The following is a 115,343-nucleotide window of genomic DNA, read 5'->3' on the forward strand; positions in this document are numbered from 1 at the left end:
GGTGTGCAGCCCGGGCAGCGGGCCGGCGGCCGGCGCGGTCGTCACGGTGACGGCCATCATGGCCGTCTGGTGCCACAGGAAGATCGTCATGGCGGACAGGTTGGCCAGCGCGACCACGCCCCAGACACGGGGCCGCCGCGTCCAGCGCGTGAGCGGGCCGCGTGCCAGCAGCGCCAGGCCGCACTGCGCCAAACCGAACGCCACCGCCGCCAGGGTGGGCGGGTTCAGGTTGGACACCTCGGCGCCCGGTACGCCCACCATGCTCGCCGGATATCCGGCCCACAGCACCAACGCGCCCGTGGCCGTGGCGCCTCCGCCCAGCAGCGCCCAGCCGGTACGGGGCGACGCCAGGGCACCGTGTGCCCACGCCACGCCCAGGTAGAACGGCACAAGCCATCCGGTCAGGACGGTGCCCCAGCCGATCCAGGCGGGCGCGTCCAGGCCGAACCGGCCGAGGTCGATGAGCGCGGTCGCGGCGAGGGGGAGCAGCACGCCCCACATGCCGAGCCGGTTCCACAGCGCCACCACCAGGGGGGTGAGGACGGTCAGCGTCCCGTACACGCCCAGGAACCACAGCGGGCTCAGCATCAGCTTCAGCAATGCGTGCAGCGTGCCGGACGACAGGCCCGCCCACGCCAGCACGCACACGGCCGCCGCCCACGCCAGCAACAGCACGGGCACGGGACGCGCCAGCCGTGCCAGACGCCGGCGCGCCCACGGCAGGTACGGCTCCCCGGCGTGATGCCCTTTCGCCGCGGTGTAGCCCCCCACGAGGAAGAACACCGCGAGGGTCTGCAACACCCAGGAGACCGGCGCCAGGTGCGGCATCGCCGACAGAGGGCTGCTCACCCGCAGCTGCCCGTCCCCGGTGGACACGAACGCGGTGACGCACCAGTGCCCCAGCACCACGCCCAGGATGGCCAGCGCGCGCAGGGCGTCGACGGCGCGGTCCCGGTTGGGCGGTGTCGCCGCCTCGATGCGAGCCGCAAGGCCCGGCCGCCGCGTGTCAAGCATGGGTCACCTCGGAGGCGCGGCCGAGCGCGATGAACGTCAGGTTGCGCAGTGACACCGACCCCGGGCGCAGGTATTCGCTGTGCGTGCCCGTCCCTGCGGCGAAGCGCAGCGCCCCGAACGAAGGGCTCGCAGGGTCCGGGCCGAAGCCGAGCCCGGCCACGTGCCTCTTCGGCACGTACCGGGTCCAGTCGCCGTCGGCTCGCCCCGCCCACACGCGTGCCCCGGTGCGCATGTCGGTGACCGAGGAGGCGGTGACACCGGGGCTGCCGTACAACGCGATGTCGTCCACCCGGACCGCCCCGGCCGCCTGGCCGCACACCACCGAGCCGTAGCTGTGGCACAGCAGCGCGACCTGGGCGCGCCCGTTGGTGTCGTGCAGCTCGGTCACGAAACGCCGGAGCTTGCGGGCGCCGTCGACGGCCCGTCCCGGGGTGAGCACCGTCGCGCTCATGGTGGAGGGCGAGGCGTACCCGAGCCAGGCCACCACCGCGACGCGCACACCGGGGGCCACCTGCCGCGCCTGCCGGTAGACGGCGCGCGCGCCGCCGCCCGCCCACTTGGGGTTGTCGAAGTTGGTGAGCCGTCCGTCCGCGCCGGGCACCACGACCGCGACCCGTTCGGCCCGCGCCAGGTCGCCGATGACCTCGACGGCCCGGCCGTGGCCGCGCGCGTCGAACGCCAGGAAGCGGCGGCCGGGCGTCAGGAACGCCTCGAACGCCTCGGCGCGGGAGTCGTCGCCCACGTCGCGGGCGGTGTCGTACGCCCGCTGGATGTCGCCGCGCACGGCGGTGTAGCGGGCGTCGAGCGTGGCGGGCGACAGCGGCGGCCGGGCCTGCGGCGCCGCGTACGGTTCGGGCGTCCCGGCGGTCGTGGCGGCGACCGCCGCCAGGGCCGCGCCGACGGCCAGGAACCTTCGGGGGGCTGGGCTGCGCACGGCGGCGTCCTTCCTGGGCAGGGGGTTCGTCCTGACCAGGAAGCTAGGAATCGCGGGCCGTCGCGCGGATCACACCGCGGAGCCGTCTTGCCGCCTCACACCCCGGTATGACGCGGGTCAGCCGGACCGTGCCGGCCGGACGGGGTCAGTCGCCGGGGCGGACCAGGCCGACCTCGTAGGCGTAGACGATGGCCTGCGGCCGGTCGCGCAGGCCGAGCTTGGTGAGGATGCGGCCGAAGTGCGTCTTCACGGTCTGCTCGGCCACCACCAGCTCGGCGGCGATCTCGGAGTTGGACAGGCCGCGGGCGACCAGCGCCAGCACCTCGGTCTCGCGTTCGGTCAGCTCGCCCAGCCGTTCCCGGGACGGCGCGCGCGGCGCCCCCAGCCGGGCGAACTCGGCGATCAGCCGCCGGGTCACCGACGGGGACAGCAGCGCGTCGCCCGCCGCGATGATCCGTACCGCCTCGGCCAGCTCGTCGGCCGAGGCGTCCTTGAGCAGGAACCCGCTGGCGCCCGCGCGCAGCGCCTCGTACACGTAGTCGTCGAGGTCGAAGGTGGTCAGCATGAGCACCTTCGGAACGGCGTCACCGGCGCCGTGCTCGCCCTTGAGCAGGCGCCGGGTCGCCTCCAGGCCGTCCATGACGGGCATCCGCACGTCCATCAGCACCACGTCGGGCCGCAGCTCGGCGATCACCGACAGCGCCTGCGCGCCGTCGACGGCCTCGCCGACCACCTCGATGTCGGGCTGGGCGTTCAGCAGCACACCGAACCCGGTGCGCACCATGCCCTGGTCGTCGACGATCACCACCCGGATCGTCATGCCGTGGATCCCAGCGGCAGCGTGGCGGTCACGGCGAAACCTCCTTCGGGGGTGGGCTTGGCGGTCACCCCGCCGCCCAGCATGGCGGCCCGCTCGCGCATGCCCACCAGGCCGTGCCCGTCGCCGGGCGGCGACAGCGACGACGGCCGGTGGCCCTTGCCGGGCGGGCCGTTGATCACGCTGAGCAGGAGTATGCCCTCCCGCTGGATCAGCTCGACGTCGACGACGGCGCCGGGGGCGTGCCGCATGACGTTGCTGAGCGCCTCCTGCAGGATCCTGTACGCGCTGAGCGCGACGCCCTGCGGCACGGCGGCCAGGTCGCCGGTGACGCTGGTGTTGACGGTCAGCCCGGTGCCGCGGGCCGCCCACACCAGCGCGTCCAGCCGGTCCAGGCCGGGCTGCGGCGCGGTCTCCGCGCCGTCCTCCGAGCGCAGCACGCCCAGGATGCGGCGCATCTCGGTGAGCGCGTCCAGCGCGGTCTCGCGGATCTCCTTCAGATCCTGGCGGATCTTGTCGGGCACCTCCGGCACGGTGTACGGCGCGGCCTCCGCCTGGATCGCGATCATCGACATGTGGTGGGCCACCACGTCGTGCAGCTCGCGGGCGATGCGCTGGCGCTCCTTGAGCACCGCCTCGGCCTCGCGGTGCCGCTTCTGCTGCTCGGCCAGCTCACGGGCGGCGGCCTGCTCCCGTTCGGCCAGCTCGTCGCGGGTCTTCTGGCGCAGCCGGACGAACGCGCCGACCAGCAGCGGCACCACCACGAACACGGCCGCGCCCGCACCGGTCTGCCGGTCGACCACCAGCACCCCGGCCACCGACCACACCCCCGCGCCGACCGTCAGGTTGAGCGGGGAGCGCACCGCCACCGTGTAGAGGACGAACACGCCGGCGATCGACCCGCCCGGCGGGAACGGGACGTCGAGCCAGCTCTGCATCCCGGTGTAGAACATCGCCGCGCACAGCAGCCGCCAGGCGGCCACCGGATGCCGTTCGCGCAGCGCCATCGGCAGCGCCAGCAGGAACGCGGCCATGCCCAGCTCCCCGTACGACACCGACGAACCGCGTTTCTCGGTCTCGGTGAGCAGCAGCGAGTAGGTGCCGAACCCGATGATCACCGCGATGATCAGGTCGATGGCCTGCATGACGGGCGGGAACGGGACCCCGCGCAGGCGGGTGTCGCGCAGCCGGGGCGGCCACGGCCGGTCGGCCGGGCGCGGCTCGGCGGACCCGACGAGGCCGGAGACCAGCGGCCGCAGCACCAGCCCCAGCGTCTGCGCCAGGCCCTGCTTGGGGGCGTCGTCGCTGCTCATGCCGCAAGGCTAGAGGCGTCCGCGCCCGCGGCGAATGACACCGTGGTGCCACGTACGTGTCATACCTTGGGTGCATACGGGCGAGGCCGCTCGCGTCATCGGGGCACGGCGTGACGGTCGCCGTGCTGATGGCACCGGGTGCCGCACCGAGCCGCACCCTTGGGTACGGTCTGACTGTGGAACCTGTGGAGGCGCTGCGTCGGATCGCGTTTCTGCTGGAACGCGCGCACGAACCCACCTATCGGGTGCGGGCCTTCCGCAAGGCGGCCGATCTGGTCGAGCGCGCCTCGCGTGAGGAGCTGGCGGAGCGGGTGCGTGACGGCACGCTGACCGCGCTGCCCGGCATCGGCAAGGTCACCGCGCTGGTGATCGAGGAGGCGCTGCGCGGGGAGACGCCCGTCTACCTGCGGCGCCTGGAAGCAACTGAGGGGACGCCGCTGGACGAGGCGACGGCGGCGCTGCGGGGGGAGCTGCGGGGCGACCTGCACACCCACAGCGACTGGTCCGACGGCGGCTCGCCGATCCGGGAGATGGCCGAGACCGCCCGCGGCCTCGGCCACGACTACATCGCGCTGACCGACCACTCGCCGCGCCTGACCGTGGCCAACGGGCTGTCGGCCGAGCGGCTGCGCCGGCAGCTGGACGTGGTGGCCGAGCTGAACGCCGAGCTGGCGCCGTTCCGCATCCTGACCGGCATCGAGGTCGACATCCTGGACGACGGCTCGCTGGACCAGGATCCCGAGCTGCTCGACCGGCTCGACGTGGTGGTGGCCAGCGTCCATTCCAAGCTGCGCATGGACCGCGTCGCCATGACCGAGCGGATGGTCGCGGCCGTGCGGAACCCGCGGGTCAACGTCCTCGGGCACTGCACGGGGCGGATCGTCAAGGGCGGCGGGCGGCGCGGCGGCGTGCGGCCGGAGTCGGAGTTCGACGCGGCCTTGGTGTTCGACGCCTGCGCCGCCTACGACGTCGCCGTGGAGATCAACTCGCGGCCGGAGCGGCTGGACCCGCCCAAGCGGCTGCTGCGGCTGGCGGTGGAGGCGGGCTGCCGGTTCGCCATCGACTCCGACGCGCACGCCCCCGGCCAGCTCGACTGGCAGCCCAACGGGTGCGAGCGCGCCGCCCGCTGCGGCGTCGAGCCCGAGCAGGTCGTCAACACGATGAGCGCCGACGACCTGCTCGCCTGGGCCGCCAAGCACCGGGGCTAGGCGCCCACGGCGCGGACCATGCGCATGAGGGTCTCGATCTGCTTTCCGCCCTTCATGTCGTAGGCGGTGTCGCCGCCGTACCCCCACCAGTTCCAGCAGCCCTGGGGGTTGCCGCCCGTCCAGGAGCTGGCCGTGGCCTGCGGGTAGAGGACGACCAGGTTGTTGGTGTCGGCGTACTCGTTCAGGTAGGACCTGGTCACGAACGTGGTGCCGATCGTGTCGTAGCCCTGCTGGCAGCCGTGCAGGGCCACCATCAGGCGGCAGGACGTCCCGGCGGCGCAGTTCTGCGGGACGTAGGCGAACCCCGTGGCGCCCATGCTGATGGCCGCCGCGCTGCCGTTGGGGGCGTACGGGTTCTGGTCATAGCGCAGGAGCGTCCCGGTGGGGGTGGATGCGGGGGCGGCCACGGTGCCGAGCAGGTGGCGCAGCATCGAGCCCTGGGGGTCGTCCGTGCACTTGTTGACGTAGGGGGTGTAGGTGGCCGAGCAGGGGTTCGGCCCGAGGGGGCTGACCCAGGCGTGCCCCGCCGGCGAGGTCTTGCTGTACGCCACGTTCGCCCCGAAGCCCTGGTGGAACGTGGCGAGACCGTCGGTCACCGACTGCTTCACGGTGATGTCGTTGACGCCGTGGTAGAGCCACACCTTGTGCCCGGCCAGGTTGGCGATCGGGTCGATGCGTCCCTGGGCGGACCGGTCGGAGGCGATGCGCCGCAGTTCGGTGGGGTTGTCGTCGTACAGGTCGTTCATGCACGCGAGCTGCGCCGTGGTGAGGTTGCCGCGCGCGCAGTGGTAGGCCCCGGCGCTGAAGATCCCGGCGCCCTTGAACGTGCCGGAGTAGGCGACGTGCAACTGGTCGGCCATGTAGCCGCCGGACGACACGCCACTGACGTAGGCGGCGCTGATGTTGAGCCGGGGCAGGGAGTCCGCCGCCGCCGCCGCGGGGGTGTGCGTGGACGTGGCGAGCAGTACGCCCGCGGCGGCGGTCAGGACGGTCGCGAGCTTGACGGCGGGACGTTTTCCGGTGGGGCGCTCGACGGTGCGGGATTTGCCAGTGCGGGATTGGACGGTGCGGGATTTGACGGCGGGGAGTTTCATGCGTGACCTCCCATGGGGTGGGCTAGCCGCTGAGGGAGCAGCTGTTGGCGAGGTCCCCCGATGCGGGCCGGGGCAGGGTGGCGCTCGGCGGAGGCGCCTGTCCGCCCGCGGCCCAGGTCTCCAATGCGGTGAACGCGCTGCGCATGCAGGGCAGCAGCGGCCGCAGCCGGTCAGGGTAGGCGTCGTAGAGGCCGTCGACGTGGTTGCCGCCTTCGAGCCGGTAGTAGCGGTACGGCGCGGCCTTCGACGTGCGCACCATCTGCGCGTACACGTCGGAGACCTTGGTGATGGGCAGCAACGTGTCGTACGTGCCGTGCAGGGTGATGAGCGGTTTGCCGATGCGGCCGGTCAGGGAGATGCGCCGCACCGCCTTGTGCACGGAAGCCGGACGTGAGGCGTAGTCGTAGTCGCTTTCCGGGCCGTTGTAGAAGGGGTCGACCTCCTGGCGGTAAATGCGCTGGGTCAGCCCCCAGTACACCCGGTCGTGGTACGGCCAGAGGAATTCGGAGCCCGCGGCGAAACCCGCGTCGAGGATCGCGCGGTGCGCGTTCGGGTCGCCGGTCGCCGCGTACGACGGGTAGGCCCGCAGCACAGGCGGCAGGAACGTCAGCAGATTGGGACCGTCGGCACGCCACAGGGTCCCTTCGGAGTCGATGCCCCCGTCGTACAGCTCCGGGCGGTTCTCCAACTGCCAGCGCACCAGGTAGCCGCCGTTGGAGATTCCGGCGGCGAACGTACGGCGCGGGGGCCTGCCATAGCGTTGCGTCACCACCGCCTTGGCGGAACGGGTGAGCTGGGTGACCCGGTGGTTCCATTCGGCGATGGCGTCCCCGGGGCGGCGGCCGTCCGTGTAGAACTCGCTGCCGCTGTTGCCCTTGTCCGTGGCGGCGAACGCGTACCCCTTGGCGAGCACCCAGTCGGAAATGGCGAAGTCGTTGGCGTATTGGCGGCGGGTCCCCGGCGACCCCGCCACGACCAGGCCGCCGTTCCATTTCTCCGGGAGCCGGATGACGAACTGCGCGTCGTGGTTCCAGCCGTGGTTGGTGTTGAACGTTGAGGAGTCCGGGAAGTAGCCGTCGAGCTGGATGCCCGGCACGCCGGTCGGGTTGCGTGCGCCGGCCGGGTGCAGTCCCGCCCAGTCGGCGGGGACGGTGTGGCCGGAGGCGACCGTGCCCGCCGTCGTCAGGTCGTCCAGGCAGGCCGCGACCTGACGTTGCGCCCCGGGGACGGTGAGCCGCGCACCGCAGCGCTCCCCGGCGTGTGCGGCGGCGGGCAGGACCGCCAGGGCGGTCAGGGCTGCGGCGCCCGTGCTGAGCAGTCGAAGGCGGGCGGTCGGCATGCCGGCTCCTTCTCCCGGGGACGTGGACGTCCGCCATGCTCCCCGCGCGACGTGACGCGGGCCACGTAGGCGGCCCCCACTCTTGGCGGCGCGAATGTGGCCGCGCCCGCCACCCCGCGTTCCGATCCCGGCAGCGGCCGCGTGATGTGGGTCACGGCGGTGTCCGGGCGAGTGAATGTGTGGCCGCGCCACATGGCCGGGTCACCGCGTGCCACCTAGCGTTCACGGTCACGGCGTCCCGGTGTGGCCCGGGTCACGCCATGACTGCGAGGAGGCTGCATGGACGGTCCTGTCCTGCGCGCCCGGGGACTGGTCAAGGAGTTCCGCGGGTTCCGGGCCGTGGACGGCGTGGACCTGGACGTCGCCGAGGGCAGCGTGCACGCGCTGGTCGGGCCCAACGGCGCGGGCAAGACCACGCTGTTCAACCTGCTCACCGGGTTCCTCCGGCCGTCGGCGGGCAGCGTGCGGCTCGGCGCGCGCGAACTTGCCGGGCTGAGCCCCGAGCGCATCGCCCGCCTCGGCGTGGCCCGCTCGTTCCAGATCACCAGCCTGTTCGCCGAGCTCACCCCGCGCCAGCACGTGGAACTGGCGCTGGCCGGCTCCACCGGCCTGGGCTGGCGGTTCTGGAAGTCCGACCGGGCGCTGGGCCGGTTCTCCGGCCGCGCCGCCGAGCTGCTGGAGCGCGTGGGGCTCGCCGACCACGCCGACGTACCCGCCGCGTCACTGGCCTACGGCCGCAAGCGCGCGCTGGAACTCGCCCTAGCCCTGGCGCTCGACCCGAAGGTGCTGCTGCTGGACGAGCCGACCGCCGGGATGGGCGTGGAGGACGTCGACCGCACCGTCGAGCTGGTCAAGCGCGTCCGCGACGGCCGCACCGTCGTGCTGGTCGAGCACAACATGAACGTCGTCGCCAGCCTCGCCGACCGGGTGACCGTCCTGCAGCACGGCCGCGTCCTGGCCGAGGGCCCGTACGCCGACATCCGCCGCGACCCCCGCGTCGTGACCGCCTACCTGGGGGACTCCCATGCTGCGCGTTGACCGACTGTCGGCCTGGTACGGCGAGGCGCAGGCGCTGCGCGAGGTGTCCCTGGAGGTCGCCGAGGGCGAGATCGTCACGCTCGTCGGCCGCAACGGCGCCGGCAAGACCACCCTGCTGCGCTGCCTGATGGGCCTGCACGGCAGGACGGCCGGGACGATCGAGTTCCTCGGCCAGGACGTCACCGCGCTCGGCCCGCACCGCCGCGCCCGCCGCGGCCTCGGCTACGTCCCCGACGACCGCGGCATCTACGCCACGCTGTCGGTCGAGGAGAACCTGCTGCTGCCGCCCGTGACCAGCAAGGACGCCTGGCCGCTGGAGCGGGTGTACGAGACGTTCCCGCGGCTGCGCGAGCGGCGGCGCTTCCCCGGCACGAAGCTGTCGGGCGGCGAGCAGCAGATGCTCGCGCTGGCACGCGTGCTGCGCACCGGGGCGCGGCTGCTGCTGTGCGACGAGCCCACCGAGGGCCTGTCACCGCTGATCGTCCAGCAGATCGGCGACATCCTGCGCGAGGTCAAGGCCGCGGGCGTGACCGTGCTGCTCATCGAGCAGAACGTGCACTTCGCCGCCACCGTCGCCGACCGCCACCACCTGATCGCCGAGGGCCGGATCGTGGAGTCGATGGACAACGCCGAGGTCCGCGCCCGCGAGCACGAGCTACTCGACTACCTCGGAATCTAGGAGAACCCCCATGACATTTCTCGTGCGCGCGACGGCGTCCGGGCGCCCGGCCCCGCGCCGCCGCGGTGTGGTCCCGTCGCTGGCGCTGGCGGCCGCCGGGGCGCTGCTGGCGGGCTGCGGCGGCGGCCCGGCCGGCGCCGGAGGGAAGATCAGCGACGGCAAGGTCGTGCTGGCGGTGCTCAACGACCAGTCGGCGATCTACGCCGACCTGTCCGGCCGAGGCAGCATCGAGGCGGTGCGCATGGCCGTCGCCGACTACAAGGCCAAGTACGGCGCCGACGCCGCCGCCGACAAGGTCGAGGTGATCGCCGCCGACCACCAGAACAAGCCCGACGTCGCCAACTCCAAGGCGCAGGAGCTGTACGACCGGCGGCAGGCCGACGTGATCCTGGACGTGCCGACCTCCTCGGCCGCCCTCGCCGTCGCCACCGTCGCCAAGAACAAGAAGAAGGTGTTCATCGACGTGGGCGCCGCCACCACGGCGCTGACCGGGGCGAGCTGCAACAAGTACACCTTCCACTACGGCTACAACAGCTACATGCTGGCGCACGGCACCGGCACGGCGCTCACCAAGGACGGCGCCAAGAACTGGTACGTGGTCTACCCCGACTACGCCTTCGGCCAGGACATGCAGAAGACGTTCACCAACGCCGTGCAGAAGGCTGGCGGCAACGTCGTCAAGGCCGACCCCGCGCCGTTCCCCAACGACAACTTCTCCACGTTCCTGCTGAAGGCTCCCGGGCTCAACCCCAAGCCGCAGGTGCTCGGCACCATGCAGGCCGGGGGCGACCTGGTGAACCTCGTCAAGCAGTACAACGAGTACAAGCTGCGCGACAAGGGCGTGAGCCTGGCGGCCGGGCTGATGTTCCTCACCGACATCCACTCCCTGGGGCCGGACGCCATGGCGGGGACGCGCTTCACCGACGCCTGGTACTGGAACTTCGACGCCACCAGCCGCGCCTGGGCCGACAAGTTCCATGCCAAGACCGGCAAGCGGCCCACGTCCGTGCAGGCGGCCAACTACTCGGCGGCGCTGCAGTACCTGGAGGCCGTGCAACGCGGCGGCACCGACAACAGCGACGACGTCGTCAAGCAGTTGGAGGGCGCCAAGGTCAACGACATGTTCTCCCGCAACGGCACGATCCGCGCCCAGGACCACCTGCTGACGCACGACGCGTACCTGGCGCAGGTCAAGCCGTCCAAGGAGGTCAAGGAGCCCTGGGACTACGAGAAGATCCTGACGACCATCCCCGCGGCCGAGGCGTTCCAGCAGCCCGACCCCGCCTGCAAGCTGTGACGACCGGGAGACCCTTGTGCTGGAACAGGCTTTCAACGGGCTGGTGAGCGGTTCGTTCTACGCGCTGCTCGCCCTCGGCCTAGCCGTCATCTTCGGAATGCTGGGCGTGGTCAACTTCGCCCACGGCGCGTTCTACATGCTGGGGGCGTTCGGCGCGTTCGTCCTGCTGGACTCCTTCGGCGTGAACTTCTGGGTCGCGCTGGTCGCCGTGCCGGTCGTGCTGGGGCTCGCGGGCATCGCGCTGGAACGGCTGTTCATCCGCCGCCTGGCCCCACTCGACCCCCTCTACAACTTCCTGCTCACCTTCGGGCTGGCGCTGATCCTGCAGGACGTGGTGAAGCGCCAGTACGGGGTGCAGTCGCAGCCGTACCCGCGTCCCATGGGCGGCACCATCGACCTGGGGCTGTTCACCTACCCCGCCTACCAGGTGTTCGTGCTGGCCGTGTCGCTGGTGGTGTGCGCGGCGGTGTGGCTGGTCCTGACCCGCACCCGCGTGGGGATGATCGTGCGGGCGTCCACCGAACGGCCCGAGCTGACGCGCGCGCTGGGCATCGACGTGGCGCGCTGGGTGACGCCGGTGTTCGGGTTCGGCATCGCGCTGGCGGCGTTCGCCGGCGTGCTCGCCGCGCCGATGCGGGCGGTGAACCCGCTGATGGGCGCCGACCTCATCATCACCGTGTTCGCCGTCGTGGTGATCGGCGGGCTGGGGTCGGTGTTCGGGTCGGTCGCCGCCGGGTTCGCCGTCGGCCTGGCGTCCGCGCTGGGCAACCTGTACGTGCCCGCGCTGTCCCAGACCCTGGTGTTCATCCTGATGGCCGCCGTGCTCCTGTGGCGGCCGGCCGGGTTGTTCGGACGCGAGGAGGCGCTGTGATCCTCTCGAGGCTCGCCCGGCGGCCGGTGCTGCCGGCCGCCGGGCTGGCGGTGGCGCTGGCCCTGCCCTGGCTGATCTATCCGCCGGTGGCCATGGACATCGCCTGCTGGGCGCTGTTCGCCGCCGCAGTGGACCTGCTGCTCGGCTTCACCGGGCTGCTGTCGTTCGGGCACGCCGCGTTCTGGGGCGGCGCCGCGTACACCGCCGGTCTGGTCGCGCTGCACACCGGCCTGCCGTTCCCGGCGGCGGTGCTGGGCGGCGCGCTGCTCGCCGCGGTGCTGGCGGTGCCGATCGGCTACCTGTCGGTTCGGCTGCGCGGCATCTACTTCGCGATGGTGACGCTGGCGTTCGCGCAGATGGTGTACTTCGTCGCCAACCAGTGGCGGGACGTGACCGGGGGCGAGAACGGCCTCCAGGGAATCCCGCGGGAACTGTTCGGGCTGGACCTGTCCGACCCGTTCTTCTTCTACTACGCGGGCCTGCCGTTCGTCCTGGCGGGGTTCTTCGCCGCCTGGCGGATCGTGCGGTCGCCGTTCGGCCGCGTCCTGGTGTCGATCCGCGACAACCCGGCCCGTGCGCGCGCCCTCGGCTACCCGGTCGACCGGTACAAGCTGCTGGCGTTCGTCCTGTCGGCGGCGCTGTCGGGGATCGCCGGCGGCCTGTTCGCCATCAGCCACGGGTTCGCGTCCCTGCAGGAGGTGTACTGGACGACGTCCGGGCAGGTCGTGATGATGGTCGTGCTCGGCGGCATCGGCACCCTGTGGGGCGGCGCCGTGGGCGCGGCCCTCATCGTCGAGCTGAACGACCGGCTGGCCACGGCGGGGTTCCAGGAGACCGGCATCATCACCGGCGCCATCTTCATGGTGGTCGTCCTGGTCTTCCGCCGCGGCCTGTGGGGCACCACCCGCCACCTGCTGGCCTCACGCGGGAACACCTCCCCGGGGGACGACGCGCAGTCGTCGAAGAACGAGCCCGCGGAATCCGAAGCCCTGTCCGACGCCCGTACCTGACGGTGTGGCAGCGCGCGCTTGCGGGGTGACAAGCGCGCGCTGCGTCAGGCGTCTTGCGCCCAGGCGACGTGGCCGTCAGGACGAATCAGCGCCGCCCGTACACGAGACCACGCGGGACGGTTCGTTTCCGCGAGCGAGTCGTTGTGGACGATGAGTCCGTGGGGGACGGGTGTCTGCTCGTCGCGTTCCAGGGCCGTCAACGCCTCGTCGGTGGAGCCGGACAGTGCGAGAAGCACGTGCCGCCCCTGGCGAAGCAAGGAGAACAGGGTTTCTTCGGAGAACCTCAGGTCGGGCGCGCGGTGGCCGACGAGCGGATGGGCCGGGCCGTCCGGGGGATAGGCGACCGACAACCCTGACAGGCGTTCGGCCAATGCGCGGGAGAACTCCGGCACCGTGGCGATGGTCTTGGCGAGGAAGGCACGCAGTACCTGTCCCTCGGGGGTGAAGGCGGACATCAGTGCGGTTTGGGCCTGGCTGGCCTCCAGCAGGTCCGCGCCGACGGGGTGGCGCTCGCGGTGGTAGGTGTCGAGCAGGTCGTCGGGTGCGCGGCCCTGGGCGACGGCGGCGAGCTTCCAGCCGAGGTTGGTGGCGTCCTGCACTCCCACGTTGAGCCCTACGCCGCCCGTGGGGAAGTGCTGGTGGGCGGCGTCCCCCGCCACGAGCACCCGGCCCGCGCGGTACCGCTCGGCCTGGCGGGTGGCGTTGCCGAAGCGTGACAGCCACACGGGGGAGTGCATGCCGAAGTCCGTGCCCGCGATGGCTTTCACCTTGGCGCGAAGCTCGGTGAGGGTGAGCTCCCCGGGATGCTCTGGGCGCAGGTCCTCGGGGGTCGCTCCGACCAGGCGGTGATGCCCGTCCGGCAGGGGCACCACCATGAGCCCGCCCGCGCCGCCGGCCGCACTGAACCCGAGTTCCGGGGGGTCGTCCAGGACGACGTCGCCGAGCCAGCCGTACATGGTGGCGGGCGTCCCGGGGAAGGCGATCCCGGCGGCCTCGCGGACGGTGCTGCGGACGCCGTCGCAGCCGACGACGTACGCGGCCTCCACCTCGTACGGGCCCGTGGGCCCCGTCACCCGGACCGTCACCGACTCCGCTCCCTGGACGAGCCCGTCCACCGTGTGGCCGCGCCTGATGTCCGCGCCCATGGCGACCGCGTGTTCTTCCAGCAGCTCCTCCGTCCTGGCCTGGGGCTGGACGAGGGTGAACGGGAAGGGCGTGTCCAGCACGGCGAACCGGAGCCGGCTGGAGAGGCCGCCGAAATGGCCGGTGGGCACGCGGATGGCGCCGGCGAGGAACCGCTCGTGGATTCCGCGCGACGCCAGGATCTCGATGGTGCGCGGGTGCACGGTGAGCGCCTTGGAGTGGACGTCGCGTTCCGGCCGCTTCTCCAGGACGGTGACCTCGGCCCCGCCCAGCCGCAGTTCCGCCGCCAGCCACAGTCCGACGGGTCCGCCGCCCACGATGACGATCATGACTTCCTCTCTTGGTCGGTGACCAATTTCTGCTCGGCAGTAAACTAGGTCAGTGACCAAGAAGCAAGCGGGGAGACCGTCCGGGACGCGGCTGACGGCCGGCGCCGTGGTCCGCGCCGCGCTGGAAGTGCTGGACGACACCGGCTGGGACGGCGTCTCCACCAGGGCCATCGCCGACCGCCTCGGCGTACGGATGAACACCGTGCTGTGGCACGTCAAGAGCAAGGCGCGGCTGCGGGAACTCATGGCCGACGCCATCGTCGGCGAGATCTCCCTGGACGGCCTGCCCGGCCCGTGGGACGAGCGCGTCACCGAACTGGCCCGCCGCTACCGCCGGGCCCTGCTCGCGCACCGCGACGGCGCCCTGGTGGTCGCGGGCACCTACGTCGCCGAGCCCGGCACCCTGCGCTTCGCCGAGGCGCTCGTCGCCGCCCTCCTGGACAGCGGGGCGGCGCACCGCGACGTCGCGTGGACCGCCTGGACGATCATCTACCTCGCCCTCGGGCTCGTCCAGGAGGAACAGGGCGCGGAGGACGCCCTGGTGGACCGTCTCGCCCAGGCCGTCTCCGCCACGGCGTACCCCGCGCTGCACGAGGTCCTCGGGCACATGGACCGGCGGTTCGACGAACGCTTCGAGTTCGGTCTCTCCCTCCTGCTGGACCCGCTTCGCTCACGCGCCGCGCGAGGCTGAGCCGGCGCGGAGGCGGTGGAGGCGCAGGGCGAGCTGGATCTCCAGGGCGCGGTCGGGGGACTGCCAGTCGTCGCCCAGCAGGCGGCCGACGCGGTCGAGACGCTGGGTGACGGTGTTGACGTGGATGTGCAGGCGCTCGGCCGTCTTCGACAGGCTGCAGCCGCTGCCGAAGTAGGTCTCCAGGGTGTGGACGAGCGCGGTGCCCCTGCGGGCGTCGTAGTCGAGCACCGGCCCCAGCCCGGCGGTCAGGAAGCCGTCCACGTCACGGTCGTCGCCGATGAGCAGGCCGACGAAGCCGAGGTCCGCGGCGCCCGCGCCCTCCCCGTGGCGGCCCAACGCGAGCAGGGCCTCGGCGCAGCGTCCGGCCTCGCGGGAGGCGGCCGCCACCTGGCCCGGCCCGTGCACGGGCCCGGCCGCGCCCACGGTGACCGGTGCGTTGAGGGAGGCGCCCATCTCCTTGGCCACGCGCCGTGCCGCCGCCCCGGGGTCGTCGCCCGGCAGCATCAGCACGACCTCCCCGCCCCTGGACGCCGCCAAGCCGTGTTCCACCGTCGCGTGGGACGCGGCCCAGAACGCCGCGCGTGAGCGGTGGTCGGGCGACTCGTACCGGGCCGACAGCACCACGTGAGGCGCCTCCACGTCGACCCCCACCCGCCTGGCGCGCGCTTTGAGGGCGTCGGCGTCGAACTCCCGGCCCGACACCAGGTCGTCCAGGAGGTCCCCGCGTACACGGCCCTCCGCCTCGGCCACACTGCGGCGGAACAGCAGCAGCAGCGCGGTCACCAGCGCGGCCCGTTCCAGGATGCGGCGCCCGTCGTCAGGCACCTCGTCCGGTACGCGCAGCACCAGCGTGCCCAGCACCTCGTCACCGGTGGACACCGACGCGATCCACAGGTCGCCCCGCCGTACCGTGCGGCCCTGCGCGCGGATGTTGCGCGCCGAGGCCGTCACCCCGTGCAGTTCCTCATCGGTGAGGACGTCGGCGTGGTCGCCCGCCGTGGCCAGGCGGCGTCCCTCCGCGTCCAGCACGTGCAGTGTCCCGCCCAGCACCTCCGTAACGACGGCCGCGACGTCCTCCACGCCGCCGCCCCGCACCACCAGGGCGGTCATGCGGTCGTGCGCCTGCGCGGCCCGCTCCACCGCGGTACTGCGCGCACGCACCTCCTCGTTGGCCGCGCTCAGCTCCTCCAGCGCGGTGCGGGTCTCCTCCAGCAGCCGCGCGTTGTCGATGGCCACCGCCGCGTGCGCCGCCAGCGACCCGAGCAGCGCCACGTCCTCCTGGTCGAACGGACGCTCCCTGCGGTTGGCCGCGAACAGCACGCCGATCACGCGGCCGCCCAGCCGCATCGGCACGCCCAGGATCGCGACGAGGCCCTCCTCGGCCACCGCCGAGTCGATGAAGTCGCGGTGGCGGAACCGCGGATCGCCCAGGTAACCGGCGCTGGTGTACGGCATCGCGGTCTGCGCGACCAGCCCGCCCAGGCCCGCGCCCATCGGCAGCCGCAGCCGCCGGAACGCCGCCGACACCGACCCGTCGGTCACCCGCATGTAGGTGTCGCCGCGTTCGTCGTCGTTCAGCGTCATGTACGCGGTGTCCGCCGACAGCAGCCGGCGGGCGCGGCGCACGATCGCCTCCAGCACCGCGTCCAGGTCGCGCAGCCCCGCCAGGTCGCCCGCCGTGTCGAACAGCGCCTGCAGCTGCGCCTCACGCCGCGCGTGCCGCCGCATCACCGCCCGCACCCGCAGCGCCGCCAGCTTGGCCGCCTCCAGCTCCGCCAGCACCTCCGGCCCGGCGCCCGCCGCGCGGGCCTCCACCAGCGGCCCCTCGAACTCCACCGGGGACGCCTCGCGGGCCAGCAACTCCAGGAAGACGGCGCAGGTCATGCGGGACATTGTGGGCGCCGCACCCGTTGCCGGTCCATCCGCGGCGGGCCGCTCGGTCAGTGGGCGGTCCATCCGCCGTCCAGCGTGATCGACGCCCCGGTGATCATCGCGGCCTCCGGGGCGCACAGGTACGCCACCGCCGCGGCCACCTCCTCCGGCTCGATCAGCCGCTTGATCGCGGTCCGTGCCAGCAGCACCTCGGCCGTCACCGCATCCGGCGACATCCCGTGCACCCGGGCCTGGTCGGCGATCTGCCCCTCCACCAGGGGAGTGCGCACGTACGCCGGGCACACGCAGTTGGACGTCACCCCGTGCGGCGCGCCCTCCAGCGCGATCACCTTGGACAGCCCCTCCAGCGCGTGCTTGGCCGCCACGTACGCCCCCTTGTAGGGGGACGCGCGCAACCCGTGCACGGACGAGATGTTGACCACCCGTCCCCAGCCGCGCGCGTACATGCCCGGCAGCGCCGCCCGCACCAGCCGGAACGGCGCCTCCACCATGATCCGCATGATGGCGGAGAACATCTCGGGCGGGAACTCCTCCAGCGGCGCCACGTGCTGGATCCCCGCGTTGTTGACGATGATGTCGGCCTCGCAGTCGCGGGCCAGCGCGTCCAGCTGCGCCGGGTCGGCCAGGTCGGCGACGCGGGCCGTCCCGCCGAGCCGCTCGGCCGCCGCCCGCGCCTCGTCCCCGCGCAGATCCACGATCACCACCTGCGCGCCGGCCGCCGCGAGCCGTTCGGCGCAGGCCAGCCCGATACCGCCCGCGCCGCCCGTCACCAGGGCGCGCCGGCCGCTCAGGTCCAGATTCGCCACGGCTGCGGTCTGCGGGTGCACGCTCGTCATGCCGGAAACCTACGGACCCCGCCGCGCCGCTCCTATGGAGACGGCGAACACAATCCTACGGCGAACCATGTGGCCGCCCCACTGCGTCGCGTCCCGTCCCGGGCGGCACCACGTCGTTCGGGGGCCGGCCATGTGACGTTCGGGCGCGGCGGCTACGGTCGGCAGTGCCGACGAACGTGAGGGGTCCCATGACCGAGATCACCCATCGCCACGTCCAGTCCACCAGCGGCCTGCGGATGCACGTCGCCGAGGCGGGCACCGGCCCCCTGGTCCTGCTGCTGCACGGCTTCCCCGAATGCTGGTACTCCTGGCGGCACCAGCTCGTCGCCCTCGCCGAGGCCGGGTACCACGCGGTCGCCCCCGACCAGCGCGGCTACGCCCGCACCGGCGGGCCGTCCCGCGTGGACGACTACACCATCCTCCACCTGGTCGGCGACGCCGTCGGGCTGATCGACGCGCTCGGCGAGGACCAGGCCGTCGTCGTCGGGCACGACTGGGGCGCCCCCGTCGCCTGGGCCACCGCGCAGCTGCGCCCCGACCGGGTACGCGGCGTCGTCGGCATGTCCGTGCCGCACCGGCCCCGCTCCTCGCGTCCCCCCGTGGCCGCGATGCGCGAGCAACTGGGCGAGGGCTTCTACATGGTCTACTTCCAGCAGCCCGACGTGCCCGAGGCCGAGTTCGACCGCGACCGCGCCGCCACGTTCCGGCGGCTGCTGTACGCCGCGTCCGGCGACGGCCCCGCCCTGGCGCCGATCGTCCCCGACGGCGGCGGCTTCCTCGACTTCTGCCCCGAACCCGCCGAGCTGCCCGGCTGGCTCACCGAGGACGACATCGCCGCCTTCGTCCGCGAGTACGAGCACGCGGGCTTCACCGGCCCCCTCAACTGGTACCGCAACCTGGACCGCAACTGGGAGCTCACCGCCGCCTGGCACCGCGCCCCGATCACGCCCCCGGCCCTGTACATCGCCGGGGACCGTGACCTCGTCGTCGCCGCCCCGGGCGCCCGCGACATCGTCGCCGGCATGAACGCGTTCGTCCCCGGCCTGCGCGACACCGTCTGGCTGCCCGGCTGCGGCCACTGGACCCAGCAGGAACGGCCCGACGAGGTCAACCAGGCCATGATCGAGTTCCTCGGCGCGCTGTAGTGTCGGTGGCGGAGCGTACGGTCGGGGCGTGAACCGCACCGACCGTCTCTACGCCATGGTCGAGGAGCTGCGGGCGTGCGCGCCGCGCCGGCTGAGCGCCCGTGAGCTGGCCGCCCGCTTCGAGGTCAGCGTCCGCACCGTCGAACGCGACATCGCGGCGCTGCAGCAGGCCGGGGTCCCGATCTACGCCGACGTCGGCCGGGCCGGCGGCTACACCCTCGACAAGAGCCGCACCCTGCCGCCCCTCAACTTCACCCCGGCCGAGGCCGTCGCGGTGGCGATCACGCTCAGCCGGGCGGCGGGATCGCCGTACTCGCGCGCCGCCCGCACCGCCCTGCACAAGATCCTCTCGGCGATGCCGGCACCCGACGGCGCCTCGGCCCGCGACCTGGCCGACCGCATCCGGTTCCTGGTCCCGATCGCGTCGGACGGGCCCGCGTCCGTGCCCGCCGTCCTGGAGGAGGCCGTGGCCGCCCGCCGCGTGGTGCGCCTGCTGTACGTCAACGGCTCCGGAACCACCAGCGAACGCGACGTCGAACCCGTCGCGTTCACCGCCGGTCACCGCAACTGGTACTTCCTCGGCTGGTGCCGCCTGCGGGGGGAGGGCCGCGTCTTCCGCATCGACCGGATCCGCCGCGCCACCCTGCTCGACGAGACCGCCCCCGCGCGGACCTTCGAAGAACTCGAATGCGACCGCCCCGCCGACATGATCGCCCGATCTCTGGAACTGGTCTGAAAACACCGACAGGGGGTTGTCGCGGACGCCGGAGAAAGTGACACGCGTACACCGAAACCGGCGATCACCGTGGAGGCAACCATGGCCGCACCCGCGTTCAACACCGTCACCTGGTTCCAGGTCGGCACCGACGACCCCAAGGCTGCCCGGGACTTCTACGGCGACCTGTTCGGCTGGACGTTCGACGTCGACCCCGGCACCGGCTACGACCTGATCAGCTACCCGGGCGCCGAGGCGCCCAGCGGCGGCATCGCGCACGTGCCCAGCGCCGAGCAGAACTCCGCCACCTTCCTGGTCCTGGTCGAGGACGTGGCCGCCGTGTGCGCCCGCACCGAACGGCTCGGCGGCAAGATCCTCGTCCAGCCGACCACCACGCCCAAGGGCCTGGTGTTCGCCCACCTCCTCGACCCGTCCGGCAACCACTTCGGCGTCTTCACCCCGCCACCCGCCCCCTGACCCGCCGTTTCCGCGGCGGCCGGTCCCCCGGCCGCCCGCTCGGACGCTGGTGCGGGCCACGGAGAGCCGATGACGGTTCGCGCCTTGGTGCGGCGGTCAGGAGCGTGGTGGATGGTGCGCAGGGTGTGTGTTGGTCTCGCCTGGGGCGGCGTTGGGAGCGGACGGATGTGCGTGCATGACCTGACGGCCAAGGAGGCCGCCGTCGCTGCGTTCCTGCACGACCATCCCCACGCTGAGCGAGCGGGCCAGGACCACCCCGCGCTCGACGGCATCGCGGAGATCGCATGGTCGGAGATTCCGGGGTGTCCCGCCCGTGTCCCGGCGCTTTTCGGTGGGTTGCTCGACGAGGCGGCCGGTGCGGAAGCATTGCGCGCACTGGGCGTCGTGCTGACCGACGGCATCTTCCACATGAGCGCGGCGATGCCCGCAGCCCTGCCGTTCTTGATCAAGCTTGCCGTCGACCGCGACGTCCCCGTCCGCGCCGAACTGGCCCGGTTTCTCAGTCTCGTCGTGGAGCTGTCGCAACCAGTGAGCGTCGAGGGTGACGAGCGCTGGGCGCAGCTGACAGGGGACGACGCTCTTCAACGGGCATGCCGAGCGGTATTCGACGAATACGCGGCCGCCATGCGCAGTCTGCTGGCAGAGGCCGACCGGCCCTGACCTTCTCCACCACACCAGTTTGAGCGGGCAGGGGGTCGTGGGGGCCGCGGCCCTGCCCTGGGGGGACGGTCCTGGGGCAGGGCCGGGTGTGGGTTGGGTCACAGGAGGAGGGTGGCGGCCAGCACCGCCCCCAGCGCCGCCGCGGGAACCGGACAGGTGTGCGCACGGGGTTACCTCCCTGAGCGGATGACGGGGGAAGCACAGTGTGATTTGCGGGCACCGGCCCGGAATCGGCGAAATCACCGGCGCCCGCCAGACCGGCGCCATGACGCCCCTCGGCCTGCACAGCAATGCCGCCGAGCCACGTCACGTTACATAGAGTGATGCTCTGGATTCGGACAGCACGCGTCAGGGTGAGGTGTGGCCCAGCCTTCTGAAGGACTCGAGGCAACACCGCCGGCCACGGGTGAGAGCCGCGACAGGACGACCGAGCGAGGAGAACCCCCTATGGGCCGAAGCGCGACTCCCGTCACAGCGGCTCCCGGCAGTCCGCGTGGCGGGGAGCGAGGCCGCAGGGCGCGAAAGCTCGCCGCCGTGTTCCTGCTTGGCCTCATCGCGTCAGGGGCGTGCGGTGCCAGCGCGCAGCCCATCGCCGGGACGGCGGGGGCGCGGCCGTCCTGCCCGCACACCCTGGTGGGCGTGGCGCATCAGGATGACGACCTGCTCAGCCTCAACCCCGCGATCCGCGACCTGATCCGGGCGGGCTGCCCCGTCAGCACCGTGTACCTGACCGCGGGGGACGGCGAGCGCGGCGCCGACTTCGTCGCCAACCGTGAGAACGGAGTCCGTGAGGCGTACGCGGCGATGGCGGGAGCCCGGAACCACTGGTCGCCGCGGCCCGTCCAGGTCGGCGACCGCACCCTTCGCTCGTACCGGCTGCTCCGGCGTGAGGTGCGGCTGACGTTCATGGAACTGCCCGACGGGCGTCCCGCGGGAGACCGTCACCCGAGCCTGCTCGGCCTGTTCACCGGAGCCGTGTCCCAGATCGGCCCCCTGAACGGAGCCCGCGCCTACAACGAGGCGGAACTGCTGGCCACCCTCGATCAACTCGTCGTGCGCTGGAACATCGGGCGGATCCTCACCCTGGACCCGGACAACACCAGGTTCGGCTACGACGGCTGGCGGACCGGCGGCGTCGACCACAGCGACCACGGCGTCACCGCCCGCTACTTCCGGAAGGTCGCCTATCGCCGAGCGCTGCCGGTGCGGACCTACCTCGGCTACACCATGTCCAAGTACACGCCCAACCTCACCGGCGGCGACACGACGGACAAGACCCGGTTCGCCAAGCTCTACCACAAGTACGAACTCTGCGGCACGACCCGCTGCCTCGACCCTCCCGAACCACCCACGCTGCCCGAGGACTACTCCAACTGGGTCGCCCGGCAGTACCCCACGGCACACCGGCCGCCGAACGCCGGAGAGATCGTGTCCCACATCGGCGACCGCGCCACCGACAGAGAGCACCCCGAACTCTGTCTGGACGCCGACCACGCCACCGGCCGGGTGCGCACCCTGCCCTGCGACGGCACGTCAAGCCAGCAGTGGACACTCCTGCCCACCGGCCACATCGCATCGGGCCCGCACCGCACTCTCTGCCTCGACGCCGGAACGGACGACGTCACCGCGACCCGCTGCGCTTCCGGAGCACCGCAGCAGATCTGGCAGACCCGCTCGGGAACCATCTCCTCCATGCGCCGCTGCCTGTGGCAGGACGACGCCGCGCGCAAGACCTCCCGCCTCCGCCTGACACCCTGCCCGCACACCGTCGAACCGGAAACCAGCTGGCAGTGGCAGGCTCCGCGCGCCGGCTCCCCGGCCGGTAAGTGATCAAACGGTGTTCCAGTGCCGGCCGGCCGTGCGCCGCTCCTGAAAGCTTGGCGCGGCCCTGTGACGCGGCCCGGCCGTCGCGGCGTCTGAGGGAGAGAGCGACAGACGACGCTGGGAAGGCTGTACACCTCGTGGCGGCGCGTGCAGCGCGCCGACAACCCCGCCGCCTACGCGCGCACCGTGCTGACGCGCGCCTATCTGTCGCACGTCCGCAAGCACAGCAGCAAGGAGACGCCGTGGCGGCGGCTGCCCGAGGCGGCCGCCGCCGACCACGACCAGGCGTTGCGGGTGACGCTGCTGAACGGGCTGGCCCGGCTACCGGCCAAGGACCGCGCCGTGCTCGTCCTGCGCTACTGGGAGGACCTGAGCGTGGAGGACGTGGCGTCCGAGCTGGGGCTGAGCAGCGGGGCGGTGCGCAACCGGAGCATGCGCGCGCTGGGCAGGGATGCGCCACCGCGCCGGCATCGCCGTCTCGGCGGTCACCGCCGTTGCCGCCGCCACCGGTGGCGTGGTGGTGCTCGGCACCGGCGGAGACCGGCCCGGGACGACGGTGACGCGGCCGCCCGCCGTGCGGCCGGTGAGCGCGCAACAGGTGCTGGGCCGGGCCGCGCAGGCCGCGGAGTCGCGCCCGGCGGTCAGGCCCCGCCCCGACCAGTGGTGGTACACCAAGGCGGTCGAGACCGGGGTCGCCGCCGAACACGGGCCCAAGCCGCACTTCTCCGAGGCCTGGATCAAGCTCGACGGCACCCAGGACGCCAGTCTCCTGCGCGGCAAGCTGGTGATCTACCGCCACACGGGCATAGGGGCCAAGCGCGCCAGGGCCGAGTACGACCGCCTGGTGTCGCTGCCCGCCGACCCCCGGAAGCTGCGCTCGATCATCTACAAGGAGGTCGACGCCATGCCCGCCCGCGACCGGATGTTCCCCGACCGGGACGGCCAGGCGTTCCGCAACGCCGCGCAGATGCTGTGGGACGCCCCGGTGACCATGTCCCCGGCGACCCAGGCCGCCCTGTACCGCGTGCTGGCGACCATTCCCGGCGTGCAGATCGACACCGGCGTCAGGGACGGCGCGGGCCGTCCCGCCATCGCGTTGTCCCGCGGGTTCGGCGAGCAGTTCCTGCTGGACCCCGTGACCTACCAGATGGTGGCGCGGCGGACCGTCAACACCGGCCGCAACGCCCCCAGGTCGCCGCTCGACGGCCGCGCCGACCCCCGCTACAACGTGCCCAAGGGCACGATCATGAACGACCTCACACGCGTCGTCACCAAGCTCGTCGACCGTCCCGGCCAGCGGTAGGCCCCGTGCGTGCGAGCAGGGCTTCGCCGGGCGAAGCCCTGCCGCTGGGCGGCGCGGTCACCACGATGCCGCCGGTCCTGCACCGTCCGGGGCGCCTCGGTGGCCGTCGAGGCGTCCCGGCACCCGATCAGTTGACGCGCCGCAGATACCTGCCGGTGTCCACCAGCCACCCGACGCTCAGCGCCTTGGGCGCTCCGGGGACGTAGGAGCCGACGAGGTGGTACTGCACGTCCTTGCCGGGCTGCTGGAAGGCGGGGGCGGCGGGTCCCGCCTCCACGTCGAACGCCTTGACCACGCGGTAGACGTGGTAGTTGCAGACGTGCTCCGGGTCGGCGGGGTTGGTGTTGAGGCTGTCCGGCGGCAGGGCACGCCCGCTGAAGCTCGCGCCGGCGCGGGCGAGGAAGGCGCCGCGCTCGGAGCCGAAACGGTCGAGGTACTGGCCGGCACGGAGGGTCACCCGCCTCTTGGCCGGACGGCCGTTGACGACGTCGCCGTCGTGCGCGAATCCGTCGTCGGGCGGATACCTCCAGCCCATCGGCTGGGCGGTCTCGTTCCAGTACCGGTAGAGGAACCGGTTGGGCGACAGCCCGCCGTAGCGCTCGTAGCCCTCCAGGATGCGTCCGAGGGGGCCGGTCTTGGGCAGGTACTTCGGCCCGAGCCGCCGGTCGTCGTCGACGTAGGGCGGGCCGCACACCTGGTCGTCGCGATGGTCGCGGGTCGAGACCTGGGCGGCCACCGCCGTGCGGGGCGAGGTGCGGTCGGCGGTGTCCGCCCGGACCGGTGCCGCGACCGGCACCAGCGCGGCGGCGGAGCCCACCGCCATGGCCAGCGCGACACGTCGTCGGAAATCACGCATGAATTCCCCTTGTGCGTTGTCGAGTTCGGTCTGAATTCTGGAGGCCGCCGATGGAACGGCACTCCGGAACGCGTGGTCACGCGCGCTCGACTTCCGGGGAAGAAATTATCCGAACAGGCTGCACAAGCGGAGCAACTCGCGCGCCGGTCGATGTCACGATAAAGCAAAAGCCCGGGCGGAGACCGAGAAAAAGGAAATAGCGGTGAAGGCGGCAGAATGGTGGTGCGGAGGGATTAATGGAGCAGACTTTCCCAACTGGTCGGCCGATCGCCCGCGTCGGCCGACGTCGAACCGGCGCCCCGGGGCCGGGGTTCGGCGGCCCTTGTCGTCCTGGAGGTGAAGGGCGGGCGGCCATCTCCGGCCGCCTCTTGACGGGCGATCAGATGTGAGTTCTTCTCACGTTCATGGATGATCTCCGCCCCCCGCATCGCCTCCGCCCGGCGGTCCGCCGCCTCGCCCGCCGGGCCGCCGCCCTCGCCACCGCCGCCGCGCTCACCGCCGTGCTCCCAGTGACCCCGGCGTCGGCCGGCCGGGCGGAGGAGCTCACCCTCAACCGGATCCAGAGCATCGGGACGCACAACAGCTACCACGGCGAGCCCACCGCCAGGGAGTTCGCGCTGATCTCCGCCTTCGCCGGGACGCAGGCCAACGGGCTCCAGTACACGCACGTTCCGCTCGGCGGGCAGTTCGCCGGGCAGAACGTGCGGCAGATCGAACTCGACGTCTGGGCGGACCCCGACGGCGGACGTTTCGCCCGGCCGCTGATCCGGCCGCTGACCGGCCAGTCCCTGGAGTACGACCCGCGCATGCGCGAAAAGGGCACCAAGGTCCTGCACATTCGCGACATCGACTATCACAGCACGTGCGTGTCCTTCGTCGAATGCCTGACCGCGGTGCGCGACTGGTCGCGGGCCAACCCGTCGCACGTCCCGATCGCGATCCTGGTGGAGTTCAAGGACACCCTCGAACTGTCACTGCCCGACTCCTTCCCGCTTCCTCCGTACCGGTGGACGCGAGCGCGCATGCTCGGCCTGGAGGAGGAGATCCGCTCGGTCTTCTCGGCGGACGACCTGATCACTCCGGACGACATCCGCGATGACGGCCTCACCCTCGAACAGTCCGTCCTGCGCAACGGCTGGCCTTCGCTGGACGCGGTCCGGGGCAAGGTCATGTTCCTCATGGACAACGCCGGCACGTACCGCGACCGCTACGTCGAGGGCAACCCCGGCCTGGAGGGCCGGATCCTGTTCACCAGTTCCGAGCCGGGGCGGCCCGACGCGGCGTTCGTCAAGCGCAACGACGCGGTCGGATCGGCGGAGGAGATCAGGTCGCTCGTCCGCAGCGGCTACATCGTGCGGACCCGCGCCGACGCCGACACCGCCCAGGCCCGCAGCGGCGACACCTCCGTCCGCGACGCGGCGCTCGCCAGCGGCGCCCAGTGGGTCAGCACGGACTACCCGGTCCCCGGCATCGCCGACCGCTTCGGCACCGGCTACTACGCCGCCCTCCCGGGCCTCGCCGCCGCCCGCTGCAACCCCGTCCTCACCTTCGACGGCTGCACCGTCACCTCCCCTTGACACGCACGCGCGGCCCATGCCGCCCGGCCGTGCGCTGCGGCCGCCGAGGACGTGGCGGGCCGGAGGGCCGGCCACCCGCCCCCAGGGGGCTCGGAGCCGGTGGTATGCCGGAAGCGGCCAGTCCCAGCCGCCGCGCGGCGGTCGGCATGACGCACCGCGCTCCCGGCCGTGGCCGGCCGGCGGCGAACGCAGGATGTGCGGGGGCTGCAACGGCTTGCCGCCCCACACCGTCGTCGGCCGAGTGCGCCCGACCACGTGAATATGTGGTTGAGCTGCGTATTCTCCCGGCATGACGGGTATCGCCCATGGTGGCGGCAGAGGGCGCCCGGCTCGTCTGAGAAGGGGCAAGGGCACCGGGCGCCCCCGCCGTCCGTGGAATCACCACCTGTGGGTGCTCAGGGCCGCTCAGCCGGACGCGCCGGAACGGAGGCGGGCGGGCCCCGGACAGGCCATGGATGATCGACGACCTTCTTCCAGCGTCCGCCGGCCGCGGCGACGGTCAGGCGCCGCAGGGCCGCGCCGGGCAGAGGCGGTCGTGACGGCGGCGGGGCGCGTGCCGTGGACGGCACGCCGGCCGCCGCCGGCCCGTGAACGGTCGGCGGCCGATCGACCGGCTGCCTCGTCCGCGGACCCTGTGGAGGCCGGGTGAGCGGATGGCCGTCGGCGGACACCGTCAACATGATCACCCGCTGCCTGGACCTGGCCGGGGTGTTCGCCTGCGGGCTGCTCGGCGGGGTCGTGGCACGCGCCGAACGCTTCGACCTGTTCGGCTATCTCGTGATCGGCACGATCTCCGGGCTCGGCGGCGGCATCATCCGCGACACCCTCCTGCAGCACGGCACGCCCGTCGCCCTCACGGACCCGGCCTACCTGCCGACCGCGTTCGCGGGAGCCTTCGTCGCCTTCCTGGTCAATCTCCGCGAGGACCAGTGGAACCGGCTCTTCACCCCTCTGGACGCGGCCGTCATCTCGTTCTGGGCCGTGGCCGGCGCGCAGAAGACCCTGTCGGCCGGGCTCGGGTGGCTGCCCGCGGTGCTGCTCGGGACGATCACCGCGGTCGGCGGAAGCGCGGTGCGTGACCTGCTGAGAGGCCGCGTGCCCGCCGTCTTCGGCGGAAACGCGCTGTACGCGTCGGTGGCCGTGGCGGTCGCCGGCGTGTTCGTCCTGTTCTCCTACCTGGATTCCCCCACGCTCGGGATGATCGCCGGAATCGTGCTCGGCCTGGCCTTCCGGATGGTCGCCCACCGCCGGGGCTGGCGCCTGCCCGGCGGCCTGCCGCTGGAACCCGGCACCGCGCTGCGGACCGTTCGGGGCAGGACCCGGCGAGGCCGAGGCCGACGAGAAGGGAAGGACCCATGACCGCCGACGCCGTTCTGCCGGGGCTGGACGACATCCGCCCGCAGTTGGAGGACTTCTACAAGGACCTCCACGCTCACCCCGAACTCGGGCTGGCGGAGCACCGGACGTCCGCCCGGGTGGCCGAGCGCCTGCGCGAGTGGGGTTACGAGGTGACGGACGGCGTCGGCGGCACCGGCGTCGTCGGCGTCCTCGGGAACGGTGACGGGCCCACCGTCCTGCTGCGGGCCGACATGGACGCGCTCCCCGTCAAGGAAGAGACCGGCCTTCCCTACGCCTCCGCCGTGACCGTCACCGATGACGGCGGCCACCGGCGTCCCGTCATGCACGCCTGCGGCCACGACGTCCACGTCGCCTGCCTGCTGGGCTTCGCCCGGCTGATGGCGCGGGCGAAGGACGCCTGGCACGGCACGCTGATCCCGCTCTTCCAGCCCTCCGAGGAGAACGCCGCCGGCGCCGGGGCGATGGTCGACGACGGCCTCACCGACATGATCCCCCGGCCGGACGTGGCGTTCGCGCAGCACGTCCTGCCGTACCCCGCCGGGTACGTCGGCGTCCGCCCCGGCCCGTTCCTCTCGGCCGCCGACAACCTGCGCGTCACCCTCTACGGGCGGGGCGGGCACGGGTCCATGCCGCAGGCCACCGTCGACCCCGTCGTCATGGCCGCCGTCTGCGTGCTGAGGCTCCAGACCGTCGTCTCCCGGGAACTGGCGGCCACCACCCCGGCCGTGGTGACCGTGGGCAGCGTCCAGGCCGGGGCGAGCCCCAACGTCATCCCGGACAGCGCCGTACTGCTCATCAACGTCCGCACCTACGACGACGCCACGCGCAAGCACGTCCTGGACGCCATCGAACGCTGCGTCAAAGGTGAGGCGACGGCCTCGAACGCGCCGCGCGAACCGCGGATCGAGCACCTCGCCGGCTTCCCCCCGACCGTCAACGACGACGCGGTGACCCGCCGCCTGGCCCGCGCCTTCGCCGACCGTTTCGGCGACGACTTCCACACCATCGACCTGCAGACGGCCAGTGAGGACTTCAGCGAGATCCCCGATGCCTTCGGCACTCCGTTCGCCTACTGGGGCATCGGAGGCATCGACCCCGGCGCGTACGCGCAGGCGGCCGCACGGGGAAGCGTCCAGCAGGACGTTCCCGTCAACCATTCCTCCACGTTCGCGCCGGTCATCCAGCCCACACTGGACACCGGCGTCACTGCCCTCGCCGTCGCCGCACTCGAATGGCTCGGTGCTTCAGTACGCTGACCGCGCGCGCTAGCGTCGGGACAATGACCAGTGCGCAGCTGCTCACCGACGCGTTCGGCCGGATCCGCGAGGTGGTCCACCAGGCCGTCGACGGGCTCTCACCTCAACAGCTGGCCTACCGGGCCGGCGAGGACGCCAACTCGATCGCCTGGCTGGTGTGGCATCTCACCCGGATCCAGGACGACCACATCGCCGACGTCGCGGGCCTCCCGCAGGTGTGGACGTCCAAGGGGTGGGCCGAACGGTTCGGCCTGCCCTTCGACGCCGCCGACACGGGCTACGGGCACAGCAGTGACCAGGTCGCGGCCGTCCAGGTCGAGTCGGGGGAACTGCTCACCGGGTACCACGACGCCGTGTACCAGCAGACGATCTCCTACGTCGAGACGCTGACCGACGACGACCTGCCGCTTGTCGTGGACCGTTCCTGGGACCCGCCCGTCACGCTGGCCGTGCGGCTGGTCAGCGTCATCTCCGACGACCTCCAGCACGCCGGACAGGCCGCCTTCGTCCGGGGGCTGCTCTAGCGCCGCCGAAAATGTCGGTGCCGTAGGGCACGCTGTCCGGCGGAGGGGGCAGCGGATGACCATACATGTCGTGAGCAGGCGCCGGGCCAGGGCTTCCATCGAGGCGGCGTATCCGGGCGCGCGGATCGTGGACGTCACCTCTCGCGCCGACGAGCCGTGGGTGCGGCTGAGCCCCTTCTACCCGCACGGCGGCATTCCCGTGCCGTTCACTCCGGGGGTGACCGCCCAGTCGGTCGAGGGGATCTGGCAGGCCCTCAAGGTCTTCGCGGACGAGGACGTCGACCCCGCCAAGCTGCACGTCACCGCGATGCGGGGGCTCAAGCGGACGGTTCGCCGGCACGGGCCCGTCCTCGGCCACCGCCGGGGCCTCGAAGGGACGGTGCTGCTGCCGTACGAGCGGGCCCGCCGGGAGATATACCTTCCGGCCTACCGGTGGGTCCTGGAGCGCCGCGTCGCCGATCTGGTCGCCGAACTGGGCCGCCTCGGATCCGAGGGCGATGTCGTCCTGCTCGACTACGGCACCAACGACGACGTGAGTGACCTGTCCAGCCCGCTGTCACACGCCGGTCTCGTCCGCCGTCACGTCGAGGGGCGCTGGCCGGGCTCGTAGGGCGTCTTTCAGAGGCCGGCGGCGTAGAGGAGGTCGCGGACGGCGGGGACGGCTTCGCGGGCGCTGTGCCAGACGAGGCGCAGGCTCAGGTCGGGGGCGTCCAGGGGCAGCCGGGCGAGCGTGCCGGACGCCAGTGCGGCCGACACCGCGAACTCCGGCAGCAGCGCGACGCCGAGGCCCTGTTCGGCCCAGGCGCGCATGATCGGGACGCCGCCGACCCGGACGCGTTCGGGGCCGGGCCCGATGATCCTGTCGGCGGCCATCCAGAACGAGCAGGCCGGCACGTTCACCAGGAGGCGTTCGCCGGTCAGGTCGTCCGGCACGACGCGCGAGGCCCCGCGCAGCCGGTGGCCGGGGGCCGCGACCAGGGCGAGCGGAACGGCGTCGACGTCCAGGAACGCCAGCGGCTCGGGCGGGGACGGGAAGCCGAGGTCGCCCAGGGCGGCGCCGGTGTCCAGCAGCAGCGCCGCGTCCAGGCGTCCGGCGGTCACGTCGGCGAGCAGGTCGTCGCGGCTCGCACCCGGGTGCACGTCCACGCGCAGGCCGGGGCGGCGTTCCGCGAGCCTGGCCAGCACGCGCGGCACGTGCGTGGCGGCGATGGTCTCCAGGGCGCCGAGCCGGAGCCGCTGGGCGCCGCCGGTCACCTCGCGGCGCGCCTGCTCGACCTGGTCCAGCAGGCGGCGGGCCCAGCCCAGCAGGCGTTCGCCCGGCCCGGTCAGCCGCATGCCCTTGGGCGTGCGTTCGAACAGCGCCACTCCCAGCGACCTCTCCAGGGTGCGGATCTGCTCGGAGACACTGGACGGCGCCATGCCCAGGGCGTTGGCGGCGTCGGTCACCGTCCGGTGCCGCACGACGGCCTCGAACGTCCGCAACTGGCGCAGCTCCATGTCCTCGACCAACCCGCGGCGGGCGTTCGGAAATTCCGAACGCGGCGTGCGGGCGGGCCGGTGGAGGTTCCCCGGCGCCGGCCCGACAGTGGCGCCATGACCACTGTTCACCTTCCGACCGAGCGCGCGCCGGCGGTGCGGTCCAGCCGGCCGTTCGTGCTGCTGGGGATCTCGCTCGGCTACTTCATGGTGCTCCTGGACATGACCGTGCTGTCGGTCGCCGAGCCCGACCTGGCCGCCTCGCTGCACACCTCGATCGCCGGGCTGCAGTGGGCCACCACCGGGTACACGGTGACGTTCGGCGCGCTGCTGCTGTCGGCCGGGGCCGTCGCCGACCGGTACGGGGCGCACCGGGTGTTCCGCGCCGGCGTCGCCGTCTTCGGGGGCGCCTCGCTGCTGTCGGCGTTCGCCCCGACGCTGCCGGCCTTGGTCGGGCTGCGCGCCGTGCTCGGCGTCGCCGCGGCGGCGTGCGTGCCGGCCTCGATGTCGCTGATCGCGCGGCTGTACCCGGACCCCGCCGGGCGCGGCCGCGCCGTGGCGAGCTGGGCGGCCGTCAGCGGCGCCGCGGTCGCCGCCGGACCGGTCGCCGGAGGCGTCCTGGTCGATCTGGCGGGCTGGCGCGCCATCTTCCTGATCAACGTGCCCCTGGCGCTGCTGGTGCTCGCGCTGACCGCGGGACGGACCGTCCGCTGCCCGCGCGGCGACCGGCGGATCGACTGGGCGGCGCAGCTCGCGGCGTGCGCGGTGCCGGCCCTGCTGACCGACGCGCTCATCGCGGCGGGCGCGCGCTCCTGGGCGCACGCGGCCGGGTCGGCGGCGGCCGCGGTGCCGGCGGCGGCGGTGTTCGCGGTACTGGAACGGCGCAGTGCGGCGCCGGTACTGCACCGGCCGCTCCTGCGCGGCCGCGGCGTGCGCGCGGGGCTGCTGGCGGGCGCGGCGGTGAACTTCGCGCTCAACGGGAACCTGTTCGTCCTGCCGTTGCTGTTCCAGCAGGGCCGGCACCTCGGCGCGGCCGCCAGCGGCCTGGCATTCCTGCCGCTCACCCTGCCGTTCGCGCTGGTCCCGCCGGTGACCGGCCGGATCGTGGCGCGCGTCGGCCCCCGCCCCCCGATCCTGGCGGGGCTGACCTCGCTGGCGGCGGGCTGTGCCGTGCTGGGCTGGGCGGCCCGGGCCGGGGCGGGATACCCCTGGCTGGCCTCCGGGCTGCTGCTGGCCGGATTCGGCGTGTCGTTCGTCCTGCCCGCTCTGGTGTCCGCCGTGATCGCCGCCGCGCCGCAGGGAACGGCCGGGGCCGCCGGGGGGCTGCTGAACGCCGTCCGGCAGATGGGCGCCACGCTCGGCGTCGCCGCCATGGGCGCCTGCGTGGGGCCGGACGCGGAAACGACGTGGGCGCTGCTGCTGGCGGCCGCCGTGTGCGCCGCCGCCGCGGTGGCGTTCGGCCGCGGCGCCGCGCGGTGACCGGACGCGGCGGGCGGGGCGGGATCACGGCCTACACCTCCGTGATCTCGGCACCCGCCCGCGCGGCCGGGGTCAGGGCGTCAGGCGTCGCCGCCGGTGTTGCTCTCGGCGGTCTGCACGCCGCCCGCGAACACCGAGGCCACGTCGTCGTTCAGCCGGTAGCGCTCGATGGCCTGCTGCAGCGTCTCCGGCTTGACCTCGCCCTGCCGGGCCAGCCGGGTCAGCACGGCGAGCACGATGGACGCCGCGTCGACGTGGAAGAAGCGGCGGGCGGCGGCGCGGGTGTCGGAGAAGCCGAACCCGTCGGTGCCGAGCGAGAGGAAGTCGCCGGGCACCCACGGCGCGATCTGGTCGGGGACGGCGCGCATGTAGTCCGACACCGCCACGATCGGGCCGGGCGCGTTCTCCAGCACGCGCGTCACGTACGGGACGCGCTGGTCGGCCTCGGGGTGCAGCAGGTTCCACTCGTCGCAGGAGCGGGCCTCGCGGGCCAGCTCGTTCCACGAGGTGGCCGACCACACGTCGGCGGCCACGCCCCAGTCCTCGGCCAGCAGCCGCTGCGCCTCCAGGGCCCAGCGCCCGCCCACGCCGGACGCCAGGATCTGCGCCCGCGGCGCCTCGGCCCCGTTGCCCGCCCGCGGCGCCTCGCGGTACCGGTAGAGGCCCTTGAGCAGGCCCTCGACGTCCAGGTCGTCCGGCTCGGCGGGCTGCTGGTACGGCTCGTTGTAGACGGTGAGGTAGTAGAAGACGTCCTCGCCGTGCGGGTGCTCGTCGGACGAGCCGTACATGCGGCGCAGCCCGTCCCGCACGATGTGCGCCAGCTCGAACGCCCACGTCGGGTCGTAGTGCACGCAGGCGGGGTTGGACGCGGCCAGCAGCGGGGAGTGGCCGTCGGCGTGCTGCAGGCCCTCGCCGGTGAGCGTGGTGCGGCCCGCCGTGGCGCCCAGCAGGAAGCCGCGGCCCATCTGGTCGCCCAGCGCCCACATCTGGTCGCCGGTCCGCTGGAACCCGAACATCGAGTAGAAGATGTAGACGGGGATCATGTGCTCGCCGTGCGTGGCGTAGGAGGTGCCCGCGGCGATCGTCGAGGCCATCGACCCGGCCTCGCTGATGCCCTCGTGCAGCATCTGCCCCTGCTCGGACTCCTTGTACGACAGCAGCAGCTTGCGGTCGACGGCCTCGTAGGTCTGCCCGTGCGGCGAGTAGATCTTGGACGTGGGGAACAGCGAGTCCATGCCGAACGTGCGGTACTCGTCCGGGGCGATCGGGACGAACCGGGCGCCGATGTTCTCGTCCTTGATCAGGTCCTTGAGCAGCCGGACGAACGCCATGGTGGTGGCGACGTTCTGCTTGCCCGAGCCCTTCTTCAGCGACGCGTACACCGGGTCGCCGGGCAGCTTCAGCGGCTTGGCGCGCACCACCCGCCTGGGCAGGAACCCGCCGAGCGCCGCCCGCCGCTCGCGCATGTACTCGATCTCGTCGGAGTCCTCGCCCGGGTGGTAGTACGGCGGCAGGTCCGCCTCCAGCGCCGAGTCGGGGATGTCCAGGTAGAGCCGGTCGCGGAACTCCTTGAGCTCGGCCTTGGTGAGCTTCTTCATCTGGTGGGTGGCGTTGCGGGCCTCGAAGTCGGGGCCGAGCGTCCACCCCTTGATGGTGTGCGCGAGGATCACCGTGGGCTGGCCGACGTGCTCGCGGGCCGCCTTGAACGCCGCGTACACCTTGCGGTAGTCGTGCCCGCCGCGCGACAGGCGGCGCAGGTCGTCGTCCGACAGGTGCTCGACCATCTTGCGCAGCCGCGGGTCGTCGCCGAAGAAGTGCTCGCGGATGTAGGCGCCGGACTCGACCGAGTAGGTCTGGAACTGCCCGTCCGGCGTGGTGTTCATCTTGTTGACCAGCACGCCGTCGACGTCCTGGGCCAGCAGCGGGTCCCAGTCGCGGCCCCAGATCACCTTGATGACGTTCCAGCCCGCGCCGCGGAAGAACGACTCCAGCTCCTGGATGATCTTGCCGTTGCCGCGCACCGGGCCGTCCAGCTGCTGCAGGTTGCAGTTGACGACGAAGGTGAGGTTGTCCAGCTCCTCGCGGGCGGCCAGGCCGATGGCGCCCAGCGACTCCGGCTCGCCCATCTCGCCGTCGCCGAGGAACGCCCACACGTGCGACCGGGAGGTGTCCTTGATCTTGCGGTTGTACAGGTAGCGGTTGAAGCGGGCCTGGTAGACCGCGTCGATCGCGGTCAGCCCCATCGAGACCGTGGGGAACTCCCAGAAGTCGGGCATCAGCCGCGGGTGCGGGTACGACGACAGCCCGCCGCCCGGGTGCGAGATCTCCTGGCGGAACCCGTCGAGCTTGTCCTGCGGCAGCCGCCCCTCCAGGTAGGCGCGGGCGTAGATGCCGGGCGCCGCGTGCCCCTGGATGAACACCTGGTCGCCGGACTCGCCGTGGTCCTTGCCGCGGAAGAAGTGGTTGAACCCGACCTCGTAGAGCGACGCGGCCGAGGCGTAGGTGGCGATGTGCCCGCCGACGCCCAGCTCCGGCCGGTTGGCCCGGGACACCATGATCGCGGCGTTCCACCGGATGTAGGCCCGGATGCGCCGCTCGATGTGCTCGTCACCGGGGAACCAGGGCTCGTGCTCCGGCGGGATCGTGTTGATGAAGTCGGTACTGCGCAGGCCGGGGACGCCGACCTGCTGCTCGCGGGCGCGTTCCAGCAGGCGCAGCATCACGTAGCGCGCGCGGCCCTTGCCCTCGGTCTTGATGACCGTGTCCAGCGACTCCAGCCACTCCCGGGTCTCGTCCGGGTTGATGTCCGGCAGCTGGCTCGGCAGGCCGTCGCTGATGATCGAAAAGCGTTGACGTCCGGTAGCCACGGGGTCCCCTCTGTGCCGTACCGTCTCGCGACTGTTCGTCGCCGGTTTCGTGATCCATCGTCGCCCCTCGGGGCGGCCATCGCATCTCTACCAGTCAGTAACTATTTTCCCCGGTCACGACGGGTGTCAGGGTCTTTGGTGGGGCGATTTGCCCGATTTCCTGGAGTGTCCGCGCCGCCTCCGGCGGGACGCCGGCGCCCAGGAAGGTATGAATCCACAACCAGGGTATGAACGCCCGGACAGGACCCGTACGACCAGCAAGATCGCATGTGCCTGGGGGTGTGATGAAGGCATCGGTCGGAGATCGACTGCACGTGCACGCCAAGCTCGTGGGCCAGCCGGACCGGGTGGGAGAGATCATCGAGGTCCGCGGCCCCGACGGCGGCCCGCCGTACGTCGTGCGCTTCGAGGACGGACACGAGGGTCTCTGCTTCCCGGGGCCCGACGCCGTGATCGAACCGGCGAAGGCCGCCGCCAAGCGCTGACCGCACCGGCGCCGATGGCGCCCCCAGGGGCCGTCATCGGCGCCCTTTCCCCAGGCGGCCGCGTCCCACGCCGCATCCCCGCACCCCTCGGCCGTGGCGGGGCGCCGGGATCGCGTGCCGGCCCCGTCCGCTGATCAATCTCCACACCCTGTAGTCATAACCACAGTGCGTAATCGCAATCACGAGTGCCCGGACGCCGTGCGGCGGCCCTGGGACGGCTGTGCGCGCGGCCCGAGTGCAGGTGCCGGGGCGGCGGCCCGGACGAGCGCTGCGCGGCGCGGCCGGAGCCGGTCATGTCCGGGCGGGGACGCTGGCCAGTTGCGGTCTCGGCGCGCCCGGCCGGGCGATCACGCATCGGGGTCCGGGGATGGGGTAAACAAGCGGGTCATGAAGAGCGTCGTGGTCCGGGTGACCACTGGGAACCGGGACGTCGTGCACGACATCACCGCCGAGTGCGAACGGTTCGCCGCCGAGGCGGGCGAGGACGGGTTGCTGCACGTCTTCGTGCCGCACGCCACCGCGGGGGTGGCGCTGATCGAGCTGGGCTCGGGCAGCGACGACGACCTGCTGGCCGCGCTCGGCGACCTGCTGCCGGCCGACGACCGGTGGCGGCACGCGCACGGCTCGCGCGGTCACGGGCGGTCCCACGTGATGCCCGCGATCGTGCCGCCGTACGCGACGATCCCCGTCGTGGGCGGGCGGCTGGCCCTCGGAACCTGGCAGTCGGTGGCGCTCGTCGACCTCAACGTCGACAATCCCGAGCGGCAGGTCCGGCTGTCCTTCCTTGCGGGCTGAGCATGGATTGTTACGCTCGGTGGGTGTCCAGTGACCACCCCGGCGGCGTTCCCGCCAATGAGCCCACCAAATGCCGGGAAGACACTTGCGCTAGGGCCCCTCACTTGTGTGGACTGTCCCGCAAACACCGCAGCGGTGTCAGACTCGGACACGTGAAATGTGCCGCGCCCCCGCGCCCCGGCCGGTGCGCAGGGGCCTCCGCTCGGGGGCCGGGAACGGCGCCGCGCGGGCTATCTACCATGGGAGGACTTTCGTGAGCGCGACCGCGGGTCAGGCGCAGACTGAGCGCAGCCTGGCCGAACGGCTCGGCTTCAAGCCGGACCAGGTGGTGCAGGAGATCGGTTTCGACGACGACGTCGACGAGGAGCTGCGTTCCTCCGTCGAGGCGGTCACGGGGAACGAGCTGGTCGACGAGGACTACGGAGACGTGGTCGACGTCGTGCTGCTGTGGTGGCGGGAGGACGACGGCGACCTGTTCGACGGACTCACCGACGCGCAGGTCCCGCTCACCGACGGGGGATACATCTGGCTGCTCACGCCGAAGGCGGGCCGTGAGGGGCATGTGGAGCCCAGCGACATCGGCGAGGCCGCCCGCAGCGCCGGCCTGACCCAGACCAAGAGCGTCAGCGCCGCCAGGGAGTGGTCCGGCACCCGACTGGTGCCGCCGAAGGCGCGCAAGTAGCCCGGCCGCGGGCGACCGCCGCCCGCCCGGCGTGACCGCCCGGCCGCGGCGCCGGTGAGACCTGCGCCACGACGACGACCGCGCGGCCCCACTTCCATCGTGCCGTGCGGCCGGGGAGAGCGGGGCGGGGCGGCCGCCGGGCCTCCCGCCGGCGACGGGAGATGGCAGACTGGGCCGCGTCGCGCCGTGGTGCGCGCGCACGTCCCCGTGACCGCGGGGACGAGGAGTTCCCCGCCGTGGCGGGGCGATCCGCGGGAGAGGCATGGCGGTTGAGGTTGGCGGCAGCGCGCCGGACTTCGAGCTGAAGGACCAGCACGGAACCCCGGTGAAGCTGTCGGACTACCGGGGCCGGAAGAACGTCGTCCTGGTGTTCTACCCCCTGGCGTTCAGCGGCGTGTGCACGGGCGAGCTGTGCACGATCCGCGACGAGCTGCCCACGCTGGGCGGTGACGACGTCCAGGTGCTGGCGGTGTCGGTCGACTCGATGTTCTCGCTGCGGGCCTGGTCCGAGCAGGAGAAGTACCAGTTCCCGCTGCTGGCGGACTTCTGGCCGCACGGCGGGGTGGCGCGCAGCTACGGGGTGTTCGACGAGGAGCGCGGCGTGGCGCTGCGCGGCACGTTCATCATCGACACCGAGGGCGTCGTCCGCTGGAAGGTCGTCAACGCGATCCCGGACGCGCGCGACATCGACGAGTACCGCAAGGCGCTCGCCGCGCTGTAGGTCGTCCAGGGCCGGGCCCGGCCGCACGCCGGCCGGGCCGGTCCGTACCCTTCGCACCCCTGGAGGTGTGATGCCCTGCTTCCGATGCGGGGCGCGGCAGACCGACCCCGTCCGCGGCGCGAGCCCGTGGAAGCGCGGGGTCCGGGCGGACCGCCAGGTGCTGATCTGCCCCCGCTGCCAGGCCGAACACGACTGGACGGCCGAACTCGACCGGTGTGACGCCTGCGGCTCCACCGTTCTGACGTGCCGCCTGGGCGAGGTGGAGTGCCGCGACTGCGGGCACACCCGCGAGGCCGTTCGCGACGACGAACGCCCCGGTGACCTGGTGCCGTCCGGCGGCGCCGGCCCGGCCGACGCCGACCTGTCGCAGGAGGTCGCGGCGGCGCTGTCCCGCGTGCTCAAGCGCGGCCCCATCCGCTGACCACCCGGTCTCCGGCGAGTCCATCAGGCCGCCGCGGGCGCCGGTGAGGGAGGCCGGGAGGGCGTCCGGCGCCGAGGAAAGTGAACGCCCTCCCGGCGGCCGCGACCGCGCGGCCCGGAAGTCCGGGGCCTCCCCGCGCGTCGCGGAGCCCGCCCTCAGGCGGCCCGGCGGTTGTCGGCGTCCAGCAGGTGGTACAGCAGCAGCAGCTGGGTGATCGCCAGGGGATCGCTGGCGGTGCCGTCGGCCAGGCGGCCCAGGGCGTCGCGGTCGATGCTGCCGTCGCCCGCGCGCGGCCCCAGACGTTCCCAGATGGCCTTCTTGACGACCTGGGACTCTTCGGGGGACACATAGCCGTGGACGTGCAGCGCGTCCACGGGACGGCCGTCGGTGTCGCGGCGCAGCCGCAGGTGCATGGCGGTCCCCGGCTCCTTGAGCACCCCGGCCAGCTCGGGATGGTCGATGGTGGGGCGCAGCAGCAGTTCGGCCGACAGGGGCGTGCCGGGCGGGTCGGCGCGTCCCGCGACGGGCGCGAAGCGCACCACGATGTCGGCCCAGCGGCGCTGCGGGCGGATGTAGGCGGCGCTCTCCGGCTCCCGGCGGTCGAGTTCGCCGCGCACCTGGTCGGGCGTGTAGCCGCGGTTGCGGCAGTCCCGGTCGACCTTCCAGCGGTGCCGCAGGTCCTCGGGCGGGTCGAGGTAGACGGTGATGTCGAAGCACGCCCGCGCCAGCCGGGTGTGCAGGGGGAGCAGACCCTCGACGATCACGAAGTCGCGCGGCCGGACCAGCTCGGGACGCACCAGCCGCCCGGTGGCGTGGTCGTACACGGGTTTGAGGATCGGCTCGCCCATCGACAGCAGTTGCAGGTGCTGCTCCATGATGTCGATGTGGTTGCAGTCGGGGTGCAGGGCGGTGAAGGGCTTGTCCCGGCGTTCGGCGCGGTCGTAGCGGTGGTAGTCGTCCACGCAGACGGCCGTCATCCGGTCGGCCCCCAGGCACCGCACCAGCCCCCGGGTGAGGGTCGTCTTGCCCGCCGCGCTGTCGCCGGCGATGGCGAGCATGACGGGTCGGCGGGCCGAGCCGCGCGCCCGCAGCATGTGCACGATCCGATGGGGCACCTGGCCTCCTCAGCGTCCCGCGGTGGTCGGTCGTGCTCGCGACGCTAGGCCGCCGTGCCCGCTCGCCGCGTCCCCCGATCAGGGGATTCGCGGGGTGAAGCCCTTCCTACTGGCGGGTAGGCAGCGGCTTGTTATCTTTCCCGAATGGGGCCCATTCGCGTCGTCCTGGTCGACGACCACGAGATGATCCTCGCCGGGCTGAAGGCCATGCTGGCGGGCTTCGCCGGGCGCGTGCGCGTGGTCGGGCAGGCGGGCGGCGGGGCGGAGGCGACCCGGCTGGTCACCTCGCTGCGCCCGGACGTGGTGCTGCTGGACGTGCGGCTCGGCCCGGAGAGCGGCCTGGACCTGTGCCGCACGCTGACCCGCCAGGCGCCCGGCTCGCGCGTGGTGTTCCTGTCGGTGTACGACGACGAACAGTACGTGTTCGAGGCGTTGCGCGCGGGCGCCGGCGGCTACCTGCTCAAACGGGTCGACGGGCCGGAGCTGGTGCGGCGCCTGGAGGAGGTGGCGCAGGGCGAGACGGTCGTCGACCCGACGCTGGCGGGCCGGATGGCGGTCACCGCCGCCCGGCTGGGCCGCGGCGAGTTCTGGCCGGGCGCCGAGCGCGGGCTCACCCAGCGCGAGAGCGAGGTGCTGTCGCTGCTGGTCGGCGGGCTGTCCAACCGGGCGATCGCGGCGCGGCTGGTGCTGAGCGAGGAGACGGTCAAAAGTCATCTGCGCGGGCTTTACCGCAAGCTGGAGGTGACCGACCGGTCGGCGGCGATCGCCGTCGCCCTGCGCGAAGGGCTGTTCCGATGACGCGGCCGCCGCTGGAACTGCTCGCCGCGCGCGGGACCGATCTGCTGGTGCGCGTGGTGACGGCGGCGTGCGCGGCCCGGGAGCTGCCGGAGCTGGCCGAGGAGCTGGCCGGGCTCGTGGTCCGGTCGGCCGAGGCGCTGACGTTCTGCGACGTGTACGTCCTGGACGAGGACGACCGGGCGCTGGAGGCCCCCGGCCGCCCGCGCGTGCCGCTGGGCGACGGCGACGCGGGCTGGGTGGCCGCCCACGGACGCGCCCGCCGGCACGCCGACGGACGGGGCGTCGCGATCCCCGTGCACGGCGACGACGCGACCACGATCGCCGTGGTGGACGTCCGTTCCGCCGGCCCCTGCCGGGAGGAGGACGTGGCGCTGGCGGCGGCGCTGGCCGTGCTGTTCGCGCCCGTCCTGTCGTCGTGCCGGCGGCTGCGCGCCGCCGAGGAACGCGAGCACGCCGCCGAACGGTTCGCCGAACGCGCCGTGGAGGTGCAGGAGGCCGAGCGGTCCCGGCTCAGCCGCGAGATCCACGACGGCATCGCCCAGCGGCTGGCCGGGCTCGGGTTCCACCTGTCGGCGGCCGAGCGGGCGCTGCCCGACCACCATCCCGAGGCCGCCGAGCAGATCGGCCTGGCCCGGCGGCTGTGCGAGCTGGCCGCCGCCGAGACCCGCGCCGCGATCGGCGGCCTGCGCCCGCCGGTGCTGGACGACCTGGGCCTGTCGGCGGCGCTGGCCACGCTGGCGCGCGAGGCGGGCGCGGCACGCCTGGACGTCACCGTCACGGTCACCGGGGAGCTGGAGAACGCGCTGCCCGACCACGTGCAGACCGCCCTCTACCGGATCGCGCAGGAGGCGGTGGGCAACTGCCTGCGGCACGCGTCCGCCACCTGCGTCGACCTGCTGCTGGAGCACGACCGGGACCGGGTGCGGCTGGCCGTCACCGACGACGGCGTGGGCTTCTCCATCCGGGACGTGTTCGCGCCCGGCCGCCGTCCCGGCTCCTACGGGCTGCGCGGCATGGCCGAACGCGCCGAGCTGCTCGGCGGCCGGGTGTCGGTGACCAGCCGCCCGGGCGTCGGCACGACGGTCGAGGCCGTCGTGCCGGTGCCGGCCTCCCGGCGCCGCGGCCCGGAGACCGGGCGCGGCGACGCGGAGGGGGTCAGCCTGCCCGCACGACGCGGAAGGTGATGCCCGCCCGCACCAGCCGGTCGAGCAGCGCGTCGCCCATGGCCGCGGCGGGGGTGACCTGCCCCGACGTCTCCGGCAGGTCGTCGTGCGCCAGGCACAGCGCCGACTCGGCGAGCATCTTGGCGGTCTCGTCGTAGCCGGGGTCGCCGCCCGCCACCTCGGTGACCACGCGTTCGCCGCCGCCCTCGCCGACGAACGTCAGCCGGAACCAGCTCTGGGCGCGCGTCTCGGGGGACGGGCCCTGGCCGGGGGCGCGCATCCGCAGCAGCAGCCTGCGGGTGGGCGGGAGCTGCGCCAGCGCCATGGCGGCGGTGGCGCCCGCCGCCATGCCGAGGACGGTGGGCAGCCGCCGCACCGCCAGGTACATGCCGAAGCTGAAGTCGGGGCCGTAACGGTCCAGCGCGGCGGCCGACCGGGACACGATGTCCGGGTCGATGGTCGGCATCGGCAGCGTCCAGCCCGAGCCGAGGCGGGTGTGCGGGACGGGCCGCTGCGACACGCGCACGCGGCGTCCGGCGGGCCACACCTCCGCGTGGCGGCGCTCGCGCCGGGCACGCCACATGCCGGGCAGGTCGGAGAAGATCCCGATCGCCGAGTGCCAGGTGCCGCCGGACGGGTCGACCTTCACCCGGACGAACTCCTCCACCCGCACCGGCACGCCCTCGGGCAGGTGCTTGACGGTGAAGTAGACGCCCAGGTCGTGCGGGATCGAGTCGAAGCCGCAGGCGTGCACGATGCGGGCGCCGCTGTTGACCGCGTCCTCGTGGTGGCGGACGTACATGCGGTCGACGAACGTCGGCTCGCCGGTCAGGTCGAGGTAGTCGGTGCCCGCGCGGGCGCACGCGGCCACCAGCGGCTCCCCGTACCTGGCGTACGGACCCACCGTGGTGATCACCACGCGGGCGGACGTGGCGACGTCCCGCAGCGACGCCGCGTCGGTGGAGTCGGCGTGCAGCAGCGGCAGGTCCTTGCAGGCCGGGTCGATGGCCGCGAGACGGTCGCGCACCGCCTCCAGGCGGCCCCGGTCGCGGCCCGCCAGCGCCCAGCGGGTGCCCGGGGGAGCGTGCCCGGCCAGGTACTCGGCCGTCAGCCCGCCGGTGAACCCGGTGGCGCCGAACAGGACGATGTCGTACGGACGGTCGGCGGTCATGGTGACCCCTTCCCGTGGTGTCGGTTGCTGTGGCGGAGCATGAGTCGAATCCGATTCTGGCGCGCCGCCGCGAGGCGTTCACGGACCCTCAGGCGGGTGTCCAGCCCGGCGCGTCGGTCAGGTGGCGGACGAACAGGCGGGCCGTCGGGGTGAGGGTCGTCCCCGCCACGGCGTGCCAGGGACGGTCCAGCGGCATGCCGGGGGCGTCGACGACGACGAGCCGTCCGCCGGCCAGCTCGGCGCCGACGGCGTCCCGCGACACCAGCGCCACCCCCAGCCCCGCCGCCGCCCCGGCGATCACCGCGCCGTTCGAGCCCAGCACCAGGCGCGGCGGGGCGGCGGCGCGGTCGGCCAGGTACGCCTCGGCCGTCGCCCGCGTGCCCGACCCCGGCTCCCGCATCACCCACGGAGTGGTGCCCAGCGCGAACCCCGCCGCCACCGCGGGGGAGCCCACGACCACCAGCTCGTTGGGACGGCGGGCCAGGACCGTCGCCGGCACGCCCGCGGGCGGGCGTCCGGCCAGCACGAGGTCGGCCTGGTGGGCGGCGAGGCTGCCCCACACCTGGCGGCTCGGCCCCACCTCCAGGGCGACCTCGACGTCCGGCAGGCGCGCGCGGAACGAGGCCAGCAGCTCGGGCAGCAGCTGGTCGGCGGCGGTGGTCACGGCGGCCAGCCGCAACGAGCCGCGGGCCGGGTCGGCCGCGTCCCGGGCCGCGGCCCGTCCCTGCTCCAGCAGGCCGAGCACCTGCCGGGCGTACGCGGCGTAGGCGGCGCCGGCCGGGGTCAGGCGCAGGCCCCGTCCGTCCCGCTCCACCAGCGGCACCCCCACCTCCCGGGACAGCGCCGCGACCGCCGCCGACACCGCCGACTCGGTGACGTACAGCCGCTGCGCCGCCGCCCGCACCGACCCGGTGTCCGCGACCGTCACGAACGACCGCAGCCGCGCCTCGGTCATCCCGCTCCCTCCCGCAGATTCAAACGATCGGTTGATGGTCACCGCCGAAGACTTGATGGACATTGCAAGTATCGGCACGGCAGGCTCGAATCGTCCACCCAACGCAGACCACGGACGGGAGCGGGCGATGAGCAGCGCGGACAGATGGTCGGCGGGCGTGATCCCGTACGCCGAGATGGGCTACTGGCGGCCCGACTACCAGCCCAGGGACACCGACGTGCTGGCGGCCTTCCGGATCACCCCCCAGCGCGGCGTGCCGCCGGAGGAGGCGGGCGCCGCCGTCGCGGGCGAGTCGTCCACCGCCACCTGGACCGTCGTGTGGACCGACCGGCTCACCAGCTACGACAACTACCAGGGCAAGTGCTACCGGGTGGAGGCCGTGCCCGGCCGCGAGGGCGAGTTCATCGCCTACATCGCCTACGACCTCGACCTGTTCGAGGAAGGCTCGATCGCCAACCTGACCAGCTCCATCATCGGCAACGTCTTCGGGTTCAAGGCGCTCAGGGCGCTGCGGCTGGAGGACATGCGCATCCCCGCGCACTACGTCAAGACCTTCCAGGGGCCCGCGCACGGCATCGTCATGGAGCGCGAGTACCTGGGCAAGTTCGGCCGTCCCCTGCTCGGCGCCACCGTCAAGCCGAAGCTGGGCCTGTCGGCGCGCAACTACGGGCGGGTCGTGTACGAGGCGCTGCGCGGCGGCCTGGACTTCACCAAGGACGACGAGAACATCAACTCCCAGCCGTTCATGCGCTGGCGCGACCGGTTCCTGTTCTGCATGGAGGCCGTCACCCGGGCGCAGGCCGCGACCGGCGAGGTCAAGGGCCACTACATGAACGTGACCGCCGCGACCATGGAGGACATGTACGAGCGGGCCGAGTTCGCCCGCGACCTCGGCAGCGTCATCGTCATGATCGACCTGACCGTCGGGTACACCGCGATCCAGTCGATGGCCAAGTGGGCGCGGCGCAACGGCGTCCTGCTGCACCTGCACCGCGCCGGGCACTCCACGTACACGCGGCAGAAGACGCACGGCGTCAGCTTCCGCGTGATCGCCAAGTGGATGCGGCTGGCCGGGGTCGACCACGTCCACGCCGGTACGGTCGTCGGCAAGCTGGAGGGCGATCCGGGCAGCGTCGCCGGGTTCTACGACACGCTGCGCCTGGACCGCGTCGAGGCCGACCCGCACAAGGGCCTGTACTTCGACCAGGAGTGGGCGTCCCTGCCGGGCACCATGCCCGTCGCGTCCGGCGGCATCCACGCCGGGCAGATGCACCAGCTGCTGCACCACCTCGGCGAGGACGTCGTCCTGCAGTTCGGCGGCGGCACCATCGGCCACCCCATGGGCATCGCCGCCGGCGCCACCGCCAACCGCGTCGCCCTGGAGGCGATGATCAAGGCGCGCAACGAGGGCCGCGACTTCCTCGCCGAGGGCCCCGACATCCTCCGCGCCGCCGCCAGGCACAGCCGGGAGCTGGACGTGGCGCTGTCCACCTGGGGCGACGTGACGTTCACGTTCGAGTCCACCGACACACCCGACGTCGTCGAGACCCCTGTGAGCATCTGATGCGCATCACCCAAGGCACCTTCTCCTACCTGCCCGACCTCACCGACGACGAGATCGCCGCGCAGGTCGCCTACGCCCTGGAACGCGGCTGGCCCTGCTCGGTCGAGTTCACCGACGACCCGCACCCCCGCAACACCTACTGGGAGATGTGGGGCCTGCCGATGTTCGACCTCACCGACCCCGCCGGGGTCGTCCACGAGGTCAACGAGTGCCGCAGGGCGTACCCGAACCACTACGTCCGCCTCAACGCCTACGACGCGGGCTACGGGCGGCAGACCACCGCGCTGTCGTTCATCGTGCAGCGCCCGGCGGACGAGCCGGGCTTCCGCGTCGACCGCGAGGAGACCAGCGACCGGCAGGTCCGCGTCCGCCTCCACCCGTACGCGCTCGACCGGCCCCAGGGGTCCCGCTACGTCTCCGCGGAGGGGTCGGATTGAGCGACAGACTCGGATTCGGCATGCGGCCGTCCGAGAACGGTTCCCCGGCGACTCCAACGCCGCCGGGCGCCGGGGAACCGTCGCCTCCTCCGCACGAGCCGCTGCCGCCGGACGCCCGCGTCGACCTGGTGGCCGAACGCGCCGAATCCCACGTCGACGACGTGCTGGACGCCCTCGACGCCGAACTGGTCGGCCTGGCCCCCGTCAAGAGCCGCATCCGGGAGATCGCCGCGCTGCTGCTGGTCGACCGGGCCCGCGCCCGCTTCGGCATCGGCACCGGCCGCCCCAACCTGCACATGTGCTTCACCGGCAGCCCCGGCACCGGCAAGACCACCGTCGCCACGCGCCTGGCCGAACTGCTGCACCGCCTCGGCTACGTCCGCCGCGGCCACCTCGTCTCGGTCACCCGCGACGACCTCGTCGGCCAGTACGTCGGCCACACCGCCCCCAAGACCAAGGAGGTGCTCAAACGCGCCATGGGCGGCGTGCTGTTCATCGACGAGGCCTACTACCTCTACCGCGCCGAGAACGAACGCGACTACGGCCAGGAGGCCATCGAAATACTCCTCCAGGTGATGGAGAACCAGCGCGACGACCTGGTGGTGGTCCTGGCCGGCTACAAGGACCGCATGGACTCCTTCTTCGCCTCCAACCCCGGCATGAGCTCCCGCATCGCCCACCACATCGACTTCCCCGACTACACGCCCCCGGAACTGGAGGCGATCGGGCACCTCATGCTGGAACGCGAGGGCTATGTCCTGTCCGCCGACGCCGTGCCCGTCTTCAGCGACTACCTCCAACGCCGCCGCGCCCAGCCCCGCTTCGCCAACGCCCGCTCCGTCCGCAACGCCATCGAACGCGCCCGGCTGCGCCACGCGGGCCGCCTCGTCGCCGCCGGCGGCACCGCCGGACGCGACGACCTGACCACGCTGCGTCCGGAGGACTTCCTCGCCAGCCGCGTTTTCCCGGCGCGAGAATGATCACGTGAGGGGACCGCCCCGCCATGTCCTAGTGTTGAGTGCGTCGGCATGAGGAATGTGGGGGAGACGGTGCGCAACCCTGAGGATCTGTACGAGCTGGACACCGACCTGCCGGAGCTGTCCGGACCGGTGCTGCTGCACAGCCTCGACGGCTTCGTCGACGCGGGTTCCACCGGGCAGCTCCTGCGCGAGCACCTCCTCGACGCGCTGGACCACCGCGTGATCGCGCGCTTCGACGTGGACTCGCTGCTGGACTACCGGGCCCGCCGCCCGATGATGGTCTACGACCGCGACCACTGGGCGTCCTACGACGCCCCCGAACTGGTCGTCCACCTGCTGCGCGACGAGGTCGGCACCCCGTTCCTCCTGCTCAGCGGCCCCGAGCCCGACCGGCTCTGGGAGGGCTTCACCGCCGCCGTCCGCCACCTGGTCGAACGCCTGGGCGTCCGCCTCGTCGTCGGCTTCCACGGCATACCCATGGGCGTGCCGCACACCCGTCCGGTCGGCCTGACCTCGCACGCCACCCGCTCCGAGCTGATCTCCCGCACCTCCTGGTTCGACAAGGTCCAGGTGCCCGGCAGCGCCGCCGCCCTGCTCGAACTGCGCCTGGGCGAGGCGGGCCACGACGCGCTCGGCTTCGCCGTCCACGTCCCCCACTACCTCGCCCAGGCCGCCTACCCGGCCGCCGCCGTCGCCGCCCTGGAGGCGGTCGTCTCCGCCACCGGCCTGGTCCTGCCGTCCGACCGCCTGCGCGAGGCCGCCGTCAAGACCGACGCCGAGATCGCCGAACAGGTCGCCGGCAACGAGGAGGTCGAGAAGGTGGTGCGCGCCCTGGAGGAGCAGTACGACGCCTTCGCCGGCGCCGCCGACCGCGAGAGCCTGCTCGCCGAGTCCCAGGACATGCCCACCGCCGAGGAGATCGCCGCCCAGTTCGAACGCTTCCTCGCCGAGCAGGACGGCCCCGACTCCCAGCCCTGATTTCGTTTCGCGATCGCACCCCCCGACCGGGTACGCTTGCCCGGTCACCGGGATCACCTCCCGATCCCTTCCGGGCGCATAGCTCAGTGGTAGAGCACTCGCCTTACAAGCGAGGAGTCGCAAGTTCGATCCTTGCTGCGCCCACGCGCAGGGGAAGTGTGGTCGGCGCTGCGCGCCTTCCCCCCCAAGACCCGCAGTGTCCTTTGGGGGGACGACCCCCCAAACCCCCCGTCCGGCCCTCGAAACCGAGCCTGCGTGCCATTAACGTGCCATCAGCCCGTGCGCGCGAGCACTCAGACCATTCCGTCGTCATCTTGATCAGCGTTGTTGATATGGGCGTCGAAGCGATCGCCCGGTAACCGCCCGCCGACTGGTGCTGGCAGATCATCGCGGCCTGCACGCCGTCATGCCCCCTGCGCTCCATGAGGTCAGGCTCGCCCCCGGTGTCGGCCGCGAAGGTGGTGCCCGGGTGCCGAAGATGGGCAGTCGTGCTGGCGCAGGCAGTTGACCGCCCGTACCGGCAGGTCCAGGAATGCCGGTGGACAGTCCAGAGAGATCACACCGGGGAAGCCGATGAGTGACCAGCCCGGCCGGGTGCGCGTTATCCGGAAGCCTGGCCATGCGGCCGACCTACTCCAGTAGCCGCCCCGGATCACCCAGGCTGTCCAACCTCCAGGCACCACACCGGACACGCCAGCGTCACCGAGACGTGCCCCGCGACGTGCGGGCCGACATGCCCGGCGTCGCCTTCGGCAGCGTTACCCAGTTCCGAGGCCACGGCCAGCCCGCCGGATTAAGGATCGCTCCCCGCAATTCCACTGGATCGACCGCTTCCACCAGCCGCCACCGCGGCCCGATCGGGACCATCGCCCACCAGGTGCCCGTCGCCTTCCCGTACCACGCCTGCGCCTCCGGAAAGTCCTGCTTGATCTGTGCCAGCAGCCGCCCATCCACCTCAGACGGCATCCGGCACGGCCGCTCACCCGCCATCACGCAGCCCGCCGTGTGACGCCGCGTCGGCGGAGGGCATCTCCAGGACTTTCGCGATCCGCTCGGCCGCCAGTTCAGCATCGGCCGCCGGACACAACGGCTCCAGATCCGGCGGAGACTGCCGCGTCGGCCCGGCCCACGCCCAGTACCACCACAGTGCCCCGCCGTCATCAGGGTTGCGGCGGCACTGCACCTCCTGCCGCAGGCCCGGACTCACCCGCGCGTAAGGGTTGCTGCCGTCAGGCTCTCCGGCCGGGTTGAGCACACGCACTACACCGTCCCGGTACGCCGTGCCCACCAGGCCCCGCGCTTGTAGTTCTTCCACCAGCGCCGTAACCAGTTCGGCCACCGGCTGATGCTGTGTCGCGTCGTTCATCGCTCCGCCTCCTTGGGGTGGAAGCGGGACCGGCGGCGCGGGGAGATGACCAGCCACCCCACGCGGCCCGGGGGATTAGGCCGCGTACTGCCGCCCGCACCACGCCGCCGGCCCCGCGGCTCGTCACGCCACCTCGGCCCGCGCGGGAGGGGCACAGCGCTCGCAGGGGACCTGCCGACAATCCGGCCAAAGCCCCGCATCCGACGGCCTGAACAGCAGGTAATGCCGGACGGCGGCCCACTTCCAGCCGCGCCCCCCGCAGGCGCCACAAAGGTTCTTCGTCGTCTGCTGCGTCATGCCGTCCACCATCGCCAGCCCGCCGGGCAGGGCCCATTCCGCGGCGATATCACGCGGCGAGATATACGCTCAGTGACAGTAGACGCACCCGTTGCACAAGGGGAGGTGGACGATGCCCCAACGGGCGTCAGACCCGATCGTCATCCCCGATGCGCTGTGGCAGCGACCGCAGATGACCGAGGCTCTTCGTGCCCGCAGTATCGGAGTCGTCTTCCGCCTCGTGCGCCAGTACGCAGGCGCCAGCCAGACTCAGATCGGCATCGCGTGCGGCATGTCTCAGGGCACCGTCAGCGTCTGCATGAAGCAGGGCGGCCGCCAGGTCCAGACCCTGGACGTCCTTGAACGCATCGCCGATGGCCTGGACATGCCCGACGCCGCCCGCATGACCTTGGGCCTGGCACCACGCACCTTCGATCCGAGCGCAGCCCCGACGACCAACGCGACCGTCATCACACGGCGAGATGAGCCCGCGGTCTTGGACGCATCCCGATTCCTGGATTCCCTGGACGTAAATCCCGACGTCCAGCAGGAAGGGCAACCCGTGCGCAGGCGAACGTTCCACAAGATCGCCGGAGCCGGCGTGTTCAACGCGATCCTCGCCGACATCCCCTTAGGCGGCGCCCCGCTCGAAGGCGTCGACGCGTTCGCCGCCGCGCTGGCGGGTTATCCCGATATCGGCAGCCCACCCAGCCGAAACACCGTCGACCTGACCAGGCTGAGCAACGCCGTAGCGGCAGCCAAGCGCAACTACCAGGACTGCCGATACTCCGTCGTCATTGACTCCCTGCCGCGCCTCCTGGTCGACCTGCGCACCGCATGCAAGGCCCACGAGGGAGACGCCCGCCTCACGATCGAGGCTCTGTCGGCCGAGGCGCACCACGTCGCGGCGAGCATCCTGCTCAAGCTCGACCACGAAGGGCTTGCCTGGCTCGCCGCCGATCGCAGCATGCAGGCCGCACGCCACAGCCAAGATCTGACGATCATCGGCTCCAGCGCCCGCATCGTCACCCACGCCCTGATGCACGGCGGACACCACGGCGCCGCCACGCAGACCGCCAGCACGTTCGCCGAACGCATCCACCGCGACGCCGACGACAAGACACCTGCTTTCCTGTCGGTGTACGGCGCCCTCCTGCTACGCGGAGCCGTCGCCGCCGGTCAGCGCACCGACCGCGACACAGCCGCCACCCTGCTGGACGAGGCCGAGGACGCCGGTCGGCAACTCGGCGGAGACTTCAACCACCGCTGGACCGCATTCGGCCCGACCAACGTCCAACTCCATCGCGTCAACATCGCCCTCCAACTCGGCGACGCCGGAGCCGCCATCCACCAGGCCCGCCGAATCAACCTCGATCGCATCCCCCTGACCGAGCGCAAGGCGACCCTCCTCATCGACACCTCCCGCGCCCTGACCCAGTGGGGCAAGCACGACAAGGCATATGACATGCTGCGCTTCGCTCACGGCCTCGCCCCCGAAGAGATTTCGCAACGCCCCTCCAGCCGCCGCATGATGCGCGAACTCATGACAAGCGCCCCGCCCAGCACCAAGCGGGACCTCAGGGAATTCGCCGTACAGATCGGGGTGCGCCTGTGACCGAACCCGACCGCCACCGAGTCCTCTACGTCATCGTGTGCGCCGCCGGCCCTGCCGGCGACGTCGGGAAACTCGTCACACTCGCCCACCAACGAGGCTGGGACGTCCAGATCATCGCCACCCCGTCAGCCCTGGACTTCATCGACGTCCCCGCCCTGGAGGCCCAAACCGGCCGCCCCGTCCGCAGCCAATACCGCAAGCCAGGCGAACCCCGCTCACCCAAGGCCGACGCCATCATCGTCGCCCCCGCCACCTACAACACCATCAACAAATGGGCCGCGGGTATCAGCGACACCTACGCCCTAGGCATCCTCGCCGAAGCCCCCAACCTAGGAATCCCCGTAGTGGTCCTACCCTTCGTCAACACCGCCCTAGCCGCACGCCGCCCCTTCCAAAGGAGTATCGCCGACCTCCGCGCCGAAGGCGTCCGCATCCTCCTGGGCCCCGGCGAGTTCGAACCCCACACCCCCGGCACCGGCGGCACCCATCTAAACGCTTACCCGTGGTCCCTCACTATCAACGAAGCCGACCGCCTGAACGGCATGCGCTAAGCTAAGACCCTCCGGTGCCGCGTCGTTGCCGAATGGCTGTCACATCCAGGCCGCAGGCCGCCAGCCAACGAGTATGGCTGTCCCATTCGGATGTCTACGGCATTGGCAGGCCGCCCGCTCATCTGGTCACGAGTCGCGGCCTTCCCCTTCCGTAGAACGGCGAGAACCGCGACGGCTCCTTTATGACGCACTGCATCACTCATGGTTCCGGCCACGACTCCCACGACAGCGCCCATGAGCCCGGTGCCGATCGCGCTGTCACCGGGTTCGTAGCTGTTCCCCAAGAATCCCCATGCAGCCCCCAGCACGGTGCCGACAAGCAACCCCACCCAACTCCCCATCACTCGCATGCCCTCCCACACCGTCGTCAACTCCCGTGAGCCTTCAGCCAACGCCGTACTCTGTCCAGCCCGGGTGCGCCACGAGCGCACGTGCGAAGCGGTGCTCTCGCCGCCGCACTGGTCCCGCGCTCACGTCGCCCGGAGCGTGCGGCCTGGCACTGGTCATCGGGCGGCGGGGCGAACGGGCCGCGCGCACGCACACCCACCGCCCTGCGCCTGGGAGCAGTCGGCCGGGAGGGCGCGCCGCCGCCCGAGCCGAGCAGTATGGGGGCGTGAGCATTCCCCCAGCGCTCAAGGACGCTTTGCGTGAACTGCGCCGCGTGCGAGCGATGCGCCCAGATGAATCCGCCGACCCGGTTGGGTTCGCGTACTGGCGACTCGACATGGCGGATTGTCTCGATGAACTTGCCCGTCACGTTCTGTACGACGCGGACCGAGAACGGGCAGCCGTCGAAGCCGCCGAGGCCCGCCGAGTAGCAGCCCGAACCCTTGAGGCCCACGGTCACAGGTCTGTCATCCGGGAGAACCTCGCCTGAGGCGTGTTGCCGCCCGGTGTGGAAGATGTGTGGCTCCCTCCGATCCCGAGTCGGCGAGGATGGCGGCGGCCAGAGCCCGTGTAGGGCGCTGCCCTTGACCTTTCGTGATGGCCTACGGCCACCCTTGGCTGAACTCGTCCGCCGCCAAGTAAAGGTCTCGTCGGAGCCGAGTGAGGTCCGGAGTATGGAGGGGCCATTTTCGCGCCGGCATTTCACTACGTGGGCTCGTTGAGGCTTATGGATGTCCTGGGTGTGGCCGACTTCCGTCCTTGGATTACATCGCCGGTGTGGGAGCGCGCCGCATTCAGAGAATGTGAGCCCGTCAAGGCGGGTGCGGTCGTTTGGTAATCTGCGGCACCGCGATTGGGTGCACGTCGAAAGTGAGAATGGGCGGCGTCTGGCCCTTGTTGCGGCGCTGGCCAGGCGTGTGGAGGGCGTCCGGATGCCGGGGCTGCGTTGGATCTGAGTTGGGAGGCGAGCGGGTGATCGTCAGGTGCCATCACGGCCGGGATTTCGCGGGCGAGCGTCTCGGCTAGGGGTGACGGCACTTTGGTGCTTGGTTAGGGGCTGGCCGTCGAGGGGTGCGGTGAGTGCGGCGGTGGGCAATGGGTCGGTGGAGGTGGGGCGGCTTGATGAGCCCCGGCGCCGTGATCACGGAGGTTTGCCTCGTCGGTCGGCGGTAGTCGCCGCGGAGTGGTGCGGTGGCGGGTGAAGTTGCCCCCGTCAGGTGTTGTAATTGATCTTGGTGGGTGTGGAGGCGGGGTGTAAAGATCGTTTGTTTTGGGTCTGGTATTGGGTCTGGGGGCCCGTGTCGGTGGGTCGTTGGGTTGATTTACTTGCGGTTTTGACGGGTTCTTACGGGCCTTGGGGCGCCAGATGCTCAGACGGCTGGGAGATCAGGGTGAGGGCGCGCTCTCCTACATCGCCATCACCCTGCTCGTGGCCGCCGTCGCCGCGGCGATCACGGTGGTGGCCGTCCCGGACACGGTCACGAGGGACATCCGGGCCGCGGTTTGCCGGTTGAGCGGTGGCGAGAACTGCGATCGCGGTGAGAAACAGCCGAGTCCGAGCGCGTCACCGAGCTCCAGCGCGTCACCGAGCTCCAGTGCGTCACCGAGTGTGCCCGTCACGACCCCGGTCGGCGGGGAGTCGCCGGAAGAGCAGGAGTACAGGGCCGCGCAGGACGCCGCGACCAAGGCGGACCAGGAAGCGCGGGCCATCGAGAACGAGTGGAACAACTTCAATCTGCTCAAGGAGATCGCCAAGCTCGGGCTCGACTGGCTGGCCGGCGACATCATCAACTGCATCCGGAAGCCGAATCTCGGTGACTGCATCTGGGGCCTGATCGGGATCATTCCGTGGGGCAAGCTCGGCAAGGCGCTGAAGGCGATCCCCAAGGTGGTCAAGCTGATCGACCGCTTCCTCGACCTCAAGCGGCGGCTGGAGAAGGCCCGTGGTGCCCGCAAGGCCGCCCAGGACCGGCTGAGGAGGGCGCTGGAGGCCTGCCAGGGCGCGGCTCCCAACAGCTTCCCGCCCGGGACCCTGGTGCTGATGGCCGATGGGAGACGAAGACCCATCGACCGGGTCGCCGTCGGCGACCTGGTCTGGGCGGCCGACCCGGAGAGCGGCCGCCACGGCCCGCGGCGGGTCACCCGGACCATCGTCGGCGCCGGTCCCAAGGACCTGGTGGACGTCGTGGTCGACCTCGACGGTGCGCTGGGCGGTCCCACCGCGGTGGTCACCGCCACCGCCAACCACCCGTTCTGGGTGGCGGGCGCGCGCGACTGGATCGACGGCGGCCGGCTGGTGTTCGGCGACATGCTGGCCGCACCCGACGGCCGCCGGGCGATGGTGGTCGAGTCGCGTCGGTACAGAGTCGAGCGGCGCGTCCACAACCTCACGGTCGAGGGGCTCCACACCTTCTACGTGACGGTCGGCGGGCTCGATCTCCTCGTCCACAACGATCCGGCCAAGGGCGTCTGCGACCTGCTCGCCAGGCAGCGTGCGAAGATCAAGAACGACATCGACACCGCCATCAAGCAGGGGCGGCTCGACGCTGCCGACCGCCTCATCGACCAGGCCCAGGCCAACGCCGACGCCGCCCGGGACGCGGCGCGCCGGAGCCCGACCCAGGCCAACAGGGACGCCGCCAACCAGGCACAGCGTGAGGTCGACCTGCTCAAGAACAAGGTCGTCGACTCCAAGGTCGACAAGGCGATGCGTTCCGCCGACGAGGACAAGCGTCTCGAGGCGACCACCGCCAAATCCATTCGCAACATCGTGCGCGACTTCGGCCGCAAGTACGGAAACAACGGCGACCTCGGTGAAATAGACATCGAGACCAACAGGGCAATAATCGAGATCTCGAACGGTCGTAAGGCCAGCAAGACCAACCAGATAACAAAATTGATCAATAATAGGCAGATGAATCCGAACGGCAAGCCGGTGGTCGTGCTCGCCACGCAGTGGTCCGGGAAGCAGATCGCCCAGGCCAGGCAGCTGGGTGCTATCGTGGTGCGCACCGAATACGAGCTCAAGGAGGCTCTTCGCAAGCTGGGCGAGCCCGTCTGAGCGAAGGAGCGCAATGGGGCACGAAGTACTGCTGATATTCGCCGACCCCGTGCACCCCGAGGAGTTCCTCGACCTGGTGGAGGAACTCGGGGGCGTGCGGCGCCCCGACCGCTGGACGAATGGCCGCCTGTCGCGCGGGGACCGGCACGTCTGGGTGACGGTGGCCCCGGACAGCGCCCCCGAGTTCGAACCCGAAGACCTCGTGGAGTACGAGAAGAAGCTGGGCGCCCCCATGCTCGCCTTGGTGGAGTTGTCCATTTCCAGCACCGAGGGCAGTGACGCCGTCGCCATGGAGCTCATCGAGGCGGCGGCTCGTCGCTGGCGCACGGTCGTCGACAACGACCACGGCGAGGTCTTCTCCGTCGACGAACTGCGCGGTATTCCGCCTGAACGCCTGCCCTTCGCCGGCAGACGTCGATGACAACGACGGCGGTCGGAGCCTTTCGGGGGGCGCCCACCGTCCGATCGTCCGACGGTCCTTCTAGTCGATGCTCGACCGGTCAGCCCGGGCGGAGTGCTCGGCGCGTGGGCCGGCCGCTGCGTTCGGCCCCAGCCGCACCAGGTCGTGTATTCCGCTGGAGTTCACCGCCGGCCAGTACGTGCCGGTGCAGACCGCCCGCTGCCGCGCGTGTGGCGCAGGTACTCGCTCGCCAACGCCCCGCGCCCCAACAGGACCCCTGTCCCTGCACGTGCGGGCCGTGCCGGGCGGCTGGGTGAGCGGCGCGCTCGTCCGGCGCACGCGCGTCGGCGACACCCTGCTGCTCGGCCCCGCCCGCGGCACCCTGACGCTCGACCCCGGCTGCGACCGCGACCTGCTGCCGGCCGCGGGCGGCAGCGCGCGCCATGGCTGCTCGGTCATGTCCTGGGGCGGAGGTCCTTGAGGTAGCGCGCGCTGCGGTCGCTCCACTCCTCATAACCGAGATTCCGATAGAAGGGATGCGACTCGGTGCGGCTTCGCGCGCTGGTCACCTCCATGGTGACGCAGCCGAGGTCGCCGGCCGCTTCCTCGGCCGCTTCGACAAGCCGCCGGCCGATTCCCTGCCCCCGCCGCCCGGCTGCCACGACGAGTGCGACGATGCGTCCACAGCGCCCCCCACGCTCCAGGTAGGGAATCGCCGCCACGGCGACCGCTCCACCACCTGGCCACCGCCCTCGGCGACGAGGACGACGCCGGTCGTTTCCTGTGCCCATGTCGCCAAGCGCAGCCGCACGTCATCGATGCTGTTGTCCGGATACCCCAGCTCGGCCAGCAGCGACGCCACCTGCGCCGCGTCATCGAGCCGGGCCCTCCGGACGGTGAACTCCGCCGTTGTGCTCACCGGGATGATCCTCCTCCGCCGATACGCATGTCCTCATCAAGCAGGCCCCGCCCGTGAGGACGCCCGACGAATCTCCCGCGAGGCGCCCCAGGCATGGACGGCCCTCTATCGGCAGCGAAGACCAGCATCACCGATCTGGACGACAAGCGCCGCGCGACGAGGAAGCGGGTTGAAGGGCGGCGCCCGCATGGCTCGGCCGTATGGTCCAGTCCTGGCGGCCTGTGCACGTCAGGTGCTCGCAGTCGGCGTCACATCACCCTCGGACCGATTTCCAGGGCGTGTCGGAGTAGGCGGCGATGGCATCCTCATCGAACTCGAAGCCGATCCCGGGTTCGGTGGGCAGCCGGATTCGTCCGGCTTCCCAGGCGGGCGCGGCGGTAGTGAGCCGGCTGAAGTTGACGGCAGAGTCGTCCGGGAACGTCTCGACCGGTCCAGGGGCGGCAAGGCGGGCGGCGAGGTGGACGTGCAGTTCAGGGAACCAATGTGCATGAACCTTGGCACCGCCCGCTTCGGCGATGTCAGCAATGCGCAAGAAGCCGGAGACGCCGCCGCACGAAGTGCCGTCGACCTGGAGGTCATCGCATATGCCGTCAGTGACGATCGCGTTGAACTCGTGAACGCTGGTGAACGTTTCGCCGAGTGAGATCGCCACACCGCTCAGGTCGCGCAGACGCAGGGCGCCGCGCAGATCGTGAGCCGGTAGCGGGTCCTCGATGAAAAGAGGGTCGGCCGACGCGTAGGCACGGGCGTACGGCAGTGCGTCTCCTACGGTGTCCCAGGCGGCGTTGGCGTCCAGCATGAGTGATACGCCGGGCCCGATCGCGTCTCGGACCGCGAGAACCCTGCGACGTTCGCGGTCGATGTCGAACCGGCCGACCTTGATCTTCACGGCGCGGGCCCCGGCCGCGACGTTCCGGCTGACTTCGGCCAGGAGGGCGTCATCGTCGTCGTCCTCGCCGTAGTAGCCGCCTGCACGGTAAGCGTCGACGTGCGTGGCAGCATATGCGCCGATATGGCGGTGCAGCGGTTGGCCGGCATCGCGGGCGTTGAGATCCCACAGAGCGATGTCCAAGGCGCTCAGTGCCCGTGCGGCGTGCCCCGCCCCCGTGAGCGGGACGTCCGCGTTCCGCATCTTGTGCCAGAGCCAGGCGGTGCGGTGATGGTCCTCTCCGATGAGGAGCGGGGCCAGGACGTCGATGACGGTGGAGGTCGTCAGGTCGCTGCCGCCGTAGCCGGCATAGCAGAAGCCGATGCCATGCAGCCCCGCGTCGTTGATGACACGCACCAGCGTGTAAACGCGCTCGGTGACGCGGCGCGTCGCCAGCGACACCGGACGTGTCAGCGGCACGCGAACCGTGATGGCCGTTATCTCGCTGATCCGTGTCATCTACCGGAACGCCTCATCGGGGAGTGAGAGAACAGTGTCGCGGCTGGCGCGGATGTGCGAACGCATCTCGTCTCTGGCGACCTCCGGCTCACCGGACAGCACCGCGGTGAAGATCCGCTCATGTTCGTGGATCGACAGGCGGGCTCGTGCGTCGGAGAGCCTGCCGCGGAACTGCGCCCGGAAGATCAGTGGTCGCAGCTGGCGGATCAATGCCGTCAGTACCGGATTGCCGGCGGCTTCGGTGACGGCCTCGTGAAAACGGTCGTGATCCCGCAGCTCGGTGGTGTAGTCGGCCGTGTCGTACGTTCGCAGATCGCGCAGCATGTCTTCGCAGGCTCTGCGCACCGCGGGTTCTCCGGAGCGGGCGGCGGCCAGCGCGGCCGCCTCTCCTTCCAGCGCCTCCCGCACTTGGTAGAGATGGCGGACGTCGTCACGTGTCATGGGCCGCACGGAGACGCCCCGGTGCCGTTCGCTGACCACGACACCCTCGGCCATGAGCTGTCCCAACGCCTGACGAAGCGGTCCGCGGCTGACTCCGAACTCGCGAACCAGTTCGATCTCGACCAGCCGTTGACCGGGTGCCAGCCGTGCGCACGCGATGTCGTCGCGCAGTCTCGCCGCGATCTGGGCGACAACCGACTCGCCACTGCCGGATCGCGCCTTCTCGTCCAACCGGTTCCTCCCTCGCCGCCTGCGCGGGTGACGGCCACCCGCTCGCATCGAAGGATATCTCTTGACTGTCCTTCAAGATTAGCCTACAACTTCGGAAGACGATCTAGTAGGACAGTGGAGGTTCCGGTGATGGAAGCGTCCGTCTCCGACAGCGCCAGGCTCGTCGTGGAAGAACTGCTGCAGGTACACGCCGACGAACGAGTCGGGATCGTGCTCGACGCCGAGAGCGTCAGGGTGATGGTCGAGGCGATCGCTGAGGCGGTCGCGAGCCTGGGAGCCGAGTGCACCCTCATGGAGATGCCCGTGCGCATGGACGCCCAGCGCAACGAACTCACCCGGCCCATCGAAAGAGCACTGGAGGAGACGCAGGTACTGATCGGGCTGACCGGGTCCTGCGGGGCGCCCACCTACTCCGCCGTGGTCCAGGACCTGCTCAAGCGCGAACAGCTTCGCATGATCTCAATGGTCATGCGGCCGCTGGAGGTCTTCACGGGGGGCGGTGCGCTCGCCGACTACCGGGCGCTCCATGACGACGGTCGGCGCCTCGGCCGCCTGTGGGAAAGCGGCCGCCGGATGCGAATCACCAGCCCGGCCGGAACCGACATCACCGCGCCCATCGCCTTCGAAGACGTATGGGTGGAGTGCGGTTACGCCAACCGGCCCGGAATGGCCTCGGCCTTCTCCGACGGTGAGGTGTCCTCACGCCCGCTGGAGGGCACGGCCGAAGGCGTTATCGTCGTCGACGGCCCCATCGCCCACCTGGGCAAGCCAGACGAGCCACTCCGGATCGACGTGGCCGGTGGCCGCGTCCAGGCCGTTGCCGGGGCCAGTGGTCAGGCCGCCGAGCTTCGACACCTGCTGGACACGATCTCCAACCTGGACAACATCGCCGAGTTCGGAATCGGCCTCAACCCCGCATGCCGCCGTAACGGCAGGTTCGAGGAAGAGAAGAAGGCCAGAGGAAACGTCCACATCGCCCTCGGCGACAACATCTTTTACGGCGGCACCACCGCCAGCCCCATCCACATGGACATGGTGATCTACGAGCCCACGGTCACGCTGGACGACAAGGTCCTGGTCGAGCGAGGCCACGTGCGCCTGTAGGCGTCAACACGACCGGAAAGCACACGAGGGCTCCGCGGCCTGGTCAGCGCGGCCCCCCGGACCAGCGTCCACCGCTGGTCATCGGCATGGCCGTGCGCATCCGGGCCGCGGTTGAAGCTCCGCCTTCAATCGCCCTCCACGCGGATCGCGGGCCTGTTCAGGGGCCGCAATCACCCGGTTTCTCTCCCGGCCGTGCCGTGCGACGCGCCGACGGCGGAGATCCGCCTCGCCCAGTGCCCGGCGGACCGCCTCCATGTCGCGTGCCACGACGCGGGTGTCAACGTGATCGAAAAGCGGACCGGTGACCCGTCGGCCCCCCTGCGCGCGCCGCTGGTGGTAGGACACCAATCGCCGCCGGCGGAGCAATCCGCCGGCGGTCGCGTGCATTGCCGAAGTGGACGCTGACCTGCGGCGACCGACGCCATGTCGAACACCTCCCCATGGAGACCATGCGGGATTATTTCCTGCGAACGGGGCGTCGGCTCATATACCCAGAGTCGAAGCATCCGGCAATGAAACTTCCACGCCGAGTAGTGGCGGGTGCTTCGGCGTTGGAAGGGGCCATGAAAGGCGTGGAAGGGCGTTCCGTTCGGCAAACGCGTGTCCTACGGTTTTGTTGCCCAGTCCATGCGGGGCCCGGCCGAGGACGTTCTCATGCGGCCGATGAGTTGATTGGGCATGCAGTCCAGTTCCAGGAGAAACCATGCAACACGTACGTGACGCCGTCCTGTCGTTGTTCCGTGTCGTGGTCGGCCTGCTGTTCGCCTGTCATGGAGCCGCGAGCCTGTTCGGAGTCCTCGGCGGGCCGCACGGCGGGGTGCCGGTCCGCGTCGGCGAGTGGCCGAGCTGGTGGGCGGCCGTGATCGAGCTGGTCGGCGGCGGCCTGGTGATGATGGGCCTGGGCACCCGCCCGGCCGCATTCGTCTGCTCCGGGGCGATGGCCTACGCCTACTTCACCGTCCATCAGCCCAAGGAACTGTTCCCGCTGGTCAACGGCGGCGAGCTGGCGGCCATGTTCTCCTGGTCCTTCCTGCTGCTGGCACTGTTCGGCGGCGGCCCCTGGGCGCTGGACGCACTGATCGCCCGGCGGGTCCGGCCCGCGAAGACGGTCACCGTCCGCGCCCCCGTCGCACCGAATGCCGGGCATACCGGGAGCGCCTGACCTGGACGCCCAGACCGGGCCGTTCGAGGGCGGCCGCGAGCCCACGCCGCCTGGAGCGGGCGGCGTGGGGGCTCGCCTTTCCGCACGGGCCGCACGCCGCGCGACGGCCGCCCTGCTCCCGAGCGGGGCGGACGGCTCGGGCCGGCCGGCGCACGCCGGGCCATTAGTCGTCTGCGGAAATTCACTCGGCATGGATCTCGGGTCCGGGTACAGTCGCGGCTCGGTGAGCGTGGGCCGGCTCCGGCAGAGAAGGTGAATCCATGGCGCGGAGAGATCCCCAGGAGAAGAAGCGGATCAGCTATGCCAAGGACCGCCGCAATGCCTACGCCGAAAACGACAAGTCCTCACGGAACGCCGTACGGCTGAACAAGCGGTTCCCGCACCGCGCCAACCGGCACCGGGTGCAGCAGGTCCTCCGGGACGCGGTCGGCGCGCCCGCCGCCGACACCGCGGACGACGTCGAAGAACGCCTGGGGCGCCGGCGGCCGAAGAGATGGCGGAAGCATCCGGACCTGCCGCTCGGCGACTGGGTGGAAAGCCGGCTGGAACGGCGTCTCGAACTCGACGCCGAAAGCCCGGCCAACGAGCGGCGCCTCGCCCGCGTCCGGCAGAGGAGACGCCGCCGGGCCAAGCTCCGCACCCTCAGGACGGCGGAGATCGCCACGAAGGGAACCGTCGAGCGGAACTGGTAGCTGCTTCGCGCGCTGCGGCGGGTCTCACGAAAGGGGCCCGGTGACGGAAGGCCGCGCCTCCGGGATCTGGCAGGAGCCCAGAGGTGCGGCATTTCCGATCCACGCTTGGAGTGCCGGACTCCTTCGCGGGAGTCCGACCGCATCACCGCCTCCACCGCGCGTGCGGTGGTGCCGGTGTCGGGCGCGGGCGCGGCCGTGCTGGCGGCCGTGCGCTGCCCGCGTCCGTGGTGTTCACAGACGCCTGAGGGGCGGGGTCAGGTGGGGCGGGCCGGTTGGTCGTGCTCTCCACGGTCGCGGTCCGAGCGCGGCCAGACGTACGGCAGGTCGGCCGGTACGCCGGGGAAGATCGGGCCGTAGAACTCGGGATCCTTGCGGACGAGGGCGGAACGGTGGCTCAGGTGCAGGGCCGGGTCGCCCAGCCAGGGCGGCAGCTGCCCGGCCTCGGCCAGCCGCGCCTGGGTTCGCGGCCGCTCGGTGCCCTCGGCGGTGAGCAACTCGGCCGTCAGCGTGGCGGCGCAGGTGTCGTTGTGGCCGAGGGCGCACCACCGCTGACACATCTCCAGGCCATAGCGGACCAGCGCCTCCTCGTAACCGGTCCACATCCGCACGGCCGGATGGTGCCGCCAGCCATACCCGGGCACCGTGAGGCCGCGCAGCACCTGGATCGTCTCGACACGCTGCTTGCCGAGCCTGCGCCGGTCGAGGACGCGGGCCGTGGCGGCGAAGTCCGCGTACGGAAGGAAGGTCTGCACGGCCCCATCGATTCCGGATCGGCGGCTCTGCCGCGGCGGCGGACGGGCGAGCCGGTCGCCGTCCCGCGGCAGGTCGGCATCGTTGCTGCCCCCAGCCGGAGGGCCGAAACCTGGACGTCGGCCGGGTGATGCCCGCTGAACCGGATGCCCGTGCGGCGGCCCCGTCCTTTCCGGCAGGGCGTGGTGCTGTGGGGGACCGGAAGTGCGTTCAGCGCGTCGTGGCCGGGTCACGCCGGTCGGCCGGTCGAGAGGGCGGCGGGCGCTGTGTGGGAGGGGGCGGCCGGGGAGAGGTCAGTCGGAGGGCGTGGGCAGGACGGTGGGTTTGGGCTGGCCGTCGGGGAGGAGCAGGAAGACCTTGGGGCTCAGGCGTTGCATGTCGCCGCGGCGGCCGAAGACCAGGCCCGCTGCGAAGTCGACGAACTGGCGGGCCACGTCGTCGGGGAGGTCGGTGAGGTCCATCACGACGGGGACGCGTTTGTTGCGGAAGAAGTGCCCGACGTGCAGGGCCTCGTTGTAGTCACGGGGGCGCAGGGTCTTGACCATCACCTCGTCAGTCTCGCCGAGCGGGGCCGGACGTCAAGAGAGGGCCCCGTCCCCTGAGCGGGGGCGGGGCCTTTGGTGGCTCTCCCCGCGACGGCGGGTGAGGGCCGGGGGGCGTGGGCGGTCACCTCGGGCGGCGCATGCCCATGCCGCCCGCGCGGGTGCCCGCGAGACCGAGGGTGGCCAGGCCAAGGACGAGGATCAGTGCGCCCACCACGACATTGCTGACGATCGTCGGCGTCGTGTTCATGCGACCGGCGATCACCCACGGGCTGATGATCGTCCATACGCCGATGATGGGTGCGACCCAGGCGATGCCGTACGTGCGGCCGAAGGCCAGGGCGAAGCCCAGCCCGAGCGCCGCCACCGCGAGGCCGGTGATCAGGTTGTTCACCGTGATCGGCCGCAGGCCGCTGAACCCCACGATCCACGGGGAGATCGCCAGGTAGAGCCCGCTCAGCACGGTCAGGCCGTCCAGGGCCTGCGCGGTGGGACTCGCCGCGGCGAGCTCGTACCGCGTGCGCATCTCGGCTATGTCGGGATGCCGCTCGATGTCTGCCGGGTGCGTCATCTGATGCACACCACCTTCCGGTGCCGGGGACGAGACGGTCCCGCCCCTGGCTCGCCTCCCGCGGTCGGAAGCCTCCCGTTACGGGAGGACGAGTCATCCATCGATCCTTCCTTTCACGGTAGCCCGGTCCGACCGGCCGGTAAGGGCGGGGACCGCGCCCTTGGCGTGGTGTTTGCCCATGTCATGGGGCATTGTTGGGGTTCGTCCGGTGGGGGCGGGGCGGGCCTTGACCGGGCGCTGGGGCGGCGTCGAACGCGGGACGCGGGGCACGGGTGATCCCGTGGAGAAGGCCATGCGTGCCCACGACGGACGACGCCGGGTGCCGGTGAGCGTCCCAAATGGGGGACCGGGTGGGGGCGTGCCTGGTCAGCGGCCGGTTTAACACGGCGTTCACATACGGGCAATGGACCCGAAATCGGGCGTTGTCAACCTTTCCAAGGCCGAAACCACCGGGACCGGCAACACGAAGGGATCGCACGTTGACCTACAAGGCCGAGTACATCTGGATCGACGGCACCGAGCCGACCGCCCGGCTTCGGTCCAAGACCAAGATCCTCCCGGACGGCGCCGACCTGCCGGACTGGGGGTTCGACGGGTCGAGCACGAACCAGGCGCCGGGGAAGAACTCGGACTGCGTGCTCAAGCCGGTCTTCTCCTGTCCCGACCCGCTGCGCGGCGGTGACCACAAGCTGGTGCTGTGCGAGGTGTACCTGCCGGACGGGACGCCGCACCCCACCAACACCCGGGCCGCGCTGCTGCCCGTCGCCGAGAAGTACGCCGCCCAGGAGCCCTGGTACGGCATGGAGCAGGAGTACACGTTCTTCAAGGACGGCCGTCCGCTCGGCTTCCCCGAGCGCGGGTTCCCCGCGCCGCAGGGCTTCTACTACTGCGGCGTCGGATCCGACGAGGTGTTCGGGCGTGAGATCGTCGAGCGGCACCTGGACGCCTGCCTGGCCGCCGGGCTGAGCGTGTCGGGCATCAACGCCGAGGTCATGCCCGGCCAGTGGGAGTTCCAGATCGGCCCGGCGGGCCCGGTCGAGGTCTCCGACCAGATGTGGATGGCGCGCTGGCTGCTGTACCGCATCGCCGAGGAGTTCGACGTGGCCGCCACGCTCGACCCCAAGCCGGTGGCGGGCGACTGGAACGGCGCGGGCGCGCACACCAACTTCTCCACCAAGGCGATGCGCGAGGCCTACGACCCGATCATCACCGCGTGCGAGGCGCTGGGCACCAAGGCGCAGGAGCACATCGCCGGGTACGGCGCCGACATCGAGCGCCGCCTGACCGGCATGCACGAGACCGCCCCCTGGAGCGAGTACAGCTACGGCGTGTCGGACCGGGGCGCCTCGGTGCGCATCCCGTGGCAGGTCGAGGTGGACAAGAAGGGCTACATCGAGGACCGCCGCCCGAACGCCAACTGCGACCCGTACGTGGTGACCCGGCTGATCACCGACACCTGCTGCGAGGCGCTGGAGCGGGCCGGACAGGTCTGAGCACAGGGGCGGCGCCGGGCGTCGCCCCCACGGGCGAGGGGGTTTCGGGAGCGGGGCGCTTCCCGGAACCCCCTCCAGCGTCTCCGGGCGGGCTCCGGCGTCCTCAGGCGAGGGGGCGGCGGCCCGCGAAGCCGAGCTCGGTGCGGTGGTACCAGCCCAGCTCGGTGTCGCCCTCCAGCCAGCACAGGCGGACCGAGCGGCCGTCCAGCACGGCGGGGAAGTCGACCAGGAACGGCGCGATGCCCTTGATCTCGATGCCCTGGCCGGTGAACCAGGCGATCTGCTCGTCCAGCCGCGCCTCGAACGCCTTCACCTCGGCCATGCCGCCCAGCGGGGACGAGCCGGACGCGCGCAGGTCCAGGGCGAGCTCGGCCAGGTCGGCGCGGAGCCGGACGATCTCGGCGGCGCGTGCGCGCACCTCGGGGATCAGGGCGCGCGCCTGGGCCACGGTGAACTCGCGTCCGTCCGCCGTCACTGCGCCGCCCCCCGAGGTCGCTTCCGGTGGCAATTTTCCCCCACCGAACGTTACCTCCCGCCCCGACAGGAATGGCGAAGGGGCATCAAATGACCGCAAAGTGTCGATGCCGGGGGAGTTCACCGTACGTGGCCGGGTAGCACCTGGGACGTTCACGTCGGGGGGACAGGGGGAGGCGCCATGGCCGGGACCCCGTTCGGACGGTTCTACGGCGACTCGCCCGACAGGGACCGGCACGGGACGGAGGGCGCCGGCCACCGGGCCGGACGCCCGCGGCACCACGGCACGGACGGGGCGCCGCCGCGCGCCTGGCAGCGTTCCTTCCGGTGCCAGTCCGGCATCGGACGGTCGGCGTGGTACGCCGACAGCGCCATGGCCCGCTACCGGCGGTTCATCGCGCTGCACGAGGCGTTCTCCCTGCCGCCGGACGTGAACGAGCGGCGCCTGTGGCTGAGCGGCGCCGGCGTCTCGGCGGCGGCCGCGGGCACGGCGTTCGCGGGGGTGCTCGTGCTGCGCGGGCTGTTCGGGTTCGACGTGCCCGTGTTCGGCGGGGGCCAGGGCCGGGCCGTCCCGGCGGCCGCGACGTACGCGTTGTGCGCGGCGGCCGCGGGACTGCAGGCGACCGCGCTGCTGAACGTCCTGGCGTCGGTGGCCGTCCGTCCCGTGCGCGCCTTCGGCTGGATCGGCGCGCTGGCCGTCCTGCTGCTGACGCTGCTGCCGCTGACGGTGCGCGCCCCGCTGGAGGACGCGCTGGCCACCGCGGCGCTCAACCTGCTGACCGGCTGCCTCATCACCGGGTCGCTGGCGGCCGCCGGCGCCTGGTCGACGTCCTGGCCGCCGCGTCCGCCCGTGCCCTACTGACCGCCGACGGTGATCGTCAGCGGGCCGGGCGCGCCGGTGGAGGTGATCCGCAGGTGCCGCAGGCGGCGCCGCACCCGGTGGTCGACGGGCTCGGCGGGCGCCAGGACGCACAGCTCGCGGTGCAGGCCGGAGAAGCCGACGACCAGGGTGGCGTCCCAGGTCCCGCGGGGCAGCGGGTCGTCGACGAACGCCCTGGTCATGGGGATGTCGGCGGTGTAGGTCATCCGGTCGGCCCCGGCGTCCAGCATCGCGATCGCCTCGTACACCCGGCCGGTGCGGCGGTCGCGCAGCGCGAGGGTCGCCGAGATCGGCGGGGCGAACGCGCGCAGGTCGAGATGGCCGCTGACGACGAGGGTCTCGTCGTGCTCGTTCCAGGCCACGGCGTCGGCGCGGACGTCCCCGGCGACGTGCCGCTCGCCGCCCACGTCGACCGCCAGCGGGCCGTAGACGCTGAAGTACACGGTCACGGTGGTCGAGTCGGGCAGGAAACCGCGTCGCGGCGAGACGTCGAGGCCGGGGGAGCGGCCGGGGCCGAGCGGCACGGTCTCGGCGCCGACGGTCAGGTCGAGGTCCCACAGGCCGTGCGGCAGCGGCCGGCCGTCGGCGGCGCCGGCGACGTCGACGGCCGCCTCGAAACGCAGGCCCCCGGACCCGGCCGGCGCCGCGGTCGCGGGGCACGACAGCGTCCGGTCGCCGTCGTGCTCGCGCAGGACGAGCCGGGCCTCCGGCGCGCCGGCCGGTGCGGGGTGCAGCGACCCGGCGACGCGCAGGGTCGTCCCCGTCCAGCCGACCTCGGTGACGACGGCGTCGTGTTCCGTTGTCTCCTGGTATGTCACGGGCACCGGTCTTCCCCGCATGCGGCCGCGCACTCGGCCGCCGGGGCCGAAGGTCAGGGCACCACGGTCACCGGCCAGCGTCCGGCGCGCACGAGCCGTACCGCCACCGAGCCGATCAGCCGGTGCCCCGCCTGCTGCGACGCCCCGACGATCACCGCGTCGGCGCGGGACTCGTCGGCGACGCGCGACAGCACCCCGTACGCGTCGCCCTGCTCGACCAGCAGCTCGTAACGCACCTCGTCCGGCCGCGTGGCCGCCACGCGCTCCAGCTCCCCGCGCAGCTCGGCGACGATCTCCTCGCTGGCCTCGCGCAGCACCGCCGCGCCGCCCGGGGTGAGCGTCGACATCGACGCCAGCGGGGTGACGTGCACCAGCAGCAGCCGCGCGCCGCTGCGCCGCGCCAGCCCCCAGGCGTAGGAGGCCGCCCGCAGGGACGTCTCCGAGCCGTCCACACCGGTGACGATCACCTTCGGTCCGTCTCTGCCGTACTCGAACGGCCCCTCGTGCACCACGACTCCCAGCCTAGGGCCGCCACGCGCCGCCGCCTCCGTCGCCTCCGCGGGCGCCCGCCGGAAAAAACTCGCGGCGGTTGCGCCGGGACGGCGCACGCGGCGAACCGGGAAGCGGAACGTGCGGGCCCGCCGAGCGCGTCCCATCGTTTTCACGGTTTCTTTCCGGGGCGGGACGGCGGGACGGCCCGACGGATTTAACACGCTCTTCACAGGGATGTGATATGAACCTCACCGTGGATGCACGCAGAATGGTCTGAGATTCCCCCGCGTCCGGCTCGCCGAACGGAGTGGACAATAGCGAAATGAAGCCGTCCCCCCGGAGCGTGCGCGACGCCGCGGCCGGCCTGGCCCGCAAGGTGCTCTACGGCCGCGTCGCCGACCTGCGCCCCATGCCCGCCGATGTGGCCGAGGCCGAGCCCCGGGGATGCCTGCACCGCTACCGCCCGCCGGAGGGCGTCATCCCCACCGGGCCGCCGGTGCTGTTCGTGTCGCCGCTGGCCGCGCCCGCCCGCTGCTACGACCTGCGCCGGGGCTGCAGCCTGGCCGGACACGCCGTGGCCCGGGGGCGGCGCACCTACCTGCTGGATCCCGGCACGCCCCGCTTCGCCGACCGCGGGCCCGCGCTGGCCGCCTGGGCGGGACGGGTGCTGCCCGCGGCGATCCGCGCGGTCAGCCGGGACGCGGGCGGGCAGCCCGTGCAGCTCGTGGGGTGGTGCCTGGGCGGCGCGTACTCGTTGCTGGCCGCCGCCGACCCCGCGCTGCCGATCGCCTCGGTGACCGCCGTGGCGATCCCGGCCGGGCCGCCGCCCGCGCCGTTCCCCGGGGGATTGTCCAGGATGCTGGGCGACCGGCCGAACGCGTTGCTGGAACGAGCTTTCCGATTCGCCGACGTCGACAAATACCTGCGCCGTCCTTACAAGATAATGACAGGCGTTGACATCATCGAGTTCCTGGCGCAGGAAGAGGCGGTCGACCACTTCCTCGGCATGATGCCGGCCGCACCGGGACGCACCGCCGAGCAGGTTTACACCGCGTTCGTGCGGGAGCTCGCCCCGGCCGGAGACCGGCTCGAGATCGGCGGCCGCCGGGCGCGGCTGGCGGACGTGCGGGTGCCCGTGCTCCTGGTCGCCGGACGCGGCGACGCGGTGGCGCCGGTCGCGGCCGTCCGCTCGGTCGCCCGGATGCTCACCGGCTCGCCCCGGCTGCGCCTGGTGGCCGCGCCCGGCGGGCACCTCGGCGTGCTGACCGGCCCCGCCGCCCGCGCCACCACCTGGACGTACCTGGACCGCTGGCTGGACGAGGGCGTGCTGCGCCACGGCATCCGCGCCCACCGCCGGGAGGCCGCCAGCGTCTGACCCGCGCCCGCCCCCGCCGGGGGCCGACGCATCCGGAGCCGACCGCCCCGCGCCGCCCGGTCGCCGCTCCCCCCGAACCCGGCGGGCCGGTCGCCGCCCCGGCCCGCCGGCCCGTCTCCGGGCAGCGCCTCGCCCGGCCGTCGGATTTCCGCTGGTCAAGGGACCTTCCAGGGAATCTTTGGAGAGGCGTTAATCAGCGTGCTTCCTGGTGTGTCGTCCCCGTGCCGGTCTCGTCGCCGACCGTAGTGTTGCGCAGCGTCGCGGGCCCGTGCCCGCGGTAACAGGCGTAACGTCGGGGGGCAGCGCATGACGGCTGGCAGGGGCGAGCTCCGAGCCGGGGAGGCCGGACGGCCGGCACGGACCGAGGCGGACGCGGGGCATCGCGACCGGCCGCCGACCGGGGCTCCGTTCGACGGGCCGTTCGACGTGCCTTTCGACATCGTCGCCATGGCCCCGTTCGGGCGGACCGCCCCGCGGCTGACGGTCGCCGTCGCGCGGGCGGGCGCCCTCGGGGTGCTCGACCTCGGCGCCGACCGCGCCGCCGCGCTCGCCGCCCTGGCCGAGGTCGGCCGGTGGTGGGACGGCACGTTCGGCGTCCGCGTCCCGGCCGGATGCGGCATCCGCCCGGCCGACCTGCCGGACGCCGTCGACACCGTCGTCATCGACGCCGCCGCCCTCGGCCTGGCCGTCCCCGGCGACGACGCCCTCGGCGGGAATCCGGGACGGCCCGCCGGTGCGCCGTCCACCGGAGGCGGCCCGGGGGCGGTGTCCGCCGGAGCGCAGGGCGGCGCGCCCATCGTGGTGCCCCAAGCGCGCGGTGCGGCGGTCAAGAGCGGGCGAAGCACTTCTCCAGGCGTCCCCGAGCCCGCCGCCGCCGGCGACGCGAAGCCCGCCAAGCCCAGCGTTCCGATGCCCACCCCGCCCGGCGGCGCGTCCCGCATGGGAGGCGGTGCCGGGCAGGCCGACGTCCGTCCGGCCGACGCCGACCTCGACGACGCGGGATCGGTCCGGGTGATCCCGGCGGGCGAGCTCAGACGAGAGCAGGCCCAGAGCACCGGGCCGGCCGAGGGCGTCGTCGTGCTCGACCGCGAGGAGGCCGAACGCAGGAAGGCCGCGCCCACCACGGCGCCGGGCCGGCCCGGGGACCGGATCGACGCGGCGGAGTTCGCGCGCGGACGGCGGCTGCTGGTCGAGGTCGTCGACCCGGCGGAGGCGGAGGCGGCGGTACGGCTGTGCCGCGAGCTGTCCGCCGACGGCGACCGCAACGGCCCGACCCTGGTCGGGCTGATCGCACGCGGCGCCGAGGCGGGCGGCCGGGTCGGCGACCTCACCACGTTCGTCCTGCTGCAGCGTCTGCTCGGCGACCCGGCGATCAACGTGCCGGTGTGGGCGGCGGGCGGCATCGGCCCGCACAGCGCCGCCGCGGCCGTGGCGGGCGGCGCCGCCGGGGTGGTCCTGGACGTGCACTTCGCGCTGGTGCGGGAGATGGACCTGCCGGGCGACGTCGTCGCCGCGCTCACGGCCATGGACGGCGGCGAGACCCGCGTGGTGCGCGGGCACCGCGTCTACGCCCGGCCCGACCTGCCCGAGATCGACCTGGACGGCCTGGCCCCCGCGGAGATCAACGCCCGGCTCGGCGCCACCGGGCTGCGGTCGCGGCTGCTGCCGGTCGGGCAGGACGGGGCGCTGGCCGCCCCGCTCGCCGCCCGGCACGAGACCGCCGGCGGCGTCGTCCAGGCGATCCGCGAGGAGATCACCGCGCACCTGCGCGCCGCCGTGCGGGCCCGTCCGCTGGCGCCCGCCGACAACCCGCCCGGCGCGCCCGCCGGCCGCGAGTACCCGGTGGCGCAGGCCCCGATGACGGGCGTCAGCGACCGGTCGGCGTTCGCCGCGGCGGTCGCGCAGGACGGCGGCCTGCCGTTCCTGGCGCTGGCGCCCATGGACGGCGAGGAGACGCGACGGCTGCTGGCCGACACCGCCGACCGGCTCGGCGACCGGCCGTGGGGCGTGGGCGTCCTGGGGTTCGCGCCGCCCGAGCTGCGCGAGGAGCAGCTGGCGGCGGTGCGGGCGGTGGCGCCGCCGTTCGCGCTGATCGCCGGCGGCCGGCCCGCCCAGGCCGCGTCCCTGGAGGAGGCGGGCGTCGGCACGTACCTGCACGTGCCGTCGCCGGGGCTGCTGGAGCGGTTCCTGGCCGAGGGGGCGCGCAGGTTCGTGTTCGAGGGCATGGAGTGCGGCGGCCACGTGGGGCCGCGCGCGGCGTTCCCGCTGTGGGACGCGCAGGTCGAGCTGCTGCTGCGGTGGTGCGACGACAACCCGGCCGGCGCCGCCGAGCTGTCGGTGATGTTCGCGGGCGGCGTCCACGACGAGCGGTCGGCCGCGATGGTCGCGGCGCTGGCCGGGCCGCTGGCCGCGCGCGGCGCCGACGTCCGCGTGCTCATGGGCACCGCGTACCTGTTCACCTACGAGGCCGTGGCGGCGGGCGCGATCCTGCCCGGCTTCCAGCAGACGGCGCTGAGCTGCGACGGCACCACGCTGCTGGAGACCTCGCCGGGGCACGCCACCCGGTGCGCCCGCACGCCCTACGTGCGGACCTTCGAGGAGACCCGGCGCCGGCTGGAGGCGGCGGGCACGCCCCAGCACGAGATGTGGGCGCGGCTTGAGGAGCTCAACCTCGGGCGGCTGCGCGTCGCCGCCAAGGGCCTGCGCCGCGACCCCGCCGCGCCGGCCGACGCGTCCGCCGGGGACGCGCCGGAGCCGGTGGACCCGGACGAGCAGCGCCGTGAGGGCCTCTACACGATGGGGCAGGTGGCGGCGCTGCGGTCGGCCACCACCGGCATCACCGCCCTGCACGAGCAGGTCACCACCGGCGCCACCTGCTTCCTGGAGACGCGGGCCGTCGCGCTCGGCATCGGCGTCCCGGACGAGGAGCCGGACGCGCGGCCGGTGCCGCGGGCCGAGCCGGAACCCGGGCGGCCCGACGAGGACGGCGCGCCGCCCCTTGACATCGCGATCGTCGGCATCGGCTGCGTGTTCCCCGGCGCGCGGGACGCCGCCGAGTACTGGGCCGGGATCGTCGACGGCGCCGACCCGGCCACCGGCGCAACCACCGGCGCGCCGCCCGACCGCGGGCTCCTGCCGGACGTGCCGTTCGACCCGCAGGGGTACGGCATCGCGCCGTCGGCGGCGGCGGGCATCGAGCCGGTGCAGCTGCTGGCGCTGGAGGTGGCGGCGCGGGCGCTGGCCGACGCCGGTTACGCCGACCGGCCGTCCGACCGGTCCCGCTGCACCGTGATCTTCGGCAACGTGGACGCCGGGCGCGTCGCCGACCGCCTCGGCCTGGGCGGCTCCGCCCACGGCTCGGCCGCCGCCGCCGACCTGCTGGACGTCGCGTGCGGGCGGCTGGCGGACGGCGCCGGCGACATCGTGCTGTGCGGCGCCGCCGACGTGTTCGACGACGTGACGGCGGCGCGGCCGCAGGGCCGGTGCGCGCCGTTCGACGCCTCCAGCGAGGGGCGCGCCCCCGGCGAGGGCGTGGCGTGCGTGGTCCTCAAGCGCCTCGCCGACGCCGAGGACGACGGCGACCGCGTCTACGCGGTGATCAAGGCGGTGGCCGGGGCCGGCGACGCGCCGGCCGCCCGGCGTCCCGAGGCGCGACGGCGGGCGGCGCGGCGCGCCTACGCCCGCGCGGACGTCTCACCGGCCCGCGTCGGGCTGGTGGAGGCCCACGGCACCGGCGACCCGGCGGACGACGCGGCCGAGCTGCAGGCCCTCACGCGGGTGTTCACCGAGGCGGGCGCCGAGCCGGGCAGCGTGACGCTCGGGTCGGTCACGGCGCGGATCGGGCACACCGGCGGCGCCGCCGGGCTCGCGGGCCTGATCAAGGTCGCCTGCGCGCTGCACGCCGGCGTGCTGCCCGGCGCCCCGCACATCACCGAACCCGACCGCGCCTGGGACCCCGAGACGAGCCCGTTCGTGTTCGGCCGTCAGGCGCGTCCGTGGCCGGTGCCGCCCGCCGAGCGGTACGCGGGCCTGAGCGACGCCGGCTTCCACGCCGTCCTGGCCGCCCACGACGGCGCGCCCGAGCCGGTGTCCGGGCTGGACGCGTGGCCCGCCGAACTGTTCCTCGTCCGTGGCGCCGACCCCGCCGCCGCCCGCGACCGGCTCGACCGGCTCGGCGAGCTCGCCGCGACCGGGACGCGGCTGCGGGACCTGGCCCGCACGTTCGCCGCCGGCGACGGCCCGGTGCGGGTCGCGATCGTCGCCACCGGGCTCGACGACCTGCGGGCCAAGCTGACCGCCGCCCGCGAGTTCCGCGCCGCGCCCGGCGTGTTCGTCGCCGGGCGGGCGGCCGGGGCCGAGCCCGGGCGGGTGGCGTTCCTGTTCCCCGGGCCGGGCGGCCGGCGGCCCGACGCGCTCGCCGGCCTGTTCACCGCGTTCCCGCGGCTGCGGCGGCTGCTGCGCCTGGACGGCGGACGCCACGTCGCCGCGATGTTCCCGCCCGCCGCGTTCACGCCCGAGGACGCCGAACGGCAGCGCGCGGCCCTCACCGACACCCGCGTCGCGCAGCCCGCGCTGGGCATCGCCGGGCTGGCCCTGCACCGGCTGCTGACCGAGCTGGGCGTGCGTCCCGACATGGCCGCCGGGCACGGGTACGGCGAGCTGGTGGCGCTGTGCGCGGCCGGGGTGTTCGGCGAGGACGACCTGATGGCGCTCAGCACGGCCCGCGCCGAGGCCGTCCTCGCGGCGGCCGGGGCGTCCGGCGGCGCCGCGGACGGCGCTGACCCGGGGACGATGGCCGCCGTGGCGGCCACGCTCGGCGAGGTCCGCGCGGCGCTGTCGGGCATCGGGGGCGTCGTCGTCGCCAACCACAACGCGCCGCGCCAGGTGGTGATCTCCGGGACGACCGCGGCCGTGGAACGGGCGGTCGCCGAGCTGCGCGGCCGCGGCCTGCGCGTCCGTCCCGTCCCGGTCGCGTGCGCGCACCACAGCCCGCTGGTCGCGGGCGCGCCGGCCGTGTTGCGCGCCGAGCTGGGCCGCCGCGACCTGCGTTCGCCGGCCTTCCCGGTGTGGTCCAACACCACCGCCGCGCCGCACGACGGCGACCCGGGGGAGCTGGCCGCCACGCTGGCCGGGCAGGTCGCCGCGCCGATCCGGTTCGTCGAGCAGATCGAGGCGATGTACGCCGCGGGCGCCCGGGTGTTCGTCGAGGCCGGGCCGGGACGGGTGCTGACGGAACTCGTCGGGGAGATCCTCGGCGACCGTCCGCACACCGCCGTGGCGTGCGACGCTCCCGGCGGCGCCATCGAGGGCCTGCTGTGCGCGCTGGCCGAGCTGGCCGTCGCGGGCGTCCCGGTGGACGCGGCGGCGCTGTTCGCCGGGCGCGACGCGCGCCCCGTGCCCGCCCACGCCGCCGACCGCGCCGACGCGCCCCGCTGGACGGTGAACGGGCACCTCCTCCGCGCCGTCGACGGCGGGCGGCCGGCCACCGCGCCGCGGCCCGCCGAAGGCGCCGCGCCGATCACGGGAACGACCATGGATGCTGATCGTGATGTCCGTCCCGCCGAGGCCTCCGCGCCGCCGGCGTCCCTGCCGGCGCCGCCGGACGCCGACGCCACCGAGGCGGCGGTGCTGGAGTACCTGCGCGCCACCCGGGAGCTGGTCGCGGCGCAGCGCGAGGTCATGCTGCGCTTCCTCGGCGCCGCCGACGACGACCACGGGGACGACCACGGAGACGACCACACCGGCGACCACACCGGCGACCACACCGGCGACCACACCGAGGACGAGCCGCTGTCCGCCGAGTCGCTGGACGTGCTGCGCAGGGCGATGACGGCCACGGTGCCCGAGCCCCGGCCGTGTCCCGCGCCGGAGCCGGGCCGGCGGCGCCAGGAGGCGGAGGCGCCGGAGCGAGACGCGAGCCGGTCCCAGGCCGAGCCGCCGACGCCTCGGCCCGCGCCGGAGCCGGAGATGACACCGGAGCACGCGCCCGAGCCCGAGTCTCGGCCCGAGCCGGTGGGGGCGGCGCCCGTCCGGCAGGTGGTGCGGATGGCGGACCTGCCGGCCCTGCCGATACCCCCGCAGAAGCCCGGACGGTTCGACGGCCGCCGGTTCCTGATCGTCGACGACGGCTGCGGGATCGCGCTGGAGCTGGCCGACCTGCTCGAACAGCAAGGCGCGCAGGTGCGCACGCCGCTGGAGCCGGACGCGCCGTGCGACGGCCTGATCCACCTGGCGGCGCTGCGTCCGGGCACCGGGCCGATCCTGCCTGGCGCGTACGGCGGCGTCCGTGACGCGCTGCGGGGCGGGCTGCGCTGGCTGGTGCTGGCCTCCGGCGCGGGCGGCACGTTCGGGCACGAGTTCACCGGCGGCGGCGTCGGCGACCCGACGCCCGGGGCGGGCCTGCGCGGCCTGGCGCGCACCCTGGCGCAGGAGTACCCCGAGGTGCTGGTGCGCGCGATCGACGTCGACACCAAGGAGAACCCGCGCGCGGTGGCCGAGCGCATCCTGGCCGAGCTGCTGACCGCCGACGCTCCGGTGGAAATCGGCCACGACGCCGAGGGCCGCCGCCGCACGCTCGTCGTCGTCCCGGCCGAACCGCCCGCCGAACCGGGGCAGGCGAGCGGCGCCGCCGCCCGCCTCGGCCTCGACGCGGACGGCGTGGTGCTGCTCACCGGCGGCGCCCGCGGCATCACCGCCCGGCTCGCCCGCGAGCTGGCCCGCGCCACCGGCTGCCACCTGGAACTGGTCGATCGCACCCCGCAGCTGCCGGGAGCGGAGGACCCGCTGATCGCGGCGGCCTCCGACGAGGCGGCGCTGCGCCGCACGCTGCTGTCCCAGGGCGTGGCCCGCACGCCCGCCGAGATCGACGCGGGCATCCGGCGGATCCTCGCCGAACGGGAGGTCCGCGCGACCCTGGAGGCGCTGCACGGCACCGCCGCGTCCGTCCGCTACCACGCGGTCGACGTGCGCGACCCGCAGGCCGTGCGGGCCGTCGTGGAGGACGTGTACGCACGGCACGGCCGCCTGGACGGCGTCGTGCACGGGGCGGGGCTGCCGGCGGACGGCCCGGCCCGCGACAAGCACCCCGAGTCGTTCGCCCGCGTCTACCGCACCAAGGTGGACGGGGCCTGTGCGCTGGCCGCCTCCGTCCGCCCGGACCTGCGGTTCTTCGTGGTGTTCGGCGGTGTCGCCGGCGTGTACGGCAGCCCCGGCCACGCCGACCACGCCGCCGCCTGCGACGCCTGCGACACCCTGGCCCGCGTGTGGCGCACCGAGCTGCGCGGCCGGGTGCTGGTCGCCGACTGGGGCCCGTGCGCCGGGGACGGCGGCGCGGCGTCCGCCGGCGTCCCGCTGATCGATCCGGACGCGGGCGTGGCCGCCCTGCTGCGTGAACTGGCGTTCGGCGACGAGGTGCAGGTGGTGTTCACCGGGACCGCCCGGTGACCGAGCCGATCGCGATCGTCGGCCTGGGGGCGGTGTTCCCCGGCGCCGGGTCCGCGGCCGAGCTGTGGCGCAACGTGCGCGCCGGGGTCGACGCGATCACCGACGTGCCCGCGCACCGCTGGGACCCCGACCTGTACTACGACCCCGCGTCCTACGGCGCGCCGGCCGGCGACGGCCTGTACTGCCGCCGCGGCGGATTCGTCGACGAGCTGGCCACCGTCGACCCGGCCCGGTTCGGGATCGCGCCCGCGGCCGTGGCCGACATCGAGCCCGACCAGCTGCTGGCGCTGCGCACCGCCGCCGAGGCGATCGCCGACGCGGGCGGCGAGGAACGGCTGCCCGACCGGTCGCGGGTCGGCGTCGTCCTCGGCCGCGGCGGCTACATCACGCCCGGCGTCGCGCGGTTCGACCAGCGCGTCACCGTCGTCCGGCAACTGCTGGTCACGCTGCGGGAGCTGCTGCCGGAGCTGGACGCCGAGTGCCTGGAACGCGTCCGCGCCGCCTTCTGCGAGCAGACCGGCACGGGCGGCGGGGCGGGCGTCCTGCCCGGCTTCGCGGCCGCGCGCGTCGCCGACCGCTTCGGCCTGCGCGGACCCGCCTACACGCTGGACGCGGCGTGCGCGTCGTCGCTGCTGGCCGTCGAGCACGCGGTGCGGGCGCTGCGGTCCCGGCAGTGCGACGCGATGCTGGCCGGGGCCGTGCACCACGCCCACCACGCCACCGTGTGGAGCGTGTTCAGCGGCCTGCGCGCGCTGAGCCCGAGCGGGCGGATCCGGCCGTTCGACCGGTCCGCCGACGGGACGCTGCTGGCCGAGGGGACGGGGATGGTCCTGCTCAAGCGGCTGGCCGACGCCGAACGCGACGGCGACCGGATCCACGCGGTGCTGCGCGGCGTGGGCGTCTCCAGCGACGGGCGCGGCGACGGCGTCCTGCGGCCCCTGGTGGAGGGGCAGGTGCTGGCGGTGCGGCGGGCCTGGTGCGACGCCGGCCTGGACCCGGCGGCGCCGGGCGCGGCCGGACTGGTGGAGGCGCACGGCACCGGCACCCCGGCGGGCGACGCGGCCGAGCTGGAGACGCTGCTGCGGGTGTTCGGGGCGGACGGCCCGCCGCTCGGCCTCGGCTCGGTCAAGTCGATGATCGGGCACGCCATGGCCGCGGGCGGCGCGGCGGGGCTGATCAAGGCGGTGTGCGCGCTGCGCGAGGCGACGCTGCCGCCCACGCTGCACGTCGACGATCCGCATCCGGCGCTGGAGGGGACCCGGCTGCGTCCCGTCCACCACGCGACCGCCTGGGAGGGCCGGGCCGACGCGCCGCGCCGCGCGGTGGTGAACGCCTTCGGCCTCGGCGGCTGCAACGTTCACGTGATCCTCGAAGAACCGCCCGCGCACGCGTGGTTCACCGGCGTGGTCCGCCGCCCGCCCGCGCCGCCGGGGGCGGACGAGGCGACGGCGGGCGGCCGGGAGGTGCGGCTGGACCTCGGGACCCCGGTGATCCGGCTCGACGGCGCCGTGCCGCCGCTGTGCGTGGCGTCCGCCGCGGACGCGGACACGGCCGCGCCCGCCGGCGGGGCGCTGCCGCGGCTCGCCCGGGACAGTCCCGTGGTGGCCGAGATGAACGCGCTGCTGCGGGAGGCCACGGCGAGCGCGCGGACCGTCCTGAGGGCGCTGAGCACCCGCGCGGCCCCGCGGCCGGACGACGCCCCGGCGGTGACGGAGCTGACGGTCTCGCGGGTGTTCTCGCTGGCCGCGATGCCCTACGTCGCCGACCACTGCGTGATCCCGCAGCCCGCCGGCTGGCCGGAGATGTCGGACCGGTTCCCGGTCGTGCCGATCACCACCCTGCTGGAGGTGATGGCGGAGACGGCCCGCAGGCTGTGCCCCGGGCTGGTGGTCGCCGGGTTCCGGGACGTGCGGGCCCGGCGGTGGGTGGTGGCCGAGCCTGCGACCACCACCGAGATCCACGCGGAGACGACCGCCCCGGGGCGTCCGCGCGACGGTGTGCCGCGCGAGGTGAGCGTCACCGTCGGCGACCACGCCGACGGCGTCGTGCTGCTCACCGCGGCCTACCCGGAGCCGCCCGAAGCGGCCGCCCCGCTCGCCGGGGAGGGGCCGCCCCCGGTGGACGCCGACCGCTTCTACGAGGAACGCTGGACGTTCCAGGGGCCGCTGTTCCAGAGCGTCAGCGACATCTGCGCCGTCACAGGGGAGGGCGTGCGCGGCACGTTGGTATCACTGCCCACGCCCGGGGCGCTGCTGAACGGCGCGGGGCAGCTGTGCGGCCACTGGATACAGGTCTACGGGGAGGACAACCAGACCGTCTTCCCCACGGGCGTCGACCGGATCTCCTTCTACGGCCCGCAACCGCCGCAGGGGGAGCGCCTGGACGCCAACGCCCGTCCCCGTACGGTCACCGGCTCCACGGTGCGGTACGACGTGGAGTTGGCCCGCACCGACGGGACGGTGTGGGCGCGCATCGAGGGCTGGACGGTGCACCGCCTCTACACCGACGAGGCGTTGTGGCGGATGAGGTTCACCCCGGAGCTGACGTGCGTGGGCCGGCCACAGCCCGGGGGCTGGTGCCTGGCCCGCAGGCATTGGGACGCGGCCTCGTCCCGCGACCTGGTGATGCGGCTCTACCTGGGGGCGGCCGAGCGGGCGGACTACCACCGCCTGGCGCCCTCCGCCCAGGGGCCGTGGCTGCTGGGCCGTATCGCCGTCAAGGACGCCGTACGGAACTGGCTGTGGGAGCAAGGGCACGGGCCGCTGTTCCCCGCCGAGCTGTCCGTCCGTGATGACGACGCCGGACGCCCCCGGGTGACCGGCCCCTTCGAGACGGAACTGAACGTGGCCGTCGCGTACACGGACCGACTGGGCGTCGCGCTCGTGCGGCCCGTCCCGCAGACGGCACGCATCGCCGTCACCCCGATACCGGCCGGGGCGGACGCGACGGTGCTCGCCGCACGGGAACGGGCGCTGCTGGACCGGCTGCGGGCCGCGCCGGACGAGACGGTGACCGAGGTGGCGTCGCGTGTGGTGGACGGGCACGTCGTCGCCTGGACCGTCGCCGCGTACGGCACGCGCGCCAACGACAGGGGGGAGAAGTGACCATGGCAGCAGGGGACACCGCAGGGGAGCGGCCGCGCGGGCCGCGTCCGCGGCCGGCGCTGTGACCGGCCCGCCGTCATGGGAATCGTGCTGGCGCGGGGCGTGCGCTTCCACGTCGTCGACATGGGGACCGACGACGGAGAGCCGGTGGTGATGCTGCACGGGCTGTTCACCGGCAGCATCGCCACCTGGTACTTCACCGTCGCCCCCGCCCTGGCCCGCACCCGCCCGGTGCGGCTGCTTGACTGGCGGGGGCACGGCCTCAGCGAGCGTCCCCCGACCGGATACGACACCGCGACCATGGCGGCCGACCTGGCCGCCCTGACGGCCGACCTGCCCGCGTTCGCCGTCGTCGGGCACAGCTACGGCGCGGCGGTCGCGGTGCGGTTCGCCCGCGCGCACCCCGGCAGGCTCACCCGGCTCGCGCTGATCGACCCGCCGTTCACCCAGATCGACCTCAAGGCCGCCAAGGGCCTCGTCCGGTTCGACGGGGAGGGGTGCCTGGCCCAGCGCGCCGCGGCGCTGGCGACCGAGACGAGCGTGCTGGCCGACCTGGCCGCCGAGTCGCTGGTGACGGCGGAGGAACTGCGCGGGCTCGGCGACCTGCCGGTGCTGACGGTGGTCGGGTCCCGCTCACCGTTCCGCCGGTCCGCCGACCTGGTGGGGCGGGCGCTGCCCGCGTCCCGCCGCCACGTGCTGGACGGCGGCCACGACCTGCACATCACGGCGCGGGCGGCGCTGACGCGCCTGCTCGCGGAATTCCTGGAGGACGCAGCAGATGCCTGAGTTTCCGGGCCACGCCCACCCGGTGGGGCGGGAGGCCGCCGCGGAACCACTGGAGGTCTTGTCGCCGTGGCCGGCCTGCCACGCGGGCACGAAGGCGCCCTCGGCCGTGAGCGCGGACGGTGGTGTGCGGTGAGGGCGCGTCGCGTACGGGTGCCGTCGCTGGGCGCGGTGACCGCCCCCACGCCCGGCATGCCCTCCACCCGGAACAGCGCCAAGACGTCACGGTTCCTGTTCGCCGTACCGCCGCTGGCGGGCCACATCACCCCGACCGTCGCCGTGGCCGCAGAGCTCACCCGGCGCGGCCACAAGGTCGCCTGGGTCGGCCCCCGCGCCGCCGTGGAGCCCCTGGCGCCGCGCAACGCCCGCGTCTATCCGGCCGGGGACGAGACCGTCGCCCAGCGCCGGAGCGACCCCCGGGACGAGCCGGAGGGCCCCGCCGCCCTGCGCTCGATGTGGGAGGACTTCATCGTCCCCCTGGGGCACGCCATGATGCCCGGCGTCGACAACGCCATCGACCGGTTCCGCCCGGACGTGGTGGTGGCCGACCAGCAGGTGCTGGCCGCGCCCGTGGCCGCCCGCCTGCGCGGCCTGCCGTGGGCGACCTCGGCGGCGACGCCCTTCGAGTTCACGCGGCCGCTGCGGGACGCGCCCGAGGACGAGGAGCGGGTGCGGGAGCTGATCGGCGACTTCCAGCTCGACCACGGCATCGAGGACCTGCTCGACCCGCGTTTCTCCGACCACCTGGTGCTGGTGTTCTCCACCGGCGCGCTGGTCGGCGACGTGTCGGTCTTCCCTGACCGCTTCGCCTTCGTCGGCCCCGTCCCGCCCCGGCCCCGCGACGGTGACTTCCCCTGGGAGTGGCTGGACGGCCGCCCCGCCGTGCTGGTGACGATGGGCGCCGAGCACGACGCGGCGGCCGAGCGGTTCCTGCGCGTCGCCGCCGAGGCCGTGGCCGCCATGGACGTGCGGGCGGTGTTCGCCGCGCCGCCCGGCGCGATCGCCGAGCCGCCGCCGAACGTGCTGGTCCGCCCCGACGTCCCGCAACCGGCCCTGCTCAGACGCATGGCCGCGGGCAGGGCGGCGGTGGTGTGCCACGGCGGTCACGACACCGTCTGCGCGGGCCTGGCGCACGGGCTGCCGCTGGTGGTCGCGCCCATCCGCCACGACCAGCCGGTCATCGCACGCCTGGTCGCCGAGGCGGACGCGGGGATCGCCGTCCGCTTCGGCATGGCCACGCCGGTGGAGCTGCGCGCCGCGCTCGGCGCGGTGCTCACCGACGACGTCCACCGGGCCGCCGCCGCGCGCGTCCGGGATTCGTTCGCCGAGGCGGGCGGCGCCGCCGCGGCCGCCGACCGGCTGGAGAAACTGGCGTGATCTGGCTGCCGCTCGTCGTCGCCGCCGGGCTGCTGGCCAACGCGCTGCGGCTGCGCCGCCGGCTGGGGGAGCTGCCCCGCCTGCCCGTGTCGGGGCGGCGCGGGTGCTCCCTGCGCTGGGACGGCTCCTACGACACCGACACGCCCGGACACGACGAGTCCTACGGGCTGCTGCTGGCGGAGGGGGCCGTCGTCTCCGGCCAGTTGCGACGCGCCGCCTGCGCCTACGCCCGCCACCACGGCATCCAGGTTCTCGACCTGATCCCACGGGACCTGCCGGTAGAACGCGCGCTGGACCTGGCCCGGGGAGCCGACCGCCACGCCTACAGAACCGACCCGCTGGCCCTGGGGCACGGCGCCGGATACGCCACCGTCGTCGACGAGGACCTCCTGCAACGGACCGGGACCCGGCCCCGCGCGCTGGACCCCGGCGAATACGGCGCGGTGACCCTGCGCCTACGCCAGTACGCCCGTGCCCAGGAGGGCGACGTCTTCGCGGCCGATCTGGCGGTCGTGCCGAGCCGCGTGCCCAGGCGGGTCCCCTCCTGCGCGGGACGGCGGGCCTGGCTGCGTGGGCTCGGCGTCTCGGTGCGGTGGACGGTCGGCGCGTCGATGACGAGCTACGCCCTGGTGCTGGCGTCGCTGGCCGTCGCGCCACGATGGGGGGCGGTGACGGCGGCGGTCTACTGCGCCGTCCCCTACCTGGTGTTCACCGGCGTCCCCGTCTCGCCCCGGGACCTGCACCGGATGGCCCTGCTGCGGCTGGTCCTCACGCCCTGGAACTGGTGGCGCACCCTAGCGGAGGCGCCCTGCCCGTGGGAACGGCGGCGTGAGCAGGCCCTGGCGGACGCCCGCGAGTGGTACGGCACGGCCCTGGCCGACGAGGTGGAACGGTTCTTCCACCCCCGCCGGGACGACTGCCCCTGGTGCGGCGCCCGCGCCGTGCAGCCCCACATGACCACCGACGACGTGATCCAGGCGAAGCCGGGCCGGTTCACGCTCGACCGCTGCCGGGAGTGCGGCCACATCTTCCAGAACCCCCGGCTCAACACCGTCGGCCTGGAGTTCTACCGGCGTGACGTCTACGACGGTCTCGCCGCCGAGTCCGCCGAACACGCCCTGGCCGCTCAGCGCCGTGTCCACACCGCCCGTGCCGACATGGCCGTCGCCGCCCACCTGGCCCCGCGCGCATGGCTGGACGTGGGCACCGGCCACGGCCACTTCTGCCGCGCCGCACGCGCCGTCCTGCCCGACACCGAGTTCGACGGGCTGGACACGGGCGACGGCGTGCAGGAGGCGGCCGCACGCGGCTGGCTCCGCCGTCCCCACCGCGGCGCCCTCACCGACCTGGTGGACGAGCTGGCCGGACGTTACGACGTCATCAGCATGCACCGCCACCTGGAACAGGTCCCCGACCCGGCCACCGAACTCGACGTCGCCATCAAGATGCTCCCGCCCGGCGGGCACCTGCTCGTGGAACTGCCCGACCCCGAATGCCCGGCCGGGCGGCTCCTGCGCCGGTTCTGGGCGGGGTGGCTGCAACCCCGCCACCTCCACCTGATCCCCATCGGCAACCTGGAACGCGCCCTCACCGCGCGCGGCATGCGCATCGTCGCCCGCCAGCGGCGCCGCGCCCACCAGTGGCACGACCTGGCGTCCGCCGCGCTGATCGCCCTGCAGGCGTTCGGGCCGCCGCCCGGCCGTCCCTGGGCGCGCCGGGCGCGCGCGTCGGCACGGGTCAGGTACGCGATCGCCGTGGCGGGCGCGCGCCCGCTGGGGGCCACCGCCGCGCTGCTCGACCGGCTCCTGGCGCCGCTCGTCCCCGGCCCCGGGAACACCTACCGCGTGCTGGCGCGCAAGGACGAGGGCTGATCAGATCTTCGGGGTGAACGGGCGGCGGTACTCCGGATCGCCGGGACGCTCCCGGGCGCGCAGCGCCGTCTCGACCAGTTCGATCGCCTGGAGCAGCGCCACCATGCGGGCGCCCTCCTTGCGGTAGGTGTCCAGGACGGCCTCCACCCCGTGCGGCGGCACCAGGTCGCCCAGCTCGACCCGCGCGGTGCGGAACCCCTCCCGCGCGGCGTCCACGGACGCGCTCACGTGGTGCCGTGCCATGCGGGCCAGCGCGACCGGGTAGCGGCGCAGGACCCCGTAACGGCGGTACTCGGGCGGCACGAGTTCGAGCAGCCACGTCATCGCCGTGTCCTCGAAGCGCTCGGTTCCCGGCGGGTGCACCTGGGCGGGCCAGCCGGGCGGAACGTACGTGCTCACCGTTCCACGATAACCCGTTATCGAACGCGTGTTCGATGGGGTGTCAGGAGGACGTCGCGCCGTCCGACTCGGACTGCGCCGCCGACCCGTTGGCGGATCCGTTCGCGGGCTCGTCGCCGCCGTCCGGGCCCGTCCCGGCACGCCGGATGCGGATCTTGCCGGTGCTCAGGTCGTCGCGGCCGCCGCCCGCCTGCAGACGGTCGTCGTGGCGGCGCAGCTTCTGCTGCTCCTGCTCCTCGACCTTGACCCGTTTCGACCCCTCGAACACGGTGGCGAGGTCCTCGAACATCGCCCCGCCGAACCCGGCGCCCGTCTGGCCGTCCCCGCGGATCGCGCCCATCAGCGACTTCTTGCCGGTGCCGTCGGTGGGCCAGTCGACCACCTCGTGCTGCTCCGGCTTGGGCCTGGCCTTGGCCTGCGCGCGGTCGGCGGCACGGCCCTTCAGGCGCCCGCGCCGGCGGCGGAACGGCGACTTCACGTGAACACTCTCGCGGAACCCCCGCGCACCGGACGCGCGTCGCTGACCCGCGCACCGGGAACCGTGCGGTTACGGCCGTGCACGCCACCTCCAGTGGTGGAAGAGAAAACTGGTTCGTCCGAGCCTACGTGGTTCGTGCCCACCAGGCCCGTCTCGTACCGCCGAGACCACGGATTTTCCACGATAACCGGTGCCCGGGGGTGAGCCGCGTCGGCTCGGCCGGGAGCCGCCCGGGACGGTAGCCTGCGGACGTGCGTCTGTCCCAAGTCATCCAGGTCCTCGACGAGATCTACCCGCCCGCGTGGGCCGAGTCCTGGGACGCCGTCGGGCTGGTCTGCGGCGACCCCGAGCAGGAGGTCGGCCGGGTGCTGTTCGCCGTCGACCCCGTGGCGGCCGTCGTCGACGAGGCCCTGGAATGGGGCGCCGACCTGCTGGTCACCCACCACCCGCTGCTGCTGCGGCCGGTCCACGGCGTGGCCGCCACCACCCCCAAGGGGCGGCTCGTCCACCGCCTGATCAGGAACGGCACGGCCGTGTTCACCGCGCACACCAACGCCGACGTGGCCGACCCGGGCGTGTCGGACGCGCTGGCCCGCGCCGTCGGCCTGACCGGGGAGCTGCGCCCGATGGTCCCCGCCGCCGACGATCCCCGCCGCGGGCTCGGCCGCGTCGGGGAACTGCCCGCACCGCTGCCACTGCGGGAGTTCACCGCCCGCGTGGCCGCCGGGCTCCCCGCCACCGCCTGGGGCGTGCGGGCCGCGGGCGACCCCGGCCGCCCCGTCCGCACCGTGGCCGTCTGCGGCGGGGCGGGCGACTCCCTGCTCGACACCGCCCGCGCCCTCGGCGTCGACGTCTACCTCACCGCGGACCTGCGGCACCACCCGGCGTCGGAGTTCGCCGAGCACGGCGGCCCGGCGCTGATCGACGCCGCGCACTGGGCGACCGAATGGCCGTGGCTGGCCGACGCCGAACGCCGCCTGCGCGCCGCCGTGGCCGCCCCGGACGCCACGGAGGCCGCGCGCAAGCTGGAGACCCGGGTGTCCACGCTCGTCACCGACGCGTGGCGCCTGCACGACGAAGGAGCAAAGTGAAAGCCGCACCGCAAGCCCAGCTGCGCCTGATCGACCTGCAGGAGCTGGACACCGCCCTCGACCGGCTCGCGCACCGCCGCCGCACGCTGCCCGAGCTGGCCGAGATCGAGCGCCTGCAGGCCCGCGTGCGCGAGCTGCGCGACGCCGTGGTCGCCGCCGAGACCGAGATCGGCGACCTGGACCGCGAGCAGCGCAAGGCCGAGCAGGACGTCGAGCAGGTCCGGGCACGGGCCGAGCGCGACCAGAAGCGACTGGACTCCGGCCAGGTCTCCTCCGCCAAGGACCTCAGCGGGCTGCAGGCCGAGATCGCCTCGCTGCAGCGCCGCCAGTCCGACCTGGAGGAGGTCGTCCTGGAGATCATGGAGCGGCGGGAGGAGGCCGAGGGCCGGGCCGCCGCGCTGCGCGCCGACCACCAGGCCGCCGAGGCCGAGCTGGCCGAGGCCGTCCAGCGCCGCGACGAGAACTGGCAGCGGATCGACGAGGAGGCCGGGACCACCAGCGCCGCGCGCACCGCCGTCGCCAAGGACGTCCCCGCCGACCTGCTCGGCCTGTACGAGAAGCTGCGCGGCCAGTTCGGCGGGGTGGGCGCCGCCAAGCTCTACCGGGGCTCCTGCCAGGGCTGCCACCTGGCGCTCAACACCGTCGACCTCAACCGCATCCGCGGCGCCGCGCCGGACGAGGTGGTCCGCTGCGAGGAGTGCCGCCGCATCCTCGTGCGCACCCCCGAGTCGGGGCTGTGAGCGCGCCCGTGAGCGGAGGACGCCCGGGCCGCAGGCTCGTCGTCGAGGCCGACGGCGGGTCCCGGGGTAACCCCGGGCCCGCCGGGTACGGCGCGCTGGTGCGCGACGCGCTCACCGGCGAGGTGCTGGCCGAGGTCGCCGAGTCGATCGGCACCGCCACCAACAACGTCGCCGAGTACCGCGGCCTGATCGCCGGGCTGGGCGCCGCCGCCGCCCTCGACCCGTCCGCCCGCGTCGAGGTGCGGATGGACTCCAAGCTCGTCGTCGAGCAGATGTCCGGCCGCTGGAAGATCAAGCACCCGGACATGGTGCCGCTGGCGCTGCGGGCCCGGGAGATCGCCGCGGGCCTGGGGTCGGTGTCGTACACGTGGATACCGCGCGAGCGCAACGCCCACGCCGACCGCCTGGCCAACGAGGCCATGGACGCCGCCGCCCGCGGCGAGCACTGGACCCGCGAGACCGGCGGCACGTCCCGCGACACGGCCGCGCCGCCCGAGGAGGACGACACGGCCCCCGCCTGGTCGTCCGCCACCACCACCCCGACCACCACGCTCCTGCTCCGCCACGGTGAGACGGCCCTGTCGGTGGACAAGCGCTTCGCCGGCACCGGCGACTTCCCGCTGACCGACAACGGCGCCGCCCAGGCCCGGGCGGCGGCGCGGGCCCTGCGCGACCAGGGGATCGACGCGATCGTCACCTCGCCGCTGAGCCGCTGCCGCGACACCGCCGCCGCGGTCGCCGCCGAGACCGGCGCCCCCGTCCGCGTCGAGGACGGCCTGCGCGAGACCGACTTCGGCGACTGGGAGGGGCTCACCTTCGCCGAGGTGGGGGAGCGGTGGCCGGGCGAGCTGAAGGCGTGGCTGGCCGACCCGTCGGCCGCCCCGCCCGGCGGGGAGAGCTTCACCGCGACCGCGCGCCGCGTCCGCACCGCCCTCGACAAGCTCAAGGTCCGCCACCGCCACCGGAAGGTGCTGGTCATCACCCACGTGACCCCCATCAAGCTGCTGGTGGTGGCGGCGCTCGGCGCCCCCATGTCGGCGATGTACCGGATGCAGCTGGACGTGGCGTCGCTGTCGCGGATCGACTGGTACGACGACGGCCCGGCGACGCTGCGCGCGTTCAACGACGTCCACCATCTGTGACCGACCCCGGCCAGGCGGCCCGCGGGCCGCCTGGCCTACGTTGGGAGGGGTGGAGACGAAGATCCTGCTGGACGAGTCGAGGCTGCCCGGCCGCTGGTACAACGTCGTCCCCGACCTGCCCGCGCCGCCGCCCCCGCCGCTGCACCCCGCCACCCGCGAGCCGGTCGGCCCGGACGACCTGGCGCCGCTGTTCCCGGCCGAGCTGATCGCCCAGGAGGCGAGCACCGACCGCCACGTGGACATCCCCGAGGAGGTCCGCGAGGTCTACCGCCTGTGGCGTCCCACCCCCCTGATCCGTGCACGGCGCCTGGAACGGGCCCTGAGCACGCCCGCCCGCATCTACGTCAAGTACGAGGGCGTCTCGCCCGTGGGCTCCCACAAGCCGAACACGGCCGTCCCCCAGGCGTACTACAACGCGCGCGCGGGAGTACGCCGCCTCACCACCGAGACGGGCGCGGGCCAGTGGGGCAGCGCCCTGGCGTTCGCCTGCGCCCAGTTCGGCCTCGACCTCGACGTGTGGATGGTGCGCGCCTCCTACGACCAGAAGCCGTACCGCCGCTCGATGATGGAGCTGTACGGCGCCCGCGTCCACGCCAGCCCGTCCACCGCCACCGCCTCCGGCAGCGGGATCCTCGCCGAGCACCCCGGCTCGCCCGGCTCCCTGGGCATCGCCATCAGCGAGGCCGTGGAGGTCGCCGCGGCGTCCGACGACACGCGGTACGCCCTCGGCAGCGTGCTCAACCACGTCCTGCTGCACCAGACCGTCATCGGCGAGGAGGCGCTGGAGCAGCTCGCGCTCGTCGACGAGACCCCGGACGTGATCGTCGGCTGCACCGGCGGCGGCTCCAACTTCGCCGGGCTGTTCTTCCCCTTCCTGCGCGAGAAGCTCGCCGGCCGCATGGACCCCGTCATCCGCGCCGTCGAACCCGCCGCGTGCCCCACGTTCACCCGCGGCCGCTACGCCTACGACTTCGGCGACACCGCCGGGTTCACGCCCCTGCTGAAAATGCACACGCTGGGGCACGAGTTCGTCCCCGACCCCATCCACGCGGGCGGCCTGCGCTACCACGGCATGGCCCCGCTGCTGTCCCACATGTACGAGCTGGGGCTGTTCGACGCCGTGGCCAAACCCCAGCGCGAATGCTTCGAGGCGGGCGTCCTGTTCGCCCGCACCGAAGGCATCGTCCCCGCCCCCGAACCCACCCACGCCCTGGCCGCCGCCGTCGAAGAGGCCCGCAACGCCACGAGCGAGAAGGTCATCCTCACTGCCCTGTGCGGCCACGGCCACCTCGACATGGCCGCCTACGACCGCTACCTGTCCGGCGAGATGCGCGACCTCGACCTTTCCGCGGACCGCATCGAGGCGTCGCTCTCCCGCCTTCCCTGACTCCGATAGGCTTGGGGCACGGCGGACGAGCCGGCCGGACGGCCGCGTCGGGGCCTCGCGCCCCGCCGAGGAAGGTCCGGGCTCCACAGGGCAGGGTGGTCGGTAACGCCGACCCGGGGCGACCCGCGGGACAGTGCCACAGAAAGCAAACCGCCACCGGCACCGCCGGTGGTAAGGGTGAAACGGTGAGGTAAGAGCTCACCAGCGCCCACGGTGACGTGGGCGGCTCGGTAAACCCCACCCGGAGCAAGGTCAAGAAGGGAAGCGACGCTTCCCGCGCAGGCGTCCGAGGGCTGCCCGCCCGAGCCTGCGGGTGGACCGCTGGAGGTCGTCGGCAACGGCGACCCGAGATGGATGGCCGTCACCGCCGCTCCCGCGGCGGCACAGAACCCGGCCTACAGGCCGACTCGTCCGCCGCTCCCGCGGCCCGGGGGCGAATGAACCGTGCCGGGAAACGGACGGTGGGGCGAACGCGCGCCGAAGTGTGCATTCTCGCGGCGAGTTCGGGTCATACGACACAGTTGATTCGAAACGGTGCCTCTAACGTTCAAGTACGGCCGATCTCGGGGGATCGGCCGGAGGCGGCGGGGCCGTCCCGAGGCGGCTCCGCGAGAGAGGAGCGCCGATGTTCGTCGTAGCGATCGTTGTCGGGCTCATCACGTTGCTGGCGTCACTGGTCTTCCTGGCGGACTTCGCCCGGGCCACCCGGTCCGACGACCCCCGCCTTCCCGCCCACAACTCGCGGGCGCGGCGGCACCGCTGGGCGGTCGGGATGTACACGCGCGGTCCCGAGGACCGGGAGAAGGAGCTCGTCGGCCGATGAGGGGACGGGGCGGCGGGCCGGTCGCGCGGCCCGCCCGTCCCTCTTGCCAGGGCCCGCCCCTTCCTCAGGTCAGGGCGCGCTCGTCCGGCGCCTCGTCCGGTACGGGCACGAACGTCCCGGAGGTCCGGTCCAGCACGTGCACCTTGGCCGTCTCGAGGTCGAGGTAGAGCCCCACCAGTTCGAGCCCGCCGGCCTCGACCCGCTCGCGCAGCCAGGGGTAGGTGAGCAGGTTGTCCAGCTGCTGCATCACGTTGATCTGGCACAGCCGCGTCAGCGGGGGCTCGTCCTGCTCGCCGGCGGCGGCCTCGGCGTCCAGGAAGCGGGTCAGGCTGTGATGGCCGTGCCGCAGCCAGCGGGTCAGGGACGTCAGGTGCTCCACCTCGCGGCCCCCGGCCAGCAGCGCCGCCATGGCCCCGCAGTTGGAGTGGCCGCAGACGGTGATGGTGCGGATGCCCAGCACGTTGATCGCGTACTCGACGGTGGCGGCCACCGAGTCGTCGGGCGTCCGGGAACCGTGCCGCGGCACCAGGTTGCCGACGTTGCGGTTGATGAACAGGTCGCCGGGGCCGCTGGCGGTGATGATGTTGGGCACCACCCGCGAGTCCACGCAGGTGATGAACAGGTGCTCGGGTTTCTGCTCGAACGCCAGCTCCGCCATGATCGGCCGTACCAGCGGCGCCGTGCTGCCGTGGTACTCCCGCACGCCCGCCAGCAGCAGGGCGCTCGCCGAGACCTCCGGCGCGTCCGGCTCCTGGGGCTGGGAACGGCGCCGCCGGTTCGCCCACGGCGCCCACCAGCGAGCAGGCGGCGAGGATTTGCGCGTTGGTGTGGTTTCGCCGGTCACAGCCCTTTCATACCAAGCCTCGTGCACCTCGTCGATGTCGACCCCGCCACCTTGCCGTTCGTGTGACAGGCGCCACGCGTGCACGGCGTCGAACGCGGCGTGATCCATGAAGTCGACGTTCAGGTCCAGGTCGACGGCCGCCCCGGCCGGAATCTGCCGCAGCACGCCGATCAGCCGCGGCACGCCGAGGAACGTCAGCGTCCCCTCCACGGCCACGTGCCAGCGCGACCCGTCGGCGGCCTCCCGCACGTGCACGCTGAGCCGGGTCAGCCGCCGCAGCGCCAGCACGGCGGCGACCGCGATGCCCAGCAGCACCCCCTCGCCCAGCCCGAGCAGCACCACGCCGAGCAGCGTGGTCAGGTAGACGGTGGCCTCCCGGTGGTGCCGCAGGTCCCGGAACCGCGCCGTGCCGATCATCCGCAGGCCCAGCACCACCAGCAGCGCGGCCAGCACGCACAGCGGCACCCGTTCGATCACCGGCCCGCACGACAGCGCCAGCACCAGCACCCACACGCCGTGCAGCACGGTCGACATCCGAGAGCGCGCCCCCGCGGCCAGGTTGGCGGTGCTGCGGACGATCACCCCCGCGACGGGCAGCCCGCCGAGCAGCCCCGACACGGTGTTGGCGGCGCCCTGCCCGAGCAGCTCGCGGTCCAGGTCGGCCTGGCGCACGCCGGCGGGACGGGCGCGGTCGACGGCCACGGCGCACAGCAGCGACTCCACGGCCGCCACCGCGGCGACCGACACGACCGCGCCGACGATCTCCGGCGCGGGGCCGTGCGGCAGCACCGGCGGGGCCCAGCCGGTGACGAGCGAGTCGGGCAGGTCGACGCGCGGCACGTCCCAGCCGAGCGCCCAGCCCGCCAGCGTGGCCAGCACGACGGCGGGCAGCGGCGCCGGGATCCAGCGCAGCGCCGCGCCGGCCCGCCCGTCCCCGGCGAGCCGCGTCAGCCGCGGCCAGCCGAGCAGGATCGCGATGGTCAGCAGTCCCAGCAGCACCGGACGCGAGTGCGAGGTGATCAACTGGACCGGCAGGTCCCGCAGGTTGCGCACCGCCGAGCGCTGCGGGCTGCCGCCGAGCACGACGTGCAACTGTGCCACCACCAGCACCACGCCGACGCCCGCCAGCATGCCGTGCACGACGGCGGGCGACACGGCCAGGGCGGTCCGCGCGACCCTGCTGGCCCCGAACAGCAGTTGCAGCAGCCCCGCCAGGAACGTGATCGTGCAGGTGGCCCGCCAGCCGTAGGTGGCGACCAGCTCGGCCACGATGATCGTCAACCCGGCGGCCGGACCGCTGACCTGTAAAGGCGATCCGCCGAGCAGCCCCGCCACGATGCCACCGACGATCGCCGCGACCAGCCCGGCGGCGACGGGCGCCCCCGACGCCACCGCGATGCCGAGTGACAGGGGGATCGCGACCAGGAACACAACAAACGACGCGGGCAGGTCCCGCCGCACGACGGACGCGCTGAGTATTTTAGTCGTCACACTTCGTATCGAAGCATGATCTCGGTCGCCTCCTACACCCCCGCCCCCTATCACGACGACGCGCCCGCCTGCCCTGCGAAGGGCGGACGGGCGCGTTATGGGGGCGCGTCAGCGACGGTAGTCGCGGTGGCTTTCCCAGTCGTCGGGGTCGCGCGGGGGGCTGCCGGGGTAGGAGCCGCCGTACGAGCCGCTCTGGTCCTGGCCCCCCTGCTGGGAACCGGGGGAGCCCTGCTGGGAGCCGTAGTAGTTGCCGTACGCCTGGGTGGCGCCCGGGTCGCCGAAACCGCCGCCGGGGGGCGTGCCGCCGGTTCCCGAGGACGAGTCGATGCCCAGCGGGTCGCTGCCCAGCGGGTCGCTGCCGCTGTAGCTGCTGCCGCTGAAGTCGCCGTAACGGCCGGGCTCGCCGGACGGCTGCTCGCCCGTGCCCGGGTAGGACGACCCGTAGGAGTCGCGCCCGGTGTTCAGCGGGTCGTCGTACCCCCGGGACGAGTCGCCGTAGGCGGGCGACGTCGGGTAGCCGTCGGTGCCGCCCTGACCGGAGGCGTAGCCGCCCGTGCCCGTCGACGACGGCGGCGCCGACCACGGGCCGGTGGACGAGCCGAACGAGGAGGAGCTTCCGGTGCCGAGCGGGTCGCCCAGCGGGTCGTTCAGGGGGCTGCCGCCGTACGAGGAGCCGGACGACTCGGGTTCGGAGGACGACGGCGCGGGACCGGACCCGGCCGACCGCTCATTCTGGATGCGCTGCAGCAACTCGTCCACCGTGGGCAGCTTGTTGTCGTCGCCCGCGCCCGACGGCGCCCCGGACGACGCGGCGGGCGCCGACGGAGCCGGGGCCGCGGGGGCGGGAGGCGGCGAGGCGGGAGGCTGCGAAGCGGGCGGCGGCGAGGTGGGCGGCGGGGGCGGCGTCGAGCCGTATCCGCCGAAGCCGCCGTGGTCGGCGGGCTCCGGCGCGCGGCCGAGGTCGCCCAGGCCGCGGATAGAGTGCTCGTCGGTGCGGCCCAGGGGCAGCCCCAGGGCGTCTGAGCCGCCCGGGGCCCCGGAGGAGCCGGACGGAGACAGCGGCCGGTCGTAGCCTTCGGGACGCGGCGAGGGGCCGGTCGCGGCGGAGTGGCGGCCGCCGCCCAGCGGGTCGCCTCCGTACGGCGAGGACTGGTCGACGCCGGGGGCACCGGAGCCGTAGGCCGGATCGCCGTAGGACGGGTCGCCGTAGGAGTCGCCGTACGACGGCTCCGCGCCGCCGCTGCCGGGGGGCGGGCCGAAGGGCGACTGGTCCGCGTTCCCGTAGGCGAGCTGGTCCTGAGGGCCGGTGCCGTAGGGCGGCTGGGCCTGGCGGCCAATGAGGTCGGCGGGCAGCGGGTCGTTCGCGGTCGACTGCGGGTCACCGGGCAGGTGCGAGGTCGCGCTCGGGTCGCCCGACAGGTGGGTGGTGGCGCCCGGGTCGCCCGACAGGTGCGCGGCCGGGGGGAACGAGGGCGGCTGCTGCGGCACCTGCTGGGGACCGGTGCCGCGTCCGCCCTGGACGGGCTCGGGGGCGCCGGGCATGTCGCCCATCGACACCGGCTGCGTCATCATGGGCGGCTCGCCGGGCATCGCGGGGGCGCCCGGCCCGGCGGCCCGTTCCTGGTGGCCCTGGGCGAGCAGCGGGTCCTCGGCCGGGTCGACCTCCGGGTGCTCCTGCTTGTCGTGCTGCCAGGGGAACTTGGGCTTGTCGAAGGTGATGGTGGCCCAGTAGTCGTCGTCGGCCATCTCGTCGGCGTCGCCGCCCGCCGCGGGCGGCGGGGTGGGCGGGGTCGGCGCGGCGAGGGGACCCGCCCCGCCGGCGACGCGGCGGTCGTAGCCGCCCTGGGGCTCGCCACGGCCCTGCGGCTGCGCCTGCTCGGGCCCGGGGGCCGCCTGGGCGTAGCCGTCCTCGTAGCCGCCGTCGTAGCCGTAGCCGTCGTCGGCCGGCGCCTCCTCGGGGGCGCCGCCGGACCGGTAACCGCCGCGGGGCTGCTGCTCGTCGGCCATCCAGTCATCGTCGTCGTCGCGGGCCGCCCGGCTGGCCCGCAGGCCCAGGGCCACCAGGACGACCACCAGGACGACGACCACGATCAGGCCGAAGACCACGATGTAAGTTGTCATGCCACCACCCAATGCCTTGGCCCGACGAGACGCGTCAGCGGGGCCCGCGGGTTCGTCCCGATTGCCGGCTGGCCGGTCGCCGACGGTCCGGTCCCCGGGGACCTAGACCGATTCTGACCGACAGACCGATTCTGACCGACCGCTATGACCGTTGTCACACCATTCGCGCACATCTGCCCTCGCCCGGCGCGCACCGGCCGACCCGCTGGTCGACCCCCGCGCCACTGTCGTCTCCGGCCCCCCGCAAGGACGGCCCTGACCTCTGCGCTCTGCGGCCCCACGGTCAACGCGCCTGTTCGCTCCCGAAGTTCCCGGTGATCCGGCCCCGGCCCACCGTGTGCTCGGCGATGGCGCCGAGCGAGTCCTCCAGCGACGCGCCCCTGCGGAACAGCGGCGTGTCGTTGGGGACGTCCAACGCGTAGATGGTGAACCGGTACCGGTGCCGCTCGTTCCTGGGTGGACACGGCGGCGTGTAGCCCACCTTGTCGCCGGTGTTGAGTCCCTCGACCGTCTTGTCCAGCTTGGCGCCCTCGACGATCTGCTGCGTGGTCCCGTCGATGCCCGCGATCACCCAGTGCACGTAGGCGCTGTCGGCGTCGTCCATGACGATCGCGAACGACCGGGTTCCGGCCGGAGTCCCCGACCACCGCAGCGGCGGGGTCCTGCCCTGCCCGCCAGGGTACGTCCCGCAGGCGTACCGCGTGGGCAGGTCGCGGCCATCGCGGAACACCGGGCTGGACACGGTGAACCACTCGGCCAGCTCGGCGCTCTGGTTCTGCGGCAGGCCGATCAGCCCGCAGCCGCTCAGCGCGCCGGCGAGCGCCACGGCGGCCGCGGCGCCCGCGGTGGCCGTGACCGGACGCCGGTCTTTGCTCATCATCGCTACGCTCCCGGGCGAGATCGTACGCCGCGCCCCGCCGGACTCGGTGCAACTTCACGGTTCGTTCGTGGGCGGCCCGGGGGCCCGGCGCCTGGCGGGCGGCGTCCCCATGCCGCGTCCGGCCCCACCTTAGGGGTTCGATGGGGGTGGAACGGGTCTTTTCTCCCCGGCGGGCGGCGTGCCCGGCGAGAATCCCCTGCCCGGGCGATGATCTGTGAACTACGTCCCATGCCGTCCGATTCGAGGGGAAGAGGTGATGAAGTTCACGACCCCCTCAACGTTCCAATTTGACGACATGGAAACTTCCGCTGTTCTTCCGTCGTTTTCGTTTGGTTCCACTCGCGCCGGTCGGATAGTTTGTGAATGTCTTCACAAGCCGACCGTGACAGAGGAGGCCGCGAATGGCCAGGACCGTCGAGGAGACCCCTGGCGCTCCCCACATCCTCATTGTGGGTGGCGGCTACGTGGGCATGTACACCGCGCTGCGGCTGCAGAAGAAGCTGCGCCGTGAGCTCAAGCGCGGCGAGGTCAAGATCACAGTCGTTGACCCCAACTCGTACATGACCTACCAGCCGTTCCTGCCCGAGGCCGCCGCCGGGAACATCTCTCCGCGGCACGTGGTGGTACCGCTGCGCCGGGTGCTGCCGCGCTGCTCCGTGCGCAACGCCCGCGTGACCGAGCTGAACCACTCCGAGGGCTGGGCGATCGTGCAGCCGCTGGCCGGGCCGCCCGAGCGGATCTCCTACGACTACCTGGTGATGGCCGCCGGGGCGGTGCCGCGGATCCTGCCGATCCCCGGACTGGCCGAGAACGGCATCAGCCTCAAGACCGTCGGCGAGGCCATCCACCTGCGCAACCACGTGCTCCAGCAGCTTGAGATCGCCGAGTCCACCGGGGACGAGGAGATCCGCCGCAAGGCGCTGACCTTCGTGTTCGTCGGCGGCGGCTTCGCCGGCGTGGAGGCGGTCGCCGAGCTGGAGGACATGACCCGGCACGCGGTCAAGTACATGCGCAACGTCACCGCCGAGGACCTGCGGTTCGTGCTCGTGGAGGCGGCCGACCGGATCCTGCCCGAGGTCGGGCCGGACATGGGCAAGTGGACCGCCGAGCAGCTGCGCGGCCGCGGCATCGACGTGAAGCTGAAGACCCTGCTGAAGTCCGCGGTGGACGGCGAGATCGAGCTGTCGGACGGCAGCCGGTTCCCCGCCGGCACGCTGGTGTGGAACGCCGGCGTCAAGGCCGCCCCGGTCGTGCGCGGCAGCGACCTGCCGCTGGACGAGCGCGGCCGCGTCAAGGCCACCGAGTACCTCACCGTCGAGGGCCTGGTGCGCGCGTTCACCGCCGGTGACAACGCGGCCGTCCCCGACCTGACCCAGGAGGGCATGACCTGCCCGCCCAACGCCCAGCACGCGGTGCGCCAGTCCAAGGTGCTCGCCGACAACCTGGTGCGGTCGCTGCGCGGCAAGTCCCTCAAGCCGTACGTCCACAACAACGTGGGCGCGGTGGCCGGTCTCGGCCTGCACAAGGGCGTCGCCTACACCTACGGCTTCCGGGTGAAGGGCTGGCCCGCCTGGTTCATGCACCGCAGCTACCACGGCTCCCGGGTGCCGACGCTCAACCGCAAGATCCGGGTCCTGGTCGACTGGACGCTGGCGCTGTTCCTCAAGCGCGAGACCGTCTCGCTGGGCATCATCGAGCAGCCGCGCGCCGACTTCGAGCTGGCCGCGCTCGCCGACGCCCCGCCCCAGTCCAAGACCAAGGAGAACGCCGCCTGATCCCAGGCGGAGCCCTGCCCCCAGGGGCGACACCCCGGGCAGAAGCATCTGACGCCCCGGCGGCCCACCGGCCGCCGGGGCGTCAGGTGTTCGCGGCCGATTTCCGGTTGCGGCGCCGCTGCGGCAATGTGCCAGTTTGGCCCGATGGAGTCGTTCACCGGGTCGGGCCGTGTCGTCGGGGCGATGGAGGACAATCGGGCTGTGCGGATCGGGATCCTGGGGCCGCTGGAGGTGGTCGCGGACGGCCGTCCCGTCGAGATCGGGGGCGCGCGGCTGCGGGCGCTGCTGACCCGGCTGGCGCTGGAGGCGGGACGGATGGTGCCCGCCGAACGGCTCATCGAGGACCTGTGGGAGGAACGCGCCCCGCACGGCGCGCCCAACGCGCTGCAGTCGCTGGTGTCCCGGCTGCGCGCCGCGTTCCAGGAGGCCGGGGCCGGGCGCGACCGCCTGGAGTCGCGCCGCGGCGCCTACCGGCTGGCCGTGCCGCCCGAGGCGGTGGACGCCCACGACTTCGAGGCCCGGATCCGCCGGGCCCACGGCCTGGCCGACCCGTCCGCCCGGTCCGCCGAGCTGCGCGCGGCCCTCGCGCTGTGGCGGGGCGCGGCGCTCGCCGACGCGTCCGGGCTGCCGTTCGCCGACGGACCGGCCGCCCGCCTGGAGGGGCTGCGCCGTGCCGCCCTGGACGAGCGGATCGACGCCGACCTGGCCCTCGGGCGGCATGCCGAGCTGATCCCCGAACTGCAGGCCCTCGCCGCCGCCGAGCCGCTGCGCGAACCGCTGCGGGGCAGGCTCATGCGGGCCCTGTACGGGGCGGGCCGCCAGGCCGAGGCCCTGGCCGAGTACGAGTCGATCAGGAGCCTGCTCGGCGAGCGGCTCGGCGTCGACCCCTCGCCCGACCTGGAGGCGGTGTACCTGGCGGTGCTCCGCCGCGACTCCGGGCTCGTCCCGGCCGCTCCGCGTCCGGCTGCGGCCTCGCCGCCGCCCGCGAACGGCGCGCCCGCCGAGGGCGCCTCCGGCGAGTCGTCCGGCGTCCCCGCGCGTACGTCCTGGGACGAGGCCGAGCCCGGCCGCCAGGGCAACCTGCGCGCCCGGCTGACCAGCTTCATCGGCCGCGACCACGACCTGAAGGCGGTCGACGAGCTGCTCGGCGACGGGCGGCTGGTCACCCTGACCGGACCGGGCGGGTCCGGCAAGACACGGCTGTCGGTCGAGGCGGGCCGGCGGATGCTCGACCGGATGCCCGACGGGGTCTGGGTGGTGGAGCTGGCGCCGATCGTCGACCCGGCCGAGGTGCCCTCCGCCGTGCTCGGCGCGCTCGGCATGCGCGAGACGGCGCTGATCGGCACGGCGAACCGGCTGCTGCCCGAGCAGGCCGACGCGCTGGACCGGCTGGTCGCCGCCCTGGCGCGCAAACGCCTGCTGTTGCTGCTGGACAACTGCGAGCACCTGCTCGACGCGGCGGCCCGGCTCGCCGACCGGGTGCTGGCGGGCTGCCCCGGCGTGCGCGTGCTGGCCACCAGCCGCGAACCCCTCGGCATCACCGGCGAGGCGCTGTGGCCGGTGCCGCCGCTGGAGCCGCCGCCCCCCGACGCCGGCGCCGCCGAGGCGATGACCTACCCGGCCGTCCGGCTGCTGGCCGACCGCGCCGCCGCCGTACGTCCCGGCTTCACGGTGACCGGCGCCAACGCCCCCCACGTGACGCGCATCTGCCGGGCGCTGGACGGCATGCCGCTGGCGATCGAGCTGGCCGCCGCCCGGCTGCGCGCCATGACGCCCGCCCAGCTCGCCGCCCGCCTGGACGACCGCTTCCGGCTGCTCACCGGGGGCAGCCGCACCGCGCTGCCCCGCCACCAGACGCTGCGTTCGGTCGTCGAGTGGAGCTGGGAGCTGGTGTCGGACGCCGAGCGGGCGCTGTGGCGGCGGCTGGCGCTGTTCACCGGCGGCGCCACCCTCGAGAGCGCCGAGGCGGTCTGCGCGGGCGACGGCCTGGACCGCGCCGAGATCCTGGACGTGCTCACCGGCCTGGTCGGCAAGTCCCTGGTGTCCATGGTCGAACAGGACGGCGGCGAGCCCCGCTACGGCATGCTGGAGACCGTCCGCGCCTACGGGCTGGAGCGCCTGGCCGAGGCCGGTGAGGAGGGCCGGCTGCGCCGTGCGCACGCCGAGCACTTCCTGCGCCTGGCCGAGACCGCCGAGCCCCGCCTGTTCCGCCACGACCAGCTCGACTGGCTGGCGCGGCTGGCGGCCGAGCACGACAACACGCACGCCGCGCTGTACTGGGCGATCTCCGCGGGAGAGGCGGCCCTGGCGGTGCGGTTCTGCGCCGCGCTCGGCTGGTACTGGTTCCTGCGCGGCAACCTGAGCGAGCATGCCGACGCGCTGGAGGACGTGGCGCGGCTGCCCGGCCTGCCCACCGACCAGAGCACCGCGGTGGCCCTGGCGATGGGCGCCATGACGTCCCTGGACATGGTGGACAACTCCCGGGTCACGCAGTGGCTGCTGCGCGCCCGGGACATCTGCGAGCAGCTCGGCGAGGAGCCGTCGCATCCGGTGCTGCGGCTGATGCTGGCGACCCTGGAGCTGCACCTGTCAGGCTGGAACCCCGACCGGTTCCCCGCGATCGAGTCGCTGATGGACGACCCGGACCCCTGGGTGCGCGGCGTCGCCCGCTTCGCCCGCGTGCAGATGGGCATGGGCTTCGGCCTCACCGAGGGGCTGGAGGAGCACGTGGAGCAGTCCATCGCCGAGTTCCGCGCGATCGGCGACCGGTGGGGCCTGTCGTTCGTGCTGACGGCGCGGGCGGAGCTGCAGGCGCGCCGGGGCAGGGGCCGCGAGGCCGTCGCGACGCTGGAGCAGTCCATGGAGCTCAGCGAGGCGCTCGGCGGCGGCACGGCCATGCGGCTGCACGCCACGCTGGCGCTGGCGCGCCAGGTGTTCCTGCTCGGCGACCGCGCCCGTGCCGAGGAACTGCTGACGGCCGCCCTCCGCGAGACCGAGCGCACGGGCGCCAAGGAGGGGACGGGCCTCGTCCAGCAGCAGCTGGCCGAGCTCCTGCGCCGGGCCGGGGAGCCGGAGGAGGCGTCGCGCCGCCTGGCCCGCGCCGAGGACCTGCTGGCCCGACACTCGCACGGCCTGCTGCGGGCGCTCGTGCTGACCTCCCGCGCGTTCCTGGACCTGGCCCGGGGGGACGCCGAGCGGGCCCGGCCCCGTCTGGAGAAGGCCCTGCGCGAGGGGGTGGAGGCGTTCGACCACATGGCGGTCGCCGCCGCGCTGGTGGCGATGGCGCACGTCGCGCTCGCCGATGACGACCCCGAACGCGCCGCCGTGCTGATCGGCACCGCCGACGCGCTGCGCGGCATGCCCGACCTGTCGTTCCCCGAGTCGCTGGCCGCCGAGCGCGCCGCCCGCGCGGCCCTCGGCGACGCGGCGTACACCGCCGCCTACCGGCGCGGCCGCGAGCGGACCTTCGGCGACGTGCTCAGCGAGTTCGGCATTCCGCGCCCACCCGCCCCCGAGGACGTCCTGCCGCCGCCCTCCGACGGGCATCCCGGCGCCTGAGCCGGGCGGCGCGCTCGGCACGCGCCGCCCGGGGGAGCCGGACGCCCGGACCGCCTCAGACGCGGCGGCGCAGTTCCCGGATGGACAGCGGGGCGAAAATGATCATGAATGCCAGGCCCCACGCCACGGCGATCCAGGCGTGCGCCAGCACCGGACCGCCCACCAGCAGCCCGCGGATCGACTCCACCAGCTGCGTCAGCGGGTTGTTGCGCATCACGAACGCCAGCCAGTCCGGGGTGCCCGGGGACAGCCGGATGAACGCGGTGCTCAGGAACGTGAACGGGAAGATGATCGTGAAACCGAAGATCTGCACCTTCTCCGGCTCGTTGACCTTGACCCCGACGTACACCGAGATCCAGGTGAACAGCAGCGCGAACAGAAGGATCAGCCCGAACGCCGCGAGCAGGCCGAGCGGCCCGGTCTCGAGCCGGAACCCGATGGCGAACCCGACCAGCAGCAGGACCAGCATCGACCACGCCTGCTTGACGGTGTCGGCGATGATCCGGCCGACCAGGGGGGCGCCGCGCGAGATCGGCAGGCTGCGGAACCGGTCGTACACTCCCTTGGTGATGTCCACGTTCAGGCCGTATCCGGTGGTCATCCCGGCGAACAGGGCGTTCTGCGCGATGATGCCGGGGATCACGATGGGCAGGTAGGCCTCGACGCTGCCCGCCATCGGCGGGCCGAACACGTAGGCGAACAGCAGCACGAACATGATGGGCTGGATGGACAGGTCCAGCAGCTCCATCGGGTTGTGCTTGATCTGCACCAGGTTCCGCCAGGCCAGGGTGGCCACGTGGCGGACGGTGGCGCCGGCGGTCACCCGCCGGGTCGGCGCGGGACGGCCCAGCCCGCCCGCCGCGGCCGTCGCGGCACTCACACTCATACGGTGTCCCCCGTTCGCCTCCGCGGCGCTTTTTTGGCGCCGCCTTCCCTCCTCGCAGGCTCGTCAGTCCAGGCGGCGCCGCGCCGCTGCGGCTCACTCATACGGTGGCTCCTTCGTTCTCGGGCAGCTCGCCGGACGCCTTCTCCACCTCGTCGGTGTGGTGGCCGGTCAGGGCGAAGAACACCTCGTCCAGGCTGGACTTGCGCAGCGACAGCTCGCCGACGGTGACGCCCGCGTCGTCCAGGCGGCGCACCACCGCGGGCATGACCGCCGGGTCGGTGACCGGGACGGACACCAGCCCGTCGCGCACCTCGGGGGAGTCGCCGGTCAGCTCGGCGACGACCCGCGCCACGGTGACGTGGTCGGCCTCGTGCACCGGCCGCACCTCCAGCACCTGGCCGCCGGCCTGCGCCTTCAGCTCGTCCGAGCTGCCGTGCGCGATGACCGTGCCGCGGTCGATGACGATGATGTCCTCGGCGAGCTGGTCGGCCTCCTCCAGGTACTGGGTGGTCAGCAGCACGGTGACGCCGTCGTCGGCCAGGCCGCGCACGATGTCCCACAGGCCGCCGCGGCTGCGCGGGTCCAGGCCGGTGGTGGGCTCGTCCAGGAACAGGATCTGCGGCCGCCCGACCAGGCTGGCGGCCAGGTCGAGCCGGCGGCGCATGCCGCCGGAGTAGGTCTTGGCGGCGCGCTCGGCCGCGTCGGTCAGCTCGAAGCGCTCCAGCAGCTCGGCGGCGCGCGCCTTGGCCTGGCGGCGCGGCAGGCCCAGCAGCCGCCCGATCAGCACCAGGTTCTCGGTGCCGGTGAGCATCTCGTCGACGGCGGCGTACTGCCCGGTCAGGCCGATGAGCTGGCGCACCTGGTGCGCCTGCCGGACCACGTCGAAGCCGCCGACCTCGGCGGTGCCGGCCGTGGGTTCGAGCAGCGTGGCCAGGATCCGGGTGGTGGTGGTCTTGCCGGCGCCGTTGGGGCCGAGCACCCCGAGCACGGTGCCGGGTTCGACGGTGAACGAGACGCCGGCCAGGGCCTGCGTCTCGCCGAACCGCTTCACCAGGCCGTCGGCCCGGATGGCGTGGGTCATGAGGGAACTCCTCGCTCCTTCGTCAGCCGATAGGGGTCGGTCAGCGAATCGGGCGGCGGTCACCGGCTCGCCGGGGATGGTCGTTCGCCGGCCGTCCGGCCGCGGTGGCGACGGGACAAACTAGGCGCTGTCCGGTGCGCCGCGCATCCAGTTTTCCCGCCGTTGCTGACGGCACGCTGGCAGCGCGGCGGCGTCCGGGACCACCGTCGCACACGGGGCTGACAGAACGCTGAGATCGCCGTCACGGCCGCGGACTCCGCCGGCGGGTGCCGGCGCCGTGCGCTGGTGAGACGCCGGGGGCCATAAACTCGGGGACGTGACGACGGTGCGGCGCACCCACGAGCCCGACGGCGGGACGCCGCACCCGCCGCGGTTGCGGCCGCCCGCGCACCGGGTGGCGCGCCGCGCCATGGCGCACTGGGCGATCGAGTCGACCCTGCTGTGGGGCCTGGCCTCGGGGCTGGCCTGGGGCGTGGCCGCCTTCGTCGACGAATGGGACGGCACGCGCCGCTGGGACGGCCTGCTCGGCTGGCTCGGCGAACGGGCCTGGTGGCTGCCGGTCGTGGTGGTCGCCGCCGGGGTGCTCATGACGGCCGTCACGCCGGTGTGGCGCTACCGGGTGCACCGCTGGGAGGTGAGCGCCGACGTCGTCTACACCCGGACCGGCTGGTTCAGCCGCGAGTGGCTGCTGGTCCCGGTGAGCCGCATCCAGACCGTCGACACCGAGCAGGGCTGGATCGAACGGCTGCTGGGCCTGGCCACCATCGAGATCAACACCGCCTCGCACGCGGGGTCGTCCGAGGTGGCGGGGCTGCCGGTGGACGTGGCGGCGCGGCTGGCCGAACAGCTCGCCCACCGGGCGCACGACCTGCGCGACGACGCGACGTGACCACGCGCGACGAGGACCGGGACGCCGCCGCTGCCGCCGCCGCGCGGCCGCACGCGGCACGGCTGCATCCGCTGACGTTCGTCGTTGGCGCCGTCCGCGAGCTGATCGCCCTGCTGGCGGCCGGCGCGGCCGGGCTCGCCGTGGGCGGGCTGTCCACGGCGTTCTTCTTCACCCTGGCGGGGCTGGCGTTCGGGCTGCTGGTGCACGTGGCCGGCTGGGCGACGTTCACCTACACCCTGTACGACGACCGCCTGGAGTTGCGCCGGGCCCTCGTCGGCCGTTCGGTCAAGACGATCCCGCGTGACCGCATCCGCGGCGTCGACATCAGCGCGGCGCTTCCGCACCGGCTGCTGAGACTGGCCATCGTGCACATCGACGCGGGCGCGGACGGGGGAGAGGGCGTGCTGAACGCCGTCTCCCGCCAGGAGGCCGAACGGCTGCGCCGCCTCCTGCTGACCGCGCACACCGTGTCCCCGGAGGAACCGGTGCGCGCGCCGCAACGCGTACTGGCGCGGATGCGTCCCCGCTGGTTCCTGTACGCGCCGTTGAGCGGCGCCTACCTGCTGACGCCGTTCGCGCTCGCGGGAAGCTTCCTGGGAACGCTCTACAACCTCGGGGACGACCTGGGGCTCATCACGCGCGAACGCGTCGAGAACGTGGGCCACGACGTGGTGGGCCTGCCCACGGCCGTGGTCGTCACCGTGGCGGTGCTGTTCGTCCTGGCCATGCCGGTGATGTCGGTGGTGGCGTTCGCCTTGTTCAACTGGGATTTCACCGTGTACGAGCGCCACGGCTCCGTGGTGGCCCAACGCGGACTGGTCACGCGCCGCAGCGTGTCCCTGGAACGGCGCCGCCTGCGCGGGGTGGAACTGACCGACAACCCGTTCGAACGCCTCACCCGGGTGACGCGCCTGGGCGCCCTGGTGACGGGCCTGGGGGACGCGTCGCATCGCGGCCGTTTGCTGCCCGCCTCCCCGCGTCCGTTCGCCGTGGACCTGGCGGAACGGGTGCTCGGCTCCACCCCCGCCCCGCTGGTGGGGCATCCGCCAGCGGCGCGCGGCCGCCGCGTCGTGCGTGCCACGGCGCCCCCGCTCGGGCTGGCGGCGCTGGCGCTGCTGGCGGGCCGGCCCACGGTCGCCTACGGCTGTGTCGTGCTGGCCCTGCTGGGCATACCGCTGGGCCTGGACCGTTACCGGCAGTTGGGGCACGCCACGGACGAGGCCCGTCTCACCGTACGGTCGGGTTCGCTGCGGCGCCGCCAGGTGGTCGTCGAGCACGGCGCCGTGGTCGGCTGGCGGATCCGGCAGACGCTGTTCCAGCGCAGGCTCAGGCTGTCGACGCTCGTCGTCGCCGTCGGGGCCGGGGACGGCGCCTGCCCCGCCATCGACATGGCGCACGACGACGCCGTGGCGTTCGCCGCCCGCATCACCCCCGAGTGGGTCGCCCCCTTCCTGGAGGACGACCCCAGGCTGGACGACGACCCCGGCGCCGAACGCTAGCGCGCGGCCGGATGTGGCCGCGCCGCCCGGCCGGGGGCCGCTCAGTCGGGGCGGCGGGCGCCGAACATGATCTCGTCCCAGGACGGCACGGACGCGCGCTTGCCCTTGGCGCGGCGGCGGTTGCGCGCGGGCCGCTGCGGCGCCGGGGCGTCGCCCGCGGGCGTTCCGGTGCCGGGCTTGTCCACCTGGGCGGCGGGCATGGCGGCGCGTCCCGCCGACTTCTTCTTGGCCGCGGGACGTGCGGGCTGGTGCGCGGGACGCTGCGGCGGGGCCGGCTTGGGCGCGGCTGCGGCGGGTGCGGCGGGCTCCTGGGGCGGGGCCGCCGGTTCCGGCTCGGCGGCTGCGGCGGGGGCCTCCGCTGGAATCTCGGCTGGCGGCTCGGCAGGGGTCTCGGCCTGCGGCTCCTCGGCTGCGGCGGAAGGCTCGGGCTCGGCGGGCTCGGCCGGTTCGTTCTTCGGCGTGTCGGCCTGCGCGGCCTCGGCCTCCTCCGGTTGCGGCGCCTCCTCGGCCTCCTGGGCCTCGGCCTCGTCATCAGTCGCGGCCTCGGTGGCGGTCTCGGTGGCGGCCTCCGCCGCAGCGGGCTGAGGTTCGGCCTCGGCGGGCTCGTCCTGCGGCTCCTCGGCGTCGGCGGCCTCGGAGTCCTCGGCGTGCTCGGAAGCCTCGGCGGCCTCGGCGGCGGGCTGCTCCTCCTCCGGCCGGGGTTCCGGCTCGGCGGTGGCGGCCTCGGGCGCCTCCTGCGCCCCGGCGTCGGCCGCCTCGTCCTCCTGAGGCGGCTCCTGCGGCTCCTGAGGCGCCTCCTGGGCGGGCGCGGGGGACGCGGCGAGGGCGCCCTCGCCCGGCGGCGACGCGGCGGCGGCCGGCTCCTCACGCGGCGGCGGGACGGACGCCTCGCGCGGCGGCGCGGCCGGAGCCTCGGGCAGGGACAGCGGCTGCGGACGCGGCTCGACGATCCGCGTCGGCACGGCGGCCCGCAGCGGCGGTTCGGCGGGCGGCTCGTACCCGGCGGGAATGCCGCGCGCCGCCGGGCCGGGCACCGGCGCCGGGCCGAGGCCGAACTCGCGCGCGTCGCTGACGACCTTCATCGCGGGACGGCGCGGCACCAGCGGCGTGACGGTGTCGCCGAGCGAGTCGTCCTCGTCGTCCCAGTCCACGGCGGTCAGCCGCGCGGCGACCTCGTCCAGCGGCGACACGTGCCGGCGCCGCGGGTCGAACACCCACTCGGCGGCGTGCGGACGGCCGTTCTCGAAGAACGACAGGCGCACCCGCCAGGTGTTGTCCTCGCACTTCCAGGAGTCCCACTCGACGTCCTCGAGGTCCACGCCGCCCCGGCCGAGGCGCTCCTCGACGGTCTCGCCCAGCGGCGGCCCGGGAGTGGACTCGCCCGGCCGGCGCACCGCGACCCGCTGGGCCTGCTGGGCCATGTACTCGCGTTCCTGCAGGACCGGACCCTCGAACCAGCGGACGCGTTCCACCGGGATCCCGGCGGACTCGGCGATCTCCTCCGCCGTCTCGCCGGACCGGATGCGAGCCTGGATCTCCTTGGGGCGCAAGGGACTCTCCACTTCGATCTCGAACTGGCCGAGGCGGGAGAAGTGCCCACGGACCGCTGCGCGCAGCCGATCGTCGACGGGCAGGGTGAACCGGGTGCCTCGGCCCGCGGTGGCCAGGACGAGGTACGTACCGTCCTCGCTGACCGCGACGAGGCGCAGCTCCTGCATGCGTGTCCTTCCTGCCCTTCCTGACGGCACTGAGGGCGCATGCGTGCCCTTCCCCCGGAATCCCGAGTCTCTCTTTCGGACACACCTGCTGCCAGCACCGTACCCGGCATGTCCGAACATCGCCGCTCTCGAAGCCCTCTTCACGAGGCTGAAGAGGGCACCTGACCTAGCTTGCCCGTGCGACGGTCCGGCCGGGGGCGCCCTGCCTGATTCTTGTGGATCCTTTTCCACACTGTGCCCGATGCGAGCCCGCGGCTCCAGTCCCGCCGCACGCGTCGCGTCCCGGCGCGGCAGTTGCGATCGTCACGTCCGTGTCTGGAACACCCGCAGAGTGCCGTTAGTTTCGGTTTGCGGGACTTTACCGGGTTTGTGTGGGACGAATTTTTAGGGGGAAGCGCGTCGATGCAGCGACGGCTGCCGGATGTCAGTACCACCCAGCTCATCGCGAGCGGTGTCGCCACATTGGCCGCCGCCTGGGGAGCGTCGTACCTGGGCGTGTACGGGACGATCCTCGGCGCTGCCTTCATGAGCGTGGCGTCCACGGCGGGCACCGCGGTCTGCAAGTACTACCTCGACCAGGGCAAGGAACAGCTCCAGGAGAAGAACGAGGAGACCGCGCGGGAGGCGGTGCGGGAGGCCACCAGCGCCGACCCCACGCGCACCGTGGTCTGGCCCGAGGGACTGCACCCCGCGGACCCGGCGCTGCTCGTCAGCGACCCCGGCGCCACACGCCCGGACCTGAGCACGCGCCCGTCCGACCCCAACGCGACTCGCCTTGACCCGGGCGCCCTGTACCCGCCGGGCGGGTCGGACCCCAACGCCACACGTATCGACGTCCCGGTGCCGCACGCCGTGGCCGACCCCACGCAGGCCGTGGCCGGCACCCTCGTCGACGAGGCGGGGGATGAGGCCGTCAGGGCAGCCGCATGGCGGACCGCGTTCGACGCCACGGTCCTGTGGGCCCGGCAGCGCTGGAAGGTGCTTCTGCTGTCGTCGGCGGTCGTGTTCGCCATCGTCATGGGAGGCATCAGCCTCTACGAGTGGCAGACCGGAAAGCCGATCGGGAACAGCGCCGAGAAGGGCACGACCCTCAACCACGTGTTCGGCGGCGGCAGCGCGAGCGGCGACGGCGGCGGAAGCGACGTCACGCCCACGCCCGCCACGTCCGACCAGGACACCGACAGCCCGTCCACTCCGTCCACCGGCCCGTCCACCGACCCCACGCAACAGGCGTCCTCCGAGCCGGGCCCCACGCCCACCACGAGCGTCCCGCAGGTGCCGTCGTCCCGCCCGACGACGTCCACGCCGTCCCGCACGCCCACCCAGGCTCCGCCCAGCACACCCGGCGGCGGCCAGGAGGATCCCGGCGGCGGCCAAGACGACACCGACACCGGCCCGAACCCCGACTCGACCCCGCGTTGACCGCGAGCCGGGATCAGTCGCCGAAGACGCGGCGGGTGTAGGGGTTGGCGAAGCGGCGGTCGGGGTCGAGGTCGTCGCGCAGGGCGACGAAGTCGTTGAAGCGCGGATAGACCGTCTCCAGATAGGCGGCGTCGCGGGTGTGGAGTTTGCCCCAATGGGGGCGGCCGCCGACCGCGGTCATCAGTTCCTCGACGCCCTGGAAGTACTCCTCGTGCCGGTCGCGGTGGTAGACGTGCACGGCGATGAACGCGGTGGGGCGGTCGTGGGCCATCGACAGCCACGCGTCCTCGGGCGGCAGCAGGCGCACCTCGATCGGGAAGCTGATGCGCCAGTCCCGCTTGTCGAACAGGGCGCGCAGCTCGCGCAGCGTCGGCAGGAGCACCTCGCGTGGGATCGCGTACTCCTGCTCCTTGAAACGCACCGTGCGCGGGCTGGTGAAGACCTTGTACGAGGTGTCGCTGTAGGTGCGCGCCCCCAGTGCCTTGGCCGACACGGCGTTGAGGCGCGGGGTGACGGCCGGCGCGCGGTGCGTGACGCGGTTCAGGACCCCGAACACGGTGTTGGACAGGAACTGGTCGTCCAGCCAGTACCGCAGTTTCGGCACGGGCTTGGCCGGGCCCTCGACGCGGTTGTTGCGCTTGGTCAGGCACCCGTCGGTGTGCGGGAACCAGTAGAACTCGAAGTGCTCGTTGGCCTCGGCGAACTCGTCCGTGCGCGCCAGCACTTCGTCCCAGCGCATCGGCTGCTCCTGCGCGCGCAGCAGGAAGCGGGGGACGGTGCGCCAGGTGATGGCGGTGACGATGCCGAGCGTGCCCAGGCCCGCGCGCGCGGCGTCGAACAGGTCGGGACGTTCGTCGGGGGAGCAGGTGACCACGCTGCCGTCGGCGAGCACCAGTTCCAGCGCGGCGACCTGGGAGACGAGCCCGGCGGCGTCGCGGCCGGTGCCGTGCGTGGCGGTCTGCAGGGCGCCCGCCACGGTCTGCTCCTGGATGTCCCCCATGTTGGCCAGAGCCAGCCCGTGCTCGTCCAGAAGCATGTTCAGGGCGTGCAGGGGCAGTCCCGCCTCGACGGTGACCAGCCGGGTGGCGGTGTCGACGGAGCGGACGGCTCTGAGGCGGTCGGGGCGCAGCAGGACGCCCTCGGCCACGGCCGCCCCGGTGAAGGAGTGGCCGGTGCCGGTCATCCGGACGGTGCGGCCCTCGTCGGCGGCCGCGCGGACCGCGGCGGCGACCTCGCCGGTGTCGCGGGGGGCAAGGACGCGCCAGGGGACGGCGCGCTGGTTGCCCGCCCAGTTCCACCAGGTCTGCGTGCTCGTGGGGGACATGGCAGGACTCTACTCGTCCCGCCGTTCATGAGGAAAGTTCATGTTTACGGTTAGCCGGTGCGCAGGCGCCGCGTCCCGGCCAGCCCCACGGCCGCCGCCGCCAGCGCGGCGACCAGCGGCACCAGGAACGCGGTGTCGGCCCCGTGCGCGTCCACGACCCGGCCCGCGATCGACGACCCGAACGCCAGCCCCACCCCGACCATCGTCGACACCATCGCCAGGCCCTCGGTCAGCTGGTGCGGCGGCACCAGCCGCTCCACCAGCCCGTATCCCGGGATCACCGTCGGGGAGATCGCCAGCCCGGAGAAGAACACCACGGCCATCATCAGGTACAGATCGCCGACCAGCACGGGCGGCACCAGGCCCACGGCCAGCAGCACCAGCCCCACGCGGAAACGCCGGTCCAGGCGGCTCTCCCAGGCCCGCGCCCCGTACCACAGCGCGGCCACGCCGCTGCCCAGCGCGTAGCAGCCCAGCAGCACCCCGGCCAGCGCCTTGTGCCCCTCCTCCTCGGCGAACGCGACCCCGCTGACGTCGATCGCCGCGAACACCACGCCCAGCATCAGGAACACCGGCGCCAGCACCATGAGCGCCGGGTTGCCGAACAGCGCGCCGCCCCGATCCGCCTCGCGCGGCCGCGGCGGCGGCTCGGTGGCCCGCTGCACCGCCAGCGCCAGGCAGCCCACCAGGGTGAACGCGGCGGCCGCGCCCAGCCCGGCCGCCGGGTGCACGCCCGTGGCCAGCGCCGTGACCAGCAGCGGACCCACCACGAAGATCGTCTCGTCGACCACCGACTCGAACGAGAACGCCGCGTTCAGCCGCGCGGGACGCTGCCGCAGCACGTGCGACCAGCGCGCCCGCACCCAGGCGCCCAGCGACGGCTGCGTCACCCCCGCCAGCGCGGCGGCCGGGAACAGCGTCCAGGTGGCCAGCGCGAACTCGGCGCACAGGATCAGCGCGGCGAACCCGGCGGCGTTGGCCAGCGCCAGCGGAACCAGCACCCGGTGCTGCCCGTGCCGGTCGGCGAACCGGGCGCTCACCGGCCCGCCGGCCGCGTACGCCAGCGACATCGTCGCCGACACCGCGCCCGCGACGCCGTACGAACCGGTGACCGCCGACACCAGCAGGACCACGCCGATCCCCACCATGGACATCGACATGCGACCGACCAGGCCCGCGGCGACGAACAGCCGGGCCCCGGGAACGGCGAGCAGCTCCCGGTACGCGTTGGCCAACCCTGGACCCCTCTCCCCGCCCGGGCGAACTCCCGGGTAACCTCGACCCCTCCGGCCCCCCACGTCGCACCGGAGCGCGCGGCGGCGCACCGCCGCCTCCCCGTGCCGCGACCCGTGAAGTGATCCCGAGGTCAGAACGTGATCACGCTACCTGGACGTAACAACCGAAAAGACCCGGTAACCAAGCCGTAGCGACTCTCGTTGGGAATGGTTGTGGCTTCCTCCCCACCCCCGCACGCCCCCACCCGGCCGCAACGCACCGAGCAGGCGAACACGTCGCAGAAGGCCGAGAGGGCCCGTGCGGCGACGCCTCACCCCCCACGCGGCCGCCGCCGTGGGCTGACGGTCGCCGTGGCCGGCATCGCCGTGCTGTGCGCCGGGAACCTCGGAGGCGGCGTCTACGTCGCGCTGAACGCCGACGACGAACGCGGCACGTCCCGGAACGCCGCGTCGCGCACCCAGAGCCCGCCGACCGGCGTCCCCGGCGGCCCGGTCGCCAACGTCGCCGACGAACGCCAGGTCGCCCCGCTGCGGCGCGTCGTCCCCCCGGACGTGCTGGCCGTGTCACGGGGCGGCCCGATCGGCCGGGCCGAGATCGCCAGGATCGGGAAGCTGCGCCGGGTGCAGGACGTCATCGCGGTGGCGGGCGGGGCGGTGCAGTTGCAGGGACGCGGGATCAACACCTTCGCCGTCGACCCGTCGCAGTTCCGGTCCTGGACGCCGCCGGGCACCGCCAAGCGCAACGAGCTGTGGGAGGCGCTGGCCGCCGGCCGGTTCGTGGTCTCCACCGCGGCGGCCGACCAGCTGCGCCTCGCCCAGGGCACGCGCTACCCGGTGGTGGCTCGCACCGTTCCGCAACTGGAGATGGGCGGGTCGGGCACCCTGGGGCTGCCCGGCATCGACATGCTGGTCGACAGGAAGACCGGCACCGACATGGGCCTGGTGCCCAACGTCGCGGTCATGGTCAACGCACCCGGCGTGGACACGGCGAAACTCGCGGGCTCGGTGAAGAGGATCCTGGGGCGCGACGCCGACGTGGTGAACCTGCACGAGCGGCGCTACCAGGCCCCCGCCGAGGCGGGCGGACGCCCCGGCAGCTACCTGGACCTCTACAAGGAGGCCGCCCGCAGCTGCCCCGGCCTGTCCTGGACGGTCCTCGCCGCCATCGGCCAGGTCGAGAGCGACCACGGCCGCAACGCCGGCCGCTCCAGCGCGGGGGCGCTCGGCCCCATGCAGTTCCTGCCGTCCACGTGGCGCTCCTACGGCGTGGACGGGGACGGCGACGGCAAGGCCGACATCATGAACCCCTACGACGCCATCCCCGCCGCCTCCCGCTACCTGTGCGCCCACGGCGGGGGCAAGGGCGGACGGCAGCTCTACAAGGCGATCTGGGCCTACAACCACGCCGACTGGTACGTCCAGAAGGTCCTGAACCTGGCCAGGGCCTACGCCGTGCGGTACGACTAAGGCCTCGCCCCGTCACCGGGGGGCCGCCGGACGTTCACCCCGGGGGCGCGCACGGCATCGGGACGCGGCTGGTTGGATGGAACCATGACCGCGTTCGGAGCGAGCCGATAAGTGACAGCGCCTATGAGTGACTACGACGCGTTGCTCCTGGTGTCGTTCGGGGGGCCCGAGGGACCCGACGACGTGATGCCGTTCCTGGAGAACGTCACCCGCGGCCGGAACGTCCCCCGGGAGCGCCTGGAACACGTCGCCGAGCACTACCACCTGTTCGGGGGCGTCAGCCCCATCAACGAGCAGTGCCGGCGGCTGAAGGCGGCCATCGAGGCCGACCTGGCCGCGCACTCCATCGACCTGCCGGTGTACTGGGGCAACCGGAACTGGACGCCGTACCTGGCCGACACGGTCCGCCAGATGGCGGCCGACGGCGTACGGCGCGCCGCCGCGTTCGTCACCTCCGCCTACAGCGGCTACTCGACGCACCAGCAGTACCTGGAGGACATCGCCCGGGCACGCGACGAGGTGCCGGGAGCCCCGCAGATCGACAAGCTGCCGGTGTACTGCCGCCGCCCCGGGTTCGTCGACCCGTTCGTGGACGGGGTGCGCGACGCCCTGACGCGGCTGCCGCGGGACGCCCGCCTGGTGTTCACCGCGCACAGCGTGCCGCTGGCGCAGCCCGGCCGCGAGGCCTACGTCGCCGAGCTGGAGGACGTCGCGGCGACCGTCGCCGACCGGGCCGCGCCCGGCCGCCCGTGGGCGCTGGTCTACCAGAGCCGCAGCGGCCCGCCCGCCCAGCCGTGGCTGGAGCCCGACGTCTGCGACCACCTGGACAAGCTGGCGAGCGAGGGCGTCGGCGCGGTGGCGGTCGTGCCGATCGGGTTCGTCTCCGACCACATGGAGGTCAAGTACGACCTGGACGTCGAGGCGGCGGACAAGGCGGCCGCGCTGGGCCTGCGCTTCGAGCGCGTCCCGACGCCCGGCGCCGACCCGCGCTTCGCCGCGCTGGCCCGCGAGCTGATCACCGAGCCGGCCGGCGGGACCGCCCCGGCTGCGGGCCGCTGACGGCCGCCGGGCGACGACGAGATCACGATGAGGGGGATGAGGGTGCGCAGCCTGCCCGAGGAGCTGCTCGAACTGGCGGTGGCCGTGGCCCGCGAGGCGGGCCGGATGCTGGTCGACAAGCGTCCGGCCGAGGGGCCGGACGTGGTGCAGACCAAGTCGAGCCCGACCGACGTGGTCACGCAGATGGACCGGGCCGCCGAGAAGCTGATCATCGACCGGATCCGGGAGGAGCGGCCCGACGACGGCTTCCTCGGCGAGGAGGGCGGCACCCGGGCCGGCGGCAGCGCCGTCCGCTGGGTGATCGACCCCATCGACGGCACCGTCAACTACCTGTACGACCTGCCCGACTGGGGGGTCAGCGTGGCCGCCGAGGTGGACGGCGAGGTCGTCGCGGGCGCGGTCGACATGCCGCGCCGCGGCGAGACCTACACGGCGGCGCGCGGCGGCGGCGCCCTGCTGCACACCGCCACCGGAACCCGCGAGCTGCGCTGCAACACCGGGGTCCCGCTGAACCGGGCGCTGGTGGCCACCGGGTTCGGGTACGAGGCGCGGCGCCGCGCCCGCCAGGCCGAGGTGCTCACCGGGGTGCTGCCGAACGTGCGCGACATCCGCCGGGGCGGCTCGTGCAGCGTGGACCTGTGCTCGCTGGCCGCCGGACGGGTCGACGCGTACTACGAACGCGGCGTCCAGGCGTGGGACGTCGCCGCGGGCGCGCTGGTCGTGCGGGAGGCGGGCGGCCGCGTCGACGGCCTGAACGGCGCCCCCGCGGGCCCCGAACTGGTCATCGCGGCCGCGCCGGGCCTGTGGGAGGAGCTGCACGACCTGCTGGCCCCGCTGGACCCCGCCCGCGACTGAACCTCCGGCGGGGCGTCACAGACCCTGTGGAGGTCCCAGGTCCGTGTGGGGGTTCCAGGGGGTCGTCTCCCTGGGAGAGAAGGCGGGGAGCAGCGGCCCACGCTTTCCGTGGGCACACTGCTCCCAGGTCCGTGTGGGGGTTCCAGGGGGTCGTCCCCCTGGGAGAGAAGGCGGGGAGCAGCGGCCCACGCTTTCCGTGGGCACACTGCTCCCAGCTCTCCGCGCGTTAGTCGCAGCGGGACGGCTCGAGGCCGATGTCGTGGTTCGCTGCGATCCGGCGCAGTTCTTTGATCTCCTCCTGGCGGATGTCGACCAGGTAGGTGTCGCCGACGGCGTGGGCGTGACGCAGCGACTCGTACGCGTCGTCGAGCCGCTGCTGGATCGCACGTGACAACTCGCCCATGGACCTCCTCCCGGGAACAGGCCACCCTTACCCACACCTACGCTTGAAATAAACCTGTTTCGGGATGAAATTTTCACTGCAACCTCACATACCCCCCAGTGCGCCGCTGACCAGGGAACTTACCGGCGTCTTACGGTGGACGTGGGATACCTGATGCCGTGGCCGGGCCGTAGGCCGAGGAGGAGACGAAGTGCGTGTTCTGGTCGTCGAGGACGAGCGGGTCCTCGCGGACGCGATCGCCACCGGGCTGCGCCGTGAGGCGCTCGCCGTGGACGTCGCCTACGACGGCGCGGGCGCGCTCGACCGGGCCGGGGTCAACGAGTACGACGTGATCGTGCTCGACCGCGACCTGCCCAGGGTGCACGGCGACGAGGTCTGCAAGCGGCTGGTCGCCCGCCGCTACCCCGCCCGCATCATCATGCTCACCGCCGCGGGGGAGCTGGACGACAAGGTCGAGGGCCTGTCCATCGGCGCCGACGACTACCTGGCCAAGCCGTTCGCGTTCGTCGAGCTGATCGCCCGGGTGCGGGCCCTCGGGCGGCGCGCCGCCGCCCCGCTGCCGCCGGTGCTGGAGCGCGCCGGGATCACCCTGGACCCGGCCCGCCGCGAGGTGCAGCGCGACGGCCGCACGGTCGACCTGACCCGTAAGGAGTTCGCGGTGCTGGAGGTGCTGCTCAGCGCGGACGGCGCGGTGGTCAGCTCCGAGCAGCTGCTGGAGAAGGCATGGGACGAGCACATCGACCCGTTCACCAACGTGGTGCGGGTCACGATGATGACACTGCGCAAGAAGCTGGGGGACCCGCCGATCATCGAGACGGTCCCGGGAGTGGGGTACCGCCTGTGACCCGGCCCTCCGGATCCCAGAACGCGACCGGCGACGCCCCGCCGCCCGCCGACGTCCAGCCGGCCGCGACGCGTCCCGGCCCCGTCCCCGGCGGATGGCAGGGGAGCGGGCAGGGCGGATGGCACGGCTCCACCGGGCCCAACCCGCTGCCGCTCGGCGGCAGGGGCGGCGGCCGCGGCGGCGCGTCCTTCGGCGCCGACGTGCGCGCGCTGCCGAGCCGGGTGAGCGTGCGGCTGCGCCTGACCGTGCTGTACGGGCTGCTGTTCTTCATGGCCGGGGCGCTGCTGCTGTTCGTGACCTACTTCCTGGTCGGCTCGATCCTCAACTCGGTGTTCCCGCGCGGCTATGTGATCTACACGCCGTCCGGGCCGCCGCTGGACCCGGAGGTGCTCAAGGAGCTCACCATGAAGCGGCTGGTCAGCCGGTCGCTGGTGGCGCTGGCCGGGGTCGGGATCATCGCCCTGGTGCTGGGCTACTTCGTCGCCGACCGGGCGCTCAGCCCGCTGCAGAAGGTGACCGCGACCGCGCGGCGCCTGTCGGAGAGCACCCTGCACGAGCGCATCGCGCTGGAGGGCCCCGACGACGAGATCAAGGAGCTGGCCGACACCTTCGACGCGATGCTGGAGCGGCTCGGGCAGGCGTTCGACTCCCAGCGCCGGTTCGTCGCCAACGCCTCGCACGAGCTGCGCACCCCCCTGGCGATCAACCGGACGCTGCTGGAGGTGGCGCTCGGCGACCCCGAGGCGTCCGACGACCTGAAGACGGTGGGCCGCACGCTGCTGGCGACCAACGCCCGGCACGAACGGCTGATCGAGGGTCTGCTGCTGCTGGCCCGCAGCGAACGCCAGCTCACCACCCGCACCCCCGTGAACCTGGCCGAGGTCGCCGCCACCGTGCTGGAGACGCACGGCAAGCGCGAGCACGACAACGACGTCACCGTCCACCCCGAGCTGACCACGGGCACGACGCTGGGCGATCCGGTGCTGCTGGAGCACCTGGTGTCCAACCTGGTCGACAACGCCGTCAAGCACAACGCCGACGGCGGCGAGGTCTGGGTGCGCACCGGCGTGCTGGACGG

98 protein-coding genes, 1 tRNA gene, 1 other RNA gene and 1 pseudogene (2 of these 101 cut by a window edge) are annotated in these 115,343 nt (G+C 73.3%); 65 read left to right on the top strand and 36 right to left on the bottom strand.

Features of this window, described 5'->3' with window-relative positions:
- The 4 genes from ABZ801_RS22480 to ABZ801_RS22495 form a co-directional block, all read right to left on the bottom strand.
- Window positions 1-1,014: the 5' portion of an acyltransferase gene (locus ABZ801_RS22480; RefSeq protein WP_360700773.1), read on the bottom strand. It extends 117 nt beyond the left edge of the window; only the first 1,014 of its 1,131 coding nucleotides appear in the window; the start codon lies at window positions 1,012-1,014; its stop codon lies off the left edge, out of view.
- Entirely contained in the window at window positions 1,007-1,948 is a 942-nt protein-coding gene (locus ABZ801_RS22485; protein WP_360700776.1) for an alpha/beta hydrolase, read from the bottom strand. Before ABZ801_RS22485 ends, ABZ801_RS22480 begins: the two co-directional genes overlap by 8 nt.
- Before the next feature lie 145 nt (window positions 1,949-2,093).
- Entirely contained in the window at window positions 2,094-2,768 is a 675-nt protein-coding gene (locus ABZ801_RS22490) for a response regulator transcription factor (RefSeq protein WP_344947121.1), read from the bottom strand.
- Window positions 2,765-4,078, bottom strand: a complete 1,314-nt coding sequence (locus tag ABZ801_RS22495; RefSeq protein WP_360700779.1) for a sensor histidine kinase — start codon at window positions 4,076-4,078, stop codon at window positions 2,765-2,767. The genes ABZ801_RS22490 and ABZ801_RS22495 overlap by 4 nt, the downstream gene beginning before the upstream one ends.
- Window positions 4,079-4,254: 176 nt before the next feature.
- Between ABZ801_RS22495 and ABZ801_RS22500 the strand changes: the two genes are divergently transcribed.
- Window positions 4,255-5,286 carry a PHP domain-containing protein gene (locus ABZ801_RS22500; protein WP_360700783.1) on the top strand — a complete coding sequence of 344 codons (1,032 nt, stop codon included), beginning with the start codon at window positions 4,255-4,257 and terminating at the stop codon, window positions 5,284-5,286.
- On the opposite strand, the gene ABZ801_RS22505 is transcribed toward ABZ801_RS22500, so the two are convergent.
- Together ABZ801_RS22505 and ABZ801_RS22510 are read right to left on the bottom strand one after the other, a co-directional pair.
- Window positions 5,283-6,380, bottom strand: coding sequence for a PHB depolymerase family esterase (locus tag ABZ801_RS22505; RefSeq protein ID WP_360700785.1), 1,098 nt, complete (start codon window positions 6,378-6,380; stop codon window positions 5,283-5,285). The genes ABZ801_RS22500 and ABZ801_RS22505 overlap by 4 nt on opposite strands.
- Before the next feature lie 22 nt (window positions 6,381-6,402).
- The gene (locus ABZ801_RS22510; RefSeq protein WP_360700788.1) at window positions 6,403-7,719 is read right to left on the bottom strand and encodes a tannase/feruloyl esterase family alpha/beta hydrolase; all 1,317 of its coding nucleotides are present in this window, start codon (window positions 7,717-7,719) and stop codon (window positions 6,403-6,405) included.
- Between the two features lie 279 nt (window positions 7,720-7,998).
- On the opposite strand from ABZ801_RS22510, the gene ABZ801_RS22515 reads away from it, so the two are divergent.
- Genes ABZ801_RS22515 through ABZ801_RS22535 form a run of 5 tightly spaced genes read left to right on the top strand, consistent with a single transcriptional unit; the run spans window position 7,999 to window position 12,614 of the window.
- Window positions 7,999-8,757, top strand: coding sequence for an ABC transporter ATP-binding protein (locus tag ABZ801_RS22515; protein WP_360700791.1), 759 nt, complete (start codon window positions 7,999-8,001; stop codon window positions 8,755-8,757).
- Entirely contained in the window at window positions 8,744-9,436 is a 693-nt protein-coding gene (locus tag ABZ801_RS22520; protein WP_360700794.1) for an ABC transporter ATP-binding protein, read from the top strand. Before ABZ801_RS22515 ends, ABZ801_RS22520 begins: the two co-directional genes overlap by 14 nt.
- Window positions 9,437-9,446: 10 nt before the next feature.
- A complete protein-coding gene (locus ABZ801_RS22525) occupies window positions 9,447-10,733 on the top strand; it encodes an ABC transporter substrate-binding protein (RefSeq protein WP_360700798.1) in 1,287 nt (428 codons plus the stop codon).
- Between the two features lie 16 nt (window positions 10,734-10,749).
- Window positions 10,750-11,604, top strand: a complete 855-nt coding sequence (locus tag ABZ801_RS22530) for a branched-chain amino acid ABC transporter permease (RefSeq protein WP_360700801.1) — start codon at window positions 10,750-10,752, stop codon at window positions 11,602-11,604.
- Complete coding sequence (locus tag ABZ801_RS22535) at window positions 11,601-12,614, top strand: branched-chain amino acid ABC transporter permease (RefSeq protein ID WP_360700804.1); 1,014 nt, start codon at window positions 11,601-11,603, stop codon at window positions 12,612-12,614. Before ABZ801_RS22530 ends, ABZ801_RS22535 begins: the two co-directional genes overlap by 4 nt.
- 44 nt (window positions 12,615-12,658) lie before the next feature.
- On the opposite strand, the gene ABZ801_RS22540 is transcribed toward ABZ801_RS22535, so the two are convergent.
- The gene (locus ABZ801_RS22540) at window positions 12,659-14,086 is read right to left on the bottom strand and encodes an FAD-dependent monooxygenase (protein ID WP_360700807.1); all 1,428 of its coding nucleotides are present in this window, start codon (window positions 14,084-14,086) and stop codon (window positions 12,659-12,661) included.
- Window positions 14,087-14,138: 52 nt separating this feature from the next.
- On the opposite strand from ABZ801_RS22540, the gene ABZ801_RS22545 reads away from it, so the two are divergent.
- On the top strand, window positions 14,139-14,777 hold the full coding sequence (locus tag ABZ801_RS22545; protein WP_360700810.1) for a TetR/AcrR family transcriptional regulator C-terminal domain-containing protein: 639 nt from the start codon (window positions 14,139-14,141) through the stop codon (window positions 14,775-14,777).
- Here the strand turns inward: ABZ801_RS22545 and ABZ801_RS22550 are convergent.
- Together ABZ801_RS22550 and ABZ801_RS22555 are read right to left on the bottom strand one after the other, a co-directional pair.
- Window positions 14,757-16,661 carry a helix-turn-helix domain-containing protein gene (locus tag ABZ801_RS22550; RefSeq protein ID WP_360700813.1) on the bottom strand — a complete coding sequence of 635 codons (1,905 nt, stop codon included), beginning with the start codon at window positions 16,659-16,661 and terminating at the stop codon, window positions 14,757-14,759. The genes ABZ801_RS22545 and ABZ801_RS22550 overlap by 21 nt on opposite strands.
- A gap of 56 nt (window positions 16,662-16,717) precedes the next feature.
- Window positions 16,718-17,506 (bottom strand): 3-hydroxybutyrate dehydrogenase, encoded by a 789-nt coding sequence (locus tag ABZ801_RS22555; RefSeq protein ID WP_360700816.1) that lies wholly within the window; start codon window positions 17,504-17,506, stop codon window positions 16,718-16,720.
- Between the two features lie 188 nt (window positions 17,507-17,694).
- Between ABZ801_RS22555 and ABZ801_RS22560 the strand changes: the two genes are divergently transcribed.
- From ABZ801_RS22560 to ABZ801_RS22590, 7 genes and pseudogenes are all read left to right on the top strand, one after another.
- Complete coding sequence (locus ABZ801_RS22560; protein ID WP_360700819.1) at window positions 17,695-18,651, top strand: alpha/beta hydrolase; 957 nt, start codon at window positions 17,695-17,697, stop codon at window positions 18,649-18,651.
- A gap of 28 nt (window positions 18,652-18,679) precedes the next feature.
- Window positions 18,680-19,387: a YafY family protein gene (locus ABZ801_RS22565; protein WP_360700822.1), complete on the top strand. Its 708-nt coding sequence runs from the start codon at window positions 18,680-18,682 to the stop codon at window positions 19,385-19,387.
- 81 nt (window positions 19,388-19,468) lie between these two features.
- Complete coding sequence (locus ABZ801_RS22570; protein ID WP_360700825.1) at window positions 19,469-19,843, top strand: VOC family protein; 375 nt, start codon at window positions 19,469-19,471, stop codon at window positions 19,841-19,843.
- 165 nt (window positions 19,844-20,008) lie between these two features.
- The gene (locus ABZ801_RS22575; protein ID WP_360700828.1) at window positions 20,009-20,503 is read left to right on the top strand and encodes a hypothetical protein; all 495 of its coding nucleotides are present in this window, start codon (window positions 20,009-20,011) and stop codon (window positions 20,501-20,503) included.
- Between the two features lie 639 nt (window positions 20,504-21,142).
- Window positions 21,143-22,333: a ricin-type beta-trefoil lectin domain protein gene (locus tag ABZ801_RS22580; protein ID WP_360700831.1), complete on the top strand. Its 1,191-nt coding sequence runs from the start codon at window positions 21,143-21,145 to the stop codon at window positions 22,331-22,333.
- 111 nt (window positions 22,334-22,444) lie between these two features.
- A pseudogene (locus ABZ801_RS22585) lies at window positions 22,445-22,762 on the top strand (sigma-70 family RNA polymerase sigma factor); the annotation flags it as partial.
- A 16-nt stretch (window positions 22,763-22,778) separates the two neighbouring features.
- Entirely contained in the window at window positions 22,779-23,630 is an 852-nt protein-coding gene (locus ABZ801_RS22590; RefSeq protein WP_360700834.1) for a CU044_5270 family protein, read from the top strand.
- Window positions 23,631-23,757: 127 nt separating this feature from the next.
- Here the strand turns inward: ABZ801_RS22590 and ABZ801_RS22595 are convergent, their stop codons facing one another.
- Window positions 23,758-24,486: a TNT domain-containing protein gene (locus ABZ801_RS22595; protein WP_360700837.1), complete on the bottom strand. Its 729-nt coding sequence runs from the start codon at window positions 24,484-24,486 to the stop codon at window positions 23,758-23,760.
- 404 nt (window positions 24,487-24,890) lie between these two features.
- Between ABZ801_RS22595 and ABZ801_RS22600 the strand changes: the two genes are divergently transcribed.
- The 5 genes from ABZ801_RS22600 to ABZ801_RS22620 all read left to right on the top strand — a co-directional run bounded on the left by ABZ801_RS22600 (window position 24,891) and on the right by ABZ801_RS22620 (window position 29,812).
- The gene (locus ABZ801_RS22600) at window positions 24,891-26,063 is read left to right on the top strand and encodes a phosphatidylinositol-specific phospholipase C1-like protein (protein ID WP_360700840.1); all 1,173 of its coding nucleotides are present in this window, start codon (window positions 24,891-24,893) and stop codon (window positions 26,061-26,063) included.
- A gap of 645 nt (window positions 26,064-26,708) precedes the next feature.
- The gene (locus ABZ801_RS22605) at window positions 26,709-27,422 is read left to right on the top strand and encodes a trimeric intracellular cation channel family protein (RefSeq protein ID WP_360700843.1); all 714 of its coding nucleotides are present in this window, start codon (window positions 26,709-26,711) and stop codon (window positions 27,420-27,422) included.
- Window positions 27,419-28,678 carry an amidohydrolase gene (locus ABZ801_RS22610; RefSeq protein ID WP_360700845.1) on the top strand — a complete coding sequence of 420 codons (1,260 nt, stop codon included), beginning with the start codon at window positions 27,419-27,421 and terminating at the stop codon, window positions 28,676-28,678. Before ABZ801_RS22605 ends, ABZ801_RS22610 begins: the two co-directional genes overlap by 4 nt.
- A 23-nt stretch (window positions 28,679-28,701) precedes the next feature.
- A complete protein-coding gene (locus tag ABZ801_RS22615; protein WP_360700848.1) occupies window positions 28,702-29,202 on the top strand; it encodes a DUF664 domain-containing protein in 501 nt (166 codons plus the stop codon).
- 70 nt (window positions 29,203-29,272) lie between these two features.
- Entirely contained in the window at window positions 29,273-29,812 is a 540-nt protein-coding gene (locus tag ABZ801_RS22620) for a hypothetical protein (RefSeq protein ID WP_360700851.1), read from the top strand.
- Between the two features lie 8 nt (window positions 29,813-29,820).
- On the opposite strand, the gene ABZ801_RS22625 is transcribed toward ABZ801_RS22620, so the two are convergent.
- Window positions 29,821-30,699 carry a LysR family transcriptional regulator gene (locus tag ABZ801_RS22625; RefSeq protein WP_360700854.1) on the bottom strand — a complete coding sequence of 293 codons (879 nt, stop codon included), beginning with the start codon at window positions 30,697-30,699 and terminating at the stop codon, window positions 29,821-29,823.
- 96 nt (window positions 30,700-30,795) lie between these two features.
- Here ABZ801_RS22625 and ABZ801_RS22630 point away from each other — a divergent pair, with 96 nt between their 5' ends.
- Entirely contained in the window at window positions 30,796-32,157 is a 1,362-nt protein-coding gene (locus ABZ801_RS22630; RefSeq protein WP_360700856.1) for an MFS transporter, read from the top strand.
- An 80-nt stretch (window positions 32,158-32,237) separates the two neighbouring features.
- On the opposite strand, the gene aceE is transcribed toward ABZ801_RS22630, so the two are convergent.
- Window positions 32,238-35,024, bottom strand: a complete 2,787-nt coding sequence (gene aceE, locus ABZ801_RS22635; RefSeq protein ID WP_344947048.1) for a pyruvate dehydrogenase (acetyl-transferring), homodimeric type — start codon at window positions 35,022-35,024, stop codon at window positions 32,238-32,240.
- A 284-nt stretch (window positions 35,025-35,308) separates the two neighbouring features.
- Between aceE and ABZ801_RS22640 the strand changes: the two genes are divergently transcribed.
- The 5 genes from ABZ801_RS22640 (at window position 35,309) to ABZ801_RS22660 (ending at window position 38,128) form a co-directional block, all read left to right on the top strand.
- A complete protein-coding gene (locus ABZ801_RS22640) occupies window positions 35,309-35,509 on the top strand; it encodes a DUF1918 domain-containing protein (RefSeq protein WP_360700859.1) in 201 nt (66 codons plus the stop codon).
- Window positions 35,510-35,896: 387 nt separating this feature from the next.
- Window positions 35,897-36,304, top strand: a complete 408-nt coding sequence (locus tag ABZ801_RS22645) for a secondary thiamine-phosphate synthase enzyme YjbQ (protein WP_344947043.1) — start codon at window positions 35,897-35,899, stop codon at window positions 36,302-36,304.
- Window positions 36,305-36,557: 253 nt separating this feature from the next.
- Complete coding sequence (locus ABZ801_RS22650) at window positions 36,558-36,986, top strand: DUF3052 domain-containing protein (RefSeq protein ID WP_344947041.1); 429 nt, start codon at window positions 36,558-36,560, stop codon at window positions 36,984-36,986.
- Window positions 36,987-37,248: 262 nt separating this feature from the next.
- Window positions 37,249-37,707 (top strand): peroxiredoxin, encoded by a 459-nt coding sequence (locus tag ABZ801_RS22655; RefSeq protein WP_344947039.1) that lies wholly within the window; start codon window positions 37,249-37,251, stop codon window positions 37,705-37,707.
- 70 nt (window positions 37,708-37,777) lie between these two features.
- Window positions 37,778-38,128 (top strand): hypothetical protein, encoded by a 351-nt coding sequence (locus tag ABZ801_RS22660; protein WP_360700863.1) that lies wholly within the window; start codon window positions 37,778-37,780, stop codon window positions 38,126-38,128.
- A gap of 155 nt (window positions 38,129-38,283) precedes the next feature.
- Here ABZ801_RS22660 and ABZ801_RS22665 read toward each other — a convergent pair whose 3' ends face one another.
- On the bottom strand, window positions 38,284-39,243 hold the full coding sequence (locus ABZ801_RS22665; RefSeq protein WP_360700865.1) for a phosphoribulokinase: 960 nt from the start codon (window positions 39,241-39,243) through the stop codon (window positions 38,284-38,286).
- Between the two features lie 144 nt (window positions 39,244-39,387).
- Here ABZ801_RS22665 and ABZ801_RS22670 point away from each other — a divergent pair, with 144 nt between their 5' ends.
- Both ABZ801_RS22670 and ABZ801_RS22675 read left to right on the top strand, forming a co-directional pair.
- The gene (locus ABZ801_RS22670) at window positions 39,388-40,041 is read left to right on the top strand and encodes a response regulator transcription factor (RefSeq protein ID WP_344947030.1); all 654 of its coding nucleotides are present in this window, start codon (window positions 39,388-39,390) and stop codon (window positions 40,039-40,041) included.
- Window positions 40,038-41,225: a sensor histidine kinase gene (locus tag ABZ801_RS22675; protein WP_360700868.1), complete on the top strand. Its 1,188-nt coding sequence runs from the start codon at window positions 40,038-40,040 to the stop codon at window positions 41,223-41,225. Before ABZ801_RS22670 ends, ABZ801_RS22675 begins: the two co-directional genes overlap by 4 nt.
- On the opposite strand, the gene ABZ801_RS22680 is transcribed toward ABZ801_RS22675, so the two are convergent.
- Complete coding sequence (locus ABZ801_RS22680) at window positions 41,197-42,375, bottom strand: saccharopine dehydrogenase NADP-binding domain-containing protein (RefSeq protein WP_360700871.1); 1,179 nt, start codon at window positions 42,373-42,375, stop codon at window positions 41,197-41,199. The two genes, ABZ801_RS22675 and ABZ801_RS22680, sit on opposite strands and share 29 nt — an antisense overlap.
- An 88-nt stretch (window positions 42,376-42,463) precedes the next feature.
- Window positions 42,464-43,330, bottom strand: a complete 867-nt coding sequence (locus tag ABZ801_RS22685) for a LysR substrate-binding domain-containing protein (RefSeq protein WP_344947021.1) — start codon at window positions 43,328-43,330, stop codon at window positions 42,464-42,466.
- Between the two features lie 127 nt (window positions 43,331-43,457).
- Between ABZ801_RS22685 and ABZ801_RS22690 the strand changes: the two genes are divergently transcribed.
- From ABZ801_RS22690 to ABZ801_RS22710, 5 genes are all read left to right on the top strand, one after another.
- Window positions 43,458-44,894, top strand: a complete 1,437-nt coding sequence (locus tag ABZ801_RS22690; RefSeq protein WP_360700874.1) for a form I ribulose bisphosphate carboxylase large subunit — start codon at window positions 43,458-43,460, stop codon at window positions 44,892-44,894.
- A complete protein-coding gene (locus tag ABZ801_RS22695; RefSeq protein ID WP_344947015.1) occupies window positions 44,894-45,331 on the top strand; it encodes a ribulose bisphosphate carboxylase small subunit in 438 nt (145 codons plus the stop codon). The genes ABZ801_RS22690 and ABZ801_RS22695 overlap by 1 nt, the downstream gene beginning before the upstream one ends.
- Window positions 45,328-46,311 carry a CbbX protein gene (cbbX, locus tag ABZ801_RS22700; protein WP_360700878.1) on the top strand — a complete coding sequence of 328 codons (984 nt, stop codon included), beginning with the start codon at window positions 45,328-45,330 and terminating at the stop codon, window positions 46,309-46,311. Before ABZ801_RS22695 ends, cbbX begins: the two co-directional genes overlap by 4 nt.
- A gap of 69 nt (window positions 46,312-46,380) precedes the next feature.
- Complete coding sequence (locus ABZ801_RS22705; protein ID WP_344947464.1) at window positions 46,381-47,289, top strand: PAC2 family protein; 909 nt, start codon at window positions 46,381-46,383, stop codon at window positions 47,287-47,289.
- A gap of 72 nt (window positions 47,290-47,361) precedes the next feature.
- Window positions 47,362-47,433 (top strand) — tRNA-Val (locus ABZ801_RS22710).
- 835 nt (window positions 47,434-48,268) lie between these two features.
- On the opposite strand, the gene ABZ801_RS22715 is transcribed toward ABZ801_RS22710, so the two are convergent.
- Window positions 48,269-48,655 carry a hypothetical protein gene (locus ABZ801_RS22715; protein WP_360700881.1) on the bottom strand — a complete coding sequence of 129 codons (387 nt, stop codon included), beginning with the start codon at window positions 48,653-48,655 and terminating at the stop codon, window positions 48,269-48,271.
- 409 nt (window positions 48,656-49,064) lie between these two features.
- Between ABZ801_RS22715 and ABZ801_RS22720 the strand changes: the two genes are divergently transcribed.
- The 6 genes from ABZ801_RS22720 (at window position 49,065) to ABZ801_RS22745 (ending at window position 55,426) form a co-directional block, all read left to right on the top strand.
- The gene (locus ABZ801_RS22720; protein ID WP_360700884.1) at window positions 49,065-50,546 is read left to right on the top strand and encodes a helix-turn-helix domain-containing protein; all 1,482 of its coding nucleotides are present in this window, start codon (window positions 49,065-49,067) and stop codon (window positions 50,544-50,546) included.
- Window positions 50,543-51,097 carry a flavoprotein gene (locus ABZ801_RS22725; RefSeq protein ID WP_360700887.1) on the top strand — a complete coding sequence of 185 codons (555 nt, stop codon included), beginning with the start codon at window positions 50,543-50,545 and terminating at the stop codon, window positions 51,095-51,097. The genes ABZ801_RS22720 and ABZ801_RS22725 overlap by 4 nt, the downstream gene beginning before the upstream one ends.
- Window positions 51,098-51,710: 613 nt before the next feature.
- The gene (locus tag ABZ801_RS22730) at window positions 51,711-51,974 is read left to right on the top strand and encodes a hypothetical protein (RefSeq protein ID WP_360700890.1); all 264 of its coding nucleotides are present in this window, start codon (window positions 51,711-51,713) and stop codon (window positions 51,972-51,974) included.
- 876 nt (window positions 51,975-52,850) lie between these two features.
- Window positions 52,851-54,545 carry a Hint domain-containing protein gene (locus ABZ801_RS22735; protein WP_360700892.1) on the top strand — a complete coding sequence of 565 codons (1,695 nt, stop codon included), beginning with the start codon at window positions 52,851-52,853 and terminating at the stop codon, window positions 54,543-54,545.
- A 13-nt stretch (window positions 54,546-54,558) separates the two neighbouring features.
- A complete protein-coding gene (locus ABZ801_RS22740) occupies window positions 54,559-54,966 on the top strand; it encodes a hypothetical protein (protein WP_360700895.1) in 408 nt (135 codons plus the stop codon).
- A 268-nt stretch (window positions 54,967-55,234) separates the two neighbouring features.
- Complete coding sequence (locus ABZ801_RS22745; RefSeq protein ID WP_360700897.1) at window positions 55,235-55,426, top strand: hypothetical protein; 192 nt, start codon at window positions 55,235-55,237, stop codon at window positions 55,424-55,426.
- On the opposite strand, the gene ABZ801_RS22750 is transcribed toward ABZ801_RS22745, so the two are convergent.
- From ABZ801_RS22750 to ABZ801_RS22760, 3 genes are all read right to left on the bottom strand, one after another.
- Window positions 55,401-55,667 carry a GNAT family N-acetyltransferase gene (locus tag ABZ801_RS22750; protein ID WP_360700900.1) on the bottom strand — a complete coding sequence of 89 codons (267 nt, stop codon included), beginning with the start codon at window positions 55,665-55,667 and terminating at the stop codon, window positions 55,401-55,403. The two genes, ABZ801_RS22745 and ABZ801_RS22750, sit on opposite strands and share 26 nt — an antisense overlap.
- Window positions 55,668-56,117: 450 nt before the next feature.
- Complete coding sequence (locus ABZ801_RS22755) at window positions 56,118-57,251, bottom strand: mandelate racemase/muconate lactonizing enzyme family protein (RefSeq protein WP_360700902.1); 1,134 nt, start codon at window positions 57,249-57,251, stop codon at window positions 56,118-56,120.
- A complete protein-coding gene (locus ABZ801_RS22760) occupies window positions 57,252-57,923 on the bottom strand; it encodes a GntR family transcriptional regulator (protein ID WP_360700905.1) in 672 nt (223 codons plus the stop codon). It abuts the gene before it with no gap.
- Window positions 57,924-58,052: 129 nt separating this feature from the next.
- Here ABZ801_RS22760 and ABZ801_RS22765 point away from each other — a divergent pair, with 129 nt between their 5' ends.
- The 3 genes from ABZ801_RS22765 to ABZ801_RS22775 all read left to right on the top strand — a co-directional run bounded on the left by ABZ801_RS22765 (window position 58,053) and on the right by ABZ801_RS22775 (window position 60,881).
- Window positions 58,053-59,027, top strand: a complete 975-nt coding sequence (locus ABZ801_RS22765; RefSeq protein ID WP_360700908.1) for an aminopeptidase — start codon at window positions 58,053-58,055, stop codon at window positions 59,025-59,027.
- 703 nt (window positions 59,028-59,730) lie between these two features.
- The gene (locus ABZ801_RS22770; protein WP_360700911.1) at window positions 59,731-60,189 is read left to right on the top strand and encodes a DoxX family protein; all 459 of its coding nucleotides are present in this window, start codon (window positions 59,731-59,733) and stop codon (window positions 60,187-60,189) included.
- A gap of 260 nt (window positions 60,190-60,449) precedes the next feature.
- On the top strand, window positions 60,450-60,881 hold the full coding sequence (locus tag ABZ801_RS22775; protein WP_360700914.1) for a hypothetical protein: 432 nt from the start codon (window positions 60,450-60,452) through the stop codon (window positions 60,879-60,881).
- Window positions 60,882-61,135: 254 nt separating this feature from the next.
- On the opposite strand, the gene ABZ801_RS22780 is transcribed toward ABZ801_RS22775, so the two are convergent.
- The 3 genes from ABZ801_RS22780 to ABZ801_RS22790 all read right to left on the bottom strand — a co-directional run bounded on the left by ABZ801_RS22780 (window position 61,136) and on the right by ABZ801_RS22790 (window position 62,744).
- On the bottom strand, window positions 61,136-61,633 hold the full coding sequence (locus ABZ801_RS22780) for an MSMEG_6728 family protein (RefSeq protein WP_360700917.1): 498 nt from the start codon (window positions 61,631-61,633) through the stop codon (window positions 61,136-61,138).
- 291 nt (window positions 61,634-61,924) lie between these two features.
- Window positions 61,925-62,176 (bottom strand): cell division protein SepF, encoded by a 252-nt coding sequence (locus ABZ801_RS22785; RefSeq protein ID WP_344947461.1) that lies wholly within the window; start codon window positions 62,174-62,176, stop codon window positions 61,925-61,927.
- Between the two features lie 121 nt (window positions 62,177-62,297).
- A complete protein-coding gene (locus ABZ801_RS22790) occupies window positions 62,298-62,744 on the bottom strand; it encodes an SPW repeat protein (protein WP_344946975.1) in 447 nt (148 codons plus the stop codon).
- 479 nt (window positions 62,745-63,223) lie between these two features.
- On the opposite strand from ABZ801_RS22790, the gene glnII reads away from it, so the two are divergent.
- The gene (glnII, locus tag ABZ801_RS22795) at window positions 63,224-64,237 is read left to right on the top strand and encodes a glutamine synthetase (protein ID WP_344946972.1); all 1,014 of its coding nucleotides are present in this window, start codon (window positions 63,224-63,226) and stop codon (window positions 64,235-64,237) included.
- Between the two features lie 103 nt (window positions 64,238-64,340).
- Here the strand turns inward: glnII and ABZ801_RS22800 are convergent, their stop codons facing one another.
- The gene (locus tag ABZ801_RS22800; RefSeq protein WP_344946969.1) at window positions 64,341-64,712 is read right to left on the bottom strand and encodes a DUF2203 domain-containing protein; all 372 of its coding nucleotides are present in this window, start codon (window positions 64,710-64,712) and stop codon (window positions 64,341-64,343) included.
- A gap of 180 nt (window positions 64,713-64,892) precedes the next feature.
- On the opposite strand from ABZ801_RS22800, the gene ABZ801_RS22805 reads away from it, so the two are divergent.
- Window positions 64,893-65,573: a DUF6069 family protein gene (locus ABZ801_RS22805; protein WP_360700922.1), complete on the top strand. Its 681-nt coding sequence runs from the start codon at window positions 64,893-64,895 to the stop codon at window positions 65,571-65,573.
- Here the strand turns inward: ABZ801_RS22805 and ABZ801_RS22810 are convergent.
- Both ABZ801_RS22810 and ABZ801_RS22815 read right to left on the bottom strand, forming a co-directional pair.
- Window positions 65,567-66,415, bottom strand: a complete 849-nt coding sequence (locus tag ABZ801_RS22810) for a hypothetical protein (RefSeq protein WP_360700924.1) — start codon at window positions 66,413-66,415, stop codon at window positions 65,567-65,569. The two genes, ABZ801_RS22805 and ABZ801_RS22810, sit on opposite strands and share 7 nt — an antisense overlap.
- Window positions 66,416-66,462: 47 nt before the next feature.
- Window positions 66,463-66,921, bottom strand: a complete 459-nt coding sequence (locus ABZ801_RS22815; protein WP_344946960.1) for a universal stress protein — start codon at window positions 66,919-66,921, stop codon at window positions 66,463-66,465.
- 302 nt (window positions 66,922-67,223) lie between these two features.
- Here ABZ801_RS22815 and ABZ801_RS22820 point away from each other — a divergent pair, with 302 nt between their 5' ends.
- The 6 genes from ABZ801_RS22820 to ABZ801_RS22845 all read left to right on the top strand — a co-directional run bounded on the left by ABZ801_RS22820 (window position 67,224) and on the right by ABZ801_RS22845 (window position 82,854).
- A complete protein-coding gene (locus ABZ801_RS22820; RefSeq protein WP_360700927.1) occupies window positions 67,224-68,276 on the top strand; it encodes an alpha/beta fold hydrolase in 1,053 nt (350 codons plus the stop codon).
- A gap of 306 nt (window positions 68,277-68,582) precedes the next feature.
- The gene (locus ABZ801_RS22825) at window positions 68,583-75,719 is read left to right on the top strand and encodes an SDR family NAD(P)-dependent oxidoreductase (protein ID WP_360700930.1); all 7,137 of its coding nucleotides are present in this window, start codon (window positions 68,583-68,585) and stop codon (window positions 75,717-75,719) included.
- Complete coding sequence (locus ABZ801_RS22830) at window positions 75,716-78,823, top strand: beta-ketoacyl synthase N-terminal-like domain-containing protein (protein ID WP_360700933.1); 3,108 nt, start codon at window positions 75,716-75,718, stop codon at window positions 78,821-78,823. The genes ABZ801_RS22825 and ABZ801_RS22830 overlap by 4 nt, the downstream gene beginning before the upstream one ends.
- A 78-nt stretch (window positions 78,824-78,901) precedes the next feature.
- A complete protein-coding gene (locus ABZ801_RS22835; RefSeq protein ID WP_344946948.1) occupies window positions 78,902-79,609 on the top strand; it encodes an alpha/beta fold hydrolase in 708 nt (235 codons plus the stop codon).
- Window positions 79,610-79,738: 129 nt separating this feature from the next.
- A complete protein-coding gene (locus ABZ801_RS22840; protein ID WP_360700936.1) occupies window positions 79,739-80,983 on the top strand; it encodes a glycosyltransferase in 1,245 nt (414 codons plus the stop codon).
- A complete protein-coding gene (locus ABZ801_RS22845) occupies window positions 80,980-82,854 on the top strand; it encodes a class I SAM-dependent methyltransferase (protein ID WP_360700939.1) in 1,875 nt (624 codons plus the stop codon). Before ABZ801_RS22840 ends, ABZ801_RS22845 begins: the two co-directional genes overlap by 4 nt.
- On the opposite strand, the gene ABZ801_RS22850 is transcribed toward ABZ801_RS22845, so the two are convergent.
- Both ABZ801_RS22850 and ABZ801_RS22855 read right to left on the bottom strand, forming a co-directional pair.
- A complete protein-coding gene (locus ABZ801_RS22850) occupies window positions 82,855-83,253 on the bottom strand; it encodes a hypothetical protein (RefSeq protein ID WP_360700942.1) in 399 nt (132 codons plus the stop codon).
- Between the two features lie 43 nt (window positions 83,254-83,296).
- The gene (locus ABZ801_RS22855; protein ID WP_360700945.1) at window positions 83,297-83,731 is read right to left on the bottom strand and encodes a DUF6191 domain-containing protein; all 435 of its coding nucleotides are present in this window, start codon (window positions 83,729-83,731) and stop codon (window positions 83,297-83,299) included.
- A gap of 251 nt (window positions 83,732-83,982) precedes the next feature.
- Here ABZ801_RS22855 and ABZ801_RS22860 point away from each other — a divergent pair, with 251 nt between their 5' ends.
- The 6 genes from ABZ801_RS22860 (at window position 83,983) to ABZ801_RS22885 (ending at window position 88,914) form a co-directional block, all read left to right on the top strand.
- Window positions 83,983-84,822, top strand: coding sequence for a Nif3-like dinuclear metal center hexameric protein (locus ABZ801_RS22860; RefSeq protein ID WP_360700948.1), 840 nt, complete (start codon window positions 83,983-83,985; stop codon window positions 84,820-84,822).
- Window positions 84,819-85,562 (top strand): C4-type zinc ribbon domain-containing protein, encoded by a 744-nt coding sequence (locus tag ABZ801_RS22865; protein ID WP_360700950.1) that lies wholly within the window; start codon window positions 84,819-84,821, stop codon window positions 85,560-85,562. The genes ABZ801_RS22860 and ABZ801_RS22865 overlap by 4 nt, the downstream gene beginning before the upstream one ends.
- 8 nt (window positions 85,563-85,570) lie before the next feature.
- A complete protein-coding gene (locus ABZ801_RS22870) occupies window positions 85,571-86,704 on the top strand; it encodes a bifunctional RNase H/acid phosphatase (RefSeq protein WP_360700953.1) in 1,134 nt (377 codons plus the stop codon).
- A gap of 49 nt (window positions 86,705-86,753) precedes the next feature.
- The gene (locus ABZ801_RS22875; RefSeq protein ID WP_360700956.1) at window positions 86,754-88,091 is read left to right on the top strand and encodes a TrpB-like pyridoxal phosphate-dependent enzyme; all 1,338 of its coding nucleotides are present in this window, start codon (window positions 86,754-86,756) and stop codon (window positions 88,089-88,091) included.
- A gap of 26 nt (window positions 88,092-88,117) precedes the next feature.
- Window positions 88,118-88,505: RNase P RNA component class A (gene rnpB, locus ABZ801_RS22880), an RNA gene on the top strand.
- 211 nt (window positions 88,506-88,716) lie between these two features.
- Window positions 88,717-88,914, top strand: coding sequence for a hypothetical protein (locus ABZ801_RS22885; RefSeq protein WP_344946928.1), 198 nt, complete (start codon window positions 88,717-88,719; stop codon window positions 88,912-88,914).
- Between the two features lie 64 nt (window positions 88,915-88,978).
- Here the strand turns inward: ABZ801_RS22885 and ABZ801_RS22890 are convergent, their stop codons facing one another.
- The 3 genes from ABZ801_RS22890 to ABZ801_RS22900 form a co-directional block, all read right to left on the bottom strand.
- Window positions 88,979-91,249 (bottom strand): SulP family inorganic anion transporter, encoded by a 2,271-nt coding sequence (locus ABZ801_RS22890; protein WP_360700959.1) that lies wholly within the window; start codon window positions 91,247-91,249, stop codon window positions 88,979-88,981.
- A 108-nt stretch (window positions 91,250-91,357) separates the two neighbouring features.
- Window positions 91,358-93,370 (bottom strand): hypothetical protein, encoded by a 2,013-nt coding sequence (locus ABZ801_RS22895; protein WP_360700961.1) that lies wholly within the window; start codon window positions 93,368-93,370, stop codon window positions 91,358-91,360.
- A gap of 283 nt (window positions 93,371-93,653) precedes the next feature.
- Complete coding sequence (locus ABZ801_RS22900; RefSeq protein ID WP_360700964.1) at window positions 93,654-94,247, bottom strand: YbhB/YbcL family Raf kinase inhibitor-like protein; 594 nt, start codon at window positions 94,245-94,247, stop codon at window positions 93,654-93,656.
- A gap of 404 nt (window positions 94,248-94,651) precedes the next feature.
- Between ABZ801_RS22900 and ABZ801_RS22905 the strand changes: the two genes are divergently transcribed.
- Window positions 94,652-96,025 carry an NAD(P)/FAD-dependent oxidoreductase gene (locus ABZ801_RS22905; protein ID WP_344946916.1) on the top strand — a complete coding sequence of 458 codons (1,374 nt, stop codon included), beginning with the start codon at window positions 94,652-94,654 and terminating at the stop codon, window positions 96,023-96,025.
- 201 nt (window positions 96,026-96,226) lie between these two features.
- Entirely contained in the window at window positions 96,227-99,583 is a 3,357-nt protein-coding gene (locus ABZ801_RS22910) for a BTAD domain-containing putative transcriptional regulator (protein ID WP_360700966.1), read from the top strand.
- Window positions 99,584-99,638: 55 nt separating this feature from the next.
- Here the strand turns inward: ABZ801_RS22910 and ABZ801_RS22915 are convergent, their stop codons facing one another.
- The gene (locus ABZ801_RS22915; protein ID WP_360700968.1) at window positions 99,639-100,463 is read right to left on the bottom strand and encodes an ABC transporter permease; all 825 of its coding nucleotides are present in this window, start codon (window positions 100,461-100,463) and stop codon (window positions 99,639-99,641) included.
- Window positions 100,464-100,566: 103 nt separating this feature from the next.
- On the bottom strand, window positions 100,567-101,550 hold the full coding sequence (locus ABZ801_RS22920) for an ATP-binding cassette domain-containing protein (RefSeq protein WP_344946907.1): 984 nt from the start codon (window positions 101,548-101,550) through the stop codon (window positions 100,567-100,569).
- Window positions 101,551-101,866: 316 nt separating this feature from the next.
- On the opposite strand from ABZ801_RS22920, the gene ABZ801_RS22925 reads away from it, so the two are divergent.
- Both ABZ801_RS22925 and ABZ801_RS22930 read left to right on the top strand, forming a co-directional pair.
- Window positions 101,867-102,439 carry a PH domain-containing protein gene (locus ABZ801_RS22925; protein ID WP_360700971.1) on the top strand — a complete coding sequence of 191 codons (573 nt, stop codon included), beginning with the start codon at window positions 101,867-101,869 and terminating at the stop codon, window positions 102,437-102,439.
- Window positions 102,436-103,938 carry a PH domain-containing protein gene (locus ABZ801_RS22930; RefSeq protein ID WP_360700974.1) on the top strand — a complete coding sequence of 501 codons (1,503 nt, stop codon included), beginning with the start codon at window positions 102,436-102,438 and terminating at the stop codon, window positions 103,936-103,938. The genes ABZ801_RS22925 and ABZ801_RS22930 overlap by 4 nt, the downstream gene beginning before the upstream one ends.
- Before the next feature lie 41 nt (window positions 103,939-103,979).
- On the opposite strand, the gene sepH is transcribed toward ABZ801_RS22930, so the two are convergent.
- Entirely contained in the window at window positions 103,980-105,656 is a 1,677-nt protein-coding gene (sepH, locus tag ABZ801_RS22935) for a septation protein SepH (RefSeq protein ID WP_360700976.1), read from the bottom strand.
- Between the two features lie 402 nt (window positions 105,657-106,058).
- Between sepH and ABZ801_RS22940 the strand changes: the two genes are divergently transcribed.
- Window positions 106,059-107,078, top strand: a complete 1,020-nt coding sequence (locus ABZ801_RS22940; protein WP_360700979.1) for a hypothetical protein — start codon at window positions 106,059-106,061, stop codon at window positions 107,076-107,078.
- A gap of 13 nt (window positions 107,079-107,091) precedes the next feature.
- On the opposite strand, the gene ABZ801_RS22945 is transcribed toward ABZ801_RS22940, so the two are convergent.
- Both ABZ801_RS22945 and ABZ801_RS22950 read right to left on the bottom strand, forming a co-directional pair.
- A complete protein-coding gene (locus ABZ801_RS22945; protein WP_360700982.1) occupies window positions 107,092-108,402 on the bottom strand; it encodes a D-arabinono-1,4-lactone oxidase in 1,311 nt (436 codons plus the stop codon).
- Between the two features lie 50 nt (window positions 108,403-108,452).
- A complete protein-coding gene (locus tag ABZ801_RS22950) occupies window positions 108,453-109,637 on the bottom strand; it encodes an MFS transporter (protein ID WP_360700985.1) in 1,185 nt (394 codons plus the stop codon).
- 351 nt (window positions 109,638-109,988) lie between these two features.
- Here ABZ801_RS22950 and ABZ801_RS22955 point away from each other — a divergent pair, with 351 nt between their 5' ends.
- The 3 genes from ABZ801_RS22955 to ABZ801_RS22965 all read left to right on the top strand — a co-directional run bounded on the left by ABZ801_RS22955 (window position 109,989) and on the right by ABZ801_RS22965 (window position 113,018).
- Window positions 109,989-111,104, top strand: coding sequence for a lytic transglycosylase domain-containing protein (locus ABZ801_RS22955; protein ID WP_360700987.1), 1,116 nt, complete (start codon window positions 109,989-109,991; stop codon window positions 111,102-111,104).
- Window positions 111,105-111,227: 123 nt separating this feature from the next.
- Entirely contained in the window at window positions 111,228-112,163 is a 936-nt protein-coding gene (locus ABZ801_RS22960) for a ferrochelatase (RefSeq protein WP_360700990.1), read from the top strand.
- 36 nt (window positions 112,164-112,199) lie between these two features.
- Entirely contained in the window at window positions 112,200-113,018 is an 819-nt protein-coding gene (locus tag ABZ801_RS22965; RefSeq protein ID WP_360700993.1) for an inositol monophosphatase family protein, read from the top strand.
- A gap of 226 nt (window positions 113,019-113,244) precedes the next feature.
- On the opposite strand, the gene ABZ801_RS22970 is transcribed toward ABZ801_RS22965, so the two are convergent.
- On the bottom strand, window positions 113,245-113,421 hold the full coding sequence (locus tag ABZ801_RS22970; protein WP_344946882.1) for a hypothetical protein: 177 nt from the start codon (window positions 113,419-113,421) through the stop codon (window positions 113,245-113,247).
- Window positions 113,422-113,611: 190 nt separating this feature from the next.
- Here ABZ801_RS22970 and ABZ801_RS22975 point away from each other — a divergent pair, with 190 nt between their 5' ends.
- Both ABZ801_RS22975 and ABZ801_RS22980 read left to right on the top strand, forming a co-directional pair.
- Window positions 113,612-114,265 carry a response regulator transcription factor gene (locus ABZ801_RS22975; RefSeq protein WP_344946879.1) on the top strand — a complete coding sequence of 218 codons (654 nt, stop codon included), beginning with the start codon at window positions 113,612-113,614 and terminating at the stop codon, window positions 114,263-114,265.
- Window positions 114,262-115,343, top strand: the 5' portion of a protein-coding gene (locus ABZ801_RS22980; RefSeq protein ID WP_360700998.1) for a HAMP domain-containing sensor histidine kinase. It continues 232 nt past the right edge of the window; 1,082 of the gene's 1,314 nt are visible here — the first part of the coding sequence; its start codon is at window positions 114,262-114,264; the stop codon falls past the right edge of the window. The genes ABZ801_RS22975 and ABZ801_RS22980 overlap by 4 nt, the downstream gene beginning before the upstream one ends.

The organism is Actinomadura sp. NPDC047616 (genome assembly GCF_040642915.1).
In the GTDB taxonomy this organism is placed as follows: domain Bacteria; phylum Actinomycetota; class Actinomycetes; order Streptosporangiales; family Streptosporangiaceae; genus Spirillospora; species Spirillospora miaoliensis.

Coding starts and splice junctions, on each gene's coding strand:
- ABZ801_RS22835 (WP_344946948.1), top strand. CDS start 78,902: ATGGGAATCGTGCTGGCGCGGGGCGTGCGCTTCCACGTCGTCGACATG.
- ABZ801_RS22575 (WP_360700828.1), top strand. CDS start 20,009: ATGTGCGTGCATGACCTGACGGCCAAGGAGGCCGCCGTCGCTGCGTTC.
- ABZ801_RS22680 (WP_360700871.1), bottom strand. CDS start 42,375: ATGACCGCCGACCGTCCGTACGACATCGTCCTGTTCGGCGCCACCGGG.
- ABZ801_RS22895 (WP_360700961.1), bottom strand. CDS start 93,370: ATGACAACTTACATCGTGGTCTTCGGCCTGATCGTGGTCGTCGTCCTG.
- ABZ801_RS22630 (WP_360700856.1), top strand. CDS start 30,796: ATGACCACTGTTCACCTTCCGACCGAGCGCGCGCCGGCGGTGCGGTCC.
- ABZ801_RS22765 (WP_360700908.1), top strand. CDS start 58,053: ATGGAAGCGTCCGTCTCCGACAGCGCCAGGCTCGTCGTGGAAGAACTG.
- ABZ801_RS22900 (WP_360700964.1), bottom strand. CDS start 94,247: ATGAGCAAAGACCGGCGTCCGGTCACGGCCACCGCGGGCGCCGCGGCC.
- ABZ801_RS22520 (WP_360700794.1), top strand. CDS start 8,744: ATGCTGCGCGTTGACCGACTGTCGGCCTGGTACGGCGAGGCGCAGGCG.
- ABZ801_RS22660 (WP_360700863.1), top strand. CDS start 37,778: ATGCCCTGCTTCCGATGCGGGGCGCGGCAGACCGACCCCGTCCGCGGC.
- ABZ801_RS22940 (WP_360700979.1), top strand. CDS start 106,059: ATGCAGCGACGGCTGCCGGATGTCAGTACCACCCAGCTCATCGCGAGC.
- ABZ801_RS22600 (WP_360700840.1), top strand. CDS start 24,891: ATGGATGATCTCCGCCCCCCGCATCGCCTCCGCCCGGCGGTCCGCCGC.
- ABZ801_RS22625 (WP_360700854.1), bottom strand. CDS start 30,699: ATGGAGCTGCGCCAGTTGCGGACGTTCGAGGCCGTCGTGCGGCACCGG.
- ABZ801_RS22560 (WP_360700819.1), top strand. CDS start 17,695: ATGACCGAGATCACCCATCGCCACGTCCAGTCCACCAGCGGCCTGCGG.
- ABZ801_RS22735 (WP_360700892.1), top strand. CDS start 52,851: ATGCTCAGACGGCTGGGAGATCAGGGTGAGGGCGCGCTCTCCTACATC.
- ABZ801_RS22495 (WP_360700779.1), bottom strand. CDS start 4,078: ATGAGCAGCGACGACGCCCCCAAGCAGGGCCTGGCGCAGACGCTGGGG.
- ABZ801_RS22945 (WP_360700982.1), bottom strand. CDS start 108,402: ATGTCCCCCACGAGCACGCAGACCTGGTGGAACTGGGCGGGCAACCAG.
- ABZ801_RS22595 (WP_360700837.1), bottom strand. CDS start 24,486: ATGCGTGATTTCCGACGACGTGTCGCGCTGGCCATGGCGGTGGGCTCC.
- ABZ801_RS22825 (WP_360700930.1), top strand. CDS start 68,583: ATGACGGCTGGCAGGGGCGAGCTCCGAGCCGGGGAGGCCGGACGGCCG.
- ABZ801_RS22740 (WP_360700895.1), top strand. CDS start 54,559: ATGGGGCACGAAGTACTGCTGATATTCGCCGACCCCGTGCACCCCGAG.
- ABZ801_RS22905 (WP_344946916.1), top strand. CDS start 94,652: ATGGCCAGGACCGTCGAGGAGACCCCTGGCGCTCCCCACATCCTCATT.
- ABZ801_RS22525 (WP_360700798.1), top strand. CDS start 9,447: ATGACATTTCTCGTGCGCGCGACGGCGTCCGGGCGCCCGGCCCCGCGC.
- ABZ801_RS22690 (WP_360700874.1), top strand. CDS start 43,458: ATGAGCAGCGCGGACAGATGGTCGGCGGGCGTGATCCCGTACGCCGAG.
- ABZ801_RS22715 (WP_360700881.1), bottom strand. CDS start 48,655: ATGAACGACGCGACACAGCATCAGCCGGTGGCCGAACTGGTTACGGCG.
- ABZ801_RS22790 (WP_344946975.1), bottom strand. CDS start 62,744: ATGACGCACCCGGCAGACATCGAGCGGCATCCCGACATAGCCGAGATG.
- ABZ801_RS22570 (WP_360700825.1), top strand. CDS start 19,469: ATGGCCGCACCCGCGTTCAACACCGTCACCTGGTTCCAGGTCGGCACC.
- ABZ801_RS22785 (WP_344947461.1), bottom strand. CDS start 62,176: ATGGTCAAGACCCTGCGCCCCCGTGACTACAACGAGGCCCTGCACGTC.
- ABZ801_RS22540 (WP_360700807.1), bottom strand. CDS start 14,086: ATGATCGTCATCGTGGGCGGCGGACCCGTCGGACTGTGGCTGGCGGCG.
- ABZ801_RS22960 (WP_360700990.1), top strand. CDS start 111,228: ATGAGTGACTACGACGCGTTGCTCCTGGTGTCGTTCGGGGGGCCCGAG.
- ABZ801_RS22775 (WP_360700914.1), top strand. CDS start 60,450: ATGGCGCGGAGAGATCCCCAGGAGAAGAAGCGGATCAGCTATGCCAAG.
- ABZ801_RS22755 (WP_360700902.1), bottom strand. CDS start 57,251: ATGACACGGATCAGCGAGATAACGGCCATCACGGTTCGCGTGCCGCTG.
- ABZ801_RS22885 (WP_344946928.1), top strand. CDS start 88,717: ATGTTCGTCGTAGCGATCGTTGTCGGGCTCATCACGTTGCTGGCGTCA.
- ABZ801_RS22645 (WP_344947043.1), top strand. CDS start 35,897: ATGAAGAGCGTCGTGGTCCGGGTGACCACTGGGAACCGGGACGTCGTG.
- ABZ801_RS22970 (WP_344946882.1), bottom strand. CDS start 113,421: ATGGGCGAGTTGTCACGTGCGATCCAGCAGCGGCTCGACGACGCGTAC.
- ABZ801_RS22805 (WP_360700922.1), top strand. CDS start 64,893: ATGGCCGGGACCCCGTTCGGACGGTTCTACGGCGACTCGCCCGACAGG.
- ABZ801_RS22695 (WP_344947015.1), top strand. CDS start 44,894: ATGCGCATCACCCAAGGCACCTTCTCCTACCTGCCCGACCTCACCGAC.
- ABZ801_RS22920 (WP_344946907.1), bottom strand. CDS start 101,550: ATGACCCACGCCATCCGGGCCGACGGCCTGGTGAAGCGGTTCGGCGAG.
- ABZ801_RS22640 (WP_360700859.1), top strand. CDS start 35,309: ATGAAGGCATCGGTCGGAGATCGACTGCACGTGCACGCCAAGCTCGTG.
- ABZ801_RS22590 (WP_360700834.1), top strand. CDS start 22,779: ATGCGCCACCGCGCCGGCATCGCCGTCTCGGCGGTCACCGCCGTTGCC.
- ABZ801_RS22670 (WP_344947030.1), top strand. CDS start 39,388: ATGGGGCCCATTCGCGTCGTCCTGGTCGACGACCACGAGATGATCCTC.
- ABZ801_RS22515 (WP_360700791.1), top strand. CDS start 7,999: ATGGACGGTCCTGTCCTGCGCGCCCGGGGACTGGTCAAGGAGTTCCGC.
- ABZ801_RS22550 (WP_360700813.1), bottom strand. CDS start 16,661: ATGACCTGCGCCGTCTTCCTGGAGTTGCTGGCCCGCGAGGCGTCCCCG.
- ABZ801_RS22505 (WP_360700785.1), bottom strand. CDS start 6,380: ATGAAACTCCCCGCCGTCAAATCCCGCACCGTCCAATCCCGCACTGGC.
- ABZ801_RS22965 (WP_360700993.1), top strand. CDS start 112,200: ATGAGGGTGCGCAGCCTGCCCGAGGAGCTGCTCGAACTGGCGGTGGCC.
- ABZ801_RS22490 (WP_344947121.1), bottom strand. CDS start 2,768: ATGACGATCCGGGTGGTGATCGTCGACGACCAGGGCATGGTGCGCACC.
- ABZ801_RS22770 (WP_360700911.1), top strand. CDS start 59,731: ATGCAACACGTACGTGACGCCGTCCTGTCGTTGTTCCGTGTCGTGGTC.
- ABZ801_RS22820 (WP_360700927.1), top strand. CDS start 67,224: ATGAAGCCGTCCCCCCGGAGCGTGCGCGACGCCGCGGCCGGCCTGGCC.
- ABZ801_RS22655 (WP_344947039.1), top strand. CDS start 37,249: ATGGCGGTTGAGGTTGGCGGCAGCGCGCCGGACTTCGAGCTGAAGGAC.
- sepH (WP_360700976.1), bottom strand. CDS start 105,656: ATGCAGGAGCTGCGCCTCGTCGCGGTCAGCGAGGACGGTACGTACCTC.
- ABZ801_RS22610 (WP_360700845.1), top strand. CDS start 27,419: ATGACCGCCGACGCCGTTCTGCCGGGGCTGGACGACATCCGCCCGCAG.
- ABZ801_RS22675 (WP_360700868.1), top strand. CDS start 40,038: ATGACGCGGCCGCCGCTGGAACTGCTCGCCGCGCGCGGGACCGATCTG.
- ABZ801_RS22685 (WP_344947021.1), bottom strand. CDS start 43,330: ATGACCGAGGCGCGGCTGCGGTCGTTCGTGACGGTCGCGGACACCGGG.
- ABZ801_RS22555 (WP_360700816.1), bottom strand. CDS start 17,506: ATGACGAGCGTGCACCCGCAGACCGCAGCCGTGGCGAATCTGGACCTG.
- ABZ801_RS22615 (WP_360700848.1), top strand. CDS start 28,702: ATGACCAGTGCGCAGCTGCTCACCGACGCGTTCGGCCGGATCCGCGAG.
- ABZ801_RS22720 (WP_360700884.1), top strand. CDS start 49,065: ATGCCCCAACGGGCGTCAGACCCGATCGTCATCCCCGATGCGCTGTGG.
- ABZ801_RS22510 (WP_360700788.1), bottom strand. CDS start 7,719: ATGCCGACCGCCCGCCTTCGACTGCTCAGCACGGGCGCCGCAGCCCTG.